Origin of the sequence: Fibrobacter sp. UWB12 (assembly GCF_900142485.1) — a bacterium.
GTDB lineage: Bacteria > Fibrobacterota > Fibrobacteria > Fibrobacterales > Fibrobacteraceae > Fibrobacter.
Genome location: NZ_FRAZ01000001.1, coordinates 345,259 through 460,601 on the forward strand (window position 1 = coordinate 345,259; position 115,343 = coordinate 460,601).

Consider the following 115,343-nt stretch of genomic DNA (forward strand, 5'->3'; position numbering starts at 1 on the left):
ATTCTGTGGAATACGCGGAACGCTATTGCGATAAAATTATGGTTGTGAATGGAGGTGCTGTGCGTGTGGCGCCTACAGCCGATGCTCGAAAAACGGGCTTGTTAGATTGGACGGAAACTTTCGAATAATTTATATTTAAATTGTTTTAAAGAGGATTTGTTTATGATGAATAAATTACAATTACTTCGTTCGTTTCTTGCCACATGTTTGATATTTAGTTTTATTACAATCTTGGTGGCGTGCTCGGAGTCCTCAACACCATCGGCTACGTCGGAATCATGGGGCGAAAAACATTTCTTGTGGAAAGTGTCTGATGAAAATTCTTCTGTGTGGCTGTTGGGAAGTATCCATATAGCAGATGCTTCGTTTTATCCGCTCCCTTCGGTGATTGATTCGGCTTTTGCGACCGCAAGTGAACTTGCTGTTGAACTAAATACAAGTGATGAAAGAGTTATGAATGACCTTCAATGGCAGGTGAAAGTGCGGGGAGAACTTGCCGGGGAAAAGTTGCGGGATGTATTGCCTGCGGAATTGTGGAACTCTTTAGATAGTGTTTGTAAGTCTTGGGGCTTGCCTATAAGTGCTTTTGAAACGAAACGCCCCTGGGTGGTTGCTTCGACAATCAGCACTTATGCGTATATGATGGCAGGAATGAAAACGGAATATGGAATTGACAATGTGTTTATAAAAAATGCAAATGCGAGTGGCAAACCTATCATCAGTTTAGAAACTGTTGAGGAACAGATTGATGCTCTTGCTGGTTATTCGTACTCGGATTCGGCTGGCATCTGTTTTTTGAAGTCAACCATGCGTGAACTTCCCAAAGCTAGAACTATGATGAGGGATCTTGTACACGCATGGAAATCTGGCGATGATGAATTGTTGAATCTTTTGTTGAGTGAAGATAATACAGAAGACTATACGCCAAGCGAATTGCAATTTATGGAAGAATTGACGCAACATATTCTTGTAGATCGTAATGCGAACATGGCTGATTCTGTTGCAAGTTTTTTGCGTGACGATCGAAACGTTTTTGTCGTAGTGGGTACAGCTCATTTGGCTTTTGAAAAAAATAATGTGATTGAAAACCTTAGAAATCGTGGCTATATTATTGAACGCTACTAAAGTCTATTTGTAGTTGTTTTTTGTAGAATTATATTATGAATAGACGATACATTTTGTTTGCTTTGCTTTGTGCGTATTGGACATCTTGTTTAATCGCATGTTCGGGAACTTCAAAAAGAAATGAAGTTCAGCCTGAAAGCAAACATTTTTTGTGGAAAATTTCTGATGAAAACTCTTCGGTGTGGGTGCTGGGGAGTATTCATTTGGCGGATTCCTCGCTTTATCCGCTTGCACCTGTGATTGATTCTGCGTTTGCTCGTGCTGAGGAACTTGCTGTTGAAATCAACATGAACGATGAAGAAGTCGCGAAAGAGATTGGTAAGGAATCGGTTTCTCAGGGAATGCTTGAAGATAAGTTGCTCCGTGATATATTGCCGCCAGAAATGTGGAAGTCTTTAGATAGCCTTTGTGCGGTCTGGGATATTCCTATGGTGGTATTTGAAAAAATGCGCCCCTGGCTTGTAGCGACAACGCTTAGTGCGTATGCATTTGAACAGGCTGGATTGAATCCTGAATACGGGATTGACTATGTGCTTTTGGATAGAGCTGCGTCAGATGGCAAGGCTATTGTGGGTTTGGAAACAGCGGAAGAACAGATTAGCGCACTTGCTGATACAACGGAATCGGATTCGGCAGGTGTGTATTACTTAAAGACAACCTTGCGAGAAATTGCTGAATTTGAAACGCTTGTGAAAAACTTGATTCACGCCTGGAAAACGGGTGATGACGATTTGTTGCGTAGCTTGTTGAACAAAGATGATGAAGAATATGAAAGCGAGGAATCGTCTTCTAGCGATCAGAAGTTCAAGGATGAAATTGAACAACGTATTTATGTGAACCGCAATGCAAAAATGGCGGAGTCCATTGCGGCATTTTTGCGTGAGGATAGAAACGTTTTTGTAGTTGTTGGCGTTGCGCATTTGGCGCTTGAAAAGGATAACGTCATAGACGCTTTGCGCAAACGCGGCTTTAAAATTGAACGTTTTTGACGCTTAAGCCAAGGCGTGCAAGACGGTTGTAAAGTGCGGTGCGGTTCATGCGAAGCCGCTCGGCGGCAAGGCTTACGGAACCATCGCAATTGCGGATAGTTGCTTTTAGAAATTCTCGTTCTTCGTCGAGTTGCATGTCGCGAAAATCATCATAGCTATCGGCGTTGAATGCTTTGATTGCCGCGTGGCTAGCGCTTGAAAAATCTGTTTTTTTGTGGTTGTCTTCGTCAATTTGCAGGTCTTCGGGCCTTAAAACGCCGGGGTCCGTAAAGCAGAGCGCGCGTTGAATGACGTTTTCAAGTTCACGGATGTTGCCTGGCCAATTGTGATTTTGAAGTTTTTTCAAGGCTTCGGGCGAGAGCGTGTACGGTTCGCCTGCGGGCGCATATTGGCGGATAAAGTAATTGGCGAGATCTTCGATGTCTTCTTTTCGATCGCGGAGCGGTGAAAGCTGCATCGGGATAACGTTCAGACGGTAATAAAGGTCTTCGCGGAATCGTTTCTCGAAAATTTCTTCTTTCAAATCGCGGTTCGTGGCAGCGATAATGCGTACGTCTATGTGGCGGGTTTTGTTGGCTCCGATGGGGCGGATTTCGTGATTCTGGATGACACGCAAAAGCTTGACTTGAGCGTGCAACGGCATGTCACCGATTTCGTCGAGGAATATGGCACCGCCGTTCGCATCTTCGAAAAGCCCGATGCGTTCGTTTTGTGCTCCAGTGAACGCTCCGCGTGTGTGGCCGAAAAGTTCGCTCTCAAATAGCGCTTCGGGAATGGCGCTACAGTTGACTGTGACGAATTTGTCGTAAACGCAGGCGATGGCGCGAGCAATGAGATCTTTGCCGACTCCAGATTCTCCTTGGATGAGTACGGGGCCTGTGTGCAAAATAGCGCGTTCGACGTTCTTGCGCAAACGTTGCATTGCTTCGCTCTTACCGACGAGGTGCGACATTCTTTCACGGAAAATGCGCTTTGCGTTATAGATTTCCTTGAGACGCGAAATTTTGCTCATCAAGTGTAAACGGAGCGCTTCGGTCGAGAGAATGGCGTCGTAGAGCTTGCTTGAAATGTTTGTGTGCTTTTCGGGTGATTCTGCATAGGCGAGAATCATGGAGTCCGGATTGTATTCGCGAAGCTCCGAAAGCAGTTCTGCATTTTTTGCAGTAAAGGAATCTAAGTCCCAAATGACGATGGGGGCAAGTGTAGCGCGGAGCGAGTTTGCTATTTCGGAGACTCCGTCATTTAGGGGCGAATGAACATCGACTTTGTTGTCCACAGAAGAAAGCACATCCAAGATGAACGAGGATGTTGCAGTTTCTTTTGTGAAAAAATCGATGGAAGATTGCACGTTTTACTTGCCCAGTTCCTTGCTGCGGTTCGTGCCGGCGACAACAGCCTTGATAAGCGTGCTGCGGAATGCACCTTCTTCGAGAGCGTCGATGCCTGCAATTGTCGTGCCGGCCGGAGAGCAGACCATAGCGCAGAGGTCGCTGGGGCTCTTGCCGGACTGCTTGACGAGTTCAACGCTACCTTCGATAGTGCCGAGGGCGAGCTTGAGGGCGACATCGCGGGTGAGGCCAGCCTTCACTCCACCGCGGGTAAGTCCTTCGATGAATTCAAAGACGTATGCCGGAGCGCTGCCGGAAAGTCCAGTAACAGCATCCATGAGGGATTCTGCAACGCGGCAGGTCACACCGATGTTACCGAAGATTTCTTCTGCAATCTTGAGCGTTGCTTCGGAAACGCCGTCGGTAGCAAGGCCCACAGAGCCCTTGCCAACGGTAAGCGGCAAGTTCGGCATCACGCGGAGAACCTGATTCTTTTCGCCAAGAACTTCGATGAGGCTCTTGCGGACAACGCCAGCCATGATGCTGATGAAGGTCTTTTCGCTTTTGAGCGTTGCTGCTGCAGCCTTCCATTCGGCAGCGACGAGCTTGAAAATCTGCGGCTTGACGCAGAGGAACGTGACGTTTGCTTTTTCGATACCTTCGGCAAAGCTAGAAACGCGGACACAACCGAGGGCGCTTACGGCTTCGGCAGCCTTGTCGCTTGGATCAAAGAAGAAAATGTTCTTGGCATCTGTGCCTGCGTTCAAAAGACCGCGGAGGATGGCTCCGCCCATGTTACCAGTACCGGCAAAGAAAATCGTATTGTTCATTTTTATTCCTTTTTTAAAGCTTAATGGATTGCTTCAGCGCTTCGCTTCACGTAATGACGAAAGTTGTGTTCGCTTTTAGCAATGACGTTACGATTGTAAACGTAAAAATTTTTTGTTTGTAAAAAGGCGATGCCGGCACAAAGTCCGGCATGACAGAGGTGGTAAAAAGGGGATGCCGTCCCAAATGAGGTCTCCAGAAATTATAGATCCTATCGCCTTCGGCTCCAGGATGACAAACTGGGGGACGTCGTAATGAAAAAAAACGGAACGCCTTGTGAGCGTTCCGCTAAATTCTTTTTTAGACTTTCGGTTTGGAGAGAACGGCGAGGAGTTCTGCGTTCGTCTTGAGTTTACTCATGAGCTTGAGCAGGTTCTCCATAATGCCTGTTTCCGTCTCGTTCTGACTGCCACGTCTGAAGTTCCAGGCGGCATTCTGTTCGAGGAGCGAAAGCAAGCGTTCTTCCTTGCGGGTGCCGGACTTGAACACGTCAATGGCGGGCCAAATGCGCTTTTCTGCGATGCGGCGGTCAAGCACGAGTTCCATGTTGCCGGTGCCCTTGAATTCTTCGAAGATCACTTCGTCCATGCGGCTACCCGTTTCGATAAGGGCGGTACCGATGATGGTGAGTGAACCATTCTTCTGGACTTCTTCGCTGATGGAACCGTCTTCGTTCTTGACCGTGCGAATCTTGTCCTGAATCTTACGGGCGGCACCGAAGAACTTCTTCGGGAACTGCATGGCGTTAGCGTCCACACCACCAGACAAAATCTTACCGGAGTGCGGAATCACAACGTTGTTTGCACGAGCGAAACGCGTGATGGAGTCGAGCAAAATCACGACGTCCTTCTGGCTTTCGACGAGGCGCTTTGCCTTTTCCAAGACCATGTTTGCCACGCGGGTGTGGTGCTCGGGCGGTTCATCGAACGTGGAGGCGACGACTTCGGCCTTGATTTCGATACCCTTTTCGGCTGCCTTTTCCTTGATGTCCGTGATGATGTCGCGCATTTCGGTGACTTCTTCCGGGCGTTCATCGATGAGGAGCGTGATGAGGATAATTTCAGGATGGTTCTTCGCGATGGCGCGGGTCACGTTCTGCAAGAGAACGGTCTTACCGGTACGCGGAGGAGCGAGGATGATACTGCGCTGACCCTTACCGATCGGGGAGAACAAGTCCATGATACGGGTGCTGTATTCCGTTTCGTTCCATTCGAGGTGGATCTTTTCTTCCGGGTGAATCGGCGTTAAATATTCGAATGCCACGCGGCGGCGCATCTTGTCCGGTTCTTCAAAGTTCACGCGGTCGATGCGGCGCATGGAGAAGTATTTATCTTGTTCGCGAGGCGTGCGCACAAGGCCTTCAATCGTATCGCCAATCTTGAGGTTGAATTTACGGATAAGGTTTTGGCTCACGTAAACGTCATCCGTGCTGGTCTGGTAGTTCTGATCCGGCATGCGGAGGAATCCGTGACCCTGCGGCGTGACTTCGAGAACGCCTTCCGTATAAATGATATTGCCTTCGTTTTCGAGGCTCTGCAAAATGTAGTTGAGGGACTGCTTGCGCATTCTGCGGAAGTCCACTTCCTTTTGCACGGCGAGTTCCTGGAGTTCGCTCATGGAGAGCTTGCGGAACTTGAGCCAGTTTTCCTTTGCCTTTAAAATAGCTTCGGAACCTGGAGCCGGGAGCGTTGCAGAGTCGTCAACAAATTCTTCTTGCTGGAAATTGCGGTTGTTGCGGTTGTTCTTGTTGAACTTGTTGTTCTTATTGAACTTACCGTTCTGGAATTTTCCGTTTTGGTTGTTGAAGCGGCGGTCATCTTGACCTTCGCCGTTTTGAGCCTGTGCTTCACCTTGCTGTTGAGCGTTCGGGTCTGCTGTTGCTTCACCCTGAATCGGAGCGGATTCTGTTGCTTGAACAGCCTGTTCGCCTGCGTTTTCGGCGGCGAAGATTGTTTGTTCGCCAAGTTGCTCGTTCGATGTTTCGCTGTAAGGTGCGGTATTCGTGTAAATCGGTTCAGAAATAGCGTCGATGTTTGCTACGCCGTATTGTTCAGCGAGTCGCTTTTCGGCTGCGGCAATGCCATCAACCGGCTGTCTCTTTTCTTGAAATTCAGGTTCGACTTCGGCTTGATCGTTTTGTTCGAATTCGGGTTCTTTGCGAGCCTTAGTCTTGGGATTTGGCTTTCTGCCACGGCGCTTCGGCTGCGGAGCTTCTTCTGTATTCTCAGGGAGCTTGTCGGGTGTGCCGAGGTATTCAGGAACAGGAATTCCTGTGCTTTCGGGATAAACGATGTCGGTCAAGGACTTTTCCTGACTATTTTGTTCTAAACTCTGATTCTTAGGTGTTCTGGGCACGATAGCGTCCTATAATTGAATTTCAATAAAATGAAATAGACTAATATAGTGAATGGATAATAAGGGCTTGCAGCCCCTTAAAATTTATTGATGATTAAAATTATTACGTTCCGAAATGGCGGAACGGGTTAAAAGATACATAATAATTTGTGAAATGTCATAAAAAAAGTTTTTTTTATGAAAAAATATTGCGAGTTCTTAGTTCTTAGTCACTAGTTATTAGTTGTTAGAAAAATTTTTTAATCACTAGTAACTAATGACCAATGACTAACGTCCAATGACTAGTATCTATTAACTAAAAAATGACTATATTTGGGGGCGTGGAATCCTTAAACAGAGTATATATAGCACTTGGAAGCAACCTTCCTGACCGCTCGGCCCACTTGAAAGCTGGGAGGGATATGCTCTGCCGCGTGAGCGCGGGTGGTTGGGTCGAAAGCCCGATTTATGAAACTCCTCCTATTGGACCGGCAGGTCAAGGGCCTTATTTTAATCAGGTGGTGAGTTTCTGGTACGATGGTGACCCGACGAAACTCTTGTATTACTTAAAGGGTTCCGAACTTATTCTTGGGCGTAAGGACCGCGGACATTGGAATTCTAGAGAAGTAGACCTGGATTTGTTGTTCTTTGGACGTGAAATTTGCACAGGCCGCCCGACAATTCCGCATCCGCAGGTTTACAACCGTCAGTTCGTGCTCGTGCCGTTGAACGACATTGCTCCGGACTGGGTGGACCCAAAGACGAACAAGGCAGTAAAGGACTTGCTTTCAGAACTGCTTCAGCGTGAAGATAAAATTCCGTTCCGTGTCATAAAAGGGGAGGAACCCTGATGCTTGCAGACAAGAACATTCATTTTATGGCAATTGAAGGTGTGATTGGCGTTGGTAAGACTTCGCTTGCGCGCGCCATTTGTGAACGCTGGAACGCGATGTTTATCGAAGAAAATTTTGCTGACAATCCGTTCTTGCCCAAATTTTACGAGAACCGCTCGGCGTACGCCTTCCAGACGCAGTTGTTCTTTTTGCTTGACCGTTTTAAGCAACTTCAGAATTCTGCGCTGCAGAGTGACTTGTTCCACGATTTGCTGGTGAGCGATTATACGTTCGACAAAGACCGCATCTTTGCCTCGCAGAACCTCACCGAAAACGAACTTACAATGTATGACCAAGTGTCGAACGCCTTGAACCACGATATCCGCAAGCCGGACTACGTTGTCTATTTGCAGGCGAGTGTTTCTACACTTTTGAAACGCATCAGGGGCCGTGGCCGCGCGATGGAAAAGACCATTGACGGTAACTACCTGAGCGATTTGCAGGACCGCTACGACCATCATTTTTGGCATTATACCGACGCTCCTGTGCTGATAATCAACACTGATAATATTGATTTTGTTCATAACGAAAGCCATTTGCAAATGGTATTGAACGCGATTGCGTCCTGCCCAAGTCAAACGACTTATTTTGTTCCAGAAGGTATCTAATCATGCAGATAATTAAGTCTATCGATTCCCTACGTCAAACGCTTGCACCTCTTGCGAAAGAAGGGAAAAGAATCGGTCTCGTTCCAACGATGGGTGCACTCCATGAAGGTCATGGCGCTCTTATCAAGGCTTCCGTGAGCGAGTGCGATGTGACTGTTGTAAGTGTGTTTTTAAACCCTATCCAGTTCGGCAAGAACGAGGATTTGGACAAGTATCCCAAGCGCTTGGAAGCCGATGCAAAACTTGCGGAATCGATAGGTGCCGACTTTGTTTTTGCTCCGTCTGTCGCAGAAATGTACCCTGATGGCGATCCGATGACGCTTGTTCGTGATGAACAACTCGAATCGATGTATTGCGGTGCTTACCGCCCGGGACACTTCCGTGGCGTGCTGACGGTCGTTTCCAAGTTGTTCCTGATTTCGGGTGCAAACGATGCCTTCTTTGGCGAAAAGGATTACCAGCAGGTGTTCTTGATCGAAAAGATGGTGAAGGATTTGAACTTTAACATCAAGATTCACCGCGTGAAGATTGTTCGTGAAGAAAGCGGCCTTGCTCGTTCTAGCCGTAACGAATACTTGACCGACGAAGAACGCGCTCAGGCTCTTGGCATTTACAATGGTTTGAAGGCTGCTAAGGCTGCTTACGAAGCGGGTGAACGCAGCGTTTCGAAGATTCGTGACATTGTCGTGAAGTCCATCGTGGCTGCTCGCGGCGTTGTTCAGTATGTCGAAGTTGCAAGCCAGAAAACTTTGCAGAAGTGCAATGGCGCCTTGGGCGAAGATAAAGCTGTTATTTTGGCAGCCGCATTCTTCGGCAAGACGCGCCTTATTGACAATATGGAATTGAACTAGTTACTTCTCAGTAGCAGTAAACACACCGTCCCATTTATCGCCCGCGATTGTGGGCGGTTTTTGTTTATAGGCGGTACAGCGGTTGATATAGACTAGGCTTGGGCATGTCTTGCTTCCGGGATCGCGCTCCGGTAAATGCGGCTCGAATTCCAAACATTGGGTAAAGAGCTCGATTGCCTTGTCCCATTCCATGGCAAGGTATGCTTCACGAGCTTGTTCCCAAATTGAAACGAGCTTATTCAAGACCATTGCATTGTCATCGTTTGCGTAGGCCAAAAATTCGAATGTCTCGACCGGTTTGTCTTTACCGACAACGCGGATAAAGTCAAGTGAGCGGTAGATGTATTTGTCGTTTTTACCTTGCTCCACAAGTTGATCGACTGTATTCTTGCATACATGAATGTATGCGCCGTATTGCTTTGCGACACTTTCTAGGCGAGCGGCGAGGTTCACTTCGTCACCCATCATGGTGAAGTTCTTGCGCATGTTGGAACCCATGTTACCCGTCACTATGTAACCTGTGTTGATGCCGATTCTCATGTGCATCTCGTGTACAACCTTGGGCCATTTTTTACCTTCGCTAATCCATTTTTTGCGGAGCCTCAATAGCTCGCGTTGCATGTCGAGAGCCGTTTCGCAGGCGCGCATGGCGGGGTCATCAAGGTCCTTAATCTTCTTTTCCCATCGAGCTCCAAAGAATGCGATGATGGCGTCTCCTTCGTATTTGTCGAGAGCGCCTTTGTTTTTAACCGTAAGCACGTCAGTCATTGCTGTCAGGTATTCGTTCAACAGTTCAACGAGTTTGCTTGCACTGCCAATCTGTTCGGAAAAAGTCGAGAATCCTTGAATGTCGGTGAAGTACGCGGTAATCACGGATTCTTCACCGCCGAGTTGCGGCATGTCTCCGCTATCGACAATTTCATCGATGAGTTCCGGAGCCATGTACTGCTTGAAAGAATTTGTAATAAATTTCTTTTCTCTATTTTCAAAAAATGCTTGCACGACCATGGCAAAGGTGTTTGTCACAATTATTGTGAGTAGTGGCCTTGATACCCCGATGTAGATGTTGTGCTTGAAGCAAATGTAGGCTGATAATGTATAAAGAATGATTATAATGACTGCTGAAATTAGTGATATAATGCTACTGCAGTAAAGCCCGATGAGCATACAGATAATAGCGATTAAGATTACAATGTAGCATTGGTAATCTTCTTTTAAAATCGTTAAGTATTCGTCTTCGAGAATGTTCTTTATAATGTTGGCATGGACGAGAATGGCCGGGAGATTTTCTTCGTGGGGGCCATTTACAATATCAAGAAGTGCAGAAACGGAGGAACCGAGAATAAACGTTTTTCCGGCGTGTTGGTCGATATTTGTAGAATCCTTGTAGACATCATAATAGGATACATGCTTGAAAGTTCTTGCTTCTGGCGAAATGAGGTTGAATCGACCTTTGTACTTAATAAGATATTTGCCGTGCTTGTCAATGGGAATGCGCTTGTATGGGCCAAATCGGAGTTCTTCGCCGGGCTTTAGATTGTTGATTTGCGCATCGGTAACGCTAGAAATTTCGTTCAGGATTCTATTCGTGAAAAAGCTGAATGAAGCGGACCATTCATTTTTTGCCTTGTTGTAACTTATATTCATGTAGTGAGACAAATGCTTGTGCTCACCGATTCTGATTTTGCGGTAGCTGGGTTCGTAAAAATGAATCGTCTTGAGAACGCTTGGCGTAATACTGATTTCGTTATCTTCTTTATCCGTGATGATGTAAATGTTTTCGTCATCTTCGCTTTTTTTCATTGCAAATCCATGACCTAAATCAACGGATTCGCTTTCATTTACTTTTTCAAAAATGTCTTCTGAAAGTTTTCGTAAAATTCTTGAGAGCGTGTCGTTTGCATGTTGGTCATCATCGACAAAGAAATCAAAAACGATGTGTCCGTTATTGTTTCTCTTTGCGGTAATTTTTGATGATGTTTCGACGAGACTTATTTTTTGCACCCCGCTTTCTTTAATTTCTTTCATCTTGTCGCGCAAGCCGATAAACATGGGGTATGTAAAGTTTGGATATGTCGTGTGGAATTCGCCGATGGAATCACGGTAAATCCCGAACGGTTTTCCGATGTCAATGTATTGCCCCATTTTGATTTTGACATCTTTGGGATTCTTGTGGAAAAGGTGCAATATGGTCATCAATGAAAGCGTCGAATAAATGCGCTGTGGGGCGAGCTTTTCATTTTCGACATCTGGGAATTTGTACAACATGTTGATTCGACGAATGGTTCCGTCGTTATCGGGGTAAGCGTTTACGGCTCCAAGACGAGCTCCGGCTTGAGCGAGTTCTGGGAAAATGTTGTCGAGAAGTTGGCGTGATTCAATCTCTTCGGGTTTATCGGCTTGGTTTAATTGGAATGTAGACGAGAAACCGATTTTTTTGGCTCGATCCCAAGTGCTTAGTGGGTACCAATCGCTTTTGTTCTTATAGTACGAGGTGAAGTTCAACAAGTAACTGACGATGCATATTCCCGAATTGCGTGTGGATTCGACGAGCATGGAATCAAAATTATAATAGGACTGGATTTGCGAAAAGAGGTTGACGTGACTTGTATCGGGGGCCAATGTTGTGAGAATGTTTTGGCATTGTTCTGCTCTTCTTTTGCCGAAGTCGGCATCTTTAAAGAGAATATCGAATGCAACTGCAGCAGCTCCGCCTTCGCTTAAATTCTTGATGACTTGCGCATGGATGGATCTGTCCCAAGTGTAGTAGCTGCCTAGTTTTTGCAACGATTTTTCGTCAATATCTACGATGACGATATTTGAATCGTTGTTATCCTTGTTTCCTAGGACTTTGATAGTCTCTTTTTTTTGTTCTTCTTGATATTTCCCGAGGTCGCTTGTTGCTATTGTAGCTGTATCGCCTTCATCGGTCTTTATGATGATGGAATCGCTAACTCCAGTTGTCAATTTGAAAAACTGGTCGTAGAAAATATTTTCTGCCGATTCGGCGGTGTAGTTATCTTGGGGATCTCCGAAAATAATGATGAGGACTACGGCGATAGCCGAAAAGAAGAGCCCCGAAATAAGTTTTTTAAGAAATTTTAAATTTTTTTGATTCATGTCATGAAAAAAATAATAATTGAGTAAATAGTGTCATTTTTTGAGCAAAAATTAAGGCCTAGATTAGACTATATTTAGATATGTAAATAGAGGAGCGTATTTTTGGCTGTTCAGAAGAAAAAAACTGTAAAGAAACCGAAGAAAACTAAAGTTGAACCGAAAAAGAATGTTCAAGAGCCGGATTCGTACTTTATCACGATGATGGTGGGTTATTTGGTGTTGATTGCCGGTGTCGTCCTGTTGCTTGGCTGCATTACGATTTCGATTGTGGGCGAAAATGAAAACTGGCTTGGCAATTATTTTGGGGTTATGTTCCCGGGCTTTATGACGTTCCTGTTTGGGCGTGTGGCGGTTGTCGTGTTTACGGCTGCGCTTGTCCTTTGGGGACTTTTTATTGCGATTGCATCGCTCCGGACGAAGTTGTTGCGATTTGCTGTGGGCGCAAGTTTGCTTGTGGTAAACGTGTCGTTTCTCATGTCACTCAAGAATTTTGGCGTTAAGAGTGTTTCGAATGATGCGCTCTCGATGAGCGGTGGCGTCTTGGGCGAGTTCTTTTTGCAGAACTTGGCGATACCCGTGTTTGGGCGTGTTTCGTTTGTTGCTCCGCTGATTTTGCTTTTGACAACGTTGGCGTTGATTCTTGTTCTTTCGTTTGGCGTGCGTCCGCGTCACTTTAAGTTTGTAGCACAGACGATGCGGTACATGTGCGGTGTGTTTGGACAACGCCGTTCGCAGGGTACGATTGAGGTGGAAACGGTTGAAGTCCCGACAGTAAAGGATAAGAAGGAATCCGAGAAAAAGACGCTCCGCAAAGGCGTGGTGATGGAAGACGAAACGATGATTTTTGTTCCGGATTCCGTGAAAATGCGCAGGCGCGGAAAGGTCGAACCGTTCAATGGTCGTCACAACTGGCTCACGGATGAACTCGATGTAAGCCGCTCGGATATGCAGACTCAAGTCGGGAATGAAGCGTTTGGATTGCCTCAGTATGCGGCGGGAAATGTTCCAGGTAACGCTGTGCCGGGAAATGTTGCGGCGAATGCGCCGATTGGGAATGTGTCTTCTGGGGCTACGTTGGGTGGTGCTGACGATGCTAGCGGAATGGAAGATCCGGAAATTCGTCGTTTGGAAGAAGAACTTCGCTTGAATGAACGCCACATGAATGCGCTCCAGATTTTGGAAATCAAGGAACGCATTGGGGCGTTGCGCCGTGCGCGCGACTTGATTGATTGGGAAAAAGGTCATCGTGGTCGTATGCAGGTTAAGGGCGATGTGCGCCGTAACGGTGATGCCGAAACTCTGAATGCTACAGCCAATGCTGCTAGCGCTGCTCAAAATGAAGCGAATGTGGCTGCACGCCGAACTGCCGAACGGACTGTTGTTGGTCGTGCTGATGTGCCGCAATCCGCGAAACCGCAAACGATGGCGAATACGGTGGTGCGTGATGCAACGCTTTCGGATTCTGTAGCAACGCGTGCTGCAATCCATGCCGAAGATCTTTTGGGTGGCGATGGTGCCTACGTTGAAGATTTCCCGGGAAGCCCGGCTGTTGAAGATGATGAAACCTTTGCTCCTGTAGTTGTGACTGCGGACGAAGTGGGCGAGGAACCGGAATTCGATGAACCGATTCCAAATGCACAGGGACGTTCTCGCGGTGGTGAAGGTCGCGCAAATGCTGGTGAAAGTGCGCGCCCAGCAGCGAAGGCTGTCCAGTCTGCACAAATTCCGCCCGCGCCTACAGCCTCTTACGATGAATACAAAGTTCCAGAAATTTCAAAAATTCTCGACACGCACGAAGTGCAGACGGCCGACTACACCGAAGAAGAGCTGAATGCCATCGGCAAGATGCTTGAAGAAAAACTCGAAAACTTCAAGGTCAAGGGCCGCGTGATCGGTTGCGAAACCGGCCCGATGATTACGCGATTTGAAGTGGAACCGGGGCCGGGCGTGAAGGTGAGCCGTTTCTCGGCATTGCAAGAAGACTTGGCGCTTCCGCTGAAGGTGTCGTCCATCCGCATTTTGGCGCCGATTCCTGGCAAGGCTGCCGTGGGCGTTGAAATCCCGAATCGCAAATTCCAGACGGTGTTCTGCCGTGATGTGTTCTTGAGTGAAAAGTTCAAGCCCGCGCCGGACAAGATTCTCGTGGCGCTAGGCAAGGACATTACAGGTGAATCGTTCACGATGGATTTGGCGAAGGCTCCGCACTTGCTCATTGCTGGTCAGACGGGTTCCGGTAAGTCTGTTTGCATTAACGCGCTCATGGCGTCGATGCTATTCAGCAAGACTCCGGATGAACTCCGCATGATTCTTGTGGACCCGAAGGCGGTGGAACTCAAGATGTACGAAAACATCCCGCACCTCTTGGCGCCTGTCATCACGAAGCCCGAAATTGCTATCCAGGCGCTCCAGTGGCTCTGCTACGAGATGGACCGCCGTACGGAAGTCTTGGCATCTGCAAAGGTGCGTAACATTGGCGGTTTCAACGCAAAGTTTGAAGCGGGCGAATTGCCGGATGAAGTCCCTGAAGAAGACCGTGGACACCGCATGGCGTTCATTGTTGTGATTATTGACGAAATGGCGGACCTCATGATGGTTGCCGGCAAGGAAATCGAAAAGTCTGTAGCTCGTTTGGCCGCAAAGGCTCGTGCCGTGGGTATCCACTTGGTGCTGGCAACGCAGCGTCCGTCCGTGAAGGTCATTACGGGTATCATCAAGGCGAACTTGCCAACGCGAATCAGCTTCAAGGTGGCATCGCAGATTGACGCCCGCACGGTAATGGACCATGCCGGTGCCGAAAAGCTATTGGGCCGTGGCGACATGCTTTACAAGGCCGTGAACGATCCGGATCCGGTGCGCGTACACGGTGCGTTCTTGAGCGATGAAGAAGCCGAACGTTTGGCTGACGCATGCTCCGACCAGAACGTGTTCTACCCGCAGGTGGAATCGTTCGATGTCTCGGGCGGCGAAGATGGCGACGACGAAGGCGGCGGTTCGCTGAAAAACGAAAAGCTTGACAAGTTGCTTTTCGAAGTCGCGCAATGGGCGATTAGCGTGAACGGCCTTTCGACTTCGGCGGTGCAACGTCACTTTAGCGTGGGTTACAGCCGTGCGGGGAAGATTGTGGACCAGCTTTATGGCCTTGGCGTGTGCGGCCCGAGCAAGGGCAACTCGAAACCGCGAGCCATGCTTATCGGAATGGACGAACTCATGCAGCTCGAACGTTCCGGGAGATTCGGCTAGGCTTCCCTGAAAATTGTTTTAAATGAAAAAGCAACTCTATGGGAGTTGCTTTTTTATTTTTTGTAATGTTATGGGTTATATTTGAAGTTGGGATTATTTTCCGTAAGAAGGTGAAAAAGTTGTTTTCAGAACAAAAAGAAATAAAAAGTCTTTCCGCTTATTTTGATAAGTTAGACCTCTTTTCTGATCGAATCGCCGTTGTGGATCACGACGGTGAGCGTAGTACGACTTATAGACAGTTCTATGAAAATTGCAAGAAGGTGAATGCGTATCTTCGCAAAAAAGGAATTGGAACCGAAGATACGGTTGCAATCCATGTCCCGCGCGGAATGGAATACATGGCTATTCGTGTGGGAGTCATTATGGCGGGGGCTGCCTGGGTCTCGCTAGAAGATATGATGGGGGTTGAGCGTATTGCCTTTGTCAAGAAAGACTGCAACTGCAAACTCGAATTCACCATGCAATGCTGGGACGAGGCGATGAAGGAAGTTCCCTGTGCCGAAATAAAAACAGCTAAGCCTCATGATCTTGCCTTTTACATTTACACCTCGGGCAGTACAGGAAAACCCAAGGGCTTGGCTCAGGAATACGGAATTTATAAAAATTTGATTGAAGGATGCTGTGGGTTCATGGAACCTTATTCCAATCCGCCATCCCGGTTTGCGCATGTGATTCCTGAAAGTTATGTGGGCGGCGTCTATATTACCATGGGTGAATTGTTTGTCGGAAATACAGTCCATGTTCTGTCTTTTAATTTTCTTAGGGATATAAAAGACCTTGCTCGGTATTTTGCAATAAACGGAATTGACACGACCTTTATGACTCCGCATTTCTTAAGGGCGATGTTGAAAATGCCTGGCTTTACGCTTAGGGCGGGTTTTACAGGCGGTGAAATTGTTTCTGATATTTATTCTCCTGAGTTTGATATAGTCAATATTTACGGCTCGAGTGAATTTGGCTACACCTCATGCCTTTTTACGCTGGATAAAAGCTACCGCAATACGCCCATTGGCTATGCCACCTGCAATTCAGATATTGTCTTGATTGACGAAGATGGAAACGAAGCGGACGAGGGTGTTTTCTGTATTGCGCTTCCGTTTTTCAGAAGGTACAATAAGGATTCCGAAAAAGACCAGTTCATTTTGCATAATGGGAAAAATTATTTTAAAACATCCGATTACGCCAAAAAAGACTCTGACGGAAAATACACCATTCTAGGTCGCATCGACAATATGGTGAAAATCAACGGGAACCGAGTTGATCCTTCCGAGATTGAATCAGCCGCAAAATCGGCATTGTCGCTTGAATTCTGCGTTGTAAAGGCTTTTGCAAAAAACGGCTTAGTAAGGCTCGGACTTTATTATAAAGATGAAAAAGAAATAGATGTTGCCGAAGCCGCTAAAAAATTGGAATCTTACCTTCCGATATTTATGATTCCCTCGTTTTTTGTCAAGCTGGATGAAATTCCTTTCAATGCGAATGGCAAGGTGGACAAGCTAGCCCTAAAAGAACCGGAAAATCCTGAAGACATATGCATCGTTGCACCGGAAAATGAATTGCAGAAAAAAATATGCGACCTTTTTGAGAAAGTCCTTGATGTAGACCGCAAAATAGGAATCGATGACGACTTTTTCTTTTTAGGCGGAGATTCTATACGCGCAATGGAACTTGTATCAGAAAGCCGCGATGTTGTAGAATCATTTTCTTTTAAGTTTGTCTATGGCGGACGAACTCCGCGTAAAATTGCAGAACTTGTTCAAAGGCAAAAAGCAGAAAATCATTTTCAAAAAGTTCCTGCTTTTTTGAGTGGTGTGCTTGAAAGAAAGGGCGTTCCTGTAAACGAGATGCAACTGAATTTCCTGAATCTTGATTTCAAGCAGCCAGGAACAACAATGTTGAATCTTGCCTATAAGTTTAAACTATCGGACGAAATTGATTTGGATAAGTTTTCTGCTGCCCTTTCAAAGGAAATTGCGGCCCGTCCTGTTTTGTCCAGTGTCATTGAAAAACGGGAAAATGAGTTTTATATTCGAAAGTCCGCAGAAAAATTCCACGAAATTCCTGTTGAGGAAATGAATGCCTCAGAACTGAAGATTGCCGAAGAAGAAATTTCCCGCCCGTTCAATTTAGACGGCTCTCCACTTTTCAGATGTCGCCTTGTCCGTTCAAAAAACGAAAAATTTCTTCTTTTATGTGTTTATCATACTGTTTGTGATGGTCTTTCGTTACAGCATTTTTTGAAAGATCTCTCCCGTGTTTACCATGGAGATGAACCCTCCAAGGATTATTTTTATCCGCTTCTTCAAAAGGATTACGAACTGAGAAACTCAATGACATTTGAAGAAGATAGGGAATTCTTTATATCCCGCTACAGAAAAGAGAATTATGACGCCATTCCAAGGGTTGATTTTGATTTGAAAGAAAATGTAGATGGTCAAATCGTAAAGCCCTTTCCGTTCTCAAAAAATGAAGTGAAAGAATTCTGCGAAAAAATAAAAATAGGAGAGAATGCGTTTTATTGTGCCGCCTTTGCGTTGTCGGTTTGCCAGTACAACAATTCCAAATTAGTCCGGTTTGGTTGGGTTTGGAACGGCAGGAACGATGTAGAATCCATGAATTCGGTAGGCGTTTTTATTCGCGAGATTCCTATTGCTTTTTCGATGGAAAAAGAAAAAAGCCCTCGCGTGTATTTGGAAAATGCACAAAAACAGATTGAAGAAGGGATAAATCATGCGAGCCTTTCGTATTGCTTGGACGAATGGTTTATGCGAAAAAACGGGGCTGCAACGGTCATATTCCAAAACGATGTTTATGATTATCGTGTTATAGATGGAATTATAAGTGGTGTGGAGGGAATCTTTTCGGATAAGTATCCTACAGCCTGCGAAAGTCCGCTGGATTTAGAAATTATTGAAAGTCCTGAAACTTTTGAGGCTCTTTTTGATTACAATGGTGCGTTGTATAAACCAGAAAGCATGGAAAAATTTGCCGAGATATTCGTTCAAAATTGTGAAAAACTACTGAAGGAGATGTAATGGAAATCAGGTCAAACTTAAATGGCGATGAATTGAAAGTAGAACTTTCGGGGGAGTTGAATGCGGTGACGGCTCCAGAGCTTTCGACATACCTTGCTCCGCATCTCGAAAAGATAAAGTCCCTTGTTTTTGATTTCAAGGAGTGCGACTTTGTTTCGTCGGCAGGAATCCGCGTGTTGCTTTCTTCTTTCAAGACTTTGAAAAAGAATCAGGGCAATATGCGACTAGAAAATGTGGGCCCGAATTTTAAGGACGTTCTCGAAGCGACCGGGCTAGATGTGGCGTTTGGAATTTTGTAACAGAAGCAATGTTCAAGACATTTCTTTCAAGAAAGTTTTTTTCGCTCTTGCTATCGAGTACAATTGGTCAACTCGTTATTACGGTGCTGACCCTTTCAGACTCGATGATTGCTGGTGTAATGCTCGGTGAAGATGCCGTTGCTGCCATTTGCCTAGTTGTCCCAGCTTATTCGTTGGCTGGTTTTTGGGGATGTCTGGTTGCCTTGGGTGTTCCCATTATTTATAACCGGGCCATGGGAGAGTTTGACAAGAAAAAGGCCGATCGTTGTTTTGCGTTTGGATTATTCATGTCTCTCTTGATGGGAGTAATTTTGTTTGTCACCTTTATGGTAATCGGGGATGCTTATCTTCGCTTTTATGAACCGTCTTCAATTGTTTTCGGTGCGGCAAAGGATTATTTCTTTTGGTACAAGTTTACTTTTTTACTGTTGCCGCTTTATACTCTGATGTATGTGATGGTCCTTGCCGATGGCGATGAAACATTGTCAATGGTTTCAGGAATCGTGCAGATTGTAGGGAACATCGTCTGCTCAATTGTTCTTGTAAAAATTATCGGTATTGCGGGAATTGGACTTGGCTCGTTTATTGGAACTGCTGCGGCGATACTCGTTTCTTTTGCACATCTTCTTCGTCAAGGCAATTCGCTAAAGCTTGGCTTTTACTTCTCGTTTAGGTGGCTTGTCGATGTTGTAAAATATAGCGCGGTTGATGCGGGCTCCTATCTTTTCTTGGCTTGTTTCATTGCGGTGATGAACCGTTTTATAACCTTCGCTTACGGCCCTGAAATGCTGGTGCTTGGTGCTATAGTCCTTTTTATAAAAGAGATACAAGTCTTGTTTGATGGTGTGGGGGAGTCGTTCACTCCGTTGATGAACATCTACTTGGGCGAAGAATCCTATGATGCCGTCAAAAAATGTTATCGTCTTTCTCGAAACACGGCTGTAGCCGAAGGTCTTGCGTTGACGCTGTTGCTGCTTTTGTTGGCGCCCTATGTTGTGAAACTTTATGATATCTCTGATCCGTTGATGTATTCTTATGCGGTAGGTGGTGCTCGAATCGAAGTTTTGGGACTTGTATTCTTGAGCTTGTTATACCTGTTGAGTTCCTACTATTTGCTCATAGACAAGATTAAACTTGGATTTATGATGAGTGCACTTCGCGATGTACTTGTGGTGACTCCGGTCTGTGTGTTTTTGGGGTATTTCTTTGGTGTGTATGGAATGTTTGCCGGTGTCGCCGTTAGCCCTGCGTTAGCTTATGTGATATCAGTTCTGTATATCCGCATTCGTTATGGAGCAGAGAATTATCCATTGCTGCTTGCGGATAAGCTGAAAGGCTTCAAGCATAATTTTTACGAGTTGAAACTGGACCCGGCATCGATTGTTAAAACTCAGCAGCAGGCAGAAAAGTTTCTTTGTGAAAATGGTGTTGACCGTAAGATTGTCTCAAAGGTGAAGTTATTGATAGAAGACATTTATATGCTGATTTATGAAAAAAATGGTGCCGACAAAGCGGTCTATGCAGAGTGTACTGTTATTATTCGCGAAACGGGCGTACAGATTATAACCAAGGATGACGGTATATTGTTCGATTTGTCCAGTGACGATGTCATCGCCGGGTCAATTGTTGAATTTATGGTTTCGGGTTATATGGAAAAATTGAAAGAAAATAAAAAATATTTGACGACCATGAGCTATAACCGGAATACATTCAAGGTAAACAACGAGGTGCGGGTATGATTCAATATGGCATTACGGAAACCATTTTTGCTGAATTGTCCCTGTTTTCAATATTGTTGCTTTTATTCTTGCTGTATAACAATATAGCTCTGTATAAAATAAGTATTAAAGATAAACTTTCTATAGTCCTTGTGACGACAATCGTATTGTCGACTTTTGAATGGATTTGGCACTATGTAGATGGAAATGCGAATTTTCGAGTGCTGAGCTATATTTGTGCCGATGTTTACAGCGTCTGTTTGATGATTGCCGTATCCATGTTTACGCTGTTCAGCTTGGAACGTTTTGAATTGAATTTTAATCCTAAAAAATTGAATGCTTTATTTTTGGTAACACCTACTATTTTGACTCTTCTTTTGTGCCTCACAACGCCTTGGACTGGTTTAGTGTATTCCGTTGATGAGGGCGGATCAATTCAGTATAAGGAATTGTTTGACTTCTTTCTTGTCCCTGTATATTTTCTTTATATGTTATTTTCGATTTTACTTGCAATTTATTATGTGATAATGCATCGTAAAAAGAAAAAAGAGAAAGTGGTTTATGCAAGAAACCTGTTGATATTTGCTGTATTGACTGTGTGTGTCCAGGCTTTTCAGACCTATATTTTTAGAAATGATGGAAATTATTTGATAACAAGCCTTTCTTGGGCGATAGGCTTTGTATTCTTTACGACATACGTGAATACAGATCGATTTGTTAAAAGTCGTGAAAGAATTGCTGCGGTGGAGTCGGATTTACAGCTGGCCGCAAATATCCAATTGGGGGCGCTCCCTACGGTGGTGCATGCGTTTTCAAAACACCCCGAACTCGATGTTTTTGCATCAATGACCACGGCAAAAGAAGTGGGTGGTGATTTCTACGATTTCTTTGAAATAGACGGTACGCATATTTGCTTTGTCATTGCCGATGTTTCGGGCAAGGGCGTTCCTGCGGCGTTGTTCATGATGGTGGTGAAAACGATGATTCGTGACCATGCTTCCATGAAACTTTCTACGGCGGAAATCTTCAATGATGTGAACCGCCTCTTGTGCGAAAACAATGCCGAAGAAATGTTTGCGACCGCCTGGATTGGCATTCTGGATACTAAAACCAAAATCATGAAATGCACCAATGCAGGGCATAATGCCGTGTGCTTTGCCAAAAAAGATGGCAAGTTCGAGTTCCTTAGGCAGCGCCATGGGGTGTTCCTCGCCGGATTTGACACTACGCAATATAAAGAAGCCGAAATCCAGTTCGAAAGCGGGGATTGCCTGTTCCTCTATACCGACGGACTCACCGAAGCTCACAATGCGTCCGCTGAACTTTACGGCGAAAAACGGCTTTTGGATAAGCTAAATGCCATCGAAACGCGCGGCGGCGAAAGCTTCTTGAAGCAAATCGCCGAAGATGTGAATGCTTTTGCTAAAGGAACGGATCCTTTTGATGACCTTACGATGATGGTTATTAGAGTTGACTAGAATACATGCTTCCACTGGATGCCTAACATGTAGAAAATCCATTCCCTGCCGCTGTAGGTCATGAGGGGTTCGTGCTCTATGTCTTTGTATTTTTCGTGGAAACTTCTGCGGGATTCGAAATCTAAAAGCACATAGAGTTTGTCTTTCTTGCTGAGGGCGATTTCTGCCATGGACCAAATGTCAATCGTCATGAAATCGCCTTTGTAGTTTGACGAATAATTACCGTAATCGCTCGATTTGTAATGGCCGGAAAGCGTCGCTCCGATGCCGATCATCGAAAGTTTCAAAGGCATTTGGTAACCGACAAAGTATTCCTGCTCGTACACCCAGCCGCTAGCCAAGCCGTCTGTGGTTCGCCAGATCCATACGTCGGCTTCGGTGCCGGTTAATTTCTGGTACCCGGCCTTGTAGGTAGCTGTAGCCACGACATGGTGCCAGTCGCCTTCCCAGAGGGCCGCCAAATCAAACATAAGGCATGCACTCGCCCAGCCGTACAAGTACCAGTGTGCAAATGGCGTCAAGTCCTTATATTCAGGTTCTATGGCGCTGTATTTGGCCATTCCTTGGAATAAGCCAAAAGTATTCCAGCCGGTTCCTGCCGTGCCACCGATGGCAAGCTCCAAAAAAGCAATGGGCGATACGGTAATTTGGGCGATTGGTGCAATTGTGACGGGTGAAATTTCTAGCCCCATGTTGAATGTCACATGGTTATCCGCAGTGAATTCGTCGTTTCCGCGCAAGAAGGGGAGCGAGTAGGCAGCATCAAATTCTACAACGACTTCAACGCCATCGTAAGGGCTGCTAAAGCCCGAAAAATGAGTTGCACCGCGGTGGTGTTCTGTTTCTGGGTAATATGCCGCTGATGTCGTTGCTGAAAACTCCCAAGGGGATTTTTCCTGTGCAGCGTCGGATGATTTTGCGGAGGTGCTTTCTTCTGCGAAAAGGAGACTGCAACTTATTAGTGTCGCAATAGGTAATGTGAGTTTATCCATTATAATTCTCCTTTTATGGTTTGCTTTGGGGCCATGTCTCTTACAATGATGTTTTTATCTCATTCTTAGAAACTCATTTTCCCTTTGAACGTAATGCTGCTTAAATTGCGATAGTCGCTATACAATCCTTTTTTGTTTTCATCGGGACCTTCGTAGTAAATGTCTCCGATGATGCTTAAAGTGATGGCGTCCGTTAGCTTGTAAGCTGCTTCAATTTCGCCTGCGCTAGAAAAATTACGCAAATCAAGTGCGCCCGAAACCATGAGTGTTAACGTTTCGTTCAGGAGCGTTTTTTCGACACTCAATGTTGCTTGGTGTTCAAAGTTTCTGCGGTCGATACTTTTTTCGTGATTGAATACAATGTCGGAGATGTATTGCGCTGTAAGTGTCCAGCCGCCGCTTGGGGTCCAATCAAGCCCTGCAAGGCTTATGAGTTGGTGCTTCTGCAAACTGGTTTTCACGTTTTTACCGCTGAATTGACGTTGTATTTGATATTCTGCCGTTGTTTGGAAATGGCGTTTGGGAAAATACGCTTCTTCAAGTCGAATTACAAATTCCCCTGCCGGGATGGCGGCATCGAGGCCAATCATCATCATGCGTTTGTACTTGCCGGAAATATCAATTTCAAAGATGTCATCGTAAATACTTGAGTTGTCTTTGGAATCCGCAGAATTATATATGACCGTATGGGGGTTGTACTTGAAAAATGGGGTGTCGTCCCAGCCGTAAAAGTAATACAACGACACGTCTGCAAAAGAGGTGTAGGCACTCGCCCTGAATGCATATTCGCTGTTGGAAACATGTTTGCTTGGATGTTCTAAATCGCGGTAGTCCTCCGGTGCGTAAATTCTGATTCTTTCTGCGTCTGATGAAAATACGACGGATTTCAGCGGATTGCCTTTAGCAAGCGGGAGAATGCTAGGCGTGAAAAACGGAATGTAATACATGTCCGCTTGAATTTTTTCAGTCAAAAGCGAAAGACGTACTGCATCGATCCCAAGTCTAGATTCATTGTAATCGCTTGCGACAAAGCTGGCTTCATCTTTAGGACAAATGACATCTGTAATTTGAATATCGTCCGCTTTGCCCCACGAGACAACTTGACGACCGACTCTGAGGGCGAGCATTTCGCCTTTCCAGTCGATGTATGCTTCTTTCAGCTTGAGCGCAAACGAGCCGTCGTCAGAGACTAATGCGGAATATCCGTTTGCAGATTGGGAGCCTAAAGCGTCATGAACCAATTGCGCGCTCACGACAACGGTTGCTTCGTCAATGTAAGATTTTATCGTGCCATCGAAAATATTCTGGCCGAGCAAAAAGTCACCTTTGTTTTCGTGCGTGTGCGGCAAACCAATTCCTACTTGAGAAGTGAAACTTCCTGTAAAATTGATTTCCTGCGCGAAAATTGATGAACCAAAGATAAGTCCATAAATGGAGAGCTCTTTAAACATTTTAAAACTCATAAGTATGACTCCGATAAATAGTTTTATGAATTGCTTTGTTCCTCTGGAATTCGTAATGATGTTTGTTTTTCCTTGCCGAATGGTTTGACCACATTCAGTAATGCCGGGGAAATGGTGTAATCCGCAAGCAGGGCGCCGGCAAGGCCGAAAATGACTAAAACTCCAACGATGAACAAAAAACGCATGGGACTAAACAGGTAAACAGTGAACATGGCGCAAAGAATCAGTGTTGTAAGGAACATGGACTTGCCGATTTCACGGAAACAAGATTCCATCGCTATACTGTAAGTTCCGTACTTCTCAAGTCCCATTTTAAGGTGCGTCGTCAGGTGGATGGTGTCGTCAACGGCGATGCCTAGAATCATTGGCATCACAGTCACGGTACCAAAGTCAAGAGCGTAATCCATGTATCCCATGACTCCGCCAACAAGGATGACCGGGGCTATGTTTGGAATCATGCTGATGAGTCCAGTTCGTATGCTTGCGAATGCCGCGATAAGCATGATGGCGATAATGATGATTGAAAATCCGATGGACTTGATACCGCCAAAGACTGTTCGGTTGCTCATTTCGGCGTATTGGATCATGTCGCCAAGTAGGCTGCTATGGGCTTTGGGGAAAAGTTCCGATAACTTTGTTTGTATGGCGGCTACGTTATCGCGGGCTTCTTCGGTGGCATAGCGGCTCATGTCTACGTTAACGGTCGTTATCTTGAATTCTTCGTCCATAAAATCATTGAAGTCCTCGCGCATTTCGATGGATGAAAGCTCCATAAGTTGCGCCAGGACGTATTCATCTTCGGGGACCTTATAGAATTCTTCTTTCCCTTCATTTAGGGCGCTGTTCATTTCTTTCAGGATGCTTGTGACCGAAGAGACTCGTGCTTTACCGCCAGACCACTTGGTGAGCGAGAGCGTTCCTAGGAACTTTTCGAAGTCCAGTAATGCATTCATGTTTTGAGGATCCTTGAATGCTCCTTCTTCATCGAATTGAATCATGACGGAGTAGCTGTAACGGTTTCCGAGCTTGGCTGCAAGCATCTCTTTTTGCTTTTGAACATAAGGCATTTTTTCACCCGATACGGCATCGTAATCTACTCGTGCGGTGATTTTAAATATTCCAGGGATGAATGCCGCAAGAACAAGAATCGAGGTAATGATGATGGGCCATCTCTTTTTTTGAACAAATCCAGCCCAACGAGAAAAATGCATGTCGAGCTTGGTTGCTCCCATTTCGTTTGCTGTATCTGGAGCGGAATCTTTGCCGAACGAGAGCAAAATCGGAATCAGTACCGATACATAAATATAAATGGCGAACACGATAAGGGCTGCCGTTTTGCCCATCCACGAGAGCGGCTTCATATCGACGAATAAAAAACTCACGAATGACGCCATGGTCGTTATGACGGTGAACAGCACGGACCATCCGCATTCCTCGACACACATGACTACGGACTCTTTGCGTTTGCCCGTGCGGCGGAAAAACAGCTTGAACATGTTGATGTAATGCACCGAATAGCCGACTGCAAGGGCCATGCCAAGAACGATGGGGAGCGAAATGAGGGTAGAGTCCGCCTTGACCCCAAAGAAGGACATTGCCCCGAGTACCGAAGCGATAGCACCAAGGGTAGCAAAGGCTGGCACGATAACGCCGAAAATATTGCGCAAGAATAGGGCTAGGAATATAAGCATTACGACAAAACCGAGCATGACGCATTTACCGTATTCGGGAACGTCGTAGCGTTCCTCTTTTGCGTCTTCGTAAGGAACTCCGCTTCCGTAAAGTTTGTAGCCTTCGCTCTGGAATTCTTCGCTTTCAATAATTTCCATGAGCTTGTAGCCGATGGCCAAGGTGACTTCGTCTTTATCGCCGTTGAATTGTTCATCGAGGGTTTTGCCTTCGAACGGTAACAGCGATAAGAAAATCCACGATTCTTTGCCGTTGTCGCTAACAAGCGAATTGATGAGGGCGTTCGTCTGTTCGCTTCCGCGCATCACGAGTGCGCGCGCCTTGGCGAGTTCCGCCGAATCGGAGGGAATGCCGTCTTTAAAAGGCTTCTTGACTTCGAAACCTTCTTCGTTTCCGACTGGAATATCGACTTCGATAATTGAAGTCAAACGGTCTGCAAACGGAATTTCGTCTCGCAGCCGGTTGCCGAGGCGGTCTATCACTTTCAGCATGTCTTCGCTGAACAAGTCTCCGTCGCCCTGTTTAATGACAAGGACCCCGATCCCGTTCAAGTTCCCGAAAACATCTTCGTATTTCTTTTTGTTGATTGTAATTTCATCGGAACCGCCAAACCACCCTTCGTCTCCTAGAGAAAAAGAGAACTGGGTTAAACCCATGCAGCAAATCAAGGTGATGATGGTAAAGACGGCGAGTATTGCCCAACGAAAACGAATCTGTGCTTGTCCGATTTTGCCGAAAAAATGATTCAAGCGACTGACTTGCATACTTGTATCCTATTTGACGAGTTCACGTTCCAGAGCGCTTACCGTAAAGAAACTCGTGTTTACGGCTTCGTCGTATTTAAGGTCCTTGACTTCGTAGATTGTTTTGTGGTTGGACTGGACGTTGGTCATGGTCATTTTCTGCGTTGTCCAGTAACCTTTGACCTGCTTGATGTTCTCGCAAATGAGCGTTTTTTGGAGGCGGTTCTGTTTGTCGTAGTATTCTCCCTTTTGAACGACGAACGTCTTTTTATCGACCCAGGTTACACGGCGGCTTACTTTTGCTTTGGCGTCTTTTGCCTTGGCTTCTAAAATCCAGCAATCAACACCGTTTACCTTTTCTTCGCCAAGGATAGCGAAGTTGTCTTTGTTGAGACTGCGGGTGCCTAAGTCGTCGTAAGTAAAGTCCGTTCCTTGAAAATCATCGTCTTTACTGGAACCGGAAACGCGACGCACCTTTTTCATGGCGGGGAGGTAAATCCAGCTATCGCTATCGACGGAAGAGCCGTCAGCCTTGTCGGGGTAGTCGTATGTTAAGTAACTGATGCCAGCGACATCGCGTGGTGTCTTGAATACGATGACTGTTTTTTCGGTAGTCCCTTCCTTCATGAAGTAAGAGACGAGTTCGCGGTTGCGGGTTTTGCCGTTTTTATCGACCAGAGTGAGCGAAACGGTGTAAGACGATGTTTTTCCGGATGGCAAATTGTGGACTTTTTTGGCAATTTCGTTTGCAGTCTGTGCGAAACTTGTGGAAATCAACAACGCACTTGAAATGAGTGCTTTGAAAACAAAATTCTTCATAAAATTCCCCTTGAATGTTATAAATATATTACGGTTTTGGGTGGATGAAAAATTTTTTTCCCGAGTAAGACCAAATTTTTTATTCCAACTAGGAATAGCAAGCGAACTAACTTTTCTAAGTTTACCTCAGCATGCAATTGTCCTAACGACTAAAGACCATTGACTAATGACTATGAAAGAATACGCTCCTGCAAAAATCAATCTGTTTCTTGATGTGATTCGTAAACGTGAAGACGGTTACCACGATTTGGGAACCGTGTTCCAGACTGTCGATGCGGGCGATACGGTAGAGGCGACGCTTCGCGAAGATGGCGAAATCCACCTGACGTACAACGAACCGCAGAACTATCCGCTGGAATCGGACCTTGTGTTCAAGGCGGCGAAGGCGCTCAAGGAATTTGCGAAGTGCAATCTTGGTGCCGATATTCATTTGACGAAGGTCATGCCGCTTGGGGCTGGTCTTGGTGGAGGCAGTGCCGATGCTGCAGCAACGCTTCGTTTGCTCAATAAATTGTGGAACTTGAACCTTCCGTTCGAAACATTGGAATCTATCGGCGCTCGGCTTGGCGCCGACGTTCCGTTCCTCGTTCGAGGCGGAACCGCCTTTGCCGAGGGCATCGGCGAGCGCCTGACGTTCGTGGAACCGCTTGAATTGCCTGAATGTGCAGCTCTCCTCATTGCAACCCCGCTGGACGCGGTCCCGACCAAGGATGCCTACGCGGGCGTTCCGAAATCTGGCCCGGACCGCTGGGAACAGTACAAGGCCTCTTGGACCGCGCCGTCCTCGTCCGCGACGCCGCTTTTCCTCGATCCCAAGTCCTATTTCAACGCTTTTGAGATTTCCGTGTTCCCGACGCACCCGCTTGTTGCCGAGATGAAGCAGAAATTCCTTGAACTGGGGGCTAAGGTCGCCCTGATGTCCGGGTCTGGAGCCTCTGTTTTCGGAATTTTCGAGACCCGGGAACTTGCCGAAAAAGCTGCTGTAGCGATGAAACCGATTTCTCGCTACCAGACCATCACGAAATTCTGGCATAGATAGGGCTTTTTTCAAAGAAAAAGCGCTTTTTTTTGCACGTTTGTCTTTGATAATCGGCAAATTTTTACTATCTTTGTCGCACCATTGGGGTATCGTCAAGTGGTAAGACAACGGATTTTGATTCCGTTATTCGTTGGTTCGAGTCCAGCTACCCCAATGAATTTTTTTTATCTAATGGAGATAATACAATGGAACTCACAACGCTCAAAGCTACCTCGAGAGTGCTAGGTGCAAACCGCGAAAACGCCCGTTTGCGTAAGGCTGGTCAGATTCCGGCCGTCTATTATGGTAAGGGTATCGAAGCTAAGAACATTGCTGTAAGCGAAATCGACCTCCGCAAGGTTCTTGCTCCGGGCAAGCGTTACACGCTTCTTGACCTCGAAATCGACGGCAAGGCTGGCAATCCGGCTATCGTCTACAGTGTCCAGAAGGACGCCATCACCCAGAAGATCACTCACGTTGACTTCATCAAGATCGCTGATGACGAATTCGTGAAGGTTCGTATCCCGGTCAAGCTTTCCGGTCTCCCGGTTGGCGTGAAGACTCAGGGTGGTATCTTCTCTCAGGAAGCTCGTTACCTCATGCTCGCTGCTAAGCCTGCAAGCATTCCGTCTGTTCTCGAATTGGACATTTCCAACTTCGAAACGAACGTGACCTTCTACGCTAAGGACTTCAAGCTCCCGGAAAACGTTCAGCTCGCTTCTGTTCCGCGTACCGTTATCTTCTCGATTTCTTCTAAGTCTAAGAAGAAGGACGCTGCTGCTGCTCCGGCTGCTGACGCCGCTGCCGCTGCTCCGGCTGCCACCTAATTTTGGCACCAAGCTGAAAAGCGAATTTGAGACCTGTCCCAATGCGGGGCGGGTCTTTTTTCGTTGAAAATTCTGAGTCTATTGACAATCTTGACTTCTAATTTTATGTTAGTGTTCAAATGAGCAAAGATAAGAAGATAAATCCTGTATCGATTCGCAGCTCGGCTGCGGAGTATTTGACCTATATTTCTGCGGTAGGTGGTTCTGAGCAGAGTGTCGAGATGCGTTATGAAGATGAAAACGTCTGGCTGACGCAAAAGATGATGGCGGAACTGTATGGGGTCAGTGTTCCGGCGATTAACCAGCATATCAAAAATATTCTCGAAGACGGCGAACTGACGGAGACGGCAACTATTAAGAAATACTTAATAGTTCAAAATGAAGGAGAAAGGCAGGTTTCTCGCCAAGTGAATCATTACAACCTTCAGATGATTATCGCTGTGGGCTTTAAAGTTAATAATGAGCGTGCGGTGCAATTCCGCAAGTGGGCGGGGCAAATCGTTAAGGATTACACCATCCAGGGATGGGTTATGGATAAGGAACGTCTCAAAAATTTTGGGACAATTCTTACCGAAGATTACTTTGAACGTCAGTTGGAAGTTATACGTGAAATACGCGTATCCGAACGGCGTTTTTATCAGAAGGTGACTGACATTTATTCTACGGCATTAGATTATGACCCTTCTGCAAAAGTTACACAGGATTTCTTCAAGAAGGTTCAGAACAAATTGCATTGGGCAATTCATGGGCATACTGTGGCAGAACTTATAGTGGAGCGTGCGGATAGTAAAAAAGAACATATGGGGCTAAAAACGTGGGCTGCGTCCCCTAATGGGAAAATTTTGAAATCCGATGTTATTGTTGCCAAAAACTATTTAGAAAAGGATGAACTTAAGGCGTTGGAACTGATTGTTTCGGGTTATTTAGACTTTGCTGAAATGCAAGCGAATCGGCATATCCCGATGACGATGGAAGATTGGGCAAAACATCTTGATCGGATTCTAGAAGCTACAGAACACGAACTTTTGACTAATGCGGGAAAGATTTCGATGGAAGTGGCTCAGGCTCATGCGATTACAGAATGGGAAAAGTACCGCATTGTGCAGGATAAGTTGTTCCATAGCGATTTTGATTACTTCCTTGAGCTTCATGAAAAAATGGCTCAATACAAGCCGTAGCCGATTTTTGTATATTCTAGATATGAAATTACTCAAGCTTTTATCTTGCCTTTCTTTTATCGCACTTTTAGGGTGTGCTAGTTCTGAACCTGTCGTACAGCAGCAGGATAGCAATGCAGATGAAGTTCGTGCAAATGCCGCAAAAGCGTATAGCGAACTCGATGCGGAAAGGTAACGATATTTTTTAAGGTTTTATTATGTATTTAATCGTCGGTCTTGGAAATCCTGGAACGCAGTATTCGAACACGCACCACAATGCCGGTTTTATGGCCGTTGAAAAGCTCGCCGACCCGAGCAAGGACTGGAAATCGGAACACAAGGCGCTCACCATGAAGGTGAATATTGCAGGCGAAGAATGCCTCCTCGTGAAGCCGCAAACCTATATGAATCTCTCTGGTGAAGCGGTGCAGGCTCTGATGACGTGGTACAAGGTCAAGGTCGATCATTTGCTCGTTTTTAGCGACGATATTAATTTGGATGTAGGCCGTATCCGTTGCCGCAAGGACGGTAGCCATGGCGGTCAGAATGGGCTCCGCAACATCATTGAGCATGTGGGCGACAAGTTCCCGCGCATCCGTTTTGGCGTTGGCAAATGCCCTCCGAAATTTGACCTCAGCAACTGGGTCTTGGCGAAGTTCTCGCCCGAAGACCGCCCGAAATTCGACGAGGCGATTGCTAAAGTCCCTGCGCTGGTGGAATGCTACTTTAAGCTTGGCATCGAAAAGTGTATGGAACGTTATAACGGGAAGTGACGCCGCTATATGCAACTGATACATTAAAATTGTTATGAGCTCGACTAGTGATTAACTTGTCGGGCTTTTTTATTATATTGAAAGTAACCTTTTGGTGGAGGTATGTATGGTGAATAAAATTATTATCGCCTTGAGTATGGGACTCACGGCGGGGGTCTTGGCACAGGATTTTTGCAATGCAGCTAAACATACAGGTGCAAGCAAAAAAGTGAATGGAAACGAAGTGAGCTCGTTCAACGGTGTCGGTTACGAGCTTTGGTACGATAGGGCAACTTCGGGTTCGCTTACGATTTATGAAGACGGATCCATGTCTTGTTCTTTCCAGAGCGCTGGAGACTACCTTTGCCGTGCGGGGCTTTCGTTCGATAGCGACAAGAAGTATAACGAACTTGGCGGCGATATGCTTGCAGAATTCAAGCTCGTGAAGCAGAATATCAATGGCGCCGATTACTCCTATGTCGGCGTCTATGGTTGGATGGAAGAAGTCTCGAAATCCCCGAGCAAACTGGTCGAATATTATGTTGTCGATAACTGGCTGACGGGGTGGAGGCCTGGCGATTGGGTCGCTAGCCATAAGATGGGCGATTACACAATCGATGGTGCCAAATACTCCGTTTATTGGGGTGAACATACGGGGCCGGCCATTAAGACACAGGGCAATACGACTTTTTTGCAGTATTTCAGCATTCGTGAAAATGCCCGTGATTGCGGAGTCATCAATATTAGCGCTCACATGAGACAGTGGGAAAAGCTAGGCATGGAGATGGGGAAACTCTACGAAGCCAAGGTCCTTGGCGAAGCCGGAAGCATGGGAAACGGCGTTTCCGGTACGGCTGATTTCCCGCACATAAAGGTTTACGTCAAAGGTGAAGAAGTTCCGTCGTCCAGTTCCGTTGCTTTAAGTTCAAGTTCTGTTGCGTCGAGTTCGTCAAAAATGGTGCCGAGTTCGTCATCGGAGAAGGTAGCGAAATCTTCGAGCAGTGTTGGCGGTTCTTCGAGTTCGGGGACCGATGCGATTCCGTTTACGGTACAGCGCTTTGACAAGGCGGGGATTTATCAAGTGTTCGATATGCAAGGGAATTTCCTCGGCAAGGTTGAACTGAAGAGTGGTTTGTCGCTTAAGCAGGCTGTAGCAAACAAGTTTGCTCGTTCGTCCGTTTATCTGGTCAAGCGTGGGGCCTTTGCCAAGACGATTGCTGTCGAGCGATAATTCATTGCATCAATAAGCCTCGTTGTTACCCCGGAACATGTCCGGGGCTGTTTTTTTGAGGCTCGGTTTTATGTTTTTCCTGAACTAAAATGCCGATTTTATATTATTTTTGCCATTGACATAGAAGAGTAATTTGTCTCTTGTTCTCACGACTGAAACCTAGACAATTTCATAACCCGAGAACAAGGCGAACGCTCACGCATGGATAGCCCGTATTGGGCTATTCGTCGCATTGCTGTATCCGAGGCATAGGTCTCGGTTATTTGGTTATGTGCCCATTTCGGGGCGTGGGTCGTGCGTTTACCGGGTTATGGCTAAGTCTAGGGCCGCAGTCGTGGTAAGCGTTACGACTCACGCCTTTCTTGTTGCTTGCGATTGATTTTTCGGCAACATTTTTAAGGTTTGGAAATTCGCTGACCTGCGAGGGCTAGAGGCATAAACAAGGAGTTGCTTATGCCAAGCATTGCCGAAATCGAAAATAAGATTGAAGATATTGTAGCCAAGTATCGCGCAACTGGAGCTTCAGGTGATTTTATCTATGACTTTATCTTGGCTTATGACTTGCCTAAGGCTTCGGTTAAACGCTTGCAAAATGGCTCGTTGAATTTATCTAAAAATCAAGGCGAAATCTGCTGGAAGGGCAAACTCCTTTACAAGGAATTGTTCAAAGACGAATTGAATGTAAGCTTGGCTTTAAATACTGCAAACTCCATCAAGCATAAAGAGCGTTTTGTAATTCTTACAGATGGAAACAAGTTACTTTGTGTTGATACAAAGACCAAAGACACCTTAGAGACTGAATTTAAGGATTTGCCTAAGCATTCCTCTTTCTTTTTGCCGTGGGCTGGGATTGAAAAGACTGAATTTATCGATGAAAATCCTGCTGATGTTCGTGCAGCTCGCAAAATGGCGAAGCTTTTTGACGAAATCAAAAAAGACAATGCTAAAAAACTGATTTCGCAACATGATTTTAATGTGTTCCTTTCTCGGCTTCTTTTTTGCTTTTTTGCCGAAGATACGGGAATTTTTACAGACAACTTGTTTACAAATACTATTGCAGCGACAACAAAAGCTGATGGAAGTGACCTGAATGAATTTTTAGAACGGTTGTTTACCGTTCTTGATACAGCCCCCAAAGAACGTAAAAAGCTGCCAGATTATCTTGAAAAATTTCCGTATGTAAACGGAGGACTTTTCCGTAATAAAATCGAGATTCCTCGTTTTTCAGCTCATAGTCGCAATAAGATAATTGAATGTGGTGAATTGGATTGGAAGGATATCAATCCCGATATTTTTGGATCCATGTTCCAAACGGTTATTGACGAGGAACAACGCGGTGATTTAGGGCAACATTACACTAGCGTTCCAAATATTATGAAGGTAATAGAACCTCTTTTCTTGAATGACCTTCGCAAAGAATTTGAAGCTGCAGGGAACAGTGTTACAAAATTGAAAAATCTGTTATTGCGTATTCGCAATATTCGAATTTTCGACCCCGCTTGCGGTTCCGGTAATTTTTTGATTATTGCTTATAAAGAACTCCGTAAATTGGAAATGGACATTCTGCTCAAAATGCGTGAATTTGGTCTTACAGGGATTCATTTGGATCATTTTTACGGAATTGAAATTGATGACTTTGCTTGTGAAACAGCGAAGCTTTCACTGTGGCTTGCCGAGCATCAAATGAATGTAGAGTTTTTTAGCAAAACAGGAACAATATGCCCAACGCTTCCGTTGAAAGAGGCAGGCCACATAGTTTGCGATAACGCCTGCAATATTGATTGGAACAATGTTTGCCCAAATAATGGAAACGATGAAATTTATGTACTTGGAAATCCTCCATATTTAGGGGCACGATTGCAAAAAGAAAACCATAAAAAAGATGTTGAAACGGTTTTTGAAAATGTTAAAGGAGCAAAGAATTTAGACTACATTGCCTGTTGGTTCTATAAAGGTTCTGATTATATAGCAAACTCCAATGCTACCTTAGCGTTTGTAAGTACCAATTCTATTTGCCAAGGCGAACAAGTCGCGATACTTTGGCCGCAGATATTCAACAAAGGAATTGAAATTCAATTTGGTTATTCATCTTTCAAATGGACTAACAATGCTCAATATAATGCTGGTGTAATTGTCACTGTAATTGGGCTTTGCAATGATTCTCAAGAAAAACAAAAATTCTTGTTTAATGGAACTTCACAGAAAAGAGTTTCCAAAATTAATGCTTACTTGATTCCTGGGGCGAATACGGTTGTTGATTGTTGTAAAAAATGTATCAGTGAGTTTCCTGAAATAAAATTTGGAAGCATGGCTAATGATGATGGAAATCTTATTCTTGAAAAGTCTGAATATGAAAATATTTTAAATGAATATCCAAGTGCTGCTTTTTATATAAAACGGTTAATAGGTTCACAAGAATTAATTAGAGGCGAAATTCGCTATTGTATTTGGATTACAGAAAAAGATAAAAAAGAGGCTTTGAAAATTCCGGAAATTAAAAAAAGAGTGGCTAAGTGTAGAAATCATCGAATTGGTAGTGATAGGCCGTCAACTCAAAAATTAGCTCTAATTCCATATCGTTTTGGAGAAGTGCGTTATAAAAATACTCCGTCTATTATCATTCCTCGAGTATCCTCTGAACGACGAGTATATATACCAATGGATTTTTTAGAAGCTGGAATTGTTGTGTCTGATTCGGCTCAGGCAATTTACGATGCTGAACCATGGCTGTTTAGTGTTCTTAATTCAAAAATGCACATGGTTTGGCTTAGAGTTGTTGGTGGAAAACTCAAAAATGATTACAGATATTCTGCACAACTTGTTTACAATACCTTCCCGTTCCCGCATATCAATGACGAACAGAAAAGCATGCTTAAAGACTACGCTTTTGGCATTATAGCGGCTCGTGAAAACCATCCGGGAAAAACGTTGGCGGAACTCTACAATCCCGAATCAATGCCGGATGACCTCAAAAAAGCCCATGAAGAAAACGACTTTGCAATTGAAAAAATTTACAGAGCAAGGCCATTTGCTAACGATGAAGAACGCCTTGAGTTTCTCTTTAGGCTTTATGAACAGATGATTCGCGAAGAACAGGAGTAATCAACATGCCTGATATTGTTCATTTCGAATACGCCCAAACGGGTAATTCTTCCAAAACGGATTCTCTTGGAATGCGAGAAATGCAGGCTCGTGCCTATGCAGCCCGTGCATCTCAATATTTGTTGATTAAGTCACCTCCGGCATCTGGCAAATCCCGAGCACTTATGTTTATCGCTCTTGATAAACTTTATCATCAGGGGCTAAAAAAAGTAATTGTCGCCGTTCCTGAACGATCTATTGGAGCATCCTTTGCAAAAACTCAACTGCGCAAATATGGATTCTTTGCTGATTGGAATCCTGTGGATGAGTATAACTTGTGCTTTGCGGGGAGTGATTCCAGCAAAGGAAAGGTAAAAAAATTCCATGAATTTATGGAAAGCAAAAATGACAACATCTTAATATGTACTCACGCTACCTTACGTTTTGCAGCCGAAGGATTGGACGAAAAAGCTTTTGATGATTGTCTCGTCGCTATAGATGAATTTCATCATGTTTCCGCAGATGATTCGAGTTGTTTGGGTGAAATGTTGCGTGGACTGATTTCAAAGTCTTCGGCACACATAGTCGCTATGACCGGTTCATATTTCCGTGGAGATTCTGTCCCAGTGCTCTCGCCAGAAGACGAAGCGTTATTTACCAAGATTACTTACAATTATTACGAACAGCTTAATGGTTACAAGTATTTAAAATCGCTTGGAATCGGCTATCATTTTTATCAAGGGAAATACACATCGGCAATCGGAGAAATTCTTGATACCGACAAAAAGACGATTCTTCATATTCCAAATGTGAATTCCGGGGAATCCACAAAAGATAAACATTCTGAAGTCGACTTTATTTTAGATTCAATTGGTGAAGTTGAAAAGCAAGATTTGGAAACAGGCGTGATAACGGTTCGTCGTAAAGACGGAAAATTGTTGAAAGTCGCAGACCTTGTAGATGATGAACCGGCAAACCGTACAAGAATTGTCGAATATCTTCGTAAAATTGCAAAACCCGAAGACATGGATTTAATTATCGCATTGGGAATGGCAAAAGAAGGTTTCGACTGGCCGTTCTGTGAACACGCTCTTACGGTCGGATATCGTGGCTCGTTAACTGAAATCATCCAAATTATTGGGCGATGCACACGAGATAGTAAAAATAAGACTCATGCACAGTTTACAAATTTGATTGCTCAGCCCGAAGCTAAGGATGATGATGTTGTTGTCGCCGTAAACAATATGCTTAAAGCAATTACCGCATCACTCCTCATGGAACAAGTGCTTGCTCCTGAATGGAATTTCAAAACTCGCGAAGATGGAGATGATTCTGAAGAACCGGGAACAATCAAAATCCGTGGATTTAAAACACCGTCGTCTAAACGAGTTAAGGATATTATTGAAACTGATATAAACGATTTGAAGGCTTCCATTTTGCAAGATAAAACCATGCAAAGTGCAATGCCGGGCGGTGTAGAACCCGAAGTTATCAACAAGGTGTTGATTCCAAAAATTATCCGCACGAAATATCCAGATTTAACCGATGAAGAGGTTGAAGAAATTCGTGAACATGTTGTTGCTGATACCGCTATTCGAACTGCAAAAATTGAAGAGCATGGTGACAAACGATTTATTCGTATGGCAAATAAGTTTGTCAATATTGACGATTTGCATATTGACCTGATTGATTCCATCAATCCGTTCCAAGCGGCTTTTGAAGTACTTTCAAAATCTGTTACTCCGAGCGTTTTGAAGATGATTCACAATGTCATCGAAGAAACCCGTATCGAGATGACCGATGAAGAAGCCATGCTTCTTTGGCCTAAAATTAAGGCTTTCAGAGAAACAAATGGACGTGAGCCAAATATATCTTCTGTCAATCCACAAGAAAAGCGATTTGCAGAATGTATTGTATATCTGAGAAAACGTAAGAGGGAACGCGATGCCCAAAACGCTAGATGATATTTTCGCTGATGATTCCTATGGCTTGCTAAATGAAAAGTCCAAGGCGAATCCAATTACAGACCAAGATCGCATGGTTCAAGAATTTGAGGAACTTTCACGTTTCGTAAGCGAAAATGGCAGGGAACCTTCTGAAAATAGCAATGATCCATCTGAATATCGCTTAGCCAAAAGGCTCGCGAAATATCGTAGTGATAGCAAGTTGATTGAAAATCAAGCGATATACAACGCCGATGTTCACGGATTACTTCATTCTACAGGAAAAAGCAATCAAAGCAAGGAAATGAGTTTTGATGAAATCCTTGATTCTTTTAATTTGAACGAAGAAGAAAAATCCATATTCGATTTACATCCGTCGGTAAAAAAAGCTATCGATCGCGATGAAGCAGATTTTATTGCAAAACGCAAACCATGCAAAGATTTCTCCAAATACGAATCAAAGTTTAAAAAAGTTCAAAACGATATCCGTAGTGGCAAGCGAAAACTCCTTGATGCAAAAATATCTCACCTTAAAGAGGGTGGATTCTATTTTTACAATGGAGTGCTTTTCTTTGTAGAATCAATTGAGATTTCTCAAAAAAATGCAGTTACCCCCGAAGGCAAGCATATTTATGAAAACGGTCGAACTCGCTGCATTTTTGAAAACGGAACAGAAGCAGCTTTACTTAAACGTTCTGTAGAAAAGTTATTGTATCTGAATGGAAAAACTGTTACTGAAAATAGCGAAGAAACAGCCGCGAAAGCAGAAAAGGAATTGGGCATCAACGAAAAAGATAAGGCTTGTGGCTTTATTTATGTTTGCTCTTCGTTAAGCAAAGAACCGTCCATTGCAGAAATTAAAAACCTGTATAAAATAGGCTTTTGCACTACATCAGTTGAAGAACGTTTAAAAAATGCTGAAAAAGAACCTACATATTTGATGGCTCCAGTTCGCCATATTGCAAGCTGGCAATGTTTCAATATGAATCCGCAAAAATTTGAACAGTTGATTCATAATTTCTTTGGTCGTGTATGTCTAAATGTGGATGTCTTTGATGAAAAGGGTGAGAGACATATTCCAAAAGAATGGTTTGTAGTTCCGTTACCTGTAATAAAACAAGTAATTGAAATGATAATCACTGGTGAAATTATCAAATATCGCTACGATGAAAAAAAACAGGTTCTAGTGAAACGATAGATTTTGTTTCAATAGCGGCTTTAGATGAAGTAATTCGAAAGAATGTCAGCCCGGCTGACGATATAAAATGAAAAATCAAACTATAGGCCTCTCAAATCTTGAGAGGCTTTAATGTTGCCTAAATTGCGGAAAAAATTTAGACCTCTTGACAATCGCAATTTCCTAATTTATATTATATAGTGAACAAATGTTCATTTTGTGGTAAGCACTATTTAAATGCCTCGCTGTTTTACGCTTGTCTGCGAGGAAGGAGTGAAAGATGAAAGAACGTAAGTCCCTCAAGGACTGTATCGTGAAACCGGGCGAGAAGAGTCCCTTCGCAAATCTTCTTATTGATTTGGCGTTCAAGAAAGCATTCGATCCGGACAAGCCCACTAGCCGCAACAATCTCATCAACCTGCTGAACGACCTGCTTGAACCGCAGCTTAAGCGGCCAATCAAAAACGTGTGGACTCGCAATGTCGCAAAGAATCTGAGTGGTAGCAAAGAATCTCGCACGGCAATTTTCGATTTGCACTGTAAAGACGATATGGGTAATTTGATTGAGATTGAGGTGCAAATTCGCGAGATGGATAATTTTATGAAGCGTCTGGCTTTCTATGCGAGTGAGCTGGTGGCCAATCAGGCCGAACCTGGTGAAGAGTGGAATTACGATGTTCAGCCGACATACGTAATCGCGTTGACTCGTATTCATGTTTTTGATGACGAAAATGCTGTTCACCGTGCCGCCGTGACAGATTTGGAAACAGGCAAACAAGTTATGGATACATACAACTATGCTGTAATTGAGCTTTCTAAGGTTCCGTTTTTCATTGAGAAAACATCCAGTGATTTAAGCAAATGGCTGTTCTTCTTCCGTTACTTGAACCGCCTCAAGGAACTCCCCGAAGAGTTGAACGAGTCCAAGTTTCAACAGTTGACGGAAAGCTCGAAAGTGTCTAACTTTTCAAAAAAGGAATTTGAGGCTTATCAGCGTATGCATCACGAAAAATGGGATCACAATGTCATGGTGCCGGGCATTTTCAAGGAATTCGCGACGGAAATCAACGCAAAGATTGAAGAACGTATTTCCGATCGAAATCATGAAATAGCCAAGAAAATGGTTGCCGCAGGCAAGTTGTCTGATACAGAAATTGCAGACTATTCTGGTCTATCCGTAGAAGATGTTGTCGTTTTGCGGAGTCAAATGTGCGAGTCGGATTAATATCCTGTAGTCCTTGCCGAGCCTATTGATTCTTGTCTTGAGGCTTGCTCGCCTTGCTTATGCTCTTTTTTACATATTTCTAGCGGTTTAGAACTAGGATTTAAAACCGAAAATTACTATATTCAATGCGCAAAAGAGGTACTTTATGAAACTTTTGCCAGAAGCTTTGACGTTTGATGACGTCTTACTCGTTCCCGCTGAATCTTCTGTTCTTCCGGCTCAGACGGATGTGAGCACCCAGCTCGCCCCGAATATCAAGCTGAACATTCCTATAATCAGTGCTGCAATGGATACCGTTACGACGGCTCCGTTGGCTATTTCCCTTGCTTTGCAGGGTGGCCTCGGCATTATCCACAAGAATATGTCCATTGAAGACCAGGCCGAAGAAGTTCGCAAGGTCAAGCGCTGGCAGTCCGGTATCGTCACCAATCCGGTGACGCTCGATGCCGATGAACCGGTGTCTGCTGCTTTTGAACAGCGCGCTCGCAACAAGGTGAGCGGTTTCCCGATTCTCTCCAAGGGTAAGCTTGTGGGGATGCTCACGAGTCGTGACCTCCGCACCGTTAGCGACATGAACGTGAAAATCAGCACGGTCATGACCAAGAATCCGGTGACGGCAAGCCCGAAGGTGAGCCTCGCCAAGGCGAAGGAAATCCTCGCCGAAAAGCGCATTGAAAAGCTCCCGCTCGTGGACGCTTCTGGTGCTTTGAAGGGTCTCATCACGATGACGGACATCTTGAAGCGCGAAAACAACCCGAACGCAAGCCTTGACAAGAATGGTCAGTTGCTCGTTGGTGCTGCTGTCAGCACTTCTGCAAATACTCTTGAACGCGTGGCTGCCCTCGTGGACGCAGGCGTTGACCTGTTGATTATCGATACGGCTCACGGCCACCACATCGGTGTGCGTAACATGGTGAAGACCGTTCGCAAGAAATATCCGAAGCTCACGATTTGCGCCGGTAACGTTTGCACGCCGGAAGCTGTCGAAGAACTCGCCAAGTGCGGCGCCAACATCGTCAAGGTGGGTATCGGTCCGGGTTCCATCTGCACGACCCGTATCATTGCTGGTGTCGGTTACCCGCAGTTCTCCGCTGTCGTGGAATGCGGCAAGATGGCTCGCAAGGTCGGCGTGAAGATTATCGCTGACGGTGGCCTCAAGTTCTCTGGCGATATCGTCAAGGCTTTGGCTGCTGGCGGTCACGCTGTGATGGTGGGCTCCCTGTTTGCCGGTACCGAAGAAGCTCCGGGCGAAGTCATCCTCGCTGATGGCCGTAGCTACAAGAGCTACCGCGGCATGGGTTCTCTCGGCGCCATGAAGGCAGGCTCTGCCGACCGTTACTTCCAGGGTGGCGTTCAGGAACCGCGCAAGTTCGTTCCGGAAGGCATTGAAGGTCGTGTTCCGTACAAGGGACCGCTCCGCGACACCGTTTACCAGCTCATTGGCGGTATCCACTCTGCTATGGGTTATGCCGGTGCTGCTAACCTCGAAGAACTCTACAAGAAGGCAACGTTTGTCCGTATTACGGGCGCAGGCCTCCGTGAATCTCATCCGCATGATGTGACCATCACGAAGGAAGCTCCGAACTACCGCACAGGCGACTAATCGCTAAATGCCCGAGACTTAATCGGGAATAACCTTTGAAAATCCGTTGCATACAAGTGCAGCGGATTTTTTTATATATGTTGCAAATAAATTTTAGAATAATATCAAAGAAGGAGTTGAAAATGAGAAACATTAAGTTGTTTGTTGCATTGGCCATGTTTGGCCTCATTTTGGCCGGTTGTTCTGCCTCAAAACAGCACAAAGATCCGTCGTGGACGACGAAACCCTCGAATTTGCAGGTGGTGTTTACTGCACCAGTTGTCTTGGATTCGGCAAAGGATAATTGTCCAATGTTCCCTTGGTATTATACCCCTTCAATCCTTCCTGGGAAAGATCCTAGACCTATATGTGAGAGGGATTCTCTCATGCTGCCCGATGAAATGAAAAAGATGTCGGAGTGGTTTTTGAACAATATCGATAACACGCTTAAGTTTAATTCGAGTAGCCATTATAAGATCAGTGAAATTTCTAAGGAGCTTGTTTCTTATTCTGAAAAAGATGTTGATGGCGAAAAACTTCGTGTTCCTATGCTGAAATCCATGTCTGATAGTGCTGATGTTTATATGGTTTTGGATAGTATCCAGTTGAAGTCCAATATCCAGGTAAGGGAAGGGGCTGTTACAACGTTAAAGTCTGTTGGTATGAAGGTTGGAACGACCGTAAATGATAATTGTCTGTATATATCGGCTTCGTACGCTTTTTACGATGTGAAAACTGGAAAATCGCTGGATTATGGTTATCTGGAAGAATCCCAATGTTCGGACCAGAAGGTAATCGAGCATGACTGGGTAAGTGTTTTACGAGAATTGATTTTACACATGATCGAGAAAACTCCAATTGCGCAGTTTTAAATAAGGATCGCAGCTTCTCCAGGCTGCGTTTTTTTGATATATATTAGGAAAAAGAGCTTTTTGAAAAGGAGATGCCCGCTTTCGCGGGCATGACTGCAAGGTAGCGTTTTTTATGAATAAAAGGTCACGTTCGAGTTGGTTGTTGGCGGCTGTGCTCGCAGGTTCGTTTGCGGTGCCGTTTGCGCTTGTGGCGTGCGGTGATTCGTCTGATGGCTCGCCGGTTGCGGTGGGTGAGGGCTCCTCTTCTTCTGAGATGCTGGCTGAATCTTCGTCTTCTCAAGAATCCGCGAAGCCATTGAGCAGCTCTGCCCAAAAAAACGCAAGTTCATCGTCGGTGAAGTCCGAAAGCTCGAGCTCGGAAAAGTCCGCGGAATCTTCTTCTGAAAAGGTCACGCAATCATCAAGCTCTAGTGCCGAGAAGGCCGCAGAATCGTCTTCTTCCGAGAAGCCTGCGGAATCGTCGGATAGCGGTGTTTGCACGAACTGCGATAGCTATACGGCGGCAGACCCGACGCTTGTAGAAAATGGCGGCAAGGGTTCCGTGACAACTTACGGGAGCATCACTGCTAAAGAGACGAGTCTCGGTGGCGCCTGCAATTACGGACAGACGAATATCCAGTATTATGCGGCAATCCATGTGAATGTTTCTCCGGGGGATGATAAGGGCCCGTGGGATGGTGGCATGGCATGTGGCGGCTGCGTTCACGTGAAGGCGAAGACGCCGGATGGCTGGAAAGAGGTGACTGTGCGCATTACGGACCGTTGCCCGGATGCAAACTGTGGTGTGGATTTGGGCGGTGCGCCCGCTAGTGACATCATGGGAATCCAGGTCGGCCGTTATTACGGCGAATGGGAATTCGTGAGCTGCGAAGGTGTTGAAGGCGTGTGGGGCGATTCCACGTCCATCTGGGTTAAGGAAGGCGCTAGCACGTACTGGAGCATTATTCAGGTTCGTAACCCGAAAGATGCTGTCCGCAAAATCGTGTTCAACGAGGTAGATGGCGACAAGACTTATCCGCTTGAATTTGTCGTCGGGACGGAAAACTTCTGGACTGTTCCGAAGGAAGTTCTGCAATCAGAAAAAAGTTACAGTGTAGTCGTCACTTATCGTAGCGGTACCGATGACGAATGGATTTTAAAGGGTTCTGATTTGGCGGTGCCGGAAGCGAACCTTTATCTGTACGAACACCGAAAGAAATAGGATGTTGCAGCGCATCTCCGATGCTTGCAAAAAACAAAAACGGCGCCTTGGTGGGCGTCGTTTTTTGCGAAAGTCGCGGCTTTTAAAGCCGCGCTTTTTTTACTTGTTCAAACGTTCGGTTGCTTCGGCGACTGCGAGCAAGTCCGCTTCCTGGAACGGCTTGCCAATCCACTGGAGGCCAACCGGGAGTCCGCCTGCCATACCGCACGGAACGCTCACGCCCGGGAGACCGGCGAGGTTCAAGCTAACGGTGTAGATGTCGGAGAGGTAAACTGCCATCGGATCAGATTCGTTCATGCCGCACTTGAGCGGGAGACCCGGCATCGTCGGGCTTGCAATCACGTCGCAAGTCTTGAAGGCTTCGGTGAAGTCGTCCGTAATGAGGCGGCGAACCTTCTGGGCCTGCACGTAGTAAGCGTCATAGAAACCGGCGGAGAGAACGTAGCTTCCGAGGAGGATGCGGCGTTGCACTTCCTTGCCGAAACCTTCGCTGCGGGACTTGGCATAAAGGTCGAAGAGTTTGCGGGCTTCGGGACTGCGGTAGCCGTAACGCACGCCGTCGTAGCGGCTGAGGTTGGAGCTAGCTTCTGCCGTTGCGATGATGTAGTAGCTGGACACAGCGTAGCTGATGTGCGGGAGGCTCACTTCCTTGATCGTGGCGCCTTCGGCTTCCATCTTCTTAAGCATGTTTTCGATGGCGGCCTTGCATTCTGCATCGAGGCCTTCGCCAAAGTATTCCTTCGGAACGCCGATGACCTTGCCCTTAACGCCTGTGCCGAGCTTTGCGGTAAAGTCTTCGGTCGGGCGAGTGCTGGTGGTGTTGTCGTGCGGGTCAATGCCGCAGATTGCTCCAAGGAGCGTTGCGCAATCGCGAACGGTAGAGCCAAACGGACCAATCTGGTCGAGAGAGCTTGCGTAGGCGAGGAGGCCGTAACGGGAAACGCGACCATAAGTCGGCTTCAAACCGACAACGCCCGTGCAGGCTGCCGGCTGGCGGATAGATCCACCCGTGTCAGAACCGAGAGCGCAAGGAACCGTGCCAGAGGCAACGGCGACTGCGGAACCACCCGAGGAACCACCCGGAACGCGGGATTCGTCGAGCGGATTCTTGACCGGGCCGTAGTAAGAGGTTTCGTTGCTGGAACCCATGGCGAATTCGTCCATGTTCGTCTTGCCGACGATGATGGCGCCTGCGGCTTCGAGCTTTTCGAGTGCCGTTGCAGTGTACGGGGCAACAAAGTTGTCGAGAATCTTGGAAGCGGCCGTGGTGCGTGTGCCGGTCAAGCACATGTTGTCCTTCACGGCAACCGGGATGCCATCGAGGGCGCCCAGAGACTTGCCTTCGGCGCGGCGCTTGTCGCTTTCCTTGGCACGTTCGAGTGCACGTTCGTTAAGCACCGAAATATAGGCGTTTAAATTCTTAGTCGATTCAATTTTTTCAAGGGAAGCTTGTGCGAGCTTTTCGGCAGTAGTGCTGCCGTTAGCAAGCTGAGCCTGAAGTTCCTGAATAGTCTGCATTATCTTTCTCCGGACCATTTCATAATGTAAAGGGCGATGAACATGCCAATAGCACTTAAAAAGTTCACTTTGATGCCGAATCCAAGTGCAAATTTGACAAGGTACAAATCAATGACGACGGGCTGCGGTGTATCGCCAGAAAAACCGATACTGTAATCGGCTGCCGCCGTAAAAATGTGGTGAACGCTGTTATCGTAGCCACCGGCGTTCAAGAGGACTCCGAGTTCGCCAAACAAAGCTCCGAGAGCTTCGCTCATGATGCCGCCTAAAATAAGGCCGACAAAAATGAAAAGGACGACACGTGCCAATGAGTTCTTGTGAGTCATGCCGCAAATATAGTATTTTAGTTATTAGTCATTGGTCAATGGTCGTTAGTTGTTGGTTGTTATCAATGGTCATTTTTCTTTAGTTTGCCTTTCGAGAGGAACGAAAATTTTGTAGAATAACTTGTAATGTGATTTATTGAGGCTATTAGGTTATGAATGTTGCTTTTGCTTTGCTGGTATTGATTTCTTTTAGCTCGTCGTTTGCGGCGTGCGGCTCTTACGCGGCTTGGGTGCGTTCTCCAGCTTATTCGTTGCAGGTTTTTAGCTGCGATTCCAAAAAATGCATGGCGGGCGTTCGCGGCGTCGAAATGTTTCCGTTTGATTATGGCTGCGATTCCGAAGACGAGTTCATCGAAAATGTCAAGAAACGGTTTGGACGTGATATTCCGAAGGGGCGGTACAACGCTCCGTTCCGTTACGGGAATATGGCTCGGCAGTACGAACCAGGCTTGATACGTTCCGGCTGTGATTTTTTGAAGGTTGAACCTGTTGATGGAATTGATTCCGTGACTGTTGCGTTGAAGCCCAAGAAAACGGGCGTGTGTCCAGTTTCTGTCAAGGATTCCAATCTTCGTGAACGGATGTATTTGGCTATTGCGAACAAAACGATGGGCCGCTGGAACATTACGCTAGAACATAATCATGAAACTGATGAATCGTATGAATCTGAATTCACATTTTTTGAATTGCCTTTTCCGCTATTTGTAAAAAAATGCGAAGCGGATCGGTGCGATTTTATGTATGCGGAAAGATTGCCGTTTCCGTATAAAGGTCGCAAAGCGGTTCTGCTCACGAACGAACAACGTTTTAAACCGAAATGTAATTTTGTGAAAGTTGAATCTAGTGATTCTAAAAATGTTTCAGGTACATTTGTATTGAGCGGAACAGGCCGTTGCCGGATTCAGATTGACGAACGGAAAGAACCCGTTTATAACGTTTTGAATGTGAAAAAAGTTGATGGACAATATCAAGTCGAACTGGAGTGAAAATGAAAAAACTGATGATCGTATTTGTCTTTTTGCTGTTGGCTTGCAGTCAAGAAAATCGGGAAAACGCCAAGGATGAACAACCGAAAGTAAATGCTCCGGCGGATTGGATATTCCTTAATGGTTCGTATAGTTGGGGCGATGCGTTGAATTCATGCCCGGCGGGCTATCATTTATCGGATAAATTGGAGTGGAAAAATTATATTGTTCGTACCGCAGATATTCCGAATTATAAATATTGGACATCTTCTTACCATGTGGGGTATATGAAGGAATATTCAGTTGCGTATGTACAAGACCGCAAGATTTATAGTGAATTTGCGTATGATGGAAGAAAATCCGTGGCTTGCAAAAAAGACGAGAAATTAGAAGCAAAGTCTTTTTTGGATAAAATGTTTTTTACGGGAACCGCCTATGTTTCAAAGAATAAAACGGATTGCCTTAAGGGCCGCAATTATATAGGTTTTGAAGACAACGCTCTCTATCGATGTGAAAATAGAACGTTGAAAAAAGTAGCTGATTCGCTTGAATTTTTGCAGGATTCTCTGGAATTTTCGGCGGACACGGTTGTCTTGAATTTGAGGCACATGATTCCGTGTACGTTTGGCATGAATGGTAAAAAGATCATGACCGGCTTCAATCGCTACATGTACCAATGCGACGATAACAATTGGCATGGATTAGGTTATGCAAAATTGAATCTTGTGCAGTTGGGGTACTACAAGGATTCTCTTACCGGGGTGCATTTTAAAACGATAATTATCGATTCGATGGAGAGGTCTTCTCAAAATATTTATAGGAGTATGCCGGGTGAGGAGTGTTACGAAAATAAAAAGATGCATTGCGAAAATCATGGGCGGCTTTACGGTGAAAATGCCCGTGAGGCTTGCCCTGCGGACTGGCGGTTGCCGCGAAGGAGCGATTGGGTGACTTTGTTTGGCCGCTTCGGCTTGGATGGCGCTTACCTTCGCTCGAAGGATGATTGGTTCCTTGATTTTAAAGAGAATAAGGATGTCGGCTTTACGATATATCCGGCGGGCTATGTAGATAATGGATATAAGGGATTTGGTATGATTACGGGCTGGTGGAGTTACGATGACGAAAACCGTCTCTACGCCATTTTATTCGATGGCGAAAAGTTCAGTCACGATTATGCAATCGAAAACAAGAAATTTTATATCCGCTGCGTGCGAAAACGGCGCGTAGAATGATGGGGAACGCGGTTGTTGGGTTATCCCAAATCGATATCGGGTGAAACCTGTATTTTGTAATCGGGGTAGAGCAGCGCCGCTTCGCTCTTGATTGTATCGAGGGCTTCCTGGGCGTTCACGCCGAATTTAATGACCACGTCAAAGCGCATTTCTTTGGCTTCGATATCTACGTAAAAACCGTGCATCTGGAGTGCCCAATCGTGTGACTTGACTTTGTCTAAAATCGTGTCGCGGATTTTGGCGGATTCGTCGTTTTGGGTGTTGTAAGAGTAAACGCCGATAGCGGTGAGGATGACGCCTGTTTCGCGGTAGACTTTCTTTTCGAGTTTGCGGGTGAGGGAATCCAGGTCGGCGACAGTCATGGAGTCGGGGAGTTCCACGTGCACGGAGGCGAGTTTCTTTTCAGGACCGTAATCGTTAATGACGAGGTCGTATGCACCGTGGACGCCTTCTTCGCTGCGGATGAGGCTCTTGATTTGCTTGGTGAGTTCGTTGTCATTTTTCTTGCCGAGCAAGTCGCTGACGGTGTCCTTCAACATTTCAAAGCCCGCTTTGACGATGAAAATGGAAATCAGAACGCCGACGTAGGCTTCGAGCGAGAGTCCTGTGAAAATGAAGATGAGTGCCGAGGCGAGAACTGAAAGGGAGAGGATGGCGTCGAAGAGCGCGTCGGAACCGGAGGCGATGAGCGAACCGGAATTTACGCGTTCTCCTTGCGATTTTACGTAACGACCGAGGACGACTTTCACGACCACGGCGATGGCGATGATAATCAGCGAAACGGTGGAGTAGTCGGCATCTTCGGGGTGGATGATTTTTTTGACCGATTCAACGCAAGAGGTGATGCCCGCGTAAATCACGATGGACGCGATGACCATGGCGGTCAGGTATTCAATGCGACCGTAACCGAGCGGGTGCTTTTCGTTGGGCAATTTTCGCGAGAGCTTGTTGCCGACAATCGTGATGATGGACGAGAGTGCGTCCGAGAGGTTGTTCACGGCATCGAGAACGACGGCAATGGAGTTTGCCATAAGGCCGATAACCGCCTTGACGCTCGCGAGAATGACGTTGGTGACAATCCCGACAACGCTAGTCTTGATGATGACTTTATTGCGGTTTTCTTCGTTGTGCTTTTCTTCATTGCAGTTCTTTGCCATATGATTCTCCTGCTAATTTTTCTTTGGATTATCGCTTTGCTCTAATCCCAAATGCTGGACACGGTCATGCCAAAACAAGTTTTGTCGCGACTCTCGGCTTTCGCATTTGTCGTCTCTCGTCTGTATTCTTTGGATTATCGCTTCGCTCTAATCCCAAATGCTGGACACGGTCATGCCCATGCAAGCATGGGCGCGACTCTCGCCCTACGCATTTGTCGTCTATTTAATGCTCCAATCAATGGGTTCAAGTCCTTTGCTGACAAGGTAAGCGTTTGCCTTGCTGAAGTGCTTGCAGCCAAAGAATCCGCGGTATGCTGAGAGCGGGCTCGGGTGCGGGGCGGTAAGGATGAGGTGACCACGGTTTGGCGCGATGAGCACTTGCTTTTTGATGGCGAAACTGCCCCAAAGCAAAAAGACGAGGTTCTCGCGGACTTGCGAAAGGCGCTGGATAATTGTGTCCGTAAACTGTTGCCAGCCAATGCCGGCGTGGCTTGCGGCCATGTGGGCGCGCACCGTGAGTGATGCGTTTAAAAGCAAAATTCCCTGGTGAGCCCAGCCTTCCAAATTGCCATGGGGCGGCGGCGTGATGCCGAGATCGTCGTGGAGTTCCTGGAAAATGTTGATGAGGGACGGCGGCGGTTCAATGCCAAATGGCACCGAGAAGCAAAGCCCGTGAGCCTGACCCGGATTGTGGTAGGGGTCTTGCCCGATGATGACAGCCTTGACTTTATCAACGGGGCAATAGTCGAGGGCGGCAAAAATCTGCGGTCCGGGAGGGTAAACCACGTGGTGCTCCGCGTGTTCTTGCAAAAGTTTTGCCTTAATTTGCTTAAAATATGGCTGTTCGAACTGGTCGGCGAGCAAGTTCAGCCAGGATTGTTCAAGTTTGACGGACATAGGTAAGTGGTTGGTAAAAAGTGGTTAGTGGTTAGGAACTGCCTCAAAGCGAGTGTTCACGAGCGTGCTCATACCTCGTGCCTCTTTGCGAGTATTGCGATTTTCTCGCCGTCGAGGCGTGTGTAGAATAGCGTTGCGCTGTTCTTGCCTTTCGGCTTGAGTCGCTTGATTTCTTGGTCGGGGTCTACTTTGACGCCTCGGAGCTTGAGCGTGAGTTTTCCGATGTCGTGCGATTTGAGCATGGCGCGGACAGCGCCTGTGGATATCTCAGACGATTCCAAAATCTCGTAGTTGGCGAAGGCAGGTGAGGGGAGCGGTTTTTCGCTAGTCACGTATGCAATGCCCGGCGAAATCAGGTGCGTCGTTTCGTCGTGAGCGAGGGCGACCACTCCAAAGAGATGGCTGCGGAGCAGCACGGGGGCGGGTTCCGCAATGAACTTTGAAATGCCCCCAAGCGGCAAATCGGATTCGCTGCTCGATGTGCGGTAAATGCGGTCGCGGCCTTCGAGTTCGTAATTGTGGTCGTATTGCGATTGTTCGCTCTCGTTGCGAGCTTCGCGTTTTTCGTCGCGGGCGAACGCCCAGCTGGCGATTTCGTTCCCTATTTTATCGACCATCACGGCGCGCACATGGTTTGGATTCTGGGCGAGTTCGCCGAATAGCACTAAGCATTCGCGGCAGTCCGTGCGGGAACCGATGTACAAGATTTCTGTGCCTTGCGGAATTTCGCAAATGGGGTAGCCGGGTGGGATTTTTGCCATGCCGCCCTTGTAATGCTTTGAAATCTCGATGACTTCTTCGAATGTGGGTGTGAGGTTGCGCAGGTCGCGCTGGTTCTCACCTTCAATCGCTCGGCGTGCAGGGTCAATTGTGAAGTAGTCGGCTTTGAGGCGGGCGGGTGTCGCACATTCGGAATCGTTTTGCTTGGCAACTTCGCGGACATCGGCGAGGATGGTGTGGTCGTCCGAATCTCGCATGACCTTGCTGTTGTAGCGGTACATTTCAAGGCGGTTTTTGTCGAGGTCCACACCGATGGTCAAAAAGTCATTGGGCAAGTAGAAGGAATCGCCTCCCATGCCACAGCACAAGTCGTGAACGGTAGGAGCGGTTTCGCTGTTGATGTTCTTGTTCGCTTGGCGAGCTCGTTCCCAGAGTGTCGATTTCCAACGACCGATATCTTGGGCGGTACTCTGTTCCAAAGCTAATTTATCGCAAAGGAGGAATGCGGTATTTTCGATGCCGAATTTTTCGCGGAATTTCGGCACGAGCGCCATGTAATCCATAATGGCGGCGCGTTCTTCGTTGCTGAATTCTTTGGCAAGTTGCGTCGAAACTTGCAATGCATCCATTTTTTTCTTGGTTGCAAGCTTGATGAAATCCTGAACTTTTGCCGAAATGAGTAAATCCGCGTTGAACATGCTTGAAATTTAATTTTTATGCGGGAATTTTACAATTTTAAATTTTGAGGATTAACGATTAAGATGTATTTTTATGTATGTCATTCCCGCCTCTGAGCGGAAATCTCCTTTAATAGGATTGGGTTGGTATGAAGTTTTTGAAAAATCTTGCGGCGTGCGTGTCTTGCGCTTCTGTTGCTTTGCTAATGCAATCTTGTGGTGACGATACGGCTTCGTCGCCTGTTTATGCTTTAAGTTCTTCGTCTGCGCAGGAATCGTTAGAATCATCTTCAGCTCAAGAATCGTCGAACTTTTCTATCGGCGAACAAGAATCCTCGTCGTCTGTTGAAAATTTATCGTCCTCTAGCCAAAATGGTGACTCCTCGTCTTCGGAAACATCTTTGTCGGCGGGTGTTGAATCTTCAAGTCAAAATGGTGACGCGATTTCGAGTGATTCTAATTCGTCATCATCCTATGCATTGCAATCCTCCTCTTCAATAGAATCGTCATCGGCAGTATCTTCTTCATCGCAAACATCTAATTCTTCTTCTGAAACACCGAGTTCTTCTTCGGAAACACCTAGTTCATCTTCTGCACAACCTATAAAAATTGACTTTTACAACGGTGCGGATATTTCCGAAGTTCAAGAATACGAACGAAATAATACAAAGTTTTACGATGTCGATGGCAAGGAAAGCGATATCTTTACCATCCTAAAAAATCACGGATTCAACTCCATTCGCTTGCGCACGTTTGTATCGCCTAAGGCAAAGTACGGCTATGCGGCAAACGGCTGCAGTCACGATGCCGAAGCGTATGGTGACAAAGACCACGTTGTTGCTTTTGCCAAGAAAGTCAAAGCGGCTGGCATGGGGCTTCTCGTGGATATCCATTACAGCGATGTGTGGGCGGATCCTGGTAAACAAATTATTCCCGAACGCTGGCGCGGCGTGAATAATGCCAATGCAATGGCGGATTCCGTTTACGCATACACCAAGGACTTGATGCTTGCTCTCAAGAATGCGGGGGCAACGCCAGACATGGTGCAAGTTGGCAATGAAACGACTCCTGGCATCTTGATCCACAAGCCAAACAGCAAAACGGACTGCTGGGGAAATGGCGTCGATAAGGCGGCGACTTCCGTCAATGGCGATATGGGAACTGCCGCAGGCAAGGCAAATGCCGCCAAGTATTTCAATGCTGGCATCAAGGCTGTTAAAGAAGTCTCACCGACAACGAAAACGGTGCTTCACATTGAACGTATCCGCCAGGCAGAAACGGTAAAATGGTGGATGGGCGTCATCTTTGACGATTATAAAATCCCCGCCGATGTGATGGGCTTCTCTGCTTACACCGCTTACGGCGACGGTACTCCCGATAAGTGGAGTAATTTGTTCAATACGATTACAACAAAGTATTCAAATTTGGAATTTATCGTTGCGGAATACAATGGTGGTGATTCCGATAACCACTACAATTTCGACAAATCCCGCCAAAAGACTCGTGAATCCGTCCGCAAAATGAACCGCTGGATTGGAACATTCTTCTGGGAACCGACAATTGGCGGTGCCTGGGGCGCAGGGCTTTTTGACTGGCGCGGTAAAGACCTTTACGCAAACGCTAAGGCTTTTGAAGAGTTTTTCTAAAACGTAAAAGGGACCTTGCGGTCCCTATGCTATTTCAGCTCGTTTTTTGCGGTTATGCAAATATTCTGTATTATGTTTAAGCAAACGCTCTTTCATCAAGGCATTTTTCAAGCTCGACAATGATGTCGTCCTTGTTGTAGCCTTTTCCGATAAACACGACTTGGTTTTCGCGGTCGCCAAATTGAGTGTCCCAGTTTTCTTTGATTTCTGGATTTTCGGCGATGTACGATTGCTTAACGTCTTCGCGCAGAGCATCAATCCAGTACGAAACGGGCAAAATCGAGGAATTACGACCTGCCTGTTCGAAAAGCTGCACGTCCTTGCTGGCGTCTGAAAACCAGATGTAACCCTTGGAACGGATGAGCTGTGACGGGTATCTGTTGTTGACAAATTTCATAAAGCGGGTTCTGTTGAACGGGCGCCTGGCTTCGAAAACGAACGATGTGATTCCGTATTCGTCAACGCAACCATTGCTTTTGCGACCTGGCTGGGTTAATGTTGCGGTAGCCTTCTGGATGGCCGAAGAGGAATCAATTTGATCATAGTTGAACGGCTTTGTCGTCATGATTTTTTCGATGTCGATATCGCCGTTGACGGAATGGATAATCGGAGCGCGAGGCTGGAAATCGCGAACGATAGATTCCACTTCCTTGAGCTGGTCTGCGCTGAGCAAATCGCACTTGTTCAAAATGATGAAATTGCAGAATTCAATCTGGTCTACAATCAGTGTCGAAATTTCTTCATCGCTCAAGTCGTATTTTTCGGCGAGAGAGTCTCGTTCTTCTTTTTTCTGTTTCAATTCGCTAAGAAATTCACGATAAATTCTGTCGCCATCGACAACTGTGACAATGGACGTTAAGTAAACATTCGTATTTGGATTGTCTTCTTCGTAAGCAAGGAAACTCGCGCTGACGGCTCCGGGATCGCTGATGCCGGAAGCTTCGACAAATACGACTTCAATGGAATCGAGGTTGGAAATCTTTTCAACATGTTCAATGAATTCATCGCGCAACGTGCAGCAAATGCATCCGTTTTGCAATTCGAACATCGGGCATTCGGTGACGTTCGAACCGTTCTTTTTCAAGATTTCGGCATCGACATTGATGCTCCCCATATCGTTCACGATTAAGGCGACTTTTCTCTTTTCTTGCTTGAGAAGATTGTTCAAAAGTGTGGTTTTACCCGACCCCAAATACCCGGTGATGAGTACCACCGGTTTCTTATTCTTTTTCATAAGAATCCTTTGTTAAAAATTATGTAGTTATGTTGTTAGCCCGCTAGGCGACAGTTCTCACAAAGTCCGTAAAAAACAGTGCGGAATGGATCAAGTGCAAAACCATGTTCTGCCATCAGGTGCGAACTCAGCTGTTCAAGATCGTGACATTCGAGATGGATGAGCGTGCCGCATTTTTCGCACTTCAGGTGAAAATGCGATACTTCTTTGTGGCATTCTTCGCCCATGTATTGGAAGCAGGCGGCATTTTGTTCGCCAAGGAAATACTTTTGAACAACGCCCATCGCCACAAACTTTTCAATTTGGCGATAAATCGTCGCAATGCCGATAGAAATGTTCTTTTTTTGGAAATAAGCCGACACATCTTCTGCGGTAAAATGGCGGCCCTGCATCGCTTTGAAGCAGGAAAGGAGAAGTTCCTGCTGTTTTGTTTTGTATTTAATAACGCCCATGCTTATCTCGAAATTTGATAACCGTTATCAAATTATACTAAAGTAAAAGATATTTGGCAAGGGGAAAGGAATATTTACGGTTCTACTCTAAAAATAAACTTGTTTTTTAAACGTCTTTCGTGGCTTGCGTTTTGTACGCTTTTTCCGAGGGCATCCACGCGCTTGATTTGTGCATTTGGCTTTCGTGACGCGTCTTGCTGAGAAACCGAGCGCTTTTTGTGAAATTCGCGGATTCCTGTAGTTCCTTCGTGCAATACAACAGCAATGCTATCGAGAATCGGATTCCCGACGCCTTCGATGTAGTCGTGCGAAACTTCCCAGACCATGATGCCGGCGTAACCATTCTCCTTGACCCAACGCGATTTTACGGCGGAAGAATGCGGGTCTTCGAAGGTGACGTAGCCGTTGGACGATACGCCGTAGGGTTCTACAGAAACGCTGTCGAAATGGAATTTCCATTCTGCGTTTGTAACAATATCCTTATACGGTACTTGCTTGGCGGAACCTTTGGTAAAATCTGTGCCGGGACCTGTGGCGCCTTTGAATTCAAAACCGAACGAGGGAATTCCGAAGACCATTTTTTCGGTAGGCACGCCGCGCTTTTTCCAATAGTCGCGTGTTTCTTCCCACGACCATGTGGTGTAACCATCGTGCGGGTAGAGCGGTGAATCGAACATGGCTTTTTCGTCCCAGTCGCCGGTGATGTCGTAGGTCATAAAACCGAGCCAGTCCAAGTTTTTCACGAGGACTTCGGCTGTGAACCATTTCCCGTAATAGGGCGAGCAGGGGAGAGCTGCCGAAAGGCTTTTGTCTTTGGGGAGGGCTTCGCGTAGCTCTGTGAGCAATTTGCTGTAGGCGATAGTGTCTGCCTCGGGGACGGGATTGTATTCCCATTCCCAGTCCATATCTAGGCCGTCGAGGTTGTGGTCTGCGACGTATTTTACAAGATTGGCAACGAATTTTTGGCGGAGTGCATCGTTCGATGCAACGGGTACAAAATTTTCGCTTTGTCCGCCACCGCCGAGCGAGACGATGACCTTTGTGCCGGCAGCGTGGGCGAGCTTTACCATTTCGTCTAAAGCGCTCGGGTTGTCTGCGGCATCGCCACGCAAAGAGCCATCCGTGTTTGGCGTAATGAAACTCCACAGCACATGCGTTAATTTGTTGTACGGAACTTTATCTACAGTGTAGGCGGGCTTGTGCCATTTGCCCCAATCCGGGTAATATCCGATAAACAAAGGTGCTGCCCATGCGGAGCAAAATGCTGCGAATGCTAGAATCGAAAGTGCGGTCTTTTTCATGTGCTATTCCTCTTTCATACATTCGTCAATTTGCTTTTGTATATACTCTGTGTTGGAGTCGAGCTTTGCCTGATAACGCGGATTCACTATTGTGTCACCGTCGCAAATTTGTTTGGTGGCGATAGAACTGCGTAGTTCCAATGGCCAGATTTTGTTTAGACAGTTCTTTTTCGCGTTAAGCTCTTCTTCACTTAAGGTGCTTATGGTGCTATCTGTAAGGTCTGTTCTTGTTTTATTGAAAGTCTTTTGTATATCAAAAATGTTGGCAAAATTGTTTTTTGTGCAGAGGGGTGAAGGAACGGTTGAACTACTGGACGATTCACTGCTAGAACTGAGAAATTTTTCTTTGTATTCTTTCCATGAATATATGGTGTTGTCTTCTTGCATGTATTCGTCTGCAGGGAGAGTATTGTGTTCCACAATTGTTGGATTGTCATCGGGTATGTGTACGGAGTATTGGTTTCCATCTGAGCAATGGTAGGGGATCAACCATGTGTATCTGACGCAATAAGAAACGCCGTAAACGGGAGCATCTTCAAATTCATGTATTGCTTCTAATGAATCTTCAAGGGCGTTGAGTTCTTCTAGGGTTCTTGTCTTGTTGTTTTCCAAGAGGTCTTTAAGATCGGATACGATGGTCAATTTATTTTTATAAGAGTTGTTCCCAGGTAAAAAACAATCGGGTTTGTGGTATCCCATTTGTTCTCCATAACACTTTACTGTTGTGTCGCTTGCGAGTTTGTGTGTAAGTGTTGCGTTGAAACTGCTGGAAGATTGCGCGATAGAACTACTGGAAAGAGTTTCGGAATTGCTTGATGGTGCTTCGCTAGAGCTGCTTTCCTGAATTTCTGCACTGCTAGCAATGTTGTTTACAGAACTGCTTGTTGTATTCTCGGCGGAGCTGCTGGATGGCGTTTCGTTTCCGTTGTTGTATGGAATGAATGGTGAATTTTCGCTGTCTCCGCCGCAACTAGCCCAAAATAGAGCTGTGGCCGAAAACAAAATCCTTTTCCAGTATTTGCGAATGTTCATATATCCTCCTTGCAACGTCCCGTGCGGTACATCTAAAATATAATTTTTGAATTACAGAAAGATATTTTTATTTCCGCTTCAGTTCCACCACATAATCCGCGGCGTCGACGAAGTCTTGTGCATGTTCAATAGCAATGACGGTGTGGCCGGCATTGCAAAGCCCGTGAATGAGGCCGAGTAATTGCTGAATATCTTTTTGATGGAGACCGCGGGCGGGTTCGTCAAAGAGAAATAGCGTGTTCGGCGCTTTGGCTCGCGCGAGTGTAATGGAGAGGCGGAGTCGAGCGCGTTCGCCACCGGAGAGGTGTGCTGTCGTTTGTCCGAGTTTCAAGTAGTCAAGGCCTGTGTCTACAAGCGGTTTGAGCTTTTCGGCGAACGGCTTCATGTTCGTGAATAGCTTGTATGCACTGCCGATTTCCATGTCCAAAATGTCGGCGATGGAAAGCGACTTGAATCGGATTTCCAAAACTTCATCACGGAAGCGCTTGCCGAGGCACACGGGGCATTCGGATTCTTCGTAGCCGAGCGGATCGTAAATGACGCCTTCTCCTTTGCAGTTCTCGCAACGGCCACCGGGGGCGTGCATGCTGAATTTGGAGGCGGTGTAGCCACGTACTTTGCTTTCGGGAAGTTTGGCGAACAAGTCGCGTAATAGTGTGGTGAGGCCGATGGCGCTCAAGACGGTGCTGCGTTTGCTTCCGTGAAAATCTCCGGTCGTGAGAATCGAAAGAGCGTCGATGCCGAGCTTTTTGAATTCTTCTGCTTTTGCGCGTTTGGCGATGTTTTCAAAAAGGAGTGTCGATTTTCCGCTGCCGCTCTGGCCTGTAATCACGCTGAATTTGTTGATGGGGAATGCGGCATTCACCGGCGCCATATCGAACTTTGCGAAATTGTTGACGAGAATTGCTGTGTCTTCTTTGGTTTTATGGATTGCCGCGTCGCTTTGCTCCTCGCAATGAAGTTTTTCGATTCCTAATTCCGACTTCCTAATTCCTAATTCATTTAACCATTTTCCCGTGGGCGATCCCGGATTTTCAAGCACTTCGTCGCGAGTGCCTTGGAATAAAATTTCGCCTCCTTTTTCACCTGCGCCTGGCCCCATTTCAATGATGTAGTCGGCTCGCTTGATGATTTGCGGATTGTGTTCAATGAGTACGAGCGTATTGCCGCGCTTGCGAATCTTCTCGAGGACATTCCAAAGTGCGGTGACATCGCTTGCATGCAGGCCGCTGGCGGGTTCGTCAAGCGCAATCAAAAGACCGTTCAAGTGCCCGGTGCTGAGGCTTGCGAGCTTGAGCCTTTGCAATTCGCCGCCCGAAAGCGTTTGCCCCGCGCGCCCTGGCGTGAGGTAGCCAATGCCCAAATCGTTAATCGCCTCGATGCGGTCGAGAAGCGAATTGAATGTCGCCTTTAAATTTTGCCCGATTTTTCCATCGAAAATTTGGTGCAAAATTCTGGGCAATTCTGCAAATTCCGTAGTGAGAATTTGCTTGTAACTGACTTCGTCAATGGTTGCGTTCAAGTACGTTTTTTTGAGGCGGAGACCGTGGCAATGTGGACATTCTACGTTTTCGTCCTCATTGCTTTCAACATCGTTTTCGGCGCGGTTTTTGCGGCTATTTCCTTTTTCTTTGGTTGCAAAAACTTCCTGAATGATTCCTGTGCCGTCGCAGTATTCGCAGACGCTTGTGCGGTTGTAAGGCGAGAATGCGCGTGCATCTAAGTTGGCAACGGTTTCGCTGGATATTTGCGATTGGTGCTGCTCGTCATTTGCGTTCGGGCAGCGCGGCTTTGTGCTGTAAAATTTGCGTTCGCCAGCAATGTCAAGCGTAATTGCAGAATGCGTAAGCTTTAACGTCCCGTCAACAGCTTCGGCGATTCGCGTGCGCGTGTTTTCGCGGACGATGATTCTGTCGACGATGATGAAAAATTCTTTGGGCGTCAGGACTTTTTCGCCGGGGAGCAAGTCTGCAAGCGAATACATGGTGCCATCGGCAATCGCACGCGTAAAACCTTGTGCTAAAAATACCGCCGAAAGCTTATCCAAAGTCGTGCGACTCTTGCCCTGCGCTTTCTTATTGTCATTCCCGCCGGCATTAATGTCACCCCGGACTTGTTCTGGGGGCGCCTTTTCCGTATTTTCCGTTTCTATCTTTGCCAAGAACTGTAGCTTTGTCCCAACGGGCATTCCCGCAATTTCGCGGATAATCTCTTCGCGGCTCTGGCTTACCATTGGAGCACCGCAAATCGGGCAGGCAGGCTTTGCGAATGCGGCGAACAATGTACGCAAGGCGTTATCGCATTCAGCAATCGAAAGAGCTGATGCTTTTGCAGGTGCTTCTCCACGCGTAGCGGCAATCGCTAAACTTGCTGGGAGTCCTTCGGCGCTGTCGAGCGGAATGCTTCGCTTGCCTCCGAGCATATCGGCTGCAAAAGGCGAGAGCGTTTCAAGGTAACGCCGCTTGCTTTCTCCATGGAGCGTGTCCATCACGAGCGTCGATTTTCCGCAACCCGACGGTCCGCATACAACCGTAATTTTCCCCAGCGGAAACTGGGCGTTGACATTTTTTAAATTATGGAATCTGCAACCGCGAATCGAAATGTAATCAAGCATCGTTTAAAAGATAACTAATATGGTCGCCCAAAGCAAATTTTAGAGGTTCGTGAGTGTGAAAATGCTATATTTAGAATAAAGAAAATTATTCTAAAATGTTTATTGAAAGGTGTCGGTCATGAAATTGCTTGTTCCTTTTTTGCTTTCGTTATTTCTTATTGCTTGCGGTGATGATTCGTCAACTTCGGCGAACAATTCGAATGATGATGAAAAATCGTCTAAATCTAGCAGCAGTGTCAAGATGACATCCTCTAGCAGTGTTGTTATTCTTGGCTCGACCGTGAATCTCACCGACTCCCGCGATGGTCAGACGTACAAGACGGTGACCATCGGCACTCAGACTTGGATGGCTCAGAACCTGAACTACAAAACGGCAAACAGTTTCTGCTATGAGAGTTCTGCTGAGAATTGCGAAAAATATGGACGGCTTTATCTGTGGAGTGCTGCCATGGACAGCGTGGGCGCATGGAGCACAAACGGCAAAGACTGTGGTGATCTTACGAGGTGCTCGCCAACGGACCCTGTTCGCGGTGTATGCCCCAAGGGCTGGCACCTGCCGAGTAATACCGAGTGGGAAACAATGCTTATTGCAGTCGGTGGAGTATCGACCGCGGGCAAGGTGCTCAAGTCCACATCTAGTTGGAATGGTAATGGCACGGATGATTTCGGGTTCTCGGCGTTGTCGGCTGGCTACAGGTTCGTCCGTGGAGATTACGACCTCGAGGGTTCCAAAACGTACTTCTGGAGTTCTACTGAGAAAGATAACAACCGCGCAATCAGCATGTCCTTGAACGGCAACGATGACAATGCATTCCTGAACGGCAACTACAAGTTCCTCGGGTTTAGTGTTCGTTGCTTGAAGGATTAACAGCGAGGGACTCCGTAGGAGTCCACTAGCCTCTAAAAAAACGAAAAGCCCGTGCAGTTCACTTCTGCCGGGCGTTTCTAATTTCACTAGATCCTTCGATTTCGTGCTTCGCGCTTATTCCTTAAACGTGAATCTCAGTTCGCCGAACGGCGTGCGGAAATCCTTGTTCTTGAGATTGTTTTCTTCGATACCTGCAAACAGCCTGTAGCCACCGCCTACAGAAACTTCAAGCAATTTGGTTACGCGGAAGTTGAACTGTGCCGAAAAGTCCGAGGTAAAGAATGCATCGTCAGACTTGAAGCCGTCTTCGTCGCCCTTGTTCAAGAAATTCACGCTGCCGCCACCGATGCTCACCGGGAGCGAAATCGAGAAAAGTCCGCTGCGGAAAACGACCGGTTCAGCGAAAATGCCGTAAGAATGGTAGTCGAGCATTTGCGGGTGGCGGACCTTCGGGTTTTTCACGTCGCTGAGGATGGTGGAAAAGTATGCGCCCAGGCTAATGTGCGGGTTCAACACGACACCGACGCGGAGGTTCATGAAAATTGTACCGTCGCGGGCAATCAGGGAGTTGCCGCCACTAACGCCCAAAAGTGCGCTCCATTCAGACGATTCGACCTTGCCCGGTTCGTAATCCTTGGAGCCTTGGAGTTCTGCGTGGGAACTTACGGCGAGCGAAAACGCCATGAGGAGAGATGTCAAAAGTTTTGTTTTCATTATAAATCCTCCGATTGACCTTCCCATCTCCAGCTCTTTGTGCTGACTGCTGGCCAGTGGCAAATTGTCCACACGAGACTGTTGCCGCACAAAATGATAGACCAAACACCAAATAGCAGGAAGAGGAATAGTGGAATAAAAGCTAGAGACCCGTAGAAAATGGACATGCGCGTGACCATCGCGGTTTGGATGAGCATCAAAATTTTCACGTAAATATTGATGGCCAGCCAAGAAATCAAGGTCGAAAGCATCGATGCCAGGAACAGTTTTTTGCGGGTGTAGGGCTTGTGTCCTGCGGGGCGTGCGGGCAGCAAGTAAAGCATAATGAAAATGACGAGGAGGACCGCAATGTGGAACGCGGAATACCAGAATGCCGTAATGATTGCCTTGATGACTTCTGGCGAAAAATGGAAACCGTCGACAATAATAACTGAGAGTACGTTTTGCACGTGGTTCACGAACCCGGCGAACATCCCGACGACAATCGCTCCGATGAGCAAAAATGGTGTGTATACCTTAATTTGGCGCACCAATGTTCTTGAAGTCTTGTTTTCCCAGACTACGTTGAAGTTCGTTTCGAGGCTCCCAAATGCGAGGATGAACGTGACAAAAAGACCACCGGCACCGATAAACCCGAGTTTTCTGATGGGAATATGCTCGGCATTTTCCACAAGATCCATAATTTGCTCGGTCGGCCAGTCCAAATTGAGCATTTCGATGACGATGGGGAGGTAGTCCGAAATGAAATTACCGAACCCAACTGCAAGCGAAATAGATGTGAGCATGATAAGCAGGGGGACGACTGCCACTAGCGTCGTATAGGTCAAAGACGCCGCACGAGTCATTCCGTGATAATACAGGAACGACTTACCCGTGACAACCATGACTTTCACAAATGTGGGGGACCGGGCTGCGATGTTATCGAACAACCATTCCCACGAAAAATTTTCCCACCAATGCGGCATACTCGCCGTTAAATATAGTTAAAGGAATGACTTAGGAGCCCCTATAATGCCCATCCATTCAATTTTTTACGAAAAAACGTACTTTGGTGGTCAAAATTTCCTTGGAATAGGTCTATTAATGTGGACAATTAATAAAATAAGTTTGTGGACTTTTTTCAGTGAATTGCGGATTGAAAGATTAAAATATACTAAAAAATGTGGACTTTTTATTTAAAAGAGATTATATTTGAAAGAAACAAGAGTTTGGTTTTTATACCGTTAGGAGCGTTGTATATGGGATATAACCGTAATATCAAAGCTATTTTGGCAAGTTCGTTGTTGGCTGCGGGCTTGTCTGTTCCGTCTTTTGCTGCACCGCGTCAAATGGAAAACTTGACGCGCGGCCTAGTCGCATCAAATGTGGGCAAGGGTATGCTTGTCAGCTGGCGCTTGCTTGGCACCGATGACCCAGCGACGGAATTCGTTCTCTATCGCGATGGCAAGAAACTTGCCTCGATTGGCAAGTCTGCCGGCACGAGCTACCTTGATGCTGCTGGCACAGCTACCTCCAAGTACACGGTGGCTGCCGTTGTCGATGGCAAGGAGCAATCTCAGGTTGGTTTGTCGCTCGTTTTAGATAAAACGGTTTCGAACAGCGGTAAATCTTTCCCGTATAAGGCGATTAAACTAGAAGTTCCTGCAAGTCAGAAAATGCCGAATGGCGAAACTTGCACGTACACTCCGAACGACATGAGTGCAGCCGACCTCGATGGTGACGGCGAATATGAATTGATTTTGAAGTGGGATCCGAGCAATGCTCACGATAACTCGCAAACGGGTTACACGGGCACGGTGTTCATTGATGCTTACAAGCTCGACGGCAAGCGCTTGTGGCGTATCGACCTCGGCAAGAATATTCGTGCCGGTGCACACTACACGCAGTTCCAGGTATTTGACTACGATGGCGACGGCAAGGCCGAAATGATCGTGAAAACCGCCGACGGAACAATCGACGGAACAGGCAAGGTGATTGGTGACAAGTCTGCGGATTATCGCGATGGTAACGGAATTATCCTCAAGGGGCCTGAATATCTGACGGTGTTCCGTGGCACTGATGGTGCTGCTATTACGACAATCGAATATACACCCAGCCGAAACATCTTGAGCCATTCTTCTCCGCAGGCTAAAGGCAAGTGGGGGGACAACTACGGCAACCGCTGCGAACGCTACTTGGCGGCGACGGGTTATCTGGATGGCGTACATCCGAGTGCTATTTTCGCCCGTGGTTACTATAGCTCTGCGTATGTGGCTGCTTACGATTTTGATGGAAAAGACTTGAAACTCCGCTGGTTGCATAAGTCCGAAGATCCTGGCAAGGGTCTTTATGAACAGGGTAACCACAGTCTTCAGGCGGCTGACCTCGATGGCGATGGTTATGATGAAGTGTTTTTCGGTGCTGCAGCCTTGAACCACGATGGCACCCTGCGTTACCGCACTGGCCTTGGTCATGGCGATGCCCACCATATTGCCGATATGGATCCGGACCGTCCGGGGCTTGAATCTTGGGACGTGCACGAACACAAGGATGCCAAATATACTGATGAACTTCGTGCAAACGATGGCACGATTATTTGGGGAACGCCTCAGCCGAACCCTGGCGTAGACAACGGCCGTGGCATGGCTGCTGACGTAGATTCGACCCATCGCGGTTACGAAATGTGGTCTGCGAAGGGCGGTGGAATGTTTACTGTAAAGCACGAAAGAATCGGTTCTCCGGCTGTTTCGCAGAATTTCCGCATTTATTTTGACGGTGACCTGCAGGATGAACTCTTGGATGGCGCCTACGTGACCAAGTTCAATTCTAAGGATATCAAGGCAGAAGTTTACTTTGATGGCCCTGCCGCGCTTGGCGTGACGGGTTGCAATGGCACCAAGAATACGCCGAGCCTCGTGGCAGATCTCTTCGGCGACTGGCGCGAAGAACTGGTGGTGCGTAGCGAAAAGGACCCGACCACGATGTACATTGTCTCGACTCCGGTGACATCTCCGTATCGTCTTTACACGCTGATGCACGACGCCACCTACCGCACGGCAGTCGCTTCCGAAAATACAGCTTACAACCAACCACCGCATCCGGGATACTTCTTGCCCGATATGGCGAAATCTCTCAAGCAGCCGGATATTTACGTGGTCGGTGAAAATGTCGTAGTGCCGGTCGATACGACTCCGGTTGTGAACGACGGTTTGTCTATGCTCGATGCTTCTACGCCGAAGGATGGTGTGGGGTGGACCGAAAAAACAAACGAAGGGTTCCTCAAGAACGGTTACTTCAATTTTGATAACACACTTTCTAGCTATGGTGTTTGGGAAATCTTCTCGAAGACCGAGGCTAAGACGACTTTGATAATCCGTTACGCCAATGGTGGAAATGCTGATCGTAGCATGGCTGTTAGCGTGAATGGCAAGTCGGCAGGTACGGTTAGTTTCCCGGCTACAGGATGGACAACGTATAAAGAGGCCTCTGTAGATGTGAAGCTGAAGGCTGGCGTCAATACGCTCAAGCTTACGTCGATGACGAGCGATGGTGGCCCGAATGTTGATATGTTCACGTTTGGTATCGATGGTGTAGAACTTTATGACGGAACGCAGGTTCTCGATAAGCCTGTGTCGATTGCTCCGCAGATGTTTATGCCGAATGTCTACAATCCGGTGACGGGAATTCTCAAGACTCGTGAAGCCGGGCTTGCAGAAATTTACGCTTACGATATGACGGGTAAGCTTGTTAGCGGAATTTCCCGCAACGTAACTGCCGGAACGTCTAAGGTCATGTTTGATCGTGAAATGCTCCCGCGTGGTGCCTACATGATGGTTGTGAAGCTGAATGGCCATGTAATCTCGAAATCCAAGCACAACGCTTTGAAGTAAGGGGTTTGAAAATGGGAATGTTTAGCAAAGTTTGGCAAGGGGTTGTTACGGCTTCTATGTTGGCCGCACCGATTGCGATGGCTAAGGTCACTATTTATATGTGTGGTGACTCCACCATGCAAGATTGGGCCGAAGGTTATTACCCCAAGCAGGGACAGGGCCAGGATTTTCATTACTGGTTCGATGTGAACAAGGCTGTGGTGGTGAATCGTGGCCAGGGAGGCATGTCGCTTGGTGGCGGTGGTAAAGACAAAAAGGGCAATACCGCAGTCGGCTACTACGATATGTTCTTTAGGAAAGGCTGCAGTGCGGGCAACTGCATTGCGGATAAACTCCAGGCAGGCGACTATGTGGTTGTCCAGTTCGGCATCAACGACGTGAACTACAGTACAGAGGAATTCTTTGCCTCCAATATGAAAAAGCTTGTGAGCGATGTCCGTGCGAAAGGCGCTTATCCGATTATCATGAGTCCGATTCGTCGTAAGTATTACGATTCTCCGACGCAGATTCATAACAGCTATCGTGGCTATCCGGCGCTGAACCAAAAGCTTTCCGAAGAGCTCAACGTGCCGTTTATCGACATGAGCGAAATGGTCGCGAACTACATGATTTCTGTGGGTGAACGCTATGCTGAACAGTATGTCTTCAATTATGCGAGCAAGTCTGAATACAGCAATCTTGGCGGCGACCAGACGGACGCTGTGCATCTGCAGATGAACGGTGCAAACGCTTTTGGCCGTATCATCACCGAACAGATGCGCGCCCACAAGGACCCGATTGTAAAAAAGCTTGGTGACTACATGGCCCCCATGTATCAGGTTGACGTCAAGGTGAGCCCGGAAGGCGCTGCCGAAGCGACATCCATTAGCGCCTACTACCCGAAGGGCATGACCGTGATGCTTAAGACCATCCCGAAGTCCGGCAAGAAGTTCCTCGGTTGGTATGATGGTAAAGGCAACAAGGTTGGAGCTCCGAGCCGTTCCAATGTGAAGTCTCCGTATATCCATACGTTTGTCATGGGTGATGCCGCAACGCAGTACACTGCAGTTTACGAAGGCGGTACCGCTCAGAAGTACGAAGGCGATGGCAAGGCTTTGACCGCTTTCCCGACCACGACTCCGAAGAGCCTTGATGACGTGACGTTCGAACCGTTTACGCCGATTGATGGCCCGAAAGATACAACTCTCAAGGTGGATAAGGACATCAAGAAGTTCTTTGATGCCGCTAAACCGGATGATGCCGGAATCGGTTGGACTCAAGACGAATGGTCCGGATTTACGGGCGATGGTTACTACAACTTGGATAACACGAACGCTTCGTTTGCCGCTTTCAATATGAAGTTCCCTGGCGCAGGTTACGTGACGCTTGCGGTTCGCTACGCCAATGGCGGCTCCTCAGACCGCATGTTCAACGCTTATCTTGACCATGACTACTATCTGAGTGCTCCTCCGACAGGTGGCTGGGACAAGTGGGATACTGCTTATGTTGTTTTGAACGTGCCGCAGGGCGAAGCAGAACTCAAGTTCATGTCGATTACGTCTGATGGTGCTCCGAACCTTGATGCGTTTGGCTTTAGCTTGGATGGCGTTTGTCGCGTGGGCGTCGATTGCCAAACAACGAAATTGCAAACTGTTAAAACCGAAGCTGGCTTGAAACTTCGCGGTGATTTGCTCTCGCTGACGGATCGTGCCGAAGTAAGCGTATTCGATATGAGCGGTCGCATGGTGATGCGTAAGGTCGCCTCGGCTGGCGTGATGGATTTGTCTTCTATCGTGCGTGCAAATGGCCTCTACCGAGTGATGGTTCGCCAAGGTAAAACCAATTACGCTACAACATGGGCGAAGGTGAAATAGCAATGGGGGGAGGAACCGTATTATGAAACCTATACTAAAGTATCTCCTTGCTGCTGCTGTGTTCACCGGTGTTGCCGTGAGCGATTCCACCAGCTTTTCGATTTATGTCGTTGGCGATTCGACGGTCCAAACCTACAAGGATAACGTTTATCCGCAAACAGGCTGGGGCCAAGTTCTCGGCTACTTCTTTGATGCATCTCGTGTCAAAGTGAACAATTACGCTATTGGCGGTCGCAGCTCCAGAACGTTTATCGAAGAAGGCCGTCTTGACGAAGTCAAGGGTAAACTCCAAAAGGGCGATTACCTCTTTGTGCAGTTCGGACACAACGACCGTGACTACAGCAAGGCTGCCCGCTATGTGGAACCATCGCAATTTTCAGGCTACATCCAGAAGTATGTAGATGCGGGTAAGGCGAAGGGCGCAAATGTCATTCTCGTTTCGCCGATGAACTTGAACGGTAGCCGCAACGTATTTTCGACGGGGAGTAACAATTACGATGCTCGTGGTATGATGCAGACCGTTGCGAAGAACAATAAGATTCCGTTTGTCGATTTGAACATGAAGTCGTACAATACGTATAACAATACGTACAAAGGCATGGGCGATTATGTGACTCGTTACCTATATAAGAAACTGGAAAAGGGTGAATATCCAAATTATCCCGATGGTGTGAACGATGGAACGACTCACTTCCAGGAAATGGGTTCCATGGGGCACGCTCAGATGATTTGCGAAGAACTTGCAGATAATCTCAAGTCCAACACGAACCTTTCTGCCGATGCTAAGACTGCTCTTACGACGCTTGTGTCGGCGATTAAGAAGCGCTATACCATCAAGGTCAAGACGAACCTCTCGAATTACAACGGCCTCATTACGCAGACGCAGTATTTCCCGGCGGGTTCCCCGATGACGCTTCGCGTGACGCCTAATGGCCAAACGTTTGAAAAGTGGGTCGATGACGATTGCAATGAACTTTCGAAGAACATGATTTATTACGGCTTCAAGACGAAGGCCCGTGACATCACATACACGGCGATGTTCAAGGGCGGTGCCGCTTGCACGCCGATTTCTCATGCTTCGGAAGATTCCTATGAAGACGGTCCTGGTGGCGATTCGAGCAGTTCCAGCGGTGAAGTTGAAGTCAAGGAGCTTGATGAAACCCTTTGCTCGCTTGATGCAGGAACGGATGCTTGGCCCTCTGTGATTGATATGGCTGAACCAGAATTTGGTGATGGCTGGACCGAAAAGAACCATGAAAGCTATACCGGCGGTGGATTCTTCAATCTTGATAATTCCGCTTACAGCAAGGCTACGTACATGGTAACGTCGGACCAGTCGGCAGAACATGCCCGTGTGATGATCCGCTATTCGTTTGCGGGGAATGCAAACCGCGATATGAAAGTTACAGTCGATAACGGCACTTACGATGTTGTGTTTCCGCCGACAGGCAGCTGGGACAAATGGGACACGGTCTATATCGACAATGTCTGGGTGGATGCCTTGGACTTCAAGGTGGTTCTGCAGTCGGCGACAGCTGATGGCGGCCCGAATGTGGACATGATTGCCTTTGACATGAAGGACGTTTACCGTACGGGTTGCAAGGCTGTCCGCGAAAAACAGCAGGGACCTGTTTCGCTTGCTTCGAAAAAAATTGTGACTAAGCCGCGAGCTAGCGGTATCACGGTCAATGCGCTTGGCCAGAAGGTGCAGAATGTGCGTGACCAGTCGGACTTGCGAAACTTGCCCAAAGGCAACTACTTCCGCTATTAAAAAGTCTGCTAGAAGCGGAAAACAAAAATAATGCCGAAATTTACGTGAAAAATCGAGAAATTCTATCGCTTTTCACGTGAAATTTTAATGTTGTATGTAACGATGGTGCAAATTTAGGGCGCGTCTCTGCAAAAATCGAACTGAAAAGGGCTTTTTAAAGATAAAAAGTCCTTTTTTGTTTTTGTTTGCAGTGGCGATATTGTAAAATTTGGCGAATTTGTCTGTGATTTTGCGGGAAATATGAACGAAAAACACTCTTTTTCCCGTAAAAAACGCCTCTTAAAATTTTTTTCGCGAAAAATCGTTTTTTTACAAAATAATGTGGACTTTAAATTTGCAAAACTGTGGACAATAATGTATATTAAGTTATGCAGTTCCTGCCTACTGTCTACTTCTAACAGCCTACTAAAACATGATCAACATCTTTGAATATCTGAATTATCGCGAATTTTTGAAGGACGCATACGAAGAACGCCATGCGAGTGATTGGCGTTTTAGCCATCGTTATATCGCCGATAAAGCAGGTTTTGATTCATCGATGTTCAATAAGATTTTGCAAGGCAAGCGCAATTTGACCGACCGCATTGTCGAGGTCTTTGCGTCTATCTTTTGCAGTGATGAACGCGAAAAAGCGTACTTTGCCGACATGGTCGCTTTTAACCAGGCGAAAACGCATACCGAAAGTCGCCAGTTCTTAGAAAAGCTTGTGGCTTCTAAGGAATGCAAGGTCGAAAACTTGGCAAAGGACCAGTTTGAATATTTTGACCACTGGTACCACGCCGTTGTTCGTGAACTGGTGACGTTTTATCCGTATGTGGGTGACGATGCTGCCTTGGGGCTCATGGTGCGTCCGCCGATTTCTGCAAGTCAGGTCAAGTCTTCGATTGCGCTTTTGGAACGCCTTTCAATGATTAAGAAAAACGAGACGACTGGCTTTTATGAACAAACGCAAGGCTTGGTTTCAAGTGGTTTTGAATCGTACAATACGGCGGTGAACGCTTACATCCAACAGAATCTGGACGTGGCGCAAACGGCGATGGACCGCTTTGAACGTGGTGAACGCAATCTTTCGACGCTTGCGTTTGGTTGTGACGAAACGACTTATAAAGAGCTTGTGGAAATGGTTCGCCGGTTCCGTCGAGAGGTCTTAGCGAAGGTTGGGGCTTGCCAAAAGCCGAATCGCGTTTTCCAACTGGGCATGCAGCTTTTCCCGCTTTCGGACCCGTATCCGCCGCCGCAAAGGCGCGGGCGCAAACGCCGTATTCGCGGTGCTGAAATGCTACAATCTTCGGGCGAGGGTGCGTCTCGTGAAATTGTGGATGAGTCACGCAAATCTGCCGAAGTTCAAGGGAGGCAATCATGAAAAAGGAATGGATGATGGTTGCTCGAATGCGTGCATACGTTTTATTCGGTGCATTGGCTGTATTCCTTGCTGCTTGTAGTGACAATAAAGTTGCCGGTGGAACAGAAGCCGAATCGACAATTGCTTTGTACATACAAATGGCGGATGGAACGCCCGCTTCAATGGCGCGCGTCCGCATTTTGCCTGATGACTACCTTTCTAGCGGCCCTGCGGAACAAACTTGGAACGAAACCAATGAGGATGGGCACGTTTTGTTCGAAGTCCGCAAAGGTCGCTACACCATTGAAGCTCGCAATGTGAGCGAAACAGATGCCTCGGGTGCAGTGCATTCTATAGCGCTTGATGCCAAGGCCGATTCCAAGGTTGATACCATCAAGTTGGGCGAACTAACGTCTATAGAAGGCTATGTAGTCCTTGGTGAATCGCCTGTTGTCCGCGTGGCGGGTCTTGACCGTTATGTTGTTCCTGATAGTACAGGGCATTTTGTAATTGACTCGCTTCCGCAGGGGAGTTTCGATGTGCAAATTGGTGACCCTGATGAAGTTCATTCGACGTTAGTGCAGTCCAACGCAGGTGATACTTTATTTGTTGACGGCTCCGATGTGGCTTCGGACATCAAGGTCGTAAAGCCTGAAATCGCAACAGCAACAGAATATCCCGAGAGCGACTGGAGTGCTCATGAAGCCTTGCTCAAACAAATTCAAGGCTATGCTGTTGGAACGCTTGGTGCTACTGGAAAAACCGACAGCACGGGAAAAATTGAGAAAGTGGAAGGCGAAGTTTGCATTGTCACGACAACTGAAGATTTAATTGATGTTGTCGACTCTTCAAAGGTGGATTCGTTGGGAAATTACGGAACTAAGGTCGCCTTGTCCCAGGGCTCTTTCCGTGAATGCGCCGAGAAGGATACTCCAGTCTGGATTCTCTTTGAAAAAGATGGAACGTACAATTTGCGTTCGCCATTGCGCATAAAGTCTGATAAAACTGTGGATGGTCGTGGGCGTGATATTCGCATTACGGGCATGGGGGTTTTGACAAATGAATCATCCAATCTTATTTTTGAAAACTTGACTTTTACGGCGCCTGCGATAACAGCTCATGATACAACAAGCCGTCGCGCTCTCTCGATTCATAACCGCACGCACCATGTCTGGGTGGACCATTGCACGTTTGAAGAGTATCCGCTAATCTTGGTTGATGTCAAGCGAGGCTCGAATGCGGTCACGCTCTCGTGGAACCGTTTTGAAAATGCACAGTCCGGCATTTTATTTGGGCTTGAACCGGACATTTTCATCGATTCTGCGCAGACATTGACTTTGCACCACAATTATTTCTCGAATTTGGAACTTCGCGGTGTGCTTGCTCGTCGTGGTAAAATCCACGCCTACAACAATTTCATTTACGGCGTGGGCGATGCCGGAATGGAATGTTCTGATTATGCGGCTTGCTACATCGAGGGCAATGTCTACAATAACGATGTGCCAGTTCGGGGATATCGCCTGAAAAACGAAGATGGCTCGCCGGATGAATCGACGGTTGGATTTGTCTACATGGATTCGAATACGTTTGGTCGTGGTGGCGAGGATCTTGCTGGCGATGCCCAGGGCTATAAGCCCGATTACAAGGTTTCTGTTGATGAAGCTGGTGCAGAACTTGCCGTTCGTGTGAAAAATGAAGCCGGTCCCCGGTAGAATCTTGCTAAGCCGGGCGTTACGGGCTGGCGTTTGAAGCCCGTAGAGGGGGTGGAGAGTAACAACGTGCGAACCAGGGGGATGCTTCCCCCTTTTATAAAAAAGACAGCTCTTTGTGCTTGTTTTAAGAAAAATCTCTCGTCTCTCGTCTCTCGTCTTTCGTCTAAAAAAGCTATATTTGCAGCGCGAACTTTAAAGGAGCTATAATGCTTAAATCTACATTGCAACAGACAGATCCGGAAATCTATAACATTATCCAGAAGGAAGCCGAACGCCAGGAATATGGTATCGAACTTATCGCTTCTGAAAACTACACTTCCAAGGCTGTGATGGAAGCCATGGGTTCCGTCCTCACCAACAAGTATAGTGAAGGTTACGTTGGCAAGCGCTACTATGGCGGTAACGAAGTTATCGACGAAATGGAAGCTCTCGCTATCGATCGTTGCAAGAAGCTCTTTGGTTGCGACCACGTGAACATCCAGCCACTTTCCGGTTCTCCGGCTAACGCTGCTGTTTATTTTGCCGTTCTCAAACCGGGTGACAAGGTCCTCGGCCTCAAGCTCGACCACGGTGGACACCTTTCTCACGGCCATCCGGTGAACTTCTCCGGTATGCTCTATAACTTCGTGCAGTACGAAGTCGATAAGGAAACTGGCCGCATCGACATGGACAAGGTTCGCGAAATTGCTCTCCGCGAAAAGCCGAAGATGATTCTCGCTGGTTTCTCTGCCTACAGCCGCAACCTCGACTGGAAGCGCTTCAAGGAAATCGCCGACGAAGTAGGCGCTCTCACCATGGCCGACATTTCTCACATTGCAGGTCTCATCGCCGGTAAGGCAATCGAATCTCCGGTGCCGTACTTCGACATCGTGACGACCACGACTCACAAGACTCTCCGTGGCCCGCGTTCCGCTATCATCATGTGCAAGGATCGCACGATCCAGAAGATGGTGAAGGGCGAACTCAAGGAAGTTTCCCTCGCTAAGGAAATCGACAAGGGCGTGTTCCCGGGTATGCAGGGTGGCCCGCATGACCACATCAACGCTGGTAAGGCTGTTGCATTCCTCGAAGCTTTGCAGCCGGAATTCCAGGTCTATGCAAAGAATGTTATCAAGAACGCTCAGGCTATGTGCGCCGAAATGCAGAAGCTCGGTTACAAGGTGATTAGCGATGGCACCGACAACCACCTCATCGTTGTTGACATGACTTCTAAGGGCGTTTCCGGTAAGGAAGCCGAAGTCGCTATGGAAAAGGTCGGCATCTCCTGCAGCCGCTCCACGATTCCGTTCGATCCGCGCAAGCCGATGGACCCGTCCGGTGTTCGTCTTGGCACTGCTGCTATCACGACTCGTGGCTTCGACGAAGAAGACACCCGCGAAGTGGCTCGCATCATCGACCGTGCAATCCAGGCTAAGGACGACGAAGCCGCTCTCGCCAAGATCCGCGAAGACATCGTCGCTCTCTGCAAGAAGCACCCGCTGTACAAGTAAAGTGTAGCGGGGCAAACGCCCCGCGTGTTGTGTCATCCTGATGCCACGAAGTGGCCGAAGGATCCAGACTCGCATTATGTCATCCCCGACTTGTTCGGGGATCTTTTTGTATATAGAAAAAGAACAAAATCGTCAAAGTGGCGGTGAACTAGCCAAAAAATTGTATAATTATAGAATTCATGAGGCTTTCTATGAATCGTACTTTTGCCATTCTTGCTTTGCTTGCGTTGTCATTCGCGACGGACGCTCTTTGCGGCATCTTGACTGATTCTCGTGATGGTCAAACTTACAGGACGGTGAAAATCGGCAATCAGGAATGGATGGCGGAAAATCTCAACTACGAAACGGCAAACTCCTACTGCTACAAGGATAGCGTGTCCAACTGCACCAAGTACGGTCGCCTTTACACTTGGGCTGCTGCGAAAACCGCTTGTCCGAGCGGCTGGCATTTGCCGACAGAGGTTGAATTTAAAGAGCTAGTTGCTACTGTTGGCGGTTCTAGTACAGCAGGCAAGATGCTCAAGTCTACTAGCGGCTGGGATGACGATGAAGGGGAAAGCGGCAATGGTACGGATGCCTACTTGTTCACGGCGTTGCCTGCTGGCGAATGGTCCGACAACGGTGGGATTTACCGTGATGAGGGCCTTTATGCGTTCTTCTGGGGTTCTACTGATGATGGTATCGCATACAGTATGAACTTGCACTACCACGACGACATTGCAGGCCTGGGTTACGGCCACAAGGACACCGGACACTCTGTCCGTTGTATCAAAGGTTTAGAGGTGAAAAAGAGAACGACGCTCGTATGGATTTTTATATCATTCTGTCAATATATAATGTGGTGTCTAAAATACCTTTTTTGACCAAATAGGCTAAAGTAAATTGGCCCTCGGTTCAAAGCCGGGGGCTTTTGCTTTTTTTATAGCTTGTTTTGTATATTGCGAACAAGTAAATTTGGTTTATTTGTAATGAGTTGTGGAATGAATAATATTTATGCACTTGTTTTGTCTATCGCGATGTTTTTCTTTGCTGCGTGCAGCGAAAATGATTCATCTGTGAATCCGAGTGATGAAATGAGTTCCTCTCTAACTTCTTCATCTAATAAACAAGAAAAGTCTAGTAGCAGTTCCGCAAAATCAAGCAGTTCTGTAAAACCTTTATCCAATGAGTCCTCAAAAAAAGTTGATGATGGCTGTGTGTATGATGCAGAGACAAATACGCTCAAAGATTTGCGCGATGGACAAACGTACAAAACGGTGAAAATAGGTAATCAGGTTTGGACGGCGGAGAACCTGAACTACAAAACTGTAAATAGCTATTGCTATAACAATAACGACAAATATTGCTCTAAGTATGGACGACTTTATACTTGGTCGACTGCAATAGATAGTGCCGGTGTATTCAGTGAAAATGGCAAAGGCTGCGGTTATGACAAGGAATGTTCGCCGACATATCCGGTGCGTGGGATTTGCTTTAATGGATGGCATATTCCTGATGCTAGTGAATGGAACAGCTTGTTTGCGATGGCGAGCGATTCCATAGGGGCGAAACTTAAATCTGCATGGGGCTGGAATCGTGGCAGTGAAAATGGCTCAGATTTATTCGGCTTCTCGGCGCTTCCTGCAGGTTACAGAGATTTTCTTGGTAGTTTCTATGGAGATAGTACCGAAGCGTTTTTTTGGAGTGCGACCGAACATGATTGGTATAAAGCTCGCTATGTAGGGTTGCAAAAACACAATGGAGGTGGGGCCCAATGGGGGTTCGAAAAGGACTATGCCTTTTCAGTCCGTTGCATTAAGGATTAAATTAGACGAAAGAATGTTTTATGCAACGGATGCAACAAAATCATAATCCGTTTGCTTCAAAATGAACTTGGTTGTGTTCCTTTATCTTATTTAGAATATATATTAAGAATAGTTTAAAGGGGATTACGTCATGACGTTGTTTTGTTGCAAAATTTCCGGCCTCAGATTTTGGGTAATTTGCGGCGCATTGCTTGTTTTTACAGCTTGCCAAGATAATTCATCTTCGGTTATTGATTCAACCCCCAAAGCTGTTGATTCGACCCCTAGAAAAATTGATTTCTCAACGTCTAGTTCGCGGGTTCCAGTCGTTTATGATGAGGATCCGAAATTTGCGTGCTCCGATTCTACAAAAATTTTTGGTGAATTGACGGATGCTCGTGACGGGCATGTTTATAAGACCGTTGAAATTGGTGATCAAGTTTGGATGGCGGAAAACTTGGAGTATAATCGTGAAAGATATACGGGCGATTCGAAGTATTATTATTCCTGGGTTGATGCTGTTGGGGGAATAGCTGCGGGTTGCTCTGGCGAACGTCCTGCTTTATATAACGGGGAGTATGTTTATAAAAATCATTTTGTCTATGACGGTGTAACATTTGAAAATTGCCCTATTGCAAGGCCTGCTCGTGGCCTATGCCCTGATGGCTGGCGTATCCCAACTACGGATGATGTTCAAACATTGCTTGATTATGCTGGGGGCTCGAGATATGCAGGTAAGTATCTGAAATCAACTACTGGATGGAGTGGTGTTGGAAACGGATTAGATTGTTTTGGCTTCAGTGCTTTGCCGTCCTATAGTAAGGATTATGCAACTGGTCTCCATGAAGATTTGCATATTCTGACTGATGAACCCAAAGCGTTGTACATGTCTTATGAAAATGCTTTTGCGTATTTTACTTCTGTGACAACTTATGAAGCGAGCGGATATGTAGTCCGTTGTATTCAGGGGGATGGAAATTACGGTTTAGATTTACCGATAGAGCGTACTGAGAGAACTTACACAGGGCCTTTTGAATCGTTTACGGATTCACGCGATGGGCATGTTTATAAAACAGTCGATATTGGCGGTTGGGTTTGGATGGCCGAAAATTTATCTTATGGTTCCAAAGAAACTTACACTTATGAAGAAATGATAAATGCTCCAGTTACGGGGTGCTATTTGGATAGTTTAATATGGGGCGATGATTATGGAATGTGGAACTATTGCTCTGCTAAACAACCGGTCCAGGGAATTTGTCCAGATGGCTGGCATGTACCGAGTTATTATGAATGGAGAGTCCTTAGTGCTTTTGTAAATGGTTTAAACAATGCGACAAATTTTGTAGAAGGGTCCTTTACGGGATCGATGCTGAAATCAACGAGTGGCTGGCCTAAAGGGAAAAATGGTCTTGATGCATACGGCTTTGGAGCTAAGCCTCCCGAAGGAAAAGATCAGATTCGCTTTTGGTCTTCGTCGAATGCGCCCACTAGGGGGGATTGGTTCGGCAATATCGTTTTGAAAATTGGTGCTGACAGTGCCGGGTTAGAAACAGATGGAATTGGAAATTCCTATGAGGCTTATGTTCGTTGTCTCAAAGATGATGAAAGCCAAATGCAAACGTCTTCGTCTCCTTTAGGTTTTTCTATAAAGCCCGAAAAACCAGCAACTTATTCTGGCGAGTATGGTAAGTTTACGGATGAACGAGATGGCAATGTTTATAGGATTGTTGATATTGATGGTACCGTTTGGTTTGCAGATAACTTAAAATATGAAGTTCCGAATGCGTTGTCTTTTTGCAATTGTGCCGATACGACATCGTGTGATAGCCGTGGTCGCTTGTATCCTTGGAATGTGGCGAAAAATGCGTGTCCTGCTGGTTGGCGTTTGCCTTCTGTAGAAGAGGCTAATCATTTATTGATGCTTGCCGCTCAAGCTAAATACGACTTGGGTGGTTTTGATTATGCTGAAAATTTTTTAAAGGATACTGTAGGTTGGGAATATAAAGAAGGCTACAATACATTCGGATTTAGTGCTGTTCCTGCGGGTGAAATGCATTTCCGTTTAGATACAAACTCCGTGCTTATCGATGAATTCTGTAATGCTCCTAAAGGATATGGCAACGTAGGCGTGAGGATAAATGCTGAATATTGGGTCGATGGTGAAAATGCTAATGGGGCTCATGCGTGTTTTTCTGTTGATGTGTCAGGATTTAATGAATCCGTTTCTTGGGCGCTTCATTCCCCTTATTCTATCGATACATATAATTTAGCCTTCTCGGTTCGCTGCGTTAAGGAATAGACGGAAAAACAACTTCCTGTTTTCCTCTTTCTACTTCCTACTCAAAAATAAAACCTATCTTTGTATCATAAATACGAGGTTTTATGCAGTCTTGGACCGAAATAAAGAACATTGAGAACCCCACTGAAGAACAACAGCTTGAAGCGATCAAGCTGAACTGGTACGCAATCAGCTTAATTCAGAATCCGACTGAAACGGTTCAAAAGGCTGCGTTTGATAAAAATGAGCAGGCTATTCTTTATGTGAAGTGTGGCCCGTGCGAAGCTTTGAAACAAGCGCTCAATGCTATGGACGAGGCTAAGTTCCTAGCTTCGTTCAAGGCTGAACCGAATTTGCTCAAGTTTATTACGAATCCGGTGCTTCTCAAGGCTGCTGTGTCGCAGGACTGGCGCATTGTCCGTAAGATTGATGGCGCGTCCGATGAACTTTGGGCCGAGGCCGTTCGTCAGAGCGAAGATGCGTTGAAGTTTATTCGTAATCCTGGCGAAAAGGTGCTTATTGCCGCTGTTGAACGTGAATGGAAGTACATCCAGGAAATCGAAAATCCAACGGCTGCAGTTGTTGTGGCGGCTGTCAAGCAGGATTTCCATGCGTTTGAATATGTGAGCATTCGTCGCCGTACAGAACAGGTGCAGCTTGCTGCCGTGCGTACGGATTGGCGTTGCATCCAGTATTTGCAGCGTGCAAGCGAAAACGTGCAGATGGAAGCCGTTCGCCAGTCCAAGGATGCACTCAAGCTCATTAAAAATCCTGCTCAAGCAGTCAAGGACTTTTGCGCGTGATTGAACTCTCTTCGGTAACATTTCGTTATCCGAAATCAACATCGGATGCATTGTCGAATATTTCGCTTTGTATTCCGCATGGTTCTTTTTTTGCCTTGATAGGCCCTAATGGTGCCGGAAAAACGACTCTATTGCGTTTGCTTTGTGGGCGTTTGGGTTCTTTTCAAGGTTCTATCAAAATTGAAGATGCTTTGTGCAATTCCGAAGGCTTTTTGAATGCCGAAAAATATGGCGTCTTGCTAGAAAATCCAGGCGTTTATCCGAAACTTTCAATTAGAGAATACCTCCAGTATTTTACGGGTTTCTACGGCTTTGGCGAAGATTCTTGGCGTGAAAACGGTGATATGTTGAACCGCTGCAAGCTTTTGGCGGATCGATTGAATCTGCCGGCTCTTGATAAGCGCTTGGAAACGCTTTCGCTTGGGAACCGCCAAAAAGTGCAAATTGTCCGCGCGCTTTTGCATAATCCCAAGCTCTTGATTCTCGATGAGCCTGTGGCAAATCTTGATCCGATTTCGAGAGATTCTGTTTGGCATTTACTTGACGAATGGCGCCAAGAAACTCACGGAACTGCAATTGTTTGCTCGCACGTGCTTGCAGAAATGGATGAATGGGCTACGGATTATGCTATTATCGATTGCGGTCATGTCTTGAAAAGTGGGCGAGTCGCCGATATCGGCGCCGATGTTGCATCGTTCAAAATCAATGCCGCAGGTGTATCGCTTGAACAAATCCGCGCTGCTCTTGCTGCAGCCGGAATCTCCGCAGATGTTAATTCTGTGCAGACGTCTCTATCGAAAATTTATAGAGATTTAATTCACTAGAATGCTTGCGAAAGGTCAAAGGCGATTCTATTCCAATCAAAGCCCTTTTTCTTCTTGTGATTTCTGCAGTTGGTGCTTTCGCTGTCACTGCAGTTTTCGTTAGTCATGAGGCCTTTTACTATTGCATAATCAAGGCGGAACGTCAGGAATTGCCATTGATAGCGTATGCCTAAGCCAATACTTGCTTCTTGACCGTCTTCGTAAGTGTTGTCTTTTATATCTACAACTTTGGCCCAGTCAAAGAATTGCACAATTTGCCAGCTTCTTAACGATTTCCAAGGAAGTGTCCAGCGGAGTTCTTCGTTGATGCGGAAATACATCGGCGTTAGAGCCGTATGGATGTTGTCTTTAACTTCCGAGGAATCGCTGCCACTTTCGGTCTTGACTGCAACCGTGTCTTTTGTCGTGTAGCTTGCGAAAACGCTGCGGAATCGGTAACCGCGTACAGAACGGGAACCGCCTTGATAGAACATGCGGGCGTCGTCTTCGATAGCTTTGTTGAAAAAGCTACCGATACTTCCGCTGAGCGCTCCATAAAGAGTCCAGAATAAGGGAACGTAGATGTTTAATGTAGCTTCGCTATAAGTATAAATGTGGCCATCTTGGTCGTCCGAATATCCGCTGTTGTCTGATTTCACGTTAAAGTTTGTGCCTAGACCCACCGTAGGCATAAAGCGGAATCCTTTGGTCGGATTGAAGTAATCGTTGGTGTAGTCGAAAGTCAGACCGATTTCGCCTTTGAGCTTGAAAAGTTCGTCGTGATTTTTGTTCACGTATCGCGTATCGATGGAACTACGGAATTTAATGTTGTTTGTGATGCCGAATGTCAAGTCGCCGCGGTTGATGATTTCGTAACGTTCTTCAACGCTGTCGGGGTAGGCGGGCGGGGTGATTTTTTCATGGTTGAACGAGAGACGGTCCACAAAGCGGATTGCAGTCGGAATGAATGTAAATGCGGTTCCGAACAAAAGCGGGTTTGCGTAGCCAAGCGTGATTTCTTGCTTGTTTTGTGCAATTTGGAAGTTCGTTGAAAATTCATTGAACTTTCCAAAGAAGTTCTTGTGGTCGGCGTAGAATAAAGCTCCAAAGCCGTAAACTTCTTCGAAGAAAAAGCCGTATCTCGCTTCGCCGGGGACGCGTTCGATAACATCCAAGTGAACGTCAGAGAGACCGTCTTCGCGAAGCTCGTCGTTTAACTTGACTTGCGTAAATAGCTGGGTGGAGTAAAGTTTGCTCTTGAAGTTGAAATACTGGTTACCGTCAATGATATCGCCTTTTTTGATTCGCCAAAGAGAAGAAAGCCATGCGGTGTCGGTAAGCCCTTGTTCCGGCTCTGTCTTTTTCTCGTTTTTATTCATGATGCGCTGGGTCGTAGTGATGATGTTGCCCATCAAAACTTTTGGCCCCGGATTGACATTGATGTTTACATTGACAACTTTGGCCGTTGTATCGACGAGTTCTTCCGATGAAATATAAACGTGTAAATTGCCTTGTTTGCGGTACGCTTTCTGAATGTCCTGCAAATCTTCAGAAAGGTCTTCTTGATTGTAGTAGTGATGCTTAGTAATCTTTAGCGTGTTCAAGTCAATAGGAATGGAATCATCGCTTGCAGAAATGATTTTTGCCTCGTTAAACCGGTAACATTCCCCTTCTTTAACGGTAATGTAGTAGTTACGCTGGATTGCTCCATCCGATAATTGCTCGCGTTGAATAATCAGCTTTAAATCGAGGCTGTAATAACCACGGGAATAATAAAGCGCTCGTACGTTTTCCGAAGAAAGGCGCATCAAAAAGTCTTGCTTAATCGTATCAAGCTGTCCGAATTCATCGGGAATGTCGAGCTGTTCGTTCAGCTGGAATTTCGAGAAAATCTTATTTCCGCTGATGTTGACGGACCAAGGATTCTTGTCATCATTATCAGCAAACGCAAACGACGAAAAAAACAATAATGCGCAAATCAGTAAAATCATTTTGCTTTCTCCGTAGGCTTGGTTCCGTTCGGTTTGATTTCGGTGTTCTTTGTGCTTGTCGAATCAACGGCGTTCGGGTCGTTGGGCTGGAGCATTGCTCTTGGCGGACGAACCGTTTCGCAATGGCCGATGCCTAAAATGCAGGGATTCCAGAACTTGTACGTGTAGTTCACACCGATGTTCTTTTCGATACGGCTGTCGTTGTCTTCGCCTGTGCTGAACTGGTATTGCTTTCTGACAATTTGACCGTTCAAGGAAAGCGACGGTGAGAAATGGTTCTTGTGCGAGTATTCCTTATCTTGGAATACAGGGAGCGTGTAGCTGGCACCGAATTGCAAAGCCTGGTCGTATGTCGGGCTCTGGCTCTGGTCTTGCGTATAACCGAAGATGAGGCTCAAGTTTTTCACCCAGCGGTCAAGCGAAATCGGAACCTTGACGTAAGAAGAATCCTTGTCATTGCCGGAATTGTCGAACAACATCACCTTCATGTCGATATCGCCAATGTAATCGCCGCCCAAAGTCTTGTTTGCGGTCGAAGAAATGAACTTACCGATTGCTTTACCCGCAAGCTTGTTCCAGTCGGCGGAAACGCCGGATTCTGTAGCGACGCATCCCAGGAATATGTTGCGGTACGTGTCGGCAGCCGTAGATTCTGTTCCGCAGTTCGAACTCGGAATGGGTTGCGGGTTTGTAATCGTTCCCTGAATGTCTAGGTTGACAGGGCAGGTTTCTTTCTCTTTGTCTTCTGTTTCAGAACAGTAGGGGAGTTCCTGCGTACTCGAAACATCGATGATGCCGTGTTGCCATGGAACGTCATTCCAAGAGATGTTGAATGCGTTCAGGTCAAATTCGTAGATGTCTTTCACGCCAATGAATCCGTTGTCGGCGTTGGTAACGTCACCGCGCAAGAGCGGCCTGTTTGTTGTACCGAGAACCCAAATGTCAAGCGTAAGCGGGAATGATGCGAACGGCGTGATAATTTCGACGGAGTCGCTTTGTGAATCGCTGACATGGAACGACAAGTCGATGGGACTCGAAACAGAAATCTTGGCTTCGGTCTTTTCTTTATTGCGCAGGTTTGCAATAGCGTTGTTCAGTAGCGACAAAAGTTTATCGAGAGAACTTGGCGTGATTTCAATGTCCAGGTCTTTTCTATAGACGAGCTTGTCGATAATGAAATTGCCGCTGACGCTCTTGTTCTTGATTTGTCTTTCTTGCGTGTGCGGAATGTTGAGCGTAATATCGCTCTTGCCAATCAAGTTTGCAGTACCAAATGTTTCGTCATTAAACTTGTATTGAATGGTCGGAATGTTCGTGACAATGGACATCTGGTCTTCGGAATCTTCCAAGTGGCTTGTGACGTTTCGCAAGGTGATGATATGGCTGTCCATTTCAAGCGTGTACTTTTCGGTACTGATATCGATGGCTTCCAATCGCATTTGTTGCAAATCGTAAAGCAACGTGGCAATGAGCAAATCGCCAAATTCGTTTTGCGTAGAAATCTCGTTGATGGCGAGCATGCCGTCTTTGAGGTCGCCTCTCACGCGGAGCGGGAAGTCTGTCGGGAGCGTTGAATACTTGAGTATGGTAGAGTCCGACCAAATTTGGGCCTTGATTCCTTTCAAACCTTCGCGGAGCGTTGCCTGAACGTCAATCTTGAGGTCGGTCTTTGCGATTTCAGCACGCGTTTCGGGGATGAGCCACATGCCTCCCAAATTGATGGTGCCCAAGAAATCGAAATCGTTGTTCAAGATGCCTTCGCTCTTGATATACCCGCTGTTGGGGCTTAAATAAGTGAGCTTGACTTTTCTTGTGGGTTCGAAAATATCATCGACGACAATGTTTGTATTGCCGGTCCATGTGCCGTTCAAAATTTCGAAGTCGGTAAGAAGTTCAATCTTGTTCTTCTTTGCCGAAACGTTCATTTGTTGGATCTTCAAGAGCTCTGGGGGAATGTTGTTGAATTTCAGATTCTTGAAATCGATGTTGCCGAGCAAACCACTTTCTTCTTCGAACGAAATTTCACCATTGAAACTACCCGAGGCAAGCGTAGTGTCGCCAAGCGGTTCCAAAAGAATCGGTAAGTTGAAGTCTTCTGCCGAAGCCCATGCGTGCAAAATTTGGATGGGGAGCATGGCGGTGGGCTTGTAGGCTGGGTTCGAATCGTTCGGGAGCACAAACGTTGCTTCCATGGCAACCTTGTTGCTGTTGTGCATAAAGACTGCGGTGTCAATGACGATAGTGTCGCCACTTTCCCTAATCTTGGTGTGCCCGTGAACAATAAACGGTTCCACGTTTCCGTCGATATCGAGCTCCGCTTCGCCAACTCTTGAATCAAGATTGTAGGCAATGGATCCTGTAACAGAACCTTTGAATTGGTCGCTTATTTCGATGTCAGAGAACGGAATGGTCGAAATTTCGGCGTGGTCCGCTTCAGCCCAGATCATGAGCGAGTCGCCCACATGTACCGTCGTTGATGCTGAACCTCCGTTCTTTTGCTTGAGATGCCAAGATGTACGGAGCGTGGGATCGTGGTAGTCTACATCGCCTGTAATGGAAAATTCTTCGTTGGGTGTGTATATAGTTGCTTTCGGGAAATCAATGAAGCGGCGTCCGAGGTCAAGGACAAGTTGCATGCGGAGCGAGTCTGCCTTCAGGTGGTAGGCGTTGATGATGGAATCAATTTTTACGTAAGCGCGCAATTTGTTGTTCTGGAAGGAACCGATGATTTTTGGATTCTTCGCGATTTCGACGTTACCCCTGACCCAGTCCAGCGCCCAAGGTTCCATGGCCGAAAGGTTTGCTGCAAAGAATACTTTGAGGCTGTCCTTTGTTCTCACGTGAGCCCTGACGACGGAGCCTTCGCGTGTTTCGATGGATGCGTCGATGTTGTCCCCTGATTTGGTGATGGACTGGATATCCATGTCCATGGGCATCATTTGCGGGCCGTACATGGCGCTCATGTTTGCGATTTCGCCAGAAAAGTCAAAGTCGAGCTTGTCATCGATGGTTCCGTCGAGACTGATGGTGCCGCCTTCGTTGTTCTTGAAGAACGTTTCGATATTGGTCTGCTTGGGGGTGCCGTTCACCTTGATTGTAGCGTCGAGCGGCAAGAACGGCCAGTATTCACCGATATGCGTTTTAAGCGTAAAGTTGTACTGTAGAGATTTTTTGGTGAGCGAAGTAGAAACGTTGCCGTTGAGATTGAGGTTCGTGATTGCTGGAATCGCTTTCGAAAGCTTCATCGGAACCCACTTGAGAGGATCCTTGACGTTTATATTCGTCGAAGCCTTTAACTGGGTGAGGTCGTTTTTGGGGGCCGAGGCGCTCAGATTTATGTAGTCGTTTTGTGTCTTGATTTTGCCATTGACAATGACATTCTTGTTCGTGAAGTCTACATCGAGCTGCAATCCTGCGGCATCCTTGATGAAGTCGCCCTTGATGCTGTCGGCGCTTAAAGTGACAACCTTTTCATCGACGTTTTGCAAATCGATGTTTTGCGCGCTCCAACCCATATCTCCCATGTTGAAGTCGAGCTTTCCTAGGCGGACCCTGGCTGGGAATGGTATTCTGATATTGTCAGGAAATTCAATGGGTTCAAACTTTTTTGGAGGGGCGGCGTTTGGTCCTTTGTCCTTGCTTGTTGTGTCGGCGACAAAATTTGCAGACACCTCGTCTGCTTCGAGGAGAATCCCCCTGTTGTCACCGAATGGGGTGATGTCCAAATGCGGCCCTCGAATCATGTAAGAGGACTCACCCTGTTGAACGTGGACTGAATCGTAGAAATGCTCTAGGAGGTTGTTTTGACGGTGCCCGTATGGGGTAATTGTGAGGTTCCCGAACGTGTGCGGGGTCGAAAGAATCTCTTCGATGGCAAAATGAACATACCAGACGCCAAGTGCCACAGCGCCTACAATCGCCGTCGTTATGACGGCTTTTACAAAAAAGATTGAGAGTATGCTCTTCAAGTGCCCCTAATATAGTTAATGTTGCCTTTTGTTAAATGATTGCTGACGTGGAACTTGTGGTGTGAAAGTATACAGAATATGACGATTTGTAAATTATTATTTATTTAGGATAAAGTAATTTGTTGCTAGTCGTTAGTCAATGGTCATTAGTCAATGGTCGACAATGCTTTATTTCCCAAGTTCCCAAAACTTCATTTTTAGAATCTCTAGTAACTAATAACTAATGACCAATAACCAGTAACTATTAACTATAAAAATTTGTTATATTCACACGCACATATTCATGAGGACTTTATGAAAAAGGCTTTGCTTGCTGTTATTTCCTTCTGTGCCCTTGTTTTTACAGGGTGTAATTCTATTGGAGACAAGGATACTCTCGTTGCTAGGGTGAATGGCGAACCCATTTTTAAGGAAGACTACGCATTCATCATGCGTGTGGGGAACATTGTCCCTAATACCGAGCAGATGAGAAAGGCTTCGAGTTCCTTGTTTAGCCGTAAGGCTCTCTATACGGTTGCTCTCCAGAAGTATCCGGAATTAAAGGAACAGCTTGCAGCCCATAACGCGGCCTTGGAAAATTACCTGCTCACTTTTGTGTACCAGCGTCTTTATACGATGGACCGCCTGATGTACAGTGACGACGAACTGGCTTTCTATTACGACAAGCACCGTGACCAGTTTGCTGATTCGCTTTCGTACATGAACCTTCGTGACAAGGTTGCCGATGCAAAGTATATCGAATCCAACTACGATTCCCTGAAGTCCTATGCTTTCCATCATAGAAATTTGGCCGATTCTAATGCCGAAGTCAAGATTACATACGATATAAAGGAACGTTTCGTCTCGGACCATCGCCAAAGGATTGTTCGTGAAACGGGTCCAGCTCTCTTGAAAAAGTACAACATTCAGGAAACTAAAATCCAGATGCCTTCCGTGGAAGAATACTACGAAAAGCACAAGAATTTGTACATGATTCCGAATGGCTTTGTTGTTTTTCACGTAGAATCTGCGGACTCCGCTAAACTTGCTAAGCGCTTTAAGCACAGAAAAATGGATCTCGGTTCTTTCGCAACGTTAGCCTCCAGGTATAGCGAAAATCCGGAAACGAAGAAGGGAAAGGGCACGGTGGGTAAGGTCCTCATCGGCCATTCGCTCCCGTATGGCATTGGCTTTGTAAATAGCATGTTCGTCGATCTCGATACTTTGCCGGATGGTGGGATTTCTGCGGTTCACCGCTCGGAATCGACTGGACGTTACCATGTGTTCTATCGTGTTTCTGCGGTTCCGGCCGAAGTTAAACCGCTTGACCGTGTCCGTAAGACCATCGAACGTGACCTTGCTACAACGGCGAACTATGAATTGGATTCGTCCTATGTTCTCGTGACGATGAATGGTGAACCGGCAGTCCGTGAAAAGGATGTTCTTGCTGTATATAACGATAATGGTATGATGATCCGTTCCCGCAAGACTCATGACCAGATTGTAAGTTCTCTGGCACTCCAGCTTGCTTTTGCTACCGAAGCCCGTGAAGTTGGCCTTGACCGTTCTTGGGAATATCGTGCCATGAAGCGCCAAAGCGATGTAGATTACATTATCAAGGTTTATAGAAACAAGGTTCTCAGCCGTATTGTTGTTCCGGAAGATTCCCTCAAGGCTCTCTATGAACGTATGGGCAATCCGGCACATCCGACCTTGACTTACGAACAGTCCCGTTCCGAATTGAACGACTGGTTCGAAATTCCTGAAAATATCATGAAGAGAACGTACTACTACGCCGAAGAAGACTTCTTGCCGGATACTTATGAACAGGCAAAGAATCGCGTGTTCGAACAAGCTTATTTGGTGTTCCGTAATGCCCGTTGGGACAAGGAAGTCGTGACCTCTTGGGGTACGGCTAAGGTCGATCTCTTTGCAGACAACATTACGCTCTTGCCGCAGGAATGGTCTGTTGAACTTGCTATGAGGTCTGCCGATTCTCTTTATACGCAGGCAAAGAGCCTCCAGAAGGCTTATCTTGCATGGTCTGGTATCCGTGACCGCTATGCCGATATTGACTCTGTTGCAAAGAAGGCTACTTTTGAACTGGCCCACGTCTACAGCGATATGGAAGATTACGACAAGGCCCAGAGAGAATATCGCGTATTCTACAGAACATGGCCGGAATCTCCGGATGCAGAAAAGGCAATGTTCAGCCGCGGATTCATCTTGAATGAAAACTTGCACAAGGATGCAGAAGCGCTCAAGGTCTTTGAAGAATTCAAGAAGACTTACCCGAAGAGTGAACTCATGGAATCGGTTGATTGGTTGATTCAGAACATCAAGAGCAACGGCAAACTCGCCGATGATTTGATGAAGAAAATCGCATCCGAAGAGTAAAAAATCTATATTTCTCACATCTTTAACTAAAAGGTACTACTATGGAAATGACATTTGCAATGATCAAGCCGAACGCTGTCAAGTCTGGCTTGGTTGGCCGTATTATTGATCGCTACATCAGCGCCGGTCTCTCTGTCTGCGCCGTGAAGATGCATCAGATGACTTCTGAAGATGCTCGCGGTTTCTATGCAGAACATGTCGAGAAGCCGTTCTTCCCGGAACTCGAAGCCTACATGACCAAGGGCCCGTCCGTGATGCTTGCTCTCGGTGGCGAAAACGCAATTGCAAAGGTCCGCGCCATTAACGGTGCTACCAATCCTGCCAAGGCGGAACCGGGTACCCTCCGCTACGATTTTGCTCCTTCCATGACCGAAAACGTCGTTCACAGCTCCGATAGCCCGGCATCTGCAGAACGCGAACTCGACTTCTGGTTCAAGAAGGAAGAACGCTACGCTTACGAAATGCCCTGCCTCAAGGCTTGCTGCGTCCTCTAATTTTTAACAATAAAACAATCCTTCTAAGGAGACAGACTCAAATGAAATGGATCATCACGTATCTTACTTCTTCCATTGGTAAGAAGCAGATCATGGGATGCACAGGTGCTTTCCTCGCCTTGTTCATCTTTGGCCACATGTGTGGTAACTTCCAGCTCTTGAACTTCGACCAGGCTGCGGCACAGGCGTCCTACAACGCTTATACCGAATTCCTGACCGGATTCAACCCGCTCCACTTCCCGGTGAAGATGATTTACCTCGTCGAACTGGTGCTGGTGGCTGCTTTCGCTCTCCACATCTTCCTTGCTATCAAGCTGAAGATTGAGAACAAGAAGGCTCGTGGTGGAATCGAATACGAAGTCAACGCACGCAAGGGCAAGAAGACTTTCGCCACTTTCACCATGATCTGGTCTGGTCTCTTCATTCTCGGCTTCCTCGTCCAGCACCTCATGATGCTCAAGTTCGGTGAACACTACCTCTATGTGAACGACAAGGGCGAAATCATCCGCGACATGTGGCTCACCACGATCCAGATGTTTGCAAATCCGGGCTGGGCTGCATTCTATGTGGTTAGCATGTTCGTAATCGGCCTTCATTTGTTCCACGCTATTTCGTCTGCATTCCAGACGATGGGTATCGCTCACCAGAAGTGGACTCCGATTATCGACATCGCCGGTATCGTCTATAGCGTCGTTGTGGCTCTCGGCTTCGGCATCACCGCTGTCGCTTCCTACTACCTCGCTAACCAGCCTGAAACCCAGGCTCTCATCGAAAAGTCTCGTAGCCTCCAGCAGCAGTTCGAACAGCAGAAGGCCAAGGCCGACAAGGCTGCTTTCGTCATTCCGTCTGTTGGCGAAGTACAAGTTTCTTTCAATATTGAAAAGTAAGGAGACCACTAATGATTCTTGACTCTAAAATTCCTGGTGGTTCCATCGAAGAAAAGTGGACCAAGCACAAGTTTGAACTCAAACTCGTGAACCCGGCCAACAAGCGTAAGTTCACAGTGATCGTCGTGGGTACTGGCCTTGCAGGTGCTTCTGCTGCCGCATCCCTCGGTGAACTTGGTTACAACGTAAAGTCTTTCTGCATTCAGGATAGCCCGCGCCGTGCACACTCCATTGCAGCCCAGGGCGGTATCAACGCAGCAAAGAACTACAAAAACGATGGCGACTCCGTTTATCGTTTGTTCTACGATACCGTTAAGGGTGGTGACTTCCGCGCTCGCGAAGCCAACGTGCACCGCTTGGCAGAAAACTCCAACCTCATCATCGACCAGTGCGTCGCTCAGGGCGTTCCGTTCGGTCGTGAATACGGTGGCCTTTTGGACAACCGCTCTTTCGGTGGTACGCAGGTTTCCCGTACGTTCTATGCTCGCGGTCAGACGGGGCAGCAGCTCCTCCTCGGTGCATACCAGGCTCTCATGCGCCAGGTTGCCGCCGGTAAGGTGAAGATGTTCCCGCGTCGCGAAATGATGGACCTCGTCGTAATCGACGGCAAGGCTCGCGGTATCATCGTCCGTAACCTCATCACTGGCGAACTCGAAAGCCACGTTGCAGACGCTGTCTGCCTTTGCACCGGTGGTTACGGTAACGTCTACTACCTTTCTACAAACGCTCAGGGTTCCAACGTAACGGCTGCATTCCGTGCATACAAGCGCGGTGCTCTCTTTGCAAACCCGTGCTATACTCAGATTCACCCGACTTGCATTCCGCGTCATGGCGATTTGCAGTCCAAGCTCACTTTGATGAGTGAATCTCTCCGTAACGACGGTCGTATTTGGGTCCCGCGTAAGGCTGGCGATAACCGTTCTCCGGACCAGATCCCGGAAGAAGATCGTTACTACTACCTCGAAGAAAAGTATCCGAGCTTCGGTAACCTCGTCCCGCGTGACGTGGCTTCCCGTAACGCTAAGCAGGTTTGCGATGCGGGTCTCGGCGTGGGTAACACCAAGCAGGCTGTGTACCTCGACTTCGCTGACGCTATCCAGCGTATGGGCGTTGCAGGCGTTTCTGCTAAGTACGGCAACCTCTTCCAGATGTACGAAAAAATCACAGACGAAGACCCGTACAAGGTCCCGATGCGCATCTTCCCGGCTATCCACTATACCATGGGTGGTCTCTGGGTCGACTATGATTTGATGTCCACTATCCCGGGCTGCTTCGTTCTCGGTGAAGCAAACTTCTCCGACCACGGTGCAAACCGCCTCGGTGCATCTGCTCTTATGCAGGGCCTCTCCGACGGTTACTTCGTGATTCCGTTCACCATCGGTGGCTATTTCGCAGGTACCAAGCTCGAAAAGGTCTCTGAATCCGATGCTGCCTTCGAAGACTGCAAGAAGCAGACCGAAGAACGCATCCACAAGCTCCTCTCCATCAAGGGTCACCGCACTGTTAACGATATCCATCGTGAACTCGGTAACATCATGTGGGAATACGTTGGCATGGCTCGTAACGAAGCCGGCCTCAAGACGGCTCTCGAAAAGATTCCGGCACTCCGTCAGGAATTCTGGGAAAACGTCAACGTGCTCGGCTCCGAAGGTTCCTTCAACCAGAACCTCGAACGTGCTGGCCGCGTTGCAGACTTCCTCGAATTTGCCGAAGTCCTCACTCTCGACGCTCTCCATCGTAAAGAATCTTGCGGTGGCCACTTCCGTGAAGAAAGCCAGACTCCGGAAGGCGAAGCAAAGCGCGATGACGAAAACTTCTGCTACGTCGGTGCTTGGGAATACAAGGGCGACGGTATCGCACCGGAACTCTCCAAGGAACCTCTTACCTTTGATAACGTCCACCTTGCTACTAGGAGCTACAAATAATGAGCGGACTGAATTTGACTTTGAAGATTTGGCGTCAGAAGGATGCCAAGACCAAGGGACAGTTCGAAACTGTCAAGATCAACGATGTTTCTCCGGACATGTCCTTCTTGGAAATGCTCGATATCGTGAACGAAGAACAGATGAAGCAGGGCAAGGAAGGCTTCGCTTTCGACCACGACTGCCGCGAAGGTATCTGTGGTATGTGCTCTCTCGTCATCAACGGTATGCCGCACGGTCCTGACCATGCAACGACTACCTGCCAGCTTCACATGCGTAAGTTCAAGGATGGCGACACCATCGTGATCGAACCGTGGCGCGCCGCCGCATTCCCGGTTATCCGTGACTGCGCTGTCGACCGTACCGCATTCGACCGCATCATCCAAGCTGGCGGTTTCGTTTCCGTCAACACCGGTGCTGCTCCTGAAGCATCCACGATTCCGGTTCCGAAGGCTGATGCCGACCGCGCATTCGACGCTGCTGCTTGCATTGGTTGCGGTGCTTGCGTCGCTGCATGTAAGAACGCCTCTGCTATGCTCTTCGTTTCTGCTAAGGTTTCTCACCTCAGCTTCTTGCCGCAGGGCAAGGTCGAAGCAAAGAAGCGCGTTTTGGCCATGGTCGCCCAGATGGACAAGGAAGGCTTCGGCAACTGCACGAACCTTTACGAATGCCAGGCTGCTTGCCCGAAGGGTATCACCGTCGATTACATCGCCAAGATGAACCGCGAATACCTCGGCGCAACAGTCACCTACGCTGAAAAGGTTTATGGCAAGGATTAATTAGGAATTAGGTAATAGGGGTTAGGTTTTAGGTTGATAATCGTGGCTTCGCCGCCCTATAAGGACGCACGAAGTGCGTGATACTTCCCCTAAGACCTGTAACCTATAACCTACCACCTGAAAAAAGGGACCGCAGCGATGCGGCCCTTTTTTTGTATGAAAACAGCAATTGTCCAAATCTCTCGGGAAAAGGTCTTTTTTTCGGGATGTCCCCAAAAGAAATTGTAGCCCGTTCACGTTTGTGGAGCCTTTTAACGACTCCTTTCCTATATTTGCTGTGTAAAACAAAAACAAGGAATCTAAGATGAAAAAATTTATTGCAATTCTTGCGACGGTAGCTTGCGCCGCTTTCCTTTCTGCCTGCAACGACCAGAAGTCCGAAACTAAGACCGCTACCGATGAATCCTTCAACAAGGTCAAGGCTGCTGGAGTGTTCGTGCTTGGCCTCGACGATTCCTTCCCGCCGATGGGTTTCCGCGACAAGGACAACAACATCGTTGGTTTCGATATCGACCTTGCAACTGAAGTTTGCGCCCGTCTCGGCATCAAGCTCAAGACTCAGCCGATTTCTTGGGATGCTAAGGAACAGGAACTGAACACCGGCAAGATCGACTGCATCTGGAACGGCATGAGTGTTGATTCTGATCGCGCTAGGGTCATGAACTTGAGCGATGCATACCTCAAGAACCGCATGATTTTCACCGTGAAGGACAAGTCTCTTGCAAACCTTGCTGCTCTTGCTGGCAAGAAAATTGCCGTGCAGAATGGCTCTACCGCTCAGAAGTTGCTCGATGCTTCTGAAACAGGCAAGGCCGCCAAGGAAATCGTTCCATTTGACGATAACCAGACCGCACTCATGGATTTGGATAAGGGCGGTGTCGATGCTGTATTCCTCGACGAAATCGTTGCCAAGTACTGGATTGTGACAAATGCTAAGCCGTACATCGTTTTGGAAGAAGGTCTTTCCGACGAAGTCTACGCTGTGGGCTTCCGCAAAAAAGACCAGGCTCTTCGCGATTCTGTGAACAATGTGCTTGCCGCAATGAAAAAAGACGGCAAATTTGATGAAATTTCTGCCAAGTGGTTCGGCAAATAAATCCTTATTTATTGAAATATTTTTATTTTGATGAATAAGGAGAATAAAATGAAAAAATTATTTGCGCCGATTGCTGTATTCGCTATTGCCTTGCTGTGGGGATGCAGCGAAAAGAAGGAAGTCTCTTTTAATTCCGACTTGTCTTATGAAAAGGTAAAATCGGCCGGCGTATTGGTTCTAGGGCATATGGGCGCGTTCCCGCCGATGGGCTTTTATGACAAGGATAGCAATGTTGTCGGTTTTGACATTGATGTTGCAACCGAAGTCTGTGCGCGCATGGGCGTGAAGCTCAAACCCCAATTGATTTCCTGGAAAATCAAGGAAAATGAACTGAATTTTGGTAATGTTGATTGTATTTGGAATGGCATGAGTGTCGATAGCGCCCGTGCTGCTTCGATGAACCTGAGCGATCCTTATCTTATGAACCGTTTGGTTTTTATGGTAAAGGATAAGTCTATCGAACATCTTGACGCCCTCAAGGGAAAAAAGATTGCCGTACAGAAGGCATCGACTTCTGAACCCGTGTTGATGAATTCCGAATTAGGAAAGGTGGTCGAAGTTAATGCGTATGAAAGTATGGAATTGGCTATTGAAGCTTTGGTTGCCGGAAATGTTGATGCAGTCTTTATGGACGAAGTCTTCGCCAAATACTGGAATGTAATGCATGGTACAAACTATCCGATTCTTGACGAAGGTAAATACAAAGAAGTCTATGCAATTGGCTTCCGCAAGCAAGATCAGGCTTTGCGTGATTCCGTGAATGCGGCTCTTGCTTCTATGAAAAACGATGGCAAGTTTGCCGCCATTTCGGCCAAGTGGTTTGGCAAATAAGTTGGGGGCGGCGAGGGTGTTTGTTTGATGTCTGATTTAAGCAGTTTACTTCCGGTCCTTTGGGGCGGCTTCTGCACAACGCTTGCAATTTTTGCGCTCACGCTCCTGTTCTCGATTCCTCTTGGGCTCCTTATTGCTGTACTCAAAATGAGCCGTTACCGCTTGGTGCGTTATCCGGTGTCGTTCTACATCTCGGTGATGCGTGGCACTCCGCTGCTTTTGCAGATTGTGGCGATTTACTTTGGCTCGTATTACCTGAGCGAATATGCGGGCGTGGATCTCTCGTTTGACCGTTTTCCGGCAGTGATTGTCGCGTTTTCGATAAACTATGCTGCATATTTTGCCGAAATCTTTCGCGGTGGTATCCAGTCGATTCCTAAAGGTCAGTACGAAGCGGCCTACATGTTGGGACTCACTCGTGCTCAGACTTTTTACCGCATTATTCTCCCGCAAGTTGCAAAACGTGTTGTGCCTGCAAGTGCAAACGAAGTCATTACGCTTGTGAAAGATACTTCGCTAGCGCAGGTGATTGCCGTGACGGAACTTTTTGCGCTTGCCAAAAAGCAGCAGGCGGCCTATGCAAGCATATACCCGTTGTTTGTGGCAGGCGTTTTCTATTATGTGGCGAACTTGCTTTTGAGCATGGTCTTTGCTTACGTTGAACGCAAACTCAATTATTACAAGTGAGGCGTGGCATGGATTCTGCTAATGTTCAGTCTGTAATTATAAACGATGCCGCTCTTGATTTGAAAACTCCGATTCTCGAAGTCAAGCACTTAAAAAAATCTTTTGGCGACTTGCATGTGCTCAAGGATATTTCGTTCGATCTTAAGGCGGGCGAGGTGCTTTCGATTATTGGACCATCCGGCTCTGGCAAAAGCACGCTACTCCGTTGCCTTACCCAGCTTGAAACGTTCGAGGCGGGCGAGGTTAAAGTCGATGGCAAGGATATGGTTATTCCAGGTTCTTGCATTGGTGGAAACATTAAGTACGCTCCAGCAAAGGTCTTGCGCGAAATTCGTCTTTCGACAGGTCTTGTTTTCCAGAACTTTAACTTGTTTCCGCATTTGACCGTACTCCAGAACTTGACGCTTGCTCCAATCCGCGTGCTGGGCGATTCCCGTGAAGATGCTCGTGCGCTTGCTCGATTCTTGCTCAAACAGATGGGCCTTGAAGGCAAGGAAAAATCTTACCCGTGTGAACTCTCGGGTGGTCAGCAACAGCGTGTTTCCATTGCGCGTGCGCTTGCATTAAAGCCAAAGATTCTTTTCTTTGATGAACCGACGAGTGCTCTGGATCCAGAACTGACGGGCGAAGTTCTCAAGATTATCAAGAAACTTGCAGAAGACCGCATGACGATGGTCATCGTGACGCACGAAATGGCGTTTGCCCGCGATGTCGCAAATAAAGTCATTTTCATGGATCAGGGCGTTGTCGTGGAACAGGGAACGCCAGACTTTGTGTTCAATCAATCTCAAAACAAACGATTAAGCTCATTCTTGGAACGCTTTTCTCGAAGCTAGTTCTCCTTTTTTTATTTTATGTGAACCATAGAAGAATTATTTTCTTTTATGGGAAAGTTTAAAAAAGGAGTTAGAATGAAACGTTTTATAGCTACGTTGGCTGTTGCGCTGATGTGCTTATGCCCCAATGCGTTTGCCGTTGATGATCCCCCTGTAGAACAATTCATCACCGGTGTCCATGTGGGGATGGGCTTGGGTGGCTACTGGGATTATCCATCAGAATATTTGGGAAGCAATGAATGGATGAACGTGGCTTTTGATTTGGGTTGCGCGTTCAACATCAGAGTCAACCGGTATTTGAGCGTTGTGCCGGAATTGAATTTTGGCATGGTTATAAGCTCTAGAGATGCTGGTTCTGTTTCTTATTATGACGTTTCTGAAAATCGCGGTGCATATGGATTCAGAATTCCTGTCGCCGTTCGTTTTACTCCGCATCGGCAATTTTATCTTGAATCCGGAGCCCGCGTGAGCCTGAACTTTGCCTCTTCTCATACCTTTAGCGGATCGGACATTGATGGCAATACGATTTCGGTTTCGAGATCAGGGAACTGGGAACCAAAGACTTTTGTGCCGTCCCTTATCTTTGGTCTTGGCGGTACCTTCAGGGCCGATGATCATCATGATATTGATGTTGGTGCACGCTTTGTTCTTGATGTTGGCGGTATTGAAAAATATGACGAATTTTACGTTGAACATAGCGTTGTGAAAAACAAGACAAAGGTGTGGAATATACAGCTTGTTGTCAATTATTATTTCGGTTCACGACTCTAATTGCTTTTAAATTAAAAGATTAATACATCCAAATTTGCTTTTTTTGAGCAAATTTAGCGGTGTAGAAGAAGAATGGAACTTTTTTGAAACTTTTTTGTAAAAGGGACTGGAAATGTTGTTCTTCTTTTTTGTATTTTAAACCCTATCAAATAAAATCGAATTTATAACAGCACCGGATGTTGTTTTAAGGAGAAAAAATGAAAAAGTTTATGATTGCTTCTGCTATAGCCATGATGTGCCTTAGCGCAAACGCCTTTGCCGAAGATGATGGCTACGGTAACGACATCCCGCCTGCAAGGTCCGAAGGCACTGTCGATGATGGCTATGGCAACAAGTTGCCGGTAAGTAATGAACCTGAGTACAAAACCTTTGAAGAAGCTCGTGCTTCGTCTTATGGCAGTACCAGCAATAGCAGTAGCAATAACCAGGGCATGCGTTCTCGTTTGGGTGTCCATCTTGGTCTTGGTGTTGCCTTTGTGGCAAATTATCCGACCGATAAAGATTTCGTAAAGCAGTATGGCGATAACGAATGGGTCGGTGTCTCTGGGGATATCGGTCTTATCTTCATGATGCCTTTAAATCCAATTCTTTCTTTTGTTCCTGAATTGAATTTTGGGCTTGGCTATCTTTCTGAAGAAATCAAGGGCGCAGGTGGTGACGATGATTTCTGGGGTGAATACAAGGTAAATGACGCAAAGTCGTTCTACAATATCAATATCCCGCTCATGTTGCGCTTGCATACCTCGTATGTGTATCTCGAAGGCGGTTTTCGTCTTAGCTTCAATTTCGACACGGACCATGAATACGAATATACGGACGCGGCAGGCGAACCTCTGAAGTATTATGATCCTAAGGATGGTGAATATAAGACCGTTAAGCGCGCTGCAGAAGATGAATGGAAAATCAAGACGTTCATTCCGTCTGTTGTTGGCGGTATTGGTACTTCATTCTCCGCTAGCGGGTTGCAATGTGACTTGGGCCTCCGCTTTATTTGGGACCTTAGAGGAATTGAAGACAGGGACACAGAAATCTATGCTTCTGCAAATAATACAATACACGTAGCAAAGGTTGTTGAAAACAAATCGAGCTTGTTTGCTCTTCAGCTTGTATTCAATGTATTCTTTTAATGCCTAGCCCCGAAAGGTTCAACTTTCGGTAACGGCTGCATCAAAAATTTTTTTTTCAAAAAATTTTAGTACAAAAGCCTGTAAAAAGCGTGTTTATATAGCAGAACCCTTTTTACAGGAGATACATGGATGAATCATAATCAGGTGGCCTTGCTTGCAAGGCCCGAATTTAATTTGATGCCGCGTGAAAAAATGGAATACGCCGGTGTCAGCGCTTTGAGCAACGAAGAACTGTTGGCAATTATTTTGGGGAGTGGTTGCCATGATTGTGATGTCTTTGAACTTGCTCGGCGCCTTTCTCAATTCTTGTCGACAGAAACTTCGGTCCCTACGCTTGCAAGTCTTAAGCGAATTCGTGGACTTGGAAAAGTCAAGGCCGCACAAATTTTGGCGTGTCTGGAACTTTCGGGTCGCTTTATTTTAAGCGACAAGGCGATTCCCGTTTCTGTTCCCGAAGATGTACTTTCGCGTGTCTCGTACATGAAATACGAATCGCAGGAACATCTGGTTGTTATCTCGTTAAACTCGGCAAATTACATCATTCGCGTTCATGAACTCACGACTGGACTTGTAAATCAGACTCCTGTGCACCCGCGTGAGGCCTTTGCTTTGGCTATCGAGGACCGCGCCGTATCTGTGATTTTTGTCCACAATCACCCCTCGGGCTCGTTAGAACCTAGTCCCGAAGACATGTCGATTACGCGTGTTCTCTGCGCATCAGGTAAAATTTTGCAAATACCGGTTTTGGACCATATAATCATTGGTAAAAGTGGGTTTACAAGTCTATGCCGTTGCTACCCGGAAATCTTCGAAAGTACGTTTTTTAAGTGAATTTGTGTAAAAAAAAATCAATCAAATGGCGAAAATTAAATTTTATGTATTATTTATCCATTAATTTGCGTTAGAAAAAGTGCGGACTTTTTTTTAAAGAGTTATATTTCACGTATACATTACTATAAGTACAACTCTAGACAAGGGTTGGTCAAAATCAAGGAGACTCTATGAAACGAGTAGCAATGGGATTGGCCCTGGCTTTGGCGGCATCATCCGCCTTCGCTGGTCACGCCAATACGATTAACAAGACGGGCTTCGTCGGTGTCAATAAGACACAGTCAGCTCAGTCTCTTGGTCATTCTAAGCTTGTGTTTACAGCTTTGGGCGATTATACATTTGGAAATAGCATGTTCAAGGCTGATCCTGAGAACAATTTCCATTATGCAATGGAGAACGACTACTACGGTCAGAAGGCTGAAGTTGCAAACTTTAGCGGTATCAGTGCCTATGTCGGCCTCGCTATTGGTCTTTTGGACTATTTCGATATCGGTGTAACGTTGCCGGTCTTCTATGACCAGTTCAACGGCAATTCCGTTTGCGGTGAAGAACCGGGCTGCAATGGCGCTCCTCTCGCCGGTACGAAGGTTGGCTACATCGGTAACGTGACTGCTAGCTTGAAGGCTCGCGCACCGATTCCGGCAGATGTGCCTATCGACTTCGCTGCTTTCTTCAGATATTCTTTCAAGACTTCCAAGAACTCCAAGCAGGGTGTCTGGATTCGTGAACCGGAATACATTGCCAAGGAAGTTGGCATGGCATTCCCGTACGGTACTGCTAAGTCTGTGATGACCGTCGGTGCCGCTTTGACGTTCGACCTTTCCAAGATTGACGTTATGCCTCTCCTCGTTCATGTCAACGGTGGTTACCGTATGTCTATGGACAAGGCTTACATGTCTTTCCCGTTTGCAAGCGCAGCTCTTGAATTCTATGTGCTTGACTTCCTTTCCTTCTTCGGTGAATTCTACATGGATATTCAGACCGAAGACTTCGTCTGGAACCGCCAGGCCGATGGCTCTGTCATTCCGGAAAAGCTCGACATGAAGCAGGTGACCGGTGGTGCCGTGTTCCACTTGCCGATCGGTCTTGACATCCAGCTCGGTGCATCTGTCTATGTTGGTAATGACAACATGGTTCACTTTGCCCGCGTGATGGAAAACGAAGAAAACTTCCTCACCGGTATCAAGGCTACCAAGACTCGCGTGAACCCGCAGCTCGCCTTGTTCGGTGGTCTTACTTGGTCCGGCTTCCTTGCTCCGCAGGACCGCGATGGCGACGGTGTGGCTGATGCCGATGACCGCTGCCCGGATGACTATGGTCATCGTTTGAACGGCGGCTGCCCGATGGGTAACCCGGATAGCGATGAAGATGGTGTCTGCGACGCTTGGGTTTCCGAAAAGGGTATGCTTGACGAATTCCGTAATGTTTGCGAAGGTATCGACCAGTGCCCGACCGAAAAGGGTAACAACTCCAATGGCTGCCCGTCCGATGATCCGGACCCGGATAAGGATGGCGTTTGCGATTCTTGGGTAAGCCAGAAGGGTCAGCTTGATCAGTTCAAGGATATTTGCGAAGGCATCGACCAGTGCCCGGCTGAAGCTGGTACGCTTGTCAACAACGGTTGCCCGGAAGACAATCCGGACCCGGATGGCGACGGTCTCTGCTCTCCGTGGGTTACCGACAAGAACAAGCTCGATCAGTACACTGGCGTTTGCAAGGGCTACGACATGTGTCCGGGTGAAGCAGGTGCTGCCGGCAATAAGGGCTGCCCGTGGGATGACCCGGATAGCGACGGCGACGGCGTTTGCGACGAATGGGTTGTACAGAAGAAGCTCGGCTACTACTTCGAAAAGGCTGCCGAAGATGAAGCTCTCGCTAAGGAATGGTTCATTGGCAAGTCCTGCAAGGGCCTTGACAAGTGCCCGCTCGAACACGGCGTGCCTGCATACGATGGCTGCCCGCTCCCGGATCCGGATCTTGACAAGGACGGCGTCTGCGATGCTTGGGTCACCGAAAAGAACATGTTCAACCTTTACGAAGGTGTCTGCGCTGGTCTTGACCGCTGCCCGAATGAAGCTGGCGATGATGGCTTCGGCTGCCCGAAGAAGAAGGTAGAAAAGCTCGAAGGTATCTCCTTCAAGAGCGGTTCTGCAACCGTCAACGCTAACGCTAAGAGAATCCTTAAGGGTATCGCTCAGAAGCTTAAGGAAGACGAAGCTTATAAGGATCTCAAGATTGTGATCCAGGGTCATACCGACAACCGCGGTAAGGCAAAGAAGAACCTCAAGCTCTCTGACCGCCGTGCTAAGGCCGTTATGAAGCAGCTCACGAAGTTCGGTGTTGCTAAGAATCGCATCAAGGCTGTTGGTCTCGGCTCTACCTGCCCGGTTGACGATAACTCTACGGCAGATGGTCGCGAAATGAACCGTCGTATTGAAATGCACTTCGTCACACCGGAAAATGACGGTATGAAGTGCGAAAGCAACTACGTTGGTGACTAATACCTTTTAGAGTCTCAAACAAAGCCCCGGGCATAAGCCCGGGGCTTTTCTTGTATAATAGATTCAAGGTATTCCGCCAAACAACGTCATCGCGAGCATCGAAGATGCGTGGCGATCCATCGAGTTCCATGATGCCGGAGTCGCCTTTCACTGTCACCCCGGATTTATTGCGCAAGCGCAATGCCCTTCGGCTCAGCTATGTCAAAGAAATAAATTCTTTGACGCAGCGTTCGCCTCGTTTGCCTTTCCGGGGTCGCCTTTTTTTTAGATTTCTACATTTGCAATATGACAAAACTTGATGAAATTCTGACCGCAAATAACTTTAGCAATCACGACCTTGTCGAGATGCTCCCTGTGAACTTGAACCATAAGATGGTGCAGAAGGCACGCCTTGGCAAGAAGCCTGTTCCCAAGCACACGCAGGACTTAATATTGCAGGCTTTGAACAAACTCTTGCTGCAAAATGCCGCTGAAGTCGAAGGCAAAGTTGCCAAGCAGTACAAGCGCGTAGAAGTGTTCGGAAACGACGAAGTCGCTTCGGCTTAGGAAAACGTATTGACGTCATTCTGAGGACGAAGTCCGAAGAATCCAGTCAATTTTTATATAATTACAATATGCAGCAATACTTAGATCTTCTCAAAGATATTATCGATAACGGTGTGGACCGTTCCGACCGCACTGGCACCGGCACTCGTTCTGTGTTTGGCCGCCAGACTCGTTTTGACCTTTCCAAAGGCTTCCCGTGCCTTACGACCAAGAAACTCCACTTGCGCAGTATCATTCACGAACTGCTGTGGTTCTTGAAGGGTGATACGAACATCAAGTACTTGCACGATAACAAGGTTACGATTTGGGACGAATGGGCCGATGAAAATGGCGACTTGGGTCCGGTTTACGGTCACCAGTGGCGTTCTTGGCCGACTCCCGATGGTGGACACATTGACCAAATTGCAAATCTCATTAACAGTCTCAAGAACAATCCGGATTCTCGACGTCACTTGGTTTGCGCTTGGAATGTTGCAGAAGTCGACAAGATGGCTTTGCCGCCGTGCCATTGCCTGTTCCAGTTCTACGTGGGCGGTGTAGGCGCTAGTGGCAAGCGCAAGCTCAGCTGTCAGCTTTACCAGCGCAGTGCCGACATGTTCCTCGGCGTGCCGTTCAACATTGCATCGTACTCGCTCTTGACGATGATGCTTGCTCAGGTCTGCGGTTACGAAGCCGGTGAGTTTGTCCATACTTTCGGCGACTTGCATTTGTACAGCAATCACTTTGACCAGGCTCGTGAACAGCTTTCGCGTACACCGCGTGCACTTCCGACGATGAAGATGAATCCTGATGTCAAGGATTTGTTTGATTTCAAGTTCGAAGATTTTGAACTTGTGAATTATGATCCGTGGCCGACTATCAAGGCTCCGATTGCGGTTTAATGAACGCTTCGATTGACTTCATTGGCGATATTCATGGGCACTACGATGAACTCGTGGTGCTCCTTAAAAAGTTAGGCTACCAAGAGCAGGGGGGCGCGTATCGCTATCCGGGCAATGCTCGAACGGTTGTCTTTTTAGGCGATTATATCGACCGTGGAAGTCATGCTCGCGAAACTGTAAATCTTGTGCGTTCCATGCGCGATGCGGGGTCTGCAGTTGCGTTGATGGGCAATCACGAATTCAATGCGCTTAGCTTTTGGCAAGAGAATGGAGCCGGTGGGCGACCTATAAAAGCAATTCATGGCGGCTATTTGCGTGAACATACTTTTAACAAAGTAGCGATTCACGTGAAAACAGTAGAAAGCTATCGCGGGCGCAAGGCTGAATTTCAGGAAATGCTCGATTTCCTCAAGACGCTCCCGTTTTACTTGGAAACGGATTTGTTCCGTGCGCAGCACGCCTGCTTTGACTTGAAATGCGCTGAAGTGCTTAAAGCCGAAGGCATCCGTTCTTTTACGGATGGCAATTTCGATGAGCTGATTGCACGCGCGAACGACAAAAATGACGAATACGATGATTCGCTGTATTGGCCGATAAGTTTGTTCTTAAAGGGCCCGGAATTGGATTTGCCGGAGGGCGTGACATTCCGAGATGCTGAAGGTGTACTCCGTAAGCGTACGCGAATCCGTTGGTGGATTAACCCGAAAAACGTCAACTTGCAGGAACTCAGTTTCCAGCCGGGTGTGGAATTGCCTCCGCTCGAAGTGCCGCTTGAAATCCAGACTCGCGATTTCTATGGCGAAAATGAACGTCCTGTTTTCTTTGGACATTATTGGTTGACGGGACTCCCTGAACTTATTCGTGATAACGTTTGCTGCTTGGATTACAGCGTTGCAGGCTACCGCGGTGACGGGCGCCTCGTTGCTTACCGTTTTGATGGTGAACAGAAACTCGATAACCGAAAGTTCGTCTCGGTCGCCGCTATGTAGGAGTTAGGTTGTAGGTCATAGGTAATAGGAAATAGCCATGCATTTTATGCATCTGTATAGGGCGGCGAAGCCGCGATTCTTTACCTAACGCCTAATACCTAAAGCCTATAACCTTTCTATATTTATAATATGCTACAATGGGATACGCTTCTTTCTGCAACGCGTTACGGTCACCCGGCCGATCCGGACCCGAACCGTTCTGACTTCCATCGCGATTACGACCGCATCGTTTTTTCTACAGCTTTTCGTCGCTTAGGCCGTAAGACTCAGGTTCACCCGTTCTCGGTGAATGACCATGTTCACAGCCGTCTTACACACAGCCTCGAAGTTTCGAGCGTGGGCCGTAGCCTTGCGATTACGGTGTATCACTTGATTAAAAAGCATTTGCCGAAGTATGTGAACGAATACCAGTTCGGAACGATTGTGCAGTCGGCATGCTTGGCGCACGATATCGGTAACCCTCCGTTTGGCCATGCGGGCGAAGCCGCTATCCGTGAATGGTTCCGCAAGAATCGCCATTCTGCGCCGATGTCCGAAATGAGTGACAAGGAAATTGCGGACTTTGAAAACTTTGATGGTAACGCTCAAGGCCATCGCATCTTGAGCAAGCTGGAATACCATTTCCTCGATGGCGGCATGCGCTTAACGTATGCAACGATCGGTTCGATGATCAAGTATCCGCGACTTGCTTATTACGGTTGCCCTACAAGTTTGTTTAGAACTGAAGCCGAACTCTACCGCGAAACGGCAGAAATCCTTGGTATTCCTGAAATTGAAAACGGCGTGTGGGCTCGCCATCCGCTCGTGTACTTGATGGAAGCTGCAGATGACATTTGCTATTCCATTCTCGATGTTGAAGATGCAATTGAACTTGGCATTTTGACGTTTGGCGATGTGCGCAATATGTTTAGTTTCTTGTGCGGTCCGGACGTGGATATCGACCGCGAGTTTGAAGAAAATGGCCAGAACTTCAGAGACTTCCTCAGCAGCATTCGTGGACGTGCTATCCAGAATTTGATTGATGACGTGGCTGTGCTTTTTGTGAAGCATTACGACCGCATTATGGAAGGAACGCTCGACAAGCATTTGATTGACCTTTCCCGTTCCGATACGATGGAAGGCATTCGCATTGCAAAGCGTTTGGGCGTGGAACGCATTTATCCTGACCGCCGCAAGACGGAACTTGAAGTCGGTAGTTACACGACGCTTAGCACCGTGCTTGATGCATTTATCAACGGCGTTTACGATTATCGTCAAAACGGTCGCAACTCGTACCGTGCAAACAGAATTGTACGCCTTATCGGGCAGGCTAAAATTGGGCAGAGTGTCACGACTGCCGAAGCGTACCACCAGGTACTTGACTTTGTGAGCGGCATGACGGATAATTATGCAACGTACTTGGCTCGTCAAATTGGCGGCCTTGCCATGGGATATTAATCAAGGTGAGTGCGTTGAACGACGGCATAAAAAACGATGCTTCTAAAATTTGGTTGTTCGATTACGACCTGACGCTTTATGGCGAAGAGGAACGTTTTGTCTTAAATTCGCTCGATCACCGCATTGCTGAGTTTGTCCAAAAGACTGTGGGCGGTACGTTCGAAAGTGCAACGGAAATCCGCAAGGATTATCTGCATCGTTTTGGAACAACGCTTTCGGGCCTCATGGCAATGAACGGAACTGCGCCTGATGATTTCTTTGACTTTATTCATGAACCGGAATACTTAGTTTACCCCAAAGTATCGCCTGAAAAGTTTGCTCTACTAAAATCGCTTGTGGGGCACCGCTTTGTGTTTACGAATGGGCGAGGGGACTGGAGCCGCGCCGGTATGGCCCGCATGGAAATTGCGCCTGCCATTGAGGATGTTTTTGACCTCAAGCTAATGGATTGGGAAGGTAAACCGCACGTAAGCGCATACGAAAAGATTGAAAACTGGCTTGTGGCGCGAGGCGTTTTGGATGCAAATGCCAAAGAAAAGTCGCAAATTGTGCTGCTCGAAGATTCACTCCGCAATTTGGAACCCGCTCACGAACGCGGCTGGACTACAGTTCTTGTAAATCCTAACATACAAGCGCCCGATTGGGTGGATTTTCACATCCCGCATTTACTAAATTTAAGAGAGAAGTTAATTACGAATCTATAACAGAGGTCTTTAGTCAATAGTCATTGGTCTTTAGTTTTTATAAGACGTCTTGGACGCGATTATTAAACAAAAGTCTATTGACTAATAACCAATAACTAATAACCAAAAGCTAAAAATATGCTCGACTTACTTTCCATGGATTTTATGCAGAACGCCCTGATTGCAGCGGTGCTTGTGGCCATTGCTTGCGGCGTGATGGGAACGTATGTCGTCGTGAACCGCCTCGTTTCGCTTTCGGGCGGTGTGGCGCATGCTTCGTTTGGCGGTGTTGGGCTTGCTTGCTTTATCGGTTTTTCACCGATGCTTGGCGCGCTAGGTTTTGCTTTGGCTTGTGCGATGCTCATGGGCTCGCTTACTTGGCGTGACCGCAAACATGCCGATACGTTTATCGGGATTATCTGGGCTGCGGGTATGGCGCTTGGCGTGATTCTCACGGATTTAACGCCGGGTTATAGCAGTGAAATGATGAGTTTCTTGTTTGGTAGCCTGTTGACCGTGCCGACGGAACTTCTTTGGTGGATGGGCGCGTTGCTTGTGTTCATATTGGCATCAGTTTCTATTTGCTACCGTAACTTTCTATCGATTTCATATGATCCGGAATTTGCGCGTGTCCGTGGCATTCCCGTGCTGAACTATTACATGCTTTTGATTGCGCTGATTGCGCTCACGGTTGTGATTGCTGTGCAGGCGGTGGGCATGATTCTTGTGATTGCGCTTTTGACAATTCCTGCGTATATCGCGGAATGTTATGCCAAGAACTTGCTCCAGATGATGGTGATTTCGGTTCTGGTTTCGCTTGTGCTCGTTGTGCTTGGGCTTTTGGTTGCATGCCAGTTCAATTTTGTCGTGGGCCCCACGATTATTGCGGGTGGAGTTGTCATGTACTTGCTCAACTTTGCCGTAAAAAAGATTGTGAAAAAATAGGAGAGGGAAAATGTTTTCTAAATGGCGTATTTCGATCGCTTTCTTGTGCTCGTTTATGGCAACTTCGGCATTCTCTGCCGTTGCCCGTAATTCGTTCGACAACATGGATGTCAAGACATCTTATTCTGAACTGTTACAAGAAAAGAATGCCCGTAACGATTCCTTGCTGCCTGCTTTCGATGGCGACAAGGCCTTTGCAGAAGTGCTCCGCTTGAATCCGAATTTCTGGAGTTTGGGCAGTGCCATCAACAAAGAAGAATCCCTCGTGACAAAGCTTCACGTCAATTTGATTTTTGTGGACGGTACTCGCGAAGACCCGTTCTGCGAACTCGATAAAGACGCAAAAAATACGGCAGATGAATGGAACGTGCGTATCGGTGCGGACTTTGTTTCGGCAGGTTCGAATACCGTGCATATTCACGTGCAGCAGTGCTTGGACTATGTTCGTGACCAGCTCGGTTACGCTATCAAGAAGGGTGACAAAATCGTACGTGTCCCGCCCAAGGAAGTTCTTGATAAAATCAAGAAAAGTGAAATCCCGGATGCAATCGATATCGATTTGCAACAGACTCTTTTGAAAGCTCATGAAGATGTGAACCTTACCGGCAAATGCCCCAAGGATATCGAAGCCTACATCATCCTCATGAATGTCTATAATCAAGTCAAGAAAATGAAGATGGACTACGTTGTCATCAACGATCAATTGAACAAGCACCGCAATGGCGGTTCCCGTGTGCAGTCGTGCGCCTTCAGCCGCGAATGGAACAAGCGCTACCAGGAAAGTGCTAGCTTCGAATGTGATATCGATAATGACCGCTGCACCTACCGCCAAGAAAATGATGGCGATACCGAATGGTCCATCAATTATGAAAAAGACCGCTTTGAATACATCAACAAAAAGTTCCTCTTCTTCAATCGCAATCCGATGAGTATCCACAAGGGTGGCACGATGATGGATTTGCGTCTTATTCGCCTCTCTACGACACTTTATCTTGAAGCCTACATCAATTTGAAGGGTGAACCTGTAACGCTTGGCCTTATCGTTGTTCCTGGCGACAAGAGCATCAAGGACTACGAAGACGACCGCCCGTCTTACGAAGAATCCCGCGAACTGACGGAATAATTTTGAGTTGTCACCCCGGCCTCCGTGCCGGGGTCGCCTTTTTTATTTGATTTCGCCAATTTTGAAACTTTTCAATATAATTTAAAGTATAAAAATGCTACTTTGCAATATTTTTCGGCATTTTTCACTTGATTTTGAAAAATGCGTAACTCTCAACGCTTATTCTGGGCGTTGATTTTTTTTAAATACATTCAAATAATTTGAATGTATTTTAAGACGAGTGTTTGGGTGCACTACAATTGTGTAGAAGGGGGACGGATGAAATTTTTTGCATTTCTGTTTTCGGTGCTGGTGTTGTTTGCCTGCTCCGAGTCGGAAAATGTTGCGTTTTTCAATGATAGCGACCTCACCGCTCAGGAGGGGAGCTCTTCGAGCTTCGAGGAACTATCAAGCTCTTCGGAAATTGCCGCTAGCAGTAGCGATGTGTTGCTGTCGAGTTCGTCTGCGCCCATGCTCATTCAAAATTGTGTGTCAATGATCATCACGGATGGTCTTGACTCCATTGCGTCCAGCGAAGACTATTCTTGGGATAAGGGCGGCGGAGCTGGCTGCGGTGTAGCCGCGTTTGTCAAAGGTTCTGGCGTTAGCAGAATTGGGGCGAGTGATTACGCCTCCTATTACGATACTCTCCTTGCACGCAATCCTCCCGCGCACATGGTTGCGCTCGACACGATTCTCGAAAAGCGTATCCAAAAACTTTCCGAATCGGGAATTGCACCAAAGCAGCAGGCTGAATGCATCGCACAAACGGAACTGTTCGAGGCCTTGGGAATCGATTCCGTTATCAATAAAAAATCAGGTGTCACAAAGGTCACCGTCAGTCGAGCTCTCGACTATATTTTTGGCGGCACGACGCAAAGCGATTTTTATAAGGGTGTGAACGATTATTTTGCAGAGAACGGCACGCTTTTATTCGAGCATTACTGCAATTTTGAGGATTTGGACAACTACAAAAGTGAAAGAAAAAACGGAAGATATTATCCCAATATTTTTAACACCTATCCCCGTTACACTTTATACGACAACAGTGCTTTCGAATCGAAAGGATGTGCTGGAGGCATACCGCGCCCCATCCCGCTAGAATTGGTCAATGAGACAAGACGCAAGTGCATGAACCTTCCTATTTGCGACCAGTCCAATCGCGAGACCGTCGTCGAGGTAAAGCATATTTATGCGTATTTGGGTACAGTTCCGTTCGTTTGCAGGGAAAATGGCTGGAATACGCCGAATGAGATGGAACTTGCAACTGATGGAAATCCATGTGACAAAGAAGGTAAATACGTATTTTATTCTAAACGTCCCGATACTTCGTTCGTTTGCAGTTTAGATTCGGGATGGCATAAGGCGATGACCATCGATGCAGAAACTTTTGACGTTCCCTGCGATGAACATGGTAAACTTTACAAAAGCCCGAACAGACCAAATGTCACCTACGTTTGCCGAACGACGGCGTTTTGCAGAACCCATAATGGTCATCAAGAAGCTCCTTGTTTTGCTGACCGCGGCTGGGATTATGCCCAGCAAATGGATTTTGAAACATTGAACGCACAATGTGATAGCGAGGGCAAGACGTACCAAAGTCCGTCGGATTCGAACTTGTACTACGTTTGCCATGACGGAATGTGGACTAAGTTTTTCAATATGCCTTGCGATACCGACAATATGCGTGTCACCGTTAAAAATGAAAATGTTAACCCAGGCTTCGATCGATACATTTGTTATAACAAAACATGGCGGCGCGCAGGCGAATGGCACACGGATTTCCCCACTGAATATTATTTCAATCCCGATTTTGATTACGGAAGTTTCGAAGACCCACGCGACCATCGCATTTACCGTACGACTGTTTTTAAAGGCAAAACTTGGATGGCCGAAAACATGAAGTACGAGGGAACATTCTTGACGGACAATCCTCAATCGACAACTTGTCTCCAAGACAGCTGTAAAAACTTGGGGCGTTTCTACGATTTATACACTGCCGCAGAAGTTTGCCCCGAGGGGTGGCGGCTCCCTGATTCTAGCGATATTGAAGATTTTAGAGGTTCGCCATTGGATGTTAGAAATTTATTTTCGCTGCTTTATTCTAGAGGAACGAATGACCCTCACGGCTTGAGTTTTATTCCGACAGGAAGAATCATGAACCAACCTGACTTTAGTTTATATGGTGGGCAAGGAGGATCCTATCTTATGTGGATGAGCCCGACTCAAGAAAAGAAACGCCGTATCGCCTACATTAATGGGATTGATGTTGATTTTTGGTGGGGCGAAGATCTTAGAGAAATGTACGCAGGTAAGGAATACGACTATACAACTTACGTGCCGGTTCGTTGCATCAAGGAATAAAATTAAGAGGGAGAAGGCTTGATGAAAAAATTTGCTTGTTTGCTGTCGGTCGTCGCGTTAGTCGCGTGCTCGGAATCCGAAAATATCGCGGATTTTGATAGTGGTGCAATTGCTCAGGAGGATAGCTCTTCTAGTGACGAAAATTTGTCTGCTACGGATGAGACTCAATCTTCAAGTTCCTCTTTATTTAGTACAACCTTGTCTAGTGACTCGAAAGATGTCGTAGCTTCTAGTTCTTCTCTAGTTGCACAGTCTTCTGATGCTAAAGATAAGCTGCTTTCTTCAAGCTCGTATTATTTGGACTTTTTAGATACTGGAATTCCGGGCAGAGGTGCTGGCGGAGGTTGTGTTGCCTCTTTATCTGCATCGAATGGTGCTACTGCTTTTCCTGATTATACGTGGGGAACGGGCGGTTTTCGTCCTGAAGAACTTCCTCGTTCGATTAACGGCTATAATTTGCTTGTTGAAGGACGTGCTGTAAAGTTGATTGCGGATGGAGTTGCTGCGGAAGATGCCGAAAAGATTGCAAAGAGTGAACTCGTTGCAGCATTGGGATTGGATACTTTGTTTGTTCAAAACCCGTTGATGGATAGGCCGGCTAATTTTTCGAGGGCTGACGTTGAAAATACATTGAATTATTTCTTTGATCGTGATACTGTTGTGACCTATAACATTGTCAAGTCGTTTTCTGAAAAGGGAACTTTAGATCGTTCCGAATATTGCGGCATATGGAATGTTTCTCCAAGCAATAGCTGGGGAGGCGAAGAAAATGCTTTTATCCCTTATAGAAACATTTCGTTGTGGGCAAGAACAATCGGTCAACCAGGATGTGCCGCTACCGGTTATGAATCTGTTCCACCTACTTATATTTTAAACAACGTTTATCGGAAATGTATTGGACTCCCTTATTGCGATGGTAAACAATTTGGTATTATCGAACAAGCTGGTCTTAAAAATATCATAGCTGACACGCTTTACTATTGCGGTACAAGCGGCTGGACGCTTTTGATGAATTATGAAGATGATACCAAGGATATTCCTTGTGACGAAATTGGCAAAATGTTCAAGAGTGCTTCTTTAAGTGAACATTATTATGTTTGCAAGGAAAACGGCTGGAATGTCGCTACAAAAATGGATTATGAGACTAAGGATATTCCGTGCGGCGATTCAGCAAAAGTTATTCAAAGTCCGACGGATACGACTAGGTTCTATCTGTGCAAAAATTCAGAATGGAAAATTGCTACTCAATTGGAAAAGGAAACGACAGGAATTCCTTGCGACCGCATCGGAAAAATGATAGAAAGTGAATGGAGTAACCAAAGTAATGGTGGTATCTTTTACATCTGCCATGAATCAGGCTGGGACCAGGCTACTTATAGAGAAAGGGACATTGGCGATAGAGCCTGTGATGCAGAAGGGATGACAATCCAGGGCTTACGCGATACTTTGATGTTCTATGTATGTTTCCAAAATGTTTGGGTCGATTTCAATGAAGCTCCTTGCGATACAGATAACAAAAGGCTTTACAATCGCAATGCTGGGGGTGAAAACCAATATATCTGTTATAACGGCAAATGGCATTCTATGATGGAATGGAGTTGTGAGTTCCCGAAGGAGTATTACTTCAATCCTGATATCGAGTATGGAACGTTAATTGATGAACGTGACGGAGAAACTTACAGGACTGTTGTTCATAACGGATACACGTGGATGGCTGAAAATTTGAGATATGTGACGGCAGACGCTTCGCAAAGCATCCCTGTTGAAGAAGGGTGCGAAATTGCTGGTAGATTTTATTCGAAGGAAGCCGCTCTAACCGCTTGCCCTGCAGGCTGGAAATTACCTGATTCGATGGCTGCTTATTCGTTAAAAACAAGGGAATATGACTATCTTTCTCCATTTTTGCAAAATTGTTATAATGAACAATTTGTGTCTGATATAGGTTCTCGCTGTAATGGATTTGATTGTAATACTAAAGGAACTTCATTTTTGCCTTTAGGAACAAGTAAAAAGCCGCATACCGAAAGAGGACCGGAAAATACCAAGTACTGGGCTTATAGCTACAAAAATCCAGGTGATATTTGGGCGTTTGGCTTTGGTTTCAATTACATGACGTTTTATTATGTGGACGAGGATGAGCTAGTCCCTATTCGTTGCGTCAAAGAGTAGTTTGCATTAGCCAAAAAAGACCGCTTATGTGCCCATCCGTTGCGTTGAAGGGTGTTTTTGCCGTTTTATTCCGTATATTTCGGCCTGAATCCGTTTGAAATAAGAACTTTTTATTATATATTATGGAAGAAATTTAAGGAGATTATTATGAATAGTTTTGTTAAGGCTTCTTTGATTGCCGCAATGATGACGGCTCCGCTTATGGCTGACGAATCTTTTGGTGGTGTCGGCATTACCATTTATCAGGTGGGCGAAGGCGTTCATGTGGCCGAAGTCATCCCGGGCACTCCGGCAGCAGAAACCAATCTCCGTGCCGGTGATGTTATTACCGCTGTTGATGGTGTAAGCCTCAAGGGTCAAAATATTGAATTTTCTAAGGCAAAGCTCCGCGGCCAGGTCAACAAGCCGCTCGAAATCACTTATACGAGCAATGGCGAAACCTATTCTACCGTGATTCGTCGCGCCCAGATTACCGTGAAGGACTTGGACAACAAGGCCGTCAAGAGCTGGTATGGCGACAAGGAACGCGTGAACGCTCAGGAACTTGAAACGTTTGCAAGCGCTACCGAAAATGACAAGCAGCTCGTTGCTGTGCTCAGCCGTGGTAACCTTGTCAAGAACGATGTCGCTGTTGCTTCTGCTGATGTGAATGGCGTTTATGTGGAAAAGGCTAAGACCGCTCCGAAGTTCACCAAGACGACTCCGGTTCGCTCGGGTGATGCAAGCCTCCGCCTTTTCAATCGCAAGGCTCTCTCGTTCACGGTTAAGTCTACGGGTCGTGTTGCAGTGACGATCATGAATGCCGATGGCGAACAGGTCGCAAAGCTTGGCCTCGACAATGCTGTTGCTGGCGTGAATACGATTAACTGGAATGGTTCTCAGCTCCCGAGCGGTCGCTACGTTATTTCCATTGACCACAATGGTTCTGTAAGCGGCGCCAACGCCCTGCTGAAGTAATATTCCGCTATAATCAAAAATTTGAGGAACGCTTCATATTTGGAGCGTTCTTTTTTTCTATCTTGTGGAACCGTGATTTTGTCCAAAACCCATCGTTATCTGTGGGCCGTTTTTGCATTGCTTGTCGCTGCGGTCTTTGCTCCTTGCTCTTATGGCGAGGACATGACCCGCTTTGAACTCGAAGAGCGCGAGCAGCCTGTAGAAGATACGACCGAGGTCGATTGGATGAACGATACGACAGGCGTCGATACCATTGAATATCATGCGGTTGACCTGGTGTACGATGTAGAAACATCGACATTCAACTTGAACAAGTCTGCTCAACTCAAGTACCGAACCGCAACACTTGAATCCGATACCATCTGGATGGACCAAAAGAATCAGATTTTGGCCGCTTCTGGAAATCCCGTACTTCGCGAAACCAAGAATCCTTCGCTTTCGGGTATGCGTCTCAAGTACAACCTCAAGTCTAAAATAGGCGAGGTCTATTACGCAACGACGTTCCAGGACAACCAGCAGTTGAACGGTATGGAAGTCCGCCGTTTGCCGGATACGCGAATCCAGATTGCGCGCGGTGACTTTAGTACATGTAACGATACAACTCACCAGCACTTCTACTTTTATGGACGCCGCATGGTGGTAAAGCCCAAGGAGACGATTACCGCAAGACCGGTGGTGTTGAATATTGCCGATGTGCCTGTGGCAGTTCTCCCGATGATTGTGGCTCCGCTCAAGAGTGGTCGTAAGTCCGGTATTTTGACGCCCAAGTTCGGTGGCGACCAAAAGCAGGGCTATTACTTGCGCAATATCGGTTTTTACTACGCTGCCAATGATTACTGGGATGCTACGATTTCTGCAGACGTGATTGAAGGCGACGAAGCACGTTTTGAACGCTCGACGTTGATGGGCGAAATTCGCTATAAGAAACGATATTTGCTCGATGGCTACTTGCGCTATACGAGCTACCTCGAAGAATTCGATTTTAGCAACAGCGGTTACGATATTGAATTTTCGCATAACCAGAACTTGACTCCCGATGCAAAGCACACGTTGAGTGGTCAGGGCTCCTTTGTGAGCGATAGGGGAATCCGTAAGAATAACTCGCTGGAATCGAGCACCATTTTGAACCAACAGGCAAATGCTTCACTTGCTTATTCTGGAAAGTTCGGCAACAACAAGAGTTTGACGGTCAAGATTTCACAGAATCATAACCTTACGACGGGCATGCTTGAACGCGACTTGCCCGATATCCAGTACCGCATGAGCGGAAACCTTTTCAATTTTGAATTGGATGAAGGCGAAATTGCTGCCGAAGACGGCTCGTTCCAGTCGTTCCTTGAAAAGTTCAACTACAGCTTTACGAACCGCTTTAACTACAAGTCGCACCGCGAACGCGACACTTTGCAGAACAAGGATACGACGGCGCATTATTTAGGTTACACGGGTACTTATACGCTCGATTATTCTGGACGACTTTTTGACGTTATCAACATTACGCCGCGAGCAACGTTTACGGGATATTGGACGGGTACCTCTTGGCGCAATCCGAATGATTCTTTGTACAAAAGAAAGCGCTATGTGAGCTTTAATCCTGAAGAAGGAACTTATGGTAACGTTGCTTACAACCATAGCTACAGCTTGACCGCCGATACAAAACTCTATGGTATCTGGGTTCCTGAAATCGGGCGGTTCACTGGTATTCGCCATGTGCTTTCTCCAAGCGTTTCTTACACGTATGCGCCTGAAATCGATACGGTCAAAAAGTTTGCTCCGCATCCGTATCTCGGACAATATCCGTACCAGCAAAAGCAACAGACGATTGGCTTTAGCTTGAGTAACGATTTTGATATCAAGTATCTCAAGGTGGCTGCAAAAGTCGATACGACTCGCGGTGATTCCTCGAAAAAGGCCAAGGCCGTTGAGGACCAGTATGGCACACGCCGCTTGCTTACTACAAGACATAATTTTTCGTACAACTTTGCGGCAGACTCGCTGAATTTCTCGGATATTTCGTCTTCGTTTGGATTCCAGGTTTTGCCGGACTACATGTTTACCATCAATACCCGCCATAGCTTCTACCACAAGTACGATTCGAATCCGAATAAAGTCAAGTTCCCGGAACTCACATACTGGGGGTATGAACTTTCAAAGAATTTCCATTGGAGCGGTACGTTTAATGGAGGCTTGCCTTCGCAACTTGAAAAGTACGAAATGCTGAATTGGTCTTTGAGTTTGGATTACCGCTATTCGTTCAGCAGTACGCGCGTGGCTAAGAATTTGTTCAAAGACAACATTTCTCATTCGACGGGTATTTCGGCATCGTTCCAACCGACTGTCAACTGGGATGTTTCTTACAGCACCCGATACGATTATAATGAAGGTAAGTTTGTTTCGCATGAATTCACGTTCAAGCGTGTGCTGCATTGCTGGCAGCTCGATTTTACATGGACACCGACAGGTCCTGCCGCTGGCTGGAGCTTCTCTGTGTATGTGCGTGATTTGCCGGATATCAAGCTGAATGCCGGTAGCACCGACACGAAGGTTTATGATTAAGTTAGACGAAAGATGTGTCTGTTGCAGTGTCATCCCGGATCGCCATCTCGTCAATAATTTGTGATATTAACTAGTAACTAATAAGCTATTATGACTGAATCAGAAATAATCCTTGCAAGCGGTTCTCCGCGCCGTTCTGAAATTTTAAAACAGTTGGGTGTTCATTTCCGCGTTGTGGTCTCTGGCGAAGACGAAAAGCCCACAAGCACAAATCCGCTCGATTTCCCGCGTGAAAACGCATGCATCAAGGCTTTGTCTGTATCGCGCCAGGAACGCGATGCCTATGTGCTCGGCTTTGATACGCTTGTTTTTTTGGACAACATGCCGCTCGGCAAGCCGAAATCCGAAGAAAACGCCCTTGAAATGCTAAGCAAGCTAAATAATCGGGGCCACGTTGTCATAACCGGTGTTGCAATAGCCCGCAACGGCGAAGTCCTTTGCGCTTCTGAAGAGAAAACAGAGGTCTTTTTTAGAAACTGTTCCTTACAGGAACTTAAAGATTATGTAAATTCTAAAGACCCGATGGATAAGGCGGGTGCCTACGGTATTCAAACGAATGGTGCGCGCCTAATAAAGTCTATCAACGGCTGTTACTACAACGTGGTTGGGTTACCAGTTGCACGTACACTGGAAATGTTGGATGGTTTACAAGTTAAGGTATAGCAAATGATTCAATTGGATGAGAAAAATCCCAACGAACGTCTCGGCGATTTTTTGGCCCGCGTTCGCGAATCTCAAGGGCTTTCTATTGACGATCTTTCGGAACGTACGAAAATCTCGGTGAAGATGCTTCGTTTTATTGAAGCGAGTGACTGGAAGTCTTTGCCGGTAGACGCTTATGTCCGTAGTTACCTGAATTCTGTAAGTACTAAGCTTGGCTTGGATACAAAGGCTGTCCTTAAACTTTATGCTGAAGAAGCTGGTTCAAGCTTCGCTACGCGCGA

At 46.7% G+C, this 115,343-nt stretch carries 87 protein-coding genes and 1 tRNA gene (2 of these 88 only partly in view); 66 read left to right on the top strand and 22 right to left on the bottom strand.

Annotation, left to right across the window (positions count from 1 at the left end):
- The 3 genes in view from BUA34_RS01395 to BUA34_RS01405 are tightly spaced (at most 35 nt apart) and all read left to right on the top strand, a layout consistent with a single transcriptional unit that may run on beyond the window.
- Nucleotides 1–128, top strand: the end of a protein-coding gene (locus tag BUA34_RS01395; RefSeq protein WP_254794269.1) for an ABC transporter ATP-binding protein. Its footprint begins 619 nt before the window's first position; only the last 128 of its 747 coding nucleotides appear in the window; the start codon falls outside the window, past its left edge; the stop codon is at nucleotides 126–128.
- A gap of 34 nt (nucleotides 129–162) precedes the next feature.
- Nucleotides 163–1,125: a TraB/GumN family protein gene (locus BUA34_RS01400; protein ID WP_083579696.1), complete on the top strand. Its 963-nt coding sequence runs from the start codon at nucleotides 163–165 to the stop codon at nucleotides 1,123–1,125.
- Between the two features lie 35 nt (nucleotides 1,126–1,160).
- On the top strand, nucleotides 1,161–2,114 hold the full coding sequence (locus BUA34_RS01405; RefSeq protein ID WP_083579697.1) for a TraB/GumN family protein: 954 nt from the start codon (nucleotides 1,161–1,163) through the stop codon (nucleotides 2,112–2,114).
- On the opposite strand, the gene BUA34_RS01410 is transcribed toward BUA34_RS01405, so the two are convergent.
- The 3 genes from BUA34_RS01410 to rho form a co-directional block, all read right to left on the bottom strand.
- Nucleotides 2,095–3,462: a sigma-54 interaction domain-containing protein gene (locus tag BUA34_RS01410; RefSeq protein ID WP_072826955.1), complete on the bottom strand. Its 1,368-nt coding sequence runs from the start codon at nucleotides 3,460–3,462 to the stop codon at nucleotides 2,095–2,097. The genes BUA34_RS01405 and BUA34_RS01410 overlap by 20 nt on opposite strands.
- A 3-nt stretch (nucleotides 3,463–3,465) precedes the next feature.
- Nucleotides 3,466–4,272: a pyrroline-5-carboxylate reductase gene (gene proC / locus BUA34_RS01415; protein WP_072826956.1), complete on the bottom strand. Its 807-nt coding sequence runs from the start codon at nucleotides 4,270–4,272 to the stop codon at nucleotides 3,466–3,468.
- Between the two features lie 298 nt (nucleotides 4,273–4,570).
- Entirely contained in the window at nucleotides 4,571–6,625 is a 2,055-nt protein-coding gene (gene rho / locus BUA34_RS01420) for a transcription termination factor Rho (protein WP_371555131.1), read from the bottom strand.
- Between the two features lie 302 nt (nucleotides 6,626–6,927).
- On the opposite strand from rho, the gene folK reads away from it, so the two are divergent.
- From folK to panC, 3 genes are read left to right on the top strand one after another with little or no spacing between them, the layout of a single operon-like run.
- Entirely contained in the window at nucleotides 6,928–7,455 is a 528-nt protein-coding gene (folK, locus tag BUA34_RS01425) for a 2-amino-4-hydroxy-6-hydroxymethyldihydropteridine diphosphokinase (RefSeq protein ID WP_254794270.1), read from the top strand.
- Nucleotides 7,455–8,105 carry a deoxynucleoside kinase gene (locus tag BUA34_RS01430; RefSeq protein ID WP_072826958.1) on the top strand — a complete coding sequence of 217 codons (651 nt, stop codon included), beginning with the start codon at nucleotides 7,455–7,457 and terminating at the stop codon, nucleotides 8,103–8,105. The genes folK and BUA34_RS01430 overlap by 1 nt, the downstream gene beginning before the upstream one ends.
- 2 nt (nucleotides 8,106–8,107) lie before the next feature.
- Complete coding sequence (panC, locus tag BUA34_RS01435) at nucleotides 8,108–8,956, top strand: pantoate--beta-alanine ligase (RefSeq protein WP_072826959.1); 849 nt, start codon at nucleotides 8,108–8,110, stop codon at nucleotides 8,954–8,956.
- Here the strand turns inward: panC and BUA34_RS01440 are convergent, their stop codons facing one another.
- Complete coding sequence (locus tag BUA34_RS01440) at nucleotides 8,957–12,076, bottom strand: CHASE2 domain-containing protein (RefSeq protein ID WP_072826960.1); 3,120 nt, start codon at nucleotides 12,074–12,076, stop codon at nucleotides 8,957–8,959.
- A 102-nt stretch (nucleotides 12,077–12,178) separates the two neighbouring features.
- Between BUA34_RS01440 and BUA34_RS01445 the strand changes: the two genes are divergently transcribed.
- The 5 genes from BUA34_RS01445 (at nucleotide 12,179) to BUA34_RS01465 (ending at nucleotide 21,846) form a co-directional block, all read left to right on the top strand.
- A complete protein-coding gene (locus BUA34_RS01445) occupies nucleotides 12,179–15,316 on the top strand; it encodes an FtsK/SpoIIIE family DNA translocase (RefSeq protein WP_072826961.1) in 3,138 nt (1,045 codons plus the stop codon).
- 110 nt (nucleotides 15,317–15,426) lie between these two features.
- Entirely contained in the window at nucleotides 15,427–18,351 is a 2,925-nt protein-coding gene (locus BUA34_RS01450; RefSeq protein WP_254794271.1) for an AMP-binding protein, read from the top strand.
- Nucleotides 18,351–18,650 (top strand): STAS domain-containing protein, encoded by a 300-nt coding sequence (locus BUA34_RS01455; protein WP_014547052.1) that lies wholly within the window; start codon nucleotides 18,351–18,353, stop codon nucleotides 18,648–18,650. Before BUA34_RS01450 ends, BUA34_RS01455 begins: the two co-directional genes overlap by 1 nt.
- An 8-nt stretch (nucleotides 18,651–18,658) precedes the next feature.
- Complete coding sequence (locus BUA34_RS01460; RefSeq protein WP_072826962.1) at nucleotides 18,659–20,389, top strand: MATE family efflux transporter; 1,731 nt, start codon at nucleotides 18,659–18,661, stop codon at nucleotides 20,387–20,389.
- Between the two features lie 131 nt (nucleotides 20,390–20,520).
- Nucleotides 20,521–21,846, top strand: a complete 1,326-nt coding sequence (locus BUA34_RS01465; protein ID WP_254794272.1) for a PP2C family protein-serine/threonine phosphatase — start codon at nucleotides 20,521–20,523, stop codon at nucleotides 21,844–21,846.
- Here the strand turns inward: BUA34_RS01465 and BUA34_RS01470 are convergent.
- The 4 genes from BUA34_RS01470 to BUA34_RS01485 all read right to left on the bottom strand — a co-directional run bounded on the left by BUA34_RS01470 (nucleotide 21,843) and on the right by BUA34_RS01485 (nucleotide 27,552).
- Complete coding sequence (locus tag BUA34_RS01470; protein WP_072826964.1) at nucleotides 21,843–22,838, bottom strand: hypothetical protein; 996 nt, start codon at nucleotides 22,836–22,838, stop codon at nucleotides 21,843–21,845. The genes BUA34_RS01465 and BUA34_RS01470 overlap by 4 nt on opposite strands.
- Nucleotides 22,839–22,903: 65 nt before the next feature.
- A complete protein-coding gene (locus BUA34_RS01475; RefSeq protein ID WP_217650173.1) occupies nucleotides 22,904–24,301 on the bottom strand; it encodes a DUF1302 family protein in 1,398 nt (465 codons plus the stop codon).
- Between the two features lie 23 nt (nucleotides 24,302–24,324).
- Nucleotides 24,325–26,754 (bottom strand): efflux RND transporter permease subunit, encoded by a 2,430-nt coding sequence (locus BUA34_RS01480; RefSeq protein WP_072826965.1) that lies wholly within the window; start codon nucleotides 26,752–26,754, stop codon nucleotides 24,325–24,327.
- A gap of 9 nt (nucleotides 26,755–26,763) precedes the next feature.
- Nucleotides 26,764–27,552, bottom strand: coding sequence for an outer membrane lipoprotein-sorting protein (locus BUA34_RS01485; RefSeq protein WP_072826966.1), 789 nt, complete (start codon nucleotides 27,550–27,552; stop codon nucleotides 26,764–26,766).
- A gap of 172 nt (nucleotides 27,553–27,724) precedes the next feature.
- Between BUA34_RS01485 and ispE the strand changes: the two genes are divergently transcribed.
- From ispE to BUA34_RS01550, 14 genes are all read left to right on the top strand, one after another.
- The gene (gene ispE / locus BUA34_RS01490; protein WP_072827185.1) at nucleotides 27,725–28,591 is read left to right on the top strand and encodes a 4-(cytidine 5'-diphospho)-2-C-methyl-D-erythritol kinase; all 867 of its coding nucleotides are present in this window, start codon (nucleotides 27,725–27,727) and stop codon (nucleotides 28,589–28,591) included.
- Nucleotides 28,592–28,673: 82 nt separating this feature from the next.
- Nucleotides 28,674–28,745 (top strand) — tRNA-Gln (locus BUA34_RS01495).
- 31 nt (nucleotides 28,746–28,776) lie between these two features.
- A complete protein-coding gene (locus BUA34_RS01500) occupies nucleotides 28,777–29,397 on the top strand; it encodes a 50S ribosomal protein L25 (protein WP_072826967.1) in 621 nt (206 codons plus the stop codon).
- A 119-nt stretch (nucleotides 29,398–29,516) separates the two neighbouring features.
- Nucleotides 29,517–30,575 (top strand): virulence RhuM family protein, encoded by a 1,059-nt coding sequence (locus BUA34_RS01505; RefSeq protein WP_072826968.1) that lies wholly within the window; start codon nucleotides 29,517–29,519, stop codon nucleotides 30,573–30,575.
- A gap of 22 nt (nucleotides 30,576–30,597) precedes the next feature.
- Nucleotides 30,598–30,750: a hypothetical protein gene (locus tag BUA34_RS15830; RefSeq protein WP_175545405.1), complete on the top strand. Its 153-nt coding sequence runs from the start codon at nucleotides 30,598–30,600 to the stop codon at nucleotides 30,748–30,750.
- Nucleotides 30,751–30,772: 22 nt separating this feature from the next.
- Entirely contained in the window at nucleotides 30,773–31,327 is a 555-nt protein-coding gene (gene pth / locus BUA34_RS01510) for an aminoacyl-tRNA hydrolase (RefSeq protein ID WP_015732305.1), read from the top strand.
- Between the two features lie 106 nt (nucleotides 31,328–31,433).
- On the top strand, nucleotides 31,434–32,537 hold the full coding sequence (locus BUA34_RS01515) for a glycoside hydrolase family 11 protein (RefSeq protein WP_072826969.1): 1,104 nt from the start codon (nucleotides 31,434–31,436) through the stop codon (nucleotides 32,535–32,537).
- A 453-nt stretch (nucleotides 32,538–32,990) separates the two neighbouring features.
- The gene (locus BUA34_RS01520; RefSeq protein ID WP_072826970.1) at nucleotides 32,991–35,639 is read left to right on the top strand and encodes a class I SAM-dependent DNA methyltransferase; all 2,649 of its coding nucleotides are present in this window, start codon (nucleotides 32,991–32,993) and stop codon (nucleotides 35,637–35,639) included.
- 5 nt (nucleotides 35,640–35,644) lie between these two features.
- Entirely contained in the window at nucleotides 35,645–37,582 is a 1,938-nt protein-coding gene (locus BUA34_RS01525) for a DEAD/DEAH box helicase (protein WP_072826971.1), read from the top strand.
- Entirely contained in the window at nucleotides 37,563–38,759 is a 1,197-nt protein-coding gene (locus tag BUA34_RS01530; protein ID WP_014547065.1) for a GIY-YIG nuclease family protein, read from the top strand. The genes BUA34_RS01525 and BUA34_RS01530 overlap by 20 nt, the downstream gene beginning before the upstream one ends.
- A gap of 259 nt (nucleotides 38,760–39,018) precedes the next feature.
- Nucleotides 39,019–39,963: an Rpn family recombination-promoting nuclease/putative transposase gene (locus tag BUA34_RS01535; RefSeq protein WP_014547066.1), complete on the top strand. Its 945-nt coding sequence runs from the start codon at nucleotides 39,019–39,021 to the stop codon at nucleotides 39,961–39,963.
- A gap of 145 nt (nucleotides 39,964–40,108) precedes the next feature.
- Nucleotides 40,109–41,566 carry an IMP dehydrogenase gene (gene guaB, locus BUA34_RS01540; RefSeq protein WP_014547067.1) on the top strand — a complete coding sequence of 486 codons (1,458 nt, stop codon included), beginning with the start codon at nucleotides 40,109–40,111 and terminating at the stop codon, nucleotides 41,564–41,566.
- Between the two features lie 122 nt (nucleotides 41,567–41,688).
- Nucleotides 41,689–42,417: a hypothetical protein gene (locus tag BUA34_RS01545; protein WP_072826972.1), complete on the top strand. Its 729-nt coding sequence runs from the start codon at nucleotides 41,689–41,691 to the stop codon at nucleotides 42,415–42,417.
- A gap of 112 nt (nucleotides 42,418–42,529) precedes the next feature.
- On the top strand, nucleotides 42,530–43,618 hold the full coding sequence (locus tag BUA34_RS01550; protein ID WP_072826973.1) for an expansin family protein: 1,089 nt from the start codon (nucleotides 42,530–42,532) through the stop codon (nucleotides 43,616–43,618).
- Nucleotides 43,619–43,717: 99 nt separating this feature from the next.
- On the opposite strand, the gene gatA is transcribed toward BUA34_RS01550, so the two are convergent.
- Both gatA and BUA34_RS01560 read right to left on the bottom strand, forming a co-directional pair.
- Entirely contained in the window at nucleotides 43,718–45,136 is a 1,419-nt protein-coding gene (gatA, locus tag BUA34_RS01555) for an Asp-tRNA(Asn)/Glu-tRNA(Gln) amidotransferase subunit GatA (protein ID WP_072826974.1), read from the bottom strand.
- The gene (locus BUA34_RS01560) at nucleotides 45,136–45,393 is read right to left on the bottom strand and encodes a DUF4321 domain-containing protein (RefSeq protein ID WP_254794273.1); all 258 of its coding nucleotides are present in this window, start codon (nucleotides 45,391–45,393) and stop codon (nucleotides 45,136–45,138) included. The genes gatA and BUA34_RS01560 overlap by 1 nt, the downstream gene beginning before the upstream one ends.
- A gap of 221 nt (nucleotides 45,394–45,614) precedes the next feature.
- Between BUA34_RS01560 and BUA34_RS01565 the strand changes: the two genes are divergently transcribed.
- Nucleotides 45,615–46,448, top strand: coding sequence for a hypothetical protein (locus tag BUA34_RS01565; protein ID WP_072826976.1), 834 nt, complete (start codon nucleotides 45,615–45,617; stop codon nucleotides 46,446–46,448).
- 2 nt (nucleotides 46,449–46,450) lie between these two features.
- On the top strand, nucleotides 46,451–47,659 hold the full coding sequence (locus tag BUA34_RS01570; RefSeq protein WP_072826977.1) for an FISUMP domain-containing protein: 1,209 nt from the start codon (nucleotides 46,451–46,453) through the stop codon (nucleotides 47,657–47,659).
- A gap of 20 nt (nucleotides 47,660–47,679) precedes the next feature.
- On the opposite strand, the gene BUA34_RS01575 is transcribed toward BUA34_RS01570, so the two are convergent.
- From BUA34_RS01575 to BUA34_RS01585, 3 genes are all read right to left on the bottom strand, one after another.
- The gene (locus BUA34_RS01575) at nucleotides 47,680–48,816 is read right to left on the bottom strand and encodes a cation diffusion facilitator family transporter (RefSeq protein WP_072826978.1); all 1,137 of its coding nucleotides are present in this window, start codon (nucleotides 48,814–48,816) and stop codon (nucleotides 47,680–47,682) included.
- 219 nt (nucleotides 48,817–49,035) lie between these two features.
- A complete protein-coding gene (gene ung / locus BUA34_RS01580) occupies nucleotides 49,036–49,713 on the bottom strand; it encodes a uracil-DNA glycosylase (RefSeq protein WP_072826979.1) in 678 nt (225 codons plus the stop codon).
- Nucleotides 49,714–49,781: 68 nt separating this feature from the next.
- Nucleotides 49,782–51,131: a THUMP-like domain-containing protein gene (locus BUA34_RS01585; protein WP_072826980.1), complete on the bottom strand. Its 1,350-nt coding sequence runs from the start codon at nucleotides 51,129–51,131 to the stop codon at nucleotides 49,782–49,784.
- Between the two features lie 128 nt (nucleotides 51,132–51,259).
- Here BUA34_RS01585 and BUA34_RS01590 point away from each other — a divergent pair, with 128 nt between their 5' ends.
- The gene (locus BUA34_RS01590) at nucleotides 51,260–52,756 is read left to right on the top strand and encodes a glycosyl hydrolase 53 family protein (RefSeq protein WP_072826981.1); all 1,497 of its coding nucleotides are present in this window, start codon (nucleotides 51,260–51,262) and stop codon (nucleotides 52,754–52,756) included.
- Between the two features lie 76 nt (nucleotides 52,757–52,832).
- Here the strand turns inward: BUA34_RS01590 and BUA34_RS01595 are convergent, their stop codons facing one another.
- From BUA34_RS01595 to BUA34_RS01610, 5 genes are all read right to left on the bottom strand, one after another.
- On the bottom strand, nucleotides 52,833–53,990 hold the full coding sequence (locus BUA34_RS01595; protein WP_072826982.1) for a CobW family GTP-binding protein: 1,158 nt from the start codon (nucleotides 53,988–53,990) through the stop codon (nucleotides 52,833–52,835).
- 35 nt (nucleotides 53,991–54,025) lie between these two features.
- Nucleotides 54,026–54,442, bottom strand: coding sequence for a Fur family transcriptional regulator (locus BUA34_RS01600; RefSeq protein ID WP_072826983.1), 417 nt, complete (start codon nucleotides 54,440–54,442; stop codon nucleotides 54,026–54,028).
- A gap of 74 nt (nucleotides 54,443–54,516) precedes the next feature.
- Nucleotides 54,517–55,743 carry a glycoside hydrolase family 18 protein gene (locus BUA34_RS01605; RefSeq protein WP_254794274.1) on the bottom strand — a complete coding sequence of 409 codons (1,227 nt, stop codon included), beginning with the start codon at nucleotides 55,741–55,743 and terminating at the stop codon, nucleotides 54,517–54,519.
- A 3-nt stretch (nucleotides 55,744–55,746) separates the two neighbouring features.
- Complete coding sequence (locus BUA34_RS15670) at nucleotides 55,747–56,775, bottom strand: hypothetical protein (protein WP_139255849.1); 1,029 nt, start codon at nucleotides 56,773–56,775, stop codon at nucleotides 55,747–55,749.
- A 67-nt stretch (nucleotides 56,776–56,842) separates the two neighbouring features.
- On the bottom strand, nucleotides 56,843–59,389 hold the full coding sequence (locus tag BUA34_RS01610; protein ID WP_072826984.1) for an excinuclease ABC subunit UvrA: 2,547 nt from the start codon (nucleotides 59,387–59,389) through the stop codon (nucleotides 56,843–56,845).
- Between the two features lie 118 nt (nucleotides 59,390–59,507).
- Between BUA34_RS01610 and BUA34_RS01615 the strand changes: the two genes are divergently transcribed.
- Entirely contained in the window at nucleotides 59,508–60,257 is a 750-nt protein-coding gene (locus BUA34_RS01615) for a fibrobacter succinogenes major paralogous domain-containing protein (RefSeq protein WP_072826985.1), read from the top strand.
- 114 nt (nucleotides 60,258–60,371) lie between these two features.
- Here BUA34_RS01615 and BUA34_RS01620 read toward each other — a convergent pair whose 3' ends face one another.
- Together BUA34_RS01620 and BUA34_RS01625 are read right to left on the bottom strand one after the other, a co-directional pair.
- Nucleotides 60,372–60,971 (bottom strand): hypothetical protein, encoded by a 600-nt coding sequence (locus tag BUA34_RS01620; protein ID WP_072826986.1) that lies wholly within the window; start codon nucleotides 60,969–60,971, stop codon nucleotides 60,372–60,374.
- On the bottom strand, nucleotides 60,971–61,936 hold the full coding sequence (locus BUA34_RS01625) for a YihY/virulence factor BrkB family protein (RefSeq protein ID WP_072826987.1): 966 nt from the start codon (nucleotides 61,934–61,936) through the stop codon (nucleotides 60,971–60,973). The genes BUA34_RS01620 and BUA34_RS01625 overlap by 1 nt, the downstream gene beginning before the upstream one ends.
- Nucleotides 61,937–62,209: 273 nt before the next feature.
- Between BUA34_RS01625 and BUA34_RS01630 the strand changes: the two genes are divergently transcribed.
- The 11 genes from BUA34_RS01630 to BUA34_RS01680 all read left to right on the top strand — a co-directional run bounded on the left by BUA34_RS01630 (nucleotide 62,210) and on the right by BUA34_RS01680 (nucleotide 78,697).
- Nucleotides 62,210–64,840, top strand: a complete 2,631-nt coding sequence (locus BUA34_RS01630) for a rhamnogalacturonan lyase family protein (protein ID WP_072826988.1) — start codon at nucleotides 62,210–62,212, stop codon at nucleotides 64,838–64,840.
- Nucleotides 64,841–64,851: 11 nt separating this feature from the next.
- On the top strand, nucleotides 64,852–66,693 hold the full coding sequence (locus BUA34_RS01635) for a GDSL-type esterase/lipase family protein (RefSeq protein ID WP_072826989.1): 1,842 nt from the start codon (nucleotides 64,852–64,854) through the stop codon (nucleotides 66,691–66,693).
- 22 nt (nucleotides 66,694–66,715) lie between these two features.
- On the top strand, nucleotides 66,716–68,464 hold the full coding sequence (locus BUA34_RS01640; protein WP_072826990.1) for a GDSL-type esterase/lipase family protein: 1,749 nt from the start codon (nucleotides 66,716–66,718) through the stop codon (nucleotides 68,462–68,464).
- A 412-nt stretch (nucleotides 68,465–68,876) separates the two neighbouring features.
- A complete protein-coding gene (locus tag BUA34_RS01645; protein WP_254794275.1) occupies nucleotides 68,877–69,827 on the top strand; it encodes a TIGR02147 family protein in 951 nt (316 codons plus the stop codon).
- Nucleotides 69,824–71,518: a pectate lyase family protein gene (locus BUA34_RS01650; protein ID WP_072826991.1), complete on the top strand. Its 1,695-nt coding sequence runs from the start codon at nucleotides 69,824–69,826 to the stop codon at nucleotides 71,516–71,518. The genes BUA34_RS01645 and BUA34_RS01650 overlap by 4 nt, the downstream gene beginning before the upstream one ends.
- A 206-nt stretch (nucleotides 71,519–71,724) precedes the next feature.
- On the top strand, nucleotides 71,725–73,008 hold the full coding sequence (gene glyA, locus BUA34_RS01655) for a serine hydroxymethyltransferase (RefSeq protein WP_072826992.1): 1,284 nt from the start codon (nucleotides 71,725–71,727) through the stop codon (nucleotides 73,006–73,008).
- A 191-nt stretch (nucleotides 73,009–73,199) separates the two neighbouring features.
- A complete protein-coding gene (locus BUA34_RS01660; protein ID WP_072826993.1) occupies nucleotides 73,200–73,871 on the top strand; it encodes a fibrobacter succinogenes major paralogous domain-containing protein in 672 nt (223 codons plus the stop codon).
- Nucleotides 73,872–73,988: 117 nt separating this feature from the next.
- A complete protein-coding gene (locus BUA34_RS01665) occupies nucleotides 73,989–74,813 on the top strand; it encodes a fibrobacter succinogenes major paralogous domain-containing protein (RefSeq protein ID WP_072826994.1) in 825 nt (274 codons plus the stop codon).
- 130 nt (nucleotides 74,814–74,943) lie between these two features.
- Entirely contained in the window at nucleotides 74,944–77,091 is a 2,148-nt protein-coding gene (locus BUA34_RS01670) for an FISUMP domain-containing protein (RefSeq protein ID WP_072826995.1), read from the top strand.
- Nucleotides 77,092–77,174: 83 nt separating this feature from the next.
- Nucleotides 77,175–77,873: a hypothetical protein gene (locus BUA34_RS01675; RefSeq protein WP_072826996.1), complete on the top strand. Its 699-nt coding sequence runs from the start codon at nucleotides 77,175–77,177 to the stop codon at nucleotides 77,871–77,873.
- On the top strand, nucleotides 77,870–78,697 hold the full coding sequence (locus tag BUA34_RS01680; RefSeq protein ID WP_072827186.1) for an ABC transporter ATP-binding protein: 828 nt from the start codon (nucleotides 77,870–77,872) through the stop codon (nucleotides 78,695–78,697). The genes BUA34_RS01675 and BUA34_RS01680 overlap by 4 nt, the downstream gene beginning before the upstream one ends.
- Here BUA34_RS01680 and BUA34_RS01685 read toward each other — a convergent pair.
- Nucleotides 78,694–80,667 carry a BamA/TamA family outer membrane protein gene (locus tag BUA34_RS01685; RefSeq protein ID WP_072826997.1) on the bottom strand — a complete coding sequence of 658 codons (1,974 nt, stop codon included), beginning with the start codon at nucleotides 80,665–80,667 and terminating at the stop codon, nucleotides 78,694–78,696. The two genes, BUA34_RS01680 and BUA34_RS01685, sit on opposite strands and share 4 nt — an antisense overlap.
- Nucleotides 80,664–84,635: a translocation/assembly module TamB domain-containing protein gene (locus BUA34_RS01690; protein WP_072826998.1), complete on the bottom strand. Its 3,972-nt coding sequence runs from the start codon at nucleotides 84,633–84,635 to the stop codon at nucleotides 80,664–80,666. The genes BUA34_RS01685 and BUA34_RS01690 overlap by 4 nt, the downstream gene beginning before the upstream one ends.
- 294 nt (nucleotides 84,636–84,929) lie before the next feature.
- Here BUA34_RS01690 and BUA34_RS01695 point away from each other — a divergent pair, with 294 nt between their 5' ends.
- The 26 genes from BUA34_RS01695 to BUA34_RS01820 all read left to right on the top strand — a co-directional run.
- The gene (locus tag BUA34_RS01695) at nucleotides 84,930–87,011 is read left to right on the top strand and encodes a peptidyl-prolyl cis-trans isomerase (RefSeq protein WP_072826999.1); all 2,082 of its coding nucleotides are present in this window, start codon (nucleotides 84,930–84,932) and stop codon (nucleotides 87,009–87,011) included.
- A gap of 41 nt (nucleotides 87,012–87,052) precedes the next feature.
- A complete protein-coding gene (ndk, locus tag BUA34_RS01700; protein ID WP_072827000.1) occupies nucleotides 87,053–87,505 on the top strand; it encodes a nucleoside-diphosphate kinase in 453 nt (150 codons plus the stop codon).
- A 41-nt stretch (nucleotides 87,506–87,546) separates the two neighbouring features.
- Nucleotides 87,547–88,392 carry a succinate dehydrogenase cytochrome b subunit gene (locus BUA34_RS01705; RefSeq protein WP_072827001.1) on the top strand — a complete coding sequence of 282 codons (846 nt, stop codon included), beginning with the start codon at nucleotides 87,547–87,549 and terminating at the stop codon, nucleotides 88,390–88,392.
- An 11-nt stretch (nucleotides 88,393–88,403) separates the two neighbouring features.
- Nucleotides 88,404–90,317 (top strand): fumarate reductase/succinate dehydrogenase flavoprotein subunit, encoded by a 1,914-nt coding sequence (locus tag BUA34_RS01710; RefSeq protein WP_072827002.1) that lies wholly within the window; start codon nucleotides 88,404–88,406, stop codon nucleotides 90,315–90,317.
- On the top strand, nucleotides 90,317–91,093 hold the full coding sequence (locus BUA34_RS01715; protein ID WP_014547104.1) for a succinate dehydrogenase/fumarate reductase iron-sulfur subunit: 777 nt from the start codon (nucleotides 90,317–90,319) through the stop codon (nucleotides 91,091–91,093). Before BUA34_RS01710 ends, BUA34_RS01715 begins: the two co-directional genes overlap by 1 nt.
- Before the next feature lie 304 nt (nucleotides 91,094–91,397).
- A complete protein-coding gene (locus BUA34_RS01720; RefSeq protein WP_072827003.1) occupies nucleotides 91,398–92,189 on the top strand; it encodes an amino acid ABC transporter substrate-binding protein in 792 nt (263 codons plus the stop codon).
- A 48-nt stretch (nucleotides 92,190–92,237) separates the two neighbouring features.
- Nucleotides 92,238–93,020: a transporter substrate-binding domain-containing protein gene (locus BUA34_RS01725; RefSeq protein ID WP_072827004.1), complete on the top strand. Its 783-nt coding sequence runs from the start codon at nucleotides 92,238–92,240 to the stop codon at nucleotides 93,018–93,020.
- A gap of 27 nt (nucleotides 93,021–93,047) precedes the next feature.
- The gene (locus BUA34_RS01730) at nucleotides 93,048–93,707 is read left to right on the top strand and encodes an amino acid ABC transporter permease (protein ID WP_072827005.1); all 660 of its coding nucleotides are present in this window, start codon (nucleotides 93,048–93,050) and stop codon (nucleotides 93,705–93,707) included.
- 8 nt (nucleotides 93,708–93,715) lie between these two features.
- On the top strand, nucleotides 93,716–94,543 hold the full coding sequence (locus BUA34_RS01735) for an amino acid ABC transporter ATP-binding protein (RefSeq protein WP_072827006.1): 828 nt from the start codon (nucleotides 93,716–93,718) through the stop codon (nucleotides 94,541–94,543).
- 75 nt (nucleotides 94,544–94,618) lie between these two features.
- On the top strand, nucleotides 94,619–95,314 hold the full coding sequence (locus BUA34_RS01740) for a porin family protein (RefSeq protein ID WP_072827007.1): 696 nt from the start codon (nucleotides 94,619–94,621) through the stop codon (nucleotides 95,312–95,314).
- 197 nt (nucleotides 95,315–95,511) lie between these two features.
- On the top strand, nucleotides 95,512–96,441 hold the full coding sequence (locus BUA34_RS01745) for a porin family protein (RefSeq protein ID WP_072827008.1): 930 nt from the start codon (nucleotides 95,512–95,514) through the stop codon (nucleotides 96,439–96,441).
- Between the two features lie 129 nt (nucleotides 96,442–96,570).
- The gene (gene radC / locus BUA34_RS01750; protein WP_072827009.1) at nucleotides 96,571–97,272 is read left to right on the top strand and encodes a RadC family protein; all 702 of its coding nucleotides are present in this window, start codon (nucleotides 96,571–96,573) and stop codon (nucleotides 97,270–97,272) included.
- 170 nt (nucleotides 97,273–97,442) lie between these two features.
- Nucleotides 97,443–99,773: an OmpA family protein gene (locus BUA34_RS01755; protein ID WP_072827010.1), complete on the top strand. Its 2,331-nt coding sequence runs from the start codon at nucleotides 97,443–97,445 to the stop codon at nucleotides 99,771–99,773.
- A gap of 285 nt (nucleotides 99,774–100,058) precedes the next feature.
- Nucleotides 100,059–100,319 (top strand): hypothetical protein, encoded by a 261-nt coding sequence (locus BUA34_RS01760; RefSeq protein ID WP_072827011.1) that lies wholly within the window; start codon nucleotides 100,059–100,061, stop codon nucleotides 100,317–100,319.
- A 68-nt stretch (nucleotides 100,320–100,387) separates the two neighbouring features.
- Entirely contained in the window at nucleotides 100,388–101,200 is an 813-nt protein-coding gene (locus BUA34_RS01765; protein WP_072827012.1) for a thymidylate synthase, read from the top strand.
- The gene (locus tag BUA34_RS01770; RefSeq protein ID WP_072827013.1) at nucleotides 101,200–102,189 is read left to right on the top strand and encodes a metallophosphoesterase; all 990 of its coding nucleotides are present in this window, start codon (nucleotides 101,200–101,202) and stop codon (nucleotides 102,187–102,189) included. The genes BUA34_RS01765 and BUA34_RS01770 overlap by 1 nt, the downstream gene beginning before the upstream one ends.
- A gap of 129 nt (nucleotides 102,190–102,318) precedes the next feature.
- Complete coding sequence (locus BUA34_RS01775) at nucleotides 102,319–103,626, top strand: deoxyguanosinetriphosphate triphosphohydrolase (RefSeq protein ID WP_072827014.1); 1,308 nt, start codon at nucleotides 102,319–102,321, stop codon at nucleotides 103,624–103,626.
- A gap of 5 nt (nucleotides 103,627–103,631) precedes the next feature.
- A complete protein-coding gene (locus tag BUA34_RS01780) occupies nucleotides 103,632–104,330 on the top strand; it encodes an HAD family hydrolase (protein ID WP_072827015.1) in 699 nt (232 codons plus the stop codon).
- 117 nt (nucleotides 104,331–104,447) lie between these two features.
- Nucleotides 104,448–105,254, top strand: coding sequence for a metal ABC transporter permease (locus BUA34_RS01785; protein ID WP_072827016.1), 807 nt, complete (start codon nucleotides 104,448–104,450; stop codon nucleotides 105,252–105,254).
- 10 nt (nucleotides 105,255–105,264) lie between these two features.
- The gene (locus BUA34_RS01790) at nucleotides 105,265–106,377 is read left to right on the top strand and encodes a hypothetical protein (protein WP_072827017.1); all 1,113 of its coding nucleotides are present in this window, start codon (nucleotides 105,265–105,267) and stop codon (nucleotides 106,375–106,377) included.
- A gap of 258 nt (nucleotides 106,378–106,635) precedes the next feature.
- Entirely contained in the window at nucleotides 106,636–108,720 is a 2,085-nt protein-coding gene (locus tag BUA34_RS01795; protein ID WP_072827018.1) for an FISUMP domain-containing protein, read from the top strand.
- A 21-nt stretch (nucleotides 108,721–108,741) separates the two neighbouring features.
- Nucleotides 108,742–110,889: an FISUMP domain-containing protein gene (locus BUA34_RS01800; RefSeq protein WP_072827019.1), complete on the top strand. Its 2,148-nt coding sequence runs from the start codon at nucleotides 108,742–108,744 to the stop codon at nucleotides 110,887–110,889.
- A 147-nt stretch (nucleotides 110,890–111,036) separates the two neighbouring features.
- Nucleotides 111,037–111,846 (top strand): PDZ domain-containing protein, encoded by an 810-nt coding sequence (locus BUA34_RS01805; protein WP_072827020.1) that lies wholly within the window; start codon nucleotides 111,037–111,039, stop codon nucleotides 111,844–111,846.
- Between the two features lie 72 nt (nucleotides 111,847–111,918).
- Nucleotides 111,919–114,399, top strand: coding sequence for a putative LPS assembly protein LptD (locus BUA34_RS01810; protein ID WP_254794276.1), 2,481 nt, complete (start codon nucleotides 111,919–111,921; stop codon nucleotides 114,397–114,399).
- 90 nt (nucleotides 114,400–114,489) lie between these two features.
- Nucleotides 114,490–115,062, top strand: coding sequence for a Maf family protein (locus BUA34_RS01815; protein WP_254794277.1), 573 nt, complete (start codon nucleotides 114,490–114,492; stop codon nucleotides 115,060–115,062).
- A 3-nt stretch (nucleotides 115,063–115,065) separates the two neighbouring features.
- On the top strand, nucleotides 115,066–115,343 hold the 5' portion of the coding sequence (locus BUA34_RS01820; RefSeq protein WP_072827022.1) for a helix-turn-helix domain-containing protein. Its footprint extends 661 nt past the window's final position; 278 of the gene's 939 nt are visible here — the first part of the coding sequence; the start codon lies at nucleotides 115,066–115,068; its stop codon lies beyond the right edge, outside the window.

Excerpts from the sequence above, each read along its gene's own strand:
- BUA34_RS01400 (WP_083579696.1), top strand. The coding sequence starts at position 163 with ATGATGAATAAATTACAATTACTTCGTTCGTTTCTTGCCACATGTTTG.
- BUA34_RS01405 (WP_083579697.1), top strand. The coding sequence starts at position 1,161 with ATGAATAGACGATACATTTTGTTTGCTTTGCTTTGTGCGTATTGGACA.
- proC (WP_072826956.1), bottom strand. The coding sequence starts at position 4,272 with ATGAACAATACGATTTTCTTTGCCGGTACTGGTAACATGGGCGGAGCC.
- folK (WP_254794270.1), top strand. The coding sequence starts at position 6,928 with ATGACTATATTTGGGGGCGTGGAATCCTTAAACAGAGTATATATAGCA.
- BUA34_RS01430 (WP_072826958.1), top strand. The coding sequence starts at position 7,455 with ATGCTTGCAGACAAGAACATTCATTTTATGGCAATTGAAGGTGTGATT.
- panC (WP_072826959.1), top strand. The coding sequence starts at position 8,108 with ATGCAGATAATTAAGTCTATCGATTCCCTACGTCAAACGCTTGCACCT.
- BUA34_RS01440 (WP_072826960.1), bottom strand. The coding sequence starts at position 12,076 with ATGAATCAAAAAAATTTAAAATTTCTTAAAAAACTTATTTCGGGGCTC.
- BUA34_RS01455 (WP_014547052.1), top strand. The coding sequence starts at position 18,351 with ATGGAAATCAGGTCAAACTTAAATGGCGATGAATTGAAAGTAGAACTT.
- BUA34_RS01460 (WP_072826962.1), top strand. The coding sequence starts at position 18,659 with ATGTTCAAGACATTTCTTTCAAGAAAGTTTTTTTCGCTCTTGCTATCG.
- BUA34_RS01470 (WP_072826964.1), bottom strand. The coding sequence starts at position 22,838 with ATGGATAAACTCACATTACCTATTGCGACACTAATAAGTTGCAGTCTC.
- BUA34_RS01475 (WP_217650173.1), bottom strand. The coding sequence starts at position 24,301 with ATGAGTTTTAAAATGTTTAAAGAGCTCTCCATTTATGGACTTATCTTT.
- BUA34_RS01480 (WP_072826965.1), bottom strand. The coding sequence starts at position 26,754 with ATGCAAGTCAGTCGCTTGAATCATTTTTTCGGCAAAATCGGACAAGCA.
- BUA34_RS01485 (WP_072826966.1), bottom strand. The coding sequence starts at position 27,552 with ATGAAGAATTTTGTTTTCAAAGCACTCATTTCAAGTGCGTTGTTGATT.
- ispE (WP_072827185.1), top strand. The coding sequence starts at position 27,725 with ATGAAAGAATACGCTCCTGCAAAAATCAATCTGTTTCTTGATGTGATT.
- BUA34_RS01500 (WP_072826967.1), top strand. The coding sequence starts at position 28,777 with ATGGAACTCACAACGCTCAAAGCTACCTCGAGAGTGCTAGGTGCAAAC.
- BUA34_RS01505 (WP_072826968.1), top strand. The coding sequence starts at position 29,517 with ATGAGCAAAGATAAGAAGATAAATCCTGTATCGATTCGCAGCTCGGCT.
- BUA34_RS15830 (WP_175545405.1), top strand. The coding sequence starts at position 30,598 with ATGAAATTACTCAAGCTTTTATCTTGCCTTTCTTTTATCGCACTTTTA.
- pth (WP_015732305.1), top strand. The coding sequence starts at position 30,773 with ATGTATTTAATCGTCGGTCTTGGAAATCCTGGAACGCAGTATTCGAAC.
- BUA34_RS01515 (WP_072826969.1), top strand. The coding sequence starts at position 31,434 with ATGGTGAATAAAATTATTATCGCCTTGAGTATGGGACTCACGGCGGGG.
- BUA34_RS01520 (WP_072826970.1), top strand. The coding sequence starts at position 32,991 with ATGCCAAGCATTGCCGAAATCGAAAATAAGATTGAAGATATTGTAGCC.
- BUA34_RS01525 (WP_072826971.1), top strand. The coding sequence starts at position 35,645 with ATGCCTGATATTGTTCATTTCGAATACGCCCAAACGGGTAATTCTTCC.
- BUA34_RS01530 (WP_014547065.1), top strand. The coding sequence starts at position 37,563 with ATGCCCAAAACGCTAGATGATATTTTCGCTGATGATTCCTATGGCTTG.
- BUA34_RS01535 (WP_014547066.1), top strand. The coding sequence starts at position 39,019 with ATGAAAGAACGTAAGTCCCTCAAGGACTGTATCGTGAAACCGGGCGAG.
- guaB (WP_014547067.1), top strand. The coding sequence starts at position 40,109 with ATGAAACTTTTGCCAGAAGCTTTGACGTTTGATGACGTCTTACTCGTT.
- BUA34_RS01545 (WP_072826972.1), top strand. The coding sequence starts at position 41,689 with ATGAGAAACATTAAGTTGTTTGTTGCATTGGCCATGTTTGGCCTCATT.
- BUA34_RS01550 (WP_072826973.1), top strand. The coding sequence starts at position 42,530 with ATGAATAAAAGGTCACGTTCGAGTTGGTTGTTGGCGGCTGTGCTCGCA.
- gatA (WP_072826974.1), bottom strand. The coding sequence starts at position 45,136 with ATGCAGACTATTCAGGAACTTCAGGCTCAGCTTGCTAACGGCAGCACT.
- BUA34_RS01560 (WP_254794273.1), bottom strand. The coding sequence starts at position 45,393 with ATGAGCGAAGCTCTCGGAGCTTTGTTTGGCGAACTCGGAGTCCTCTTG.
- BUA34_RS01565 (WP_072826976.1), top strand. The coding sequence starts at position 45,615 with ATGAATGTTGCTTTTGCTTTGCTGGTATTGATTTCTTTTAGCTCGTCG.
- BUA34_RS01570 (WP_072826977.1), top strand. The coding sequence starts at position 46,451 with ATGAAAAAACTGATGATCGTATTTGTCTTTTTGCTGTTGGCTTGCAGT.
- BUA34_RS01575 (WP_072826978.1), bottom strand. The coding sequence starts at position 48,816 with ATGGCAAAGAACTGCAATGAAGAAAAGCACAACGAAGAAAACCGCAAT.
- ung (WP_072826979.1), bottom strand. The coding sequence starts at position 49,713 with ATGTCCGTCAAACTTGAACAATCCTGGCTGAACTTGCTCGCCGACCAG.
- BUA34_RS01585 (WP_072826980.1), bottom strand. The coding sequence starts at position 51,131 with ATGTTCAACGCGGATTTACTCATTTCGGCAAAAGTTCAGGATTTCATC.
- BUA34_RS01590 (WP_072826981.1), top strand. The coding sequence starts at position 51,260 with ATGAAGTTTTTGAAAAATCTTGCGGCGTGCGTGTCTTGCGCTTCTGTT.
- BUA34_RS01595 (WP_072826982.1), bottom strand. The coding sequence starts at position 53,990 with ATGAAAAAGAATAAGAAACCGGTGGTACTCATCACCGGGTATTTGGGG.
- BUA34_RS01600 (WP_072826983.1), bottom strand. The coding sequence starts at position 54,442 with ATGGGCGTTATTAAATACAAAACAAAACAGCAGGAACTTCTCCTTTCC.
- BUA34_RS01605 (WP_254794274.1), bottom strand. The coding sequence starts at position 55,743 with ATGAAAAAGACCGCACTTTCGATTCTAGCATTCGCAGCATTTTGCTCC.
- BUA34_RS15670 (WP_139255849.1), bottom strand. The coding sequence starts at position 56,775 with ATGAACATTCGCAAATACTGGAAAAGGATTTTGTTTTCGGCCACAGCT.
- BUA34_RS01610 (WP_072826984.1), bottom strand. The coding sequence starts at position 59,389 with ATGCTTGATTACATTTCGATTCGCGGTTGCAGATTCCATAATTTAAAA.
- BUA34_RS01615 (WP_072826985.1), top strand. The coding sequence starts at position 59,508 with ATGAAATTGCTTGTTCCTTTTTTGCTTTCGTTATTTCTTATTGCTTGC.
- BUA34_RS01620 (WP_072826986.1), bottom strand. The coding sequence starts at position 60,971 with ATGAAAACAAAACTTTTGACATCTCTCCTCATGGCGTTTTCGCTCGCC.
- BUA34_RS01625 (WP_072826987.1), bottom strand. The coding sequence starts at position 61,936 with ATGCCGCATTGGTGGGAAAATTTTTCGTGGGAATGGTTGTTCGATAAC.
- BUA34_RS01630 (WP_072826988.1), top strand. The coding sequence starts at position 62,210 with ATGGGATATAACCGTAATATCAAAGCTATTTTGGCAAGTTCGTTGTTG.
- BUA34_RS01635 (WP_072826989.1), top strand. The coding sequence starts at position 64,852 with ATGGGAATGTTTAGCAAAGTTTGGCAAGGGGTTGTTACGGCTTCTATG.
- BUA34_RS01640 (WP_072826990.1), top strand. The coding sequence starts at position 66,716 with ATGAAACCTATACTAAAGTATCTCCTTGCTGCTGCTGTGTTCACCGGT.
- BUA34_RS01645 (WP_254794275.1), top strand. The coding sequence starts at position 68,877 with ATGATCAACATCTTTGAATATCTGAATTATCGCGAATTTTTGAAGGAC.
- BUA34_RS01650 (WP_072826991.1), top strand. The coding sequence starts at position 69,824 with ATGAAAAAGGAATGGATGATGGTTGCTCGAATGCGTGCATACGTTTTA.
- glyA (WP_072826992.1), top strand. The coding sequence starts at position 71,725 with ATGCTTAAATCTACATTGCAACAGACAGATCCGGAAATCTATAACATT.
- BUA34_RS01660 (WP_072826993.1), top strand. The coding sequence starts at position 73,200 with ATGAATCGTACTTTTGCCATTCTTGCTTTGCTTGCGTTGTCATTCGCG.
- BUA34_RS01665 (WP_072826994.1), top strand. The coding sequence starts at position 73,989 with ATGAATAATATTTATGCACTTGTTTTGTCTATCGCGATGTTTTTCTTT.
- BUA34_RS01670 (WP_072826995.1), top strand. The coding sequence starts at position 74,944 with ATGACGTTGTTTTGTTGCAAAATTTCCGGCCTCAGATTTTGGGTAATT.
- BUA34_RS01675 (WP_072826996.1), top strand. The coding sequence starts at position 77,175 with ATGCAGTCTTGGACCGAAATAAAGAACATTGAGAACCCCACTGAAGAA.
- BUA34_RS01685 (WP_072826997.1), bottom strand. The coding sequence starts at position 80,667 with ATGATTTTACTGATTTGCGCATTATTGTTTTTTTCGTCGTTTGCGTTT.
- BUA34_RS01695 (WP_072826999.1), top strand. The coding sequence starts at position 84,930 with ATGAAAAAGGCTTTGCTTGCTGTTATTTCCTTCTGTGCCCTTGTTTTT.
- ndk (WP_072827000.1), top strand. The coding sequence starts at position 87,053 with ATGGAAATGACATTTGCAATGATCAAGCCGAACGCTGTCAAGTCTGGC.
- BUA34_RS01705 (WP_072827001.1), top strand. The coding sequence starts at position 87,547 with ATGAAATGGATCATCACGTATCTTACTTCTTCCATTGGTAAGAAGCAG.
- BUA34_RS01710 (WP_072827002.1), top strand. The coding sequence starts at position 88,404 with ATGATTCTTGACTCTAAAATTCCTGGTGGTTCCATCGAAGAAAAGTGG.
- BUA34_RS01715 (WP_014547104.1), top strand. The coding sequence starts at position 90,317 with ATGAGCGGACTGAATTTGACTTTGAAGATTTGGCGTCAGAAGGATGCC.
- BUA34_RS01720 (WP_072827003.1), top strand. The coding sequence starts at position 91,398 with ATGAAAAAATTTATTGCAATTCTTGCGACGGTAGCTTGCGCCGCTTTC.
- BUA34_RS01725 (WP_072827004.1), top strand. The coding sequence starts at position 92,238 with ATGAAAAAATTATTTGCGCCGATTGCTGTATTCGCTATTGCCTTGCTG.
- BUA34_RS01730 (WP_072827005.1), top strand. The coding sequence starts at position 93,048 with ATGTCTGATTTAAGCAGTTTACTTCCGGTCCTTTGGGGCGGCTTCTGC.
- BUA34_RS01735 (WP_072827006.1), top strand. The coding sequence starts at position 93,716 with ATGGATTCTGCTAATGTTCAGTCTGTAATTATAAACGATGCCGCTCTT.
- BUA34_RS01740 (WP_072827007.1), top strand. The coding sequence starts at position 94,619 with ATGAAACGTTTTATAGCTACGTTGGCTGTTGCGCTGATGTGCTTATGC.
- BUA34_RS01745 (WP_072827008.1), top strand. The coding sequence starts at position 95,512 with ATGAAAAAGTTTATGATTGCTTCTGCTATAGCCATGATGTGCCTTAGC.
- radC (WP_072827009.1), top strand. The coding sequence starts at position 96,571 with ATGAATCATAATCAGGTGGCCTTGCTTGCAAGGCCCGAATTTAATTTG.
- BUA34_RS01755 (WP_072827010.1), top strand. The coding sequence starts at position 97,443 with ATGAAACGAGTAGCAATGGGATTGGCCCTGGCTTTGGCGGCATCATCC.
- BUA34_RS01760 (WP_072827011.1), top strand. The coding sequence starts at position 100,059 with ATGACAAAACTTGATGAAATTCTGACCGCAAATAACTTTAGCAATCAC.
- BUA34_RS01765 (WP_072827012.1), top strand. The coding sequence starts at position 100,388 with ATGCAGCAATACTTAGATCTTCTCAAAGATATTATCGATAACGGTGTG.
- BUA34_RS01770 (WP_072827013.1), top strand. The coding sequence starts at position 101,200 with ATGAACGCTTCGATTGACTTCATTGGCGATATTCATGGGCACTACGAT.
- BUA34_RS01775 (WP_072827014.1), top strand. The coding sequence starts at position 102,319 with ATGCTACAATGGGATACGCTTCTTTCTGCAACGCGTTACGGTCACCCG.
- BUA34_RS01785 (WP_072827016.1), top strand. The coding sequence starts at position 104,448 with ATGCTCGACTTACTTTCCATGGATTTTATGCAGAACGCCCTGATTGCA.
- BUA34_RS01790 (WP_072827017.1), top strand. The coding sequence starts at position 105,265 with ATGTTTTCTAAATGGCGTATTTCGATCGCTTTCTTGTGCTCGTTTATG.
- BUA34_RS01795 (WP_072827018.1), top strand. The coding sequence starts at position 106,636 with ATGAAATTTTTTGCATTTCTGTTTTCGGTGCTGGTGTTGTTTGCCTGC.
- BUA34_RS01800 (WP_072827019.1), top strand. The coding sequence starts at position 108,742 with ATGAAAAAATTTGCTTGTTTGCTGTCGGTCGTCGCGTTAGTCGCGTGC.
- BUA34_RS01805 (WP_072827020.1), top strand. The coding sequence starts at position 111,037 with ATGAATAGTTTTGTTAAGGCTTCTTTGATTGCCGCAATGATGACGGCT.
- BUA34_RS01815 (WP_254794277.1), top strand. The coding sequence starts at position 114,490 with ATGACTGAATCAGAAATAATCCTTGCAAGCGGTTCTCCGCGCCGTTCT.